The following is a 107983-nucleotide window of genomic DNA, read 5'->3' on the forward strand; positions in this document are numbered from 1 at the left end:
AGCGATCAGTCGGGCCTTGATGACGTTGGCCGCGGCTATCGCAATAAGCGATCCGTCTGGTCGATCTCAACGCAGCCGTTCTCTGATGCGCATTTCGCCACCATGGCGCCGGAGCTTGCGGAGACGTGCATCCTCGCCGGCTGCCCGAAGGGCGGCACCGTTCTCGACCCGTTTGGCGGCGCAGGCACTACCGCTCTGGTCGCGCTACGCCATGGCCGTAAGGCCGAGCTGATCGAGTTGAACCCCGACTACGCGGCAATGGCGCGGCGCCGGATCGAGACGGAATGGCGGGTATCGATTCCATCTGTAGGCTCCGACTTCGGGCCCCTTTTTTCGGAGTCCGCAGCATGAACGCGCTCACCCCCATCGACTTCGACGGCGCGGTCAACATCGAGGCCGAGCAGGCGCTTCTCGGCGCGATCCTCGTGAACAACGAAGCTCTGGCGCCTGTGCTGGAGGTCGGCTTCGAGGCCCGGTTCTTCGAGGAGGCGATCCACCGCGACATCTTCACCGCGGCGAGCTCGCTCATCACGTCGGGCCGGAAGGCCGATCCGGTGACGCTCCGCCCGTTCCTGCCGGTCGATGCGGAGATCGGCGACACGAACCTCGGCGGCTACCTCATGCGTCTTTGTGCCGAGGCCGTCACCGTCCTGCATGCTCGCGACTATGCCCTGGCGGTGCTCGACGCCTATGCCGCGCGGGTCGCTGCCCAGACGCTCGACCGCTACATCGAAGAGTTCGTCCGGCGCGATCCGGCGAAGGGCATCACCGATATCATCTCCAGGCTCGAGGACGATCTCGGCGGCATCCGCGCGCTCTCGCCCGCGATGAAGGCCCGCGAATCCATGAGCGGCGTGATGGACGCATTCCTGCGCCGGCTGAACGAAGGCCGGACGAAGGGGGGGCGGGTCATCCCGTTCCCGCTCGGCGAGATCGCGGACGTTCTCCAGGAGGACGGGTTTCAGGTCGGCAACCTCTACGGCCTCCTGGGCTCGTCAGGGGAAGGCAAGACGTCGCTGATGCTCCAGTGCGTCCGCGCCGCGGCCGACGCTGGCAACCCGGTCCTGCTCCTCTCCTACGACCAGACTTTCGAGCAGGTCGCTCGGCAGATGATTTCGCAACAGACCGGCATCTCGGTCTCGCAGATGCTCCGGCACAATCCCGGCAAGTCCGAGACGCTGAACCGGAAGGAGATCGACCTCATCACCGAGGCCGGCGTCGACCTGCAGGAACTCCCGATCCAGGTCCGCAAGCTCCACAATCAGAAGATCGGCGGCATCCTCTCCATCGCCCGCAACTGGACGAAAACGATCCGCAAGGGCCGGCAGCCGAATGGTGAGCCCTGGGGCTCGCCGCTCATCATCCTCGACCACAACCGCAAGGTCACGCCCGAGGATCCGAAGGCGCACGAGGGCCGCATCGCCGGCGCAGTGAACGGTGCCGGGAAGGCGATGGCCGAGGAGTTGGGCGCCGCGGTGCTCTTCCTCAACCAGCGCAACGGCAAGGGCGCGGATCGGTACGTGCCCCGGCCGATCGCAGCGGACCTCTTCGGCGGAGAGCAGGCGCGCGAGGACTATGACGCGATCCTCTACATCTACAGGCCCGAGCGCTGGCGCGACGAGCAACTGAGCGTCGCCAAGGACCAGAAGCAGGCCGACGAGATCCGCCGGCGCTTCATGCTCCGATCCTCATGGGAGGACACGCCTCGCGATCCCGAGGGCATGGCCGAGATCGGCGCCATCAAAGTCCGATACGGCGCCGGCGGCGTCCGGTCCGAGCTGAAGTTCGAAGGCCGATACACCCGCTACGCCAGCACACGCCAGACCGAGCCGGAGCTGTTCTGATGACCGACACATCCCGTCCCGAGGTCAGATCCTTCCCGTGGGCCCGAGGCTATCAGGGCCAGTTCAAGATGCCCGGCGGCGGCTGGAAGTTCGTGCGCATCCCCGGCACGAAGGAGGCGCAGGTCTTCCCGACATCCGAGGCGGCGAAGGATGCCGCGACCAAGTTGGTGTTTCAATTCATGTGCCCGCCGATTGTCTCGGAGCGGGTGGAGGAAGTCGATCTGTTTGCGAAGGGCGTAACGGCAGCGGTCCTGGAGTTCAAAGCGGGCCAGCAGCGCCAGCGCGTCGAGGACCGGAAGGTGTTCGCCCGGGCCGGCCAGAAGCCCGTCATCGTCCAGACAAAGCGGAGCCGCCTCGCATGAGCCGCGAAGTCCTGCCCCACCGCCGCCCGTCCGAGAACGAAGAGATCGTGTTCGCCGGCATGCCGATCTCCGTCACCTTCGGCTACACCGATGATGCCCGGATCACCGAGGTCTTCATGTCCACCCGCAAGGTCGGGACCATGATGGACATCGCCGTCCGCGATCTGGCCGTCACCATCTCGCTCGCGCTTCAGTATGGCGTCACACCGACGGTGCTGGAGCGCTCGCTCACCGCTGACGAGAGCGGCAAGCCGGAAGGCCTCGCTGGCAAGATTGTCGCCATGATCCGGGAGCGTGCCGTCGCATGACCAACGCCAAGAGCCATCTAGACCAGTTCCTAGACGGCATTGGCGTTCGCCTGGTGCCGGTGGCACGCCGGCGCCGCGGTGCCCAGAGCCACGCCCGGGCCACCATGCGCGAGATCCTGAACGATCACGGCGGCGATCACCTCGCGCTCGTGCTCCGCTTCATCCGCGACAGCGAGGGGAACAAGGGCGCGCTTTGGTCCGAGACCATCGGCGCCGTGTCGGACATCCTCCTGCAGCGTCCAGACTGGGCGGAGAGGCCGTCCGACGTCTTCGCCGCACTCGACACCATCGATCTGAACGACGCGCGCCGTGAGGCCGTCCTGCGCCGCCCTTGGCCGGTCCGACAAACCCTCCGCGCCTACCTCTACCGTGACCTGCAGCGCGCGCTCGACGCCCGCATTGATCAAGACCTTCTCGGAGCTGCCGCATGAAAATGATCACCCAATCTGAGCTCATGCAGCTCTTTTCATACGATCCTTCCACCGGAGACTTCACGCGGCTTTCCCGTATTCGACGGCATCAAGCCGGCGAGACTGCCGGTTGGACCGATGATCGAGGCTATCGGCGCATCAAGATTGATGGGCGAAACCACTTCGCGCACCGTTTGGCATGGCTTTACGTCCATGGGACGCTCCCAACTCAAATCGATCACATCAACCAGGACACTGGCGATAATCGGATTGCCAATCTGCGTGACGCGACCCATGCTCTTAACCAGAGGAACAAGCGCAATTCGTCGTTGTATCGACCGCCATCAACCATGCGGCCATGGAGCTTCGAGGAAGAGGCAATCCTCGCGCCGCTGATCATTTTGGCAAAGGCCCGCTTTGTTGAGGCTGCAGACACGTTCGCTCATCTCGGACCCGAGTACACCGGTCCATCTCTGATGCGATCAGTCTGGCCCACGTATGCCTCAACAACTCTGGGCGGGCATGACGTTGGCTACGGCGGGAATGGTCAGAGGGTGATCTACCGGCCAAATTCAGCAGCAGTCTCCAGAGCGGAGGAGGTTGTCAGCCAATGGGTTCCGACGATCCGTCAGCAAGACGACAGAGTGCTAGCTGGAGCCTGGGCTCAGTGTCTTGCCGCACCTCGGATTGCGGGGTCTTGGCGTTCATATTGTCGGGAGAAGAGACTAAATCGAACCACCGCAGACAGACACGTTTTCAGTGCATTCCATAGTGTTGCTGTAGGCTTATCGAAAAACTCTCAAATGTTGCACGAGCCTGATTGGGTTCGGCTAGTGCCAAGGTTCCCAATCTCGGGTACTGACATTGATATGGTCGCAGAACGTGTGACAGAGCGCGCCAACCACTGGCGAGCCGACGACGCAAAGCCGACCAGCCAGCCCGACATGCGCGATACCTCGTGGGCCGAAGGGCAGAACGAGATGCGGCGTCGTCGGGTGGCGAACGGATAGCAGATCGGCCTCCGCATAGGGCCGTTGGCGATGAGCGTAATCCGGACAAAGCGGAACAAGGTCGGACGCGGGGGCAGCGCCCGCCGCCTCCACCAAGACCACACCGGCCAGTGCGGGACACCCGTTTAAGGCCCAAGCCTCTGATCAAGGTCACTCCCTAAGATAGGTGGGAGAGCTGCGAATCCGGTGTGGTCTTGATGGGGGCGAAACAGGATCGACGGCCTAGGGAAGTGGCGAACGCGCTCGGGAATGGCTCCACCCTCATCGGGCCGAACGGAAAGCTGTCAACGACAACTCTCCCCACTCGGGTCTCGCCCTCGCGGCGTGATGTCTGACGGGCCGCCGGCGCCTTGGAACAGAAGCCCGGCACCGATCGCAGCAGCAGGAATGCGCAGATGGAAGATCGCGCCTACTTCACGACAGAGGGCGAGCGGCTGGAGGTCGTTGCGTTCGCTGACGAGGACATGATGGAATGCCCGGAAGAGGGCGCCTTCTACGCCATCGCCAACATGCCAGACGGAGCGCTTGAAGCCGTCGAAATCATTGAGCGGCCTCGCGCCCACTAACCGCCGCCCCATTCCATTACTCGCCCGCCGGAGAAATCCGAGCGGGCTTTTCTATGCCCGGCGCGGAGGGATACCCCATGGCATCCAAGCGGCGGCTCCGGCGGAAGTCCTGCACCTCCAAGGTCCGGCACGAGACAGAAGGCAGCGCCTGGGGCGTGGTTCGCAACCTGATCCGCAAAGGCAAGGGTGACGGCCTGCGCGCCTATCGGTGCGGGAACTGCAGCGGCTGGCATGTCGGCCACCCAATCGGCAGCGGCAACAGCGGGCTTCTGATCGCCTGCCGCTCTGCTCGCCCTCATCACTGATCGGAAAACCATGCGCCTCTCTGGCAACCTGCTGCCCTTCATCGGCCGCGTCATCAGCCCCTGCGATGCAAACGGCATCCCGGCCATGACGGACGAAGAGGCGGGTGAAGCTCACTTCGAGACGACCGCGCTATGCCTGGCATGGTTCGGCCGGGTGATCATGATCGGCATTGGCGCCGTAGGGCCCCGGGCGGTCGATCCTGACAACCCGAGGGCCTATCTCGCCGGAAACCTCTGATGCCGCCCTGCCGATCCTGTGAAGAGCGCCGGCGCATGCTCTCCGACGCCAAGGCCAAGGACGGCATCAAGGGTATGGTGCGAGCCATCCCAGCTGTCGGGCGGCATCTGATGGCGAACCCGCCGAAGCTGAAGGACGACGATGCCAGCGCTCAGCAACGCGAAGCATGAGGCATTCGCTCGTGCGCTCGCAAAGGGCTCCAGCGCGGTCGACGCATATGCCAAGGCGGGATATGCCCCAAACAGGTCCCACGCCTCCCGGCTGGTCGCAAATGGTAACGTGCGGAAGCGGGTGTCCGAACTGCAGCGCGACGCCGCCGGACGAGCCAAGGTGACAATCCAGAGCATCGCCGACCAACTCGACGAGGACCGCGCCTTCGCTCGTCTCCAGGGGCAGGCCAAGGCAGCGATCGACGCGACCATGAACAAGGCAAAGCTCCTCGGCCTCTACAGCGAGCGTCGTGAGGTGTCCGGCCCTGGCGGGGGCCCCATCCAGACCGTGGACCTGACGAACCTCTCCGATGACCAGCTTACCGCCCTCGAAGATATCTTCGGCCCGCTTGCCGCCGGCGCCGATGATGATGAGGATGCTGCGAGCGGAGAGGGCGAGGCGGACCCAACAGGCTGAGCGCGACCGCGTCGCAAAGGACGCCGAACGTATCCGGGCCAAGTGCCAGACGCTCTCCGGGTTCGTCCGCGAGGCCTGGCATGTGCTGGAGCCCACAGCGAAATACACCCACGGCTGGCACATCGACGCCATCTGCGCGCATCTGGAAGCGGTGACCGACGGCCGGATCAACCGGCTTCTGATCAACGTGCCGCCGGGCTCATCGAAATCCCTGCTCGTCTCTGTGATGTGGCAGGCGTGGGAATGGGGCCCGCGCGGGCTTTCCTCGCTCCGCTACCTTACCACCTCCTTCAACGATGGCCCGGTGAAGCGCGACACGCGCAAGTGCCGCGACCTGATGCTGTCGGACTGGTATCGGTCGCTTTGGCCCGAGGTCGAGCTGAACCGCACCGGCGAGACGTCGTTCTCGAACACGAAGACCGGCACGCGAGAAGGCGTCCCGTTCGGTTCCCTGACGTCGCAGCGTGGCGACCGGCTGGTGATCGACGATCCGCACTCGACCGAGACCGCGGAATCGGCAGCCGATCGCCTCGCCACGACCCGCAAGTTCCGAGAGGGCGCGCAGAACCGCCTCAACGATCAAGAGCGCTCGGCCATCGTGGTCATCATGCAGCGCCTTCACGAAGAGGACGTGTCGGGCGTCATCGCCAAAGTCGGGATGGAATACGTCCACCTGATGCTGCCGATGGAGTTCGAGCCGGAGCGGGTCTGCACCACAGAGATCGGGTTCACGGACCCGCGCAAGCACGAGGGCGATCTCCTTGACCCCGTCAGGTTCGGGCCTGAGGCGGTCGCCAAGCTCAAGCGCGACATGGGCAGTTATGCCTATGCCGGCCAGTACCAACAGCGCCCGGCACCCCGCGCAGGCGGCATGTTCCAGCGCGGCGATTTCGAGATCGTTGATGCAGTCCCGGCCGGCGCAGTGCGCTGCAGGGCTTGGGATTTCGCCGCCAGCACGCCAAAGCCGGGCAAGCAGCCCGATTGGACCGTGGGGCTGCGCATGGCCTACGTCGATGGGCTCTTCTTCGTGGAGGATGTCCGGCGGGATCGCTGGTCGCCGGCCGACGTCGAACGCAACCTGAAGAACATCGCCACCCAAGACGGGCAGATGGTCCGCATACGGATGCCGCAGGATCCTGGCGCCGCCGGCAAGTCAGACGCTCATACGAAGGTCAAGATCCTCGCCGGCTACGACGTGAAGGTTGTCCCGCCGACAGGTGAGAAGGCTCTCCGCGCCAAGCCGGCATCAGCACAGACCGAGGCAGGGAACGTCAGGCTGCTTCGAGGGCCTTGGAACGACGCCTTCCTCGATGAGGTCTGCTCGTTTCCGAATTCGCAGTTCGACGATCAGGTGGACGCCTTCGCCGACGCTCTAAACGAGCTCGCGCTCGGGTCCAGCTACACCCTCGCCAACCTCTAGGACCGTCGATGCGCATCCCGTTCCTGGACAGCCTGACCAATCTCATCACAGGGATGGGCGGGTCGAAGGAAAAGGGCGCGTCCACAGTCTATGCCTTCGTGCCGATGCAGGCTGGCGAGCTGGATGCGGCCTATCGCGGGTCTTGGCTGCCCAGGAAAGTCGTCGACATCCCGGCGATGGACATGTGCCGCGCATGGCGCGCATGGCAGGCCGACGACGACCAGATCGAGAAGCTGGAGGCTGAGGAGAAGCGCCTCGACGTGCAGCGGAAGGTGCTGGAGGCGAAGACCAAGGCGCGGCTCTACGGCGGCGCGGCGATCGTGATCAGCGATGGTTCGCAGCTGCCGGGCGAGGAGCTTCGGCCGGAGCGAATGCAGCGCGGCAAGATCGAGTTCCTGACGGTGATGACGCCGCAGCATCTCACAGCGGGCGAGATCGATCGCGATCCGCTGTCGCGCACGTTCGGCCAGCCGCGGTTCTACACGATCCAGGGCGCCACAGGCACTCAGGTCAAGGTCCACGCCTCGCGTGTGGTCCGGTTCCTCGGTAACCCGGTTCCTGACGATGCTCATGTCCTGCACCAAGGCTGGGGCGACAGCATCCTCGAGACCGTCAGCCGCGCGCTGAAGGACGCGGAATCGGCAGCCGGCAACATCGCGGAGATGACGCACGAGGCCAAGCTCGACGTGGTCCGCATCCCGAACTTGATGGCCTTCGCGTCTCAGCCCGAATACGAGGCTCGGTTCCTCCGCCGCATGACCCTGGCCGGCATGGCGAAGGGCATCCACAACATGCTCATCCTCGACAAGGAGGAGGAGTGGGAGACCAAGCAGCTGTCTTTCGCGACGCTGCCCGAGGTGCTGGACCGCTTCCTGCAGATCGCTTCAGGCGCGGCCGACATCCCCGCCACGCGCCTTCTGGGCCAGTCGCCGGCCGGCATGAACGCCACCGGGGAATCGGACCTGATCAACTACTACGATCGGATCAGCGCGGGGCAGAACCTTGAACTCGGCCCGGCCCTGTCGATCCTCGACGAATGCCTGATCTGGTCCGCGCTCGGCAGCCGGCCGGCGGAGATCCACTACCGCTGGCTCCCGCTCTGGCAGCTGAGCGAGAAGGACAAGGCCGACGTCGGGCTGAAGAAGGCGCAGGCCTTCCAGATCGACGTCAACGGCGGGCTCTTCCCCGACAGCGCCATGTCCAAGGCTCGGCGCAATCAGCTGGTCGAGGACGGCACCTATCCGGGGCTCGAGGCGGCGCTCGACGAGGCTGCGGCGGAAGGCGACGAGATCGACTTCTCCGCCAAGGCTGCAGAGCCCGAGGTCGACCCGGCCGAGACGGCATCCATCCTGCGCATGCGGGCCGCTGCGAACGATGCGGCGCCCGCCACGCTCTACGTGCACCGCAAGGTGAAGAACGGCGCGGAGATCATCGCCTGGGCCAAGCGGCAGGGCTTCACCTCCACGCTGGAGGCGTCTGACCTTCACGTCACCATCGCCTTCTCACGCCAACCCGTCGACTGGATGGCCGTTGGCGAGACATGGGAGAGCGAGATCAAGATCGCTGCTGGCGGACCGCGCCTCATGGAGCAGTTCGGCGAGGCGACCGTGCTTCTCATCTCCTCGCGCTCGCTGAAGTGGCGACATGAGGAGATCATCGCGGCGGGCGCGTCGTGGGATCATCCCGAGTACCAGCCGCACATCACGATCAGCTACGGCGGGGCACCGGCGGACCTGACGAAGGTGCAGGCCTACCAGGGCGAGATCGTGCTCGGGCCGGAGATCTTCGAGCCGCTTGACGAGGACTGGAAGGCGAAGGTGACATGACGCTGGTGATCGCTGGAATGCGCGTCCCTTCGAACTTCCATGTCTTTCTGAACGGAGAAGCTGTCGCTGACTGTGTGGAGGCAGACGATATTGCCGGTTACGTCATAGTGACCCCTCGTGATGAGCGCGGGCGCTTGATTATCGAAGGCGAGTGCTACGCTCAACAGCGTAAGACGGGCCGCGTCGAGTTCAGCGTACCGCTCAGCACGCCTGCGCCCCACTTGGTCGAGCATGGCTGACGTCGTCGCCTTCACCGGCATCACGAAGCTCGACACGGACCCGGATCGGGTTCTCGCAGAAGCGGCGGATAAGCTCGAAGGGGTGGTCATTTGCGGCGTCGGCAAGGACGGAGACCTCTACTTCGCATCGTCATTCGCCGATGGCGCTGACGTGCTGTGGTGGATGCGCCGTGCCGAGCATGCGCTGATGAAGATCACCGACGCTCTGGAGAGCGGCGAAAGCTGACGGGGCTGGAATGCAGACCTTCAACCTCGCCCGCCTCGCTGCCGCCAAGACCCGCCGCGCCTCCGTCACGCTCCCGCCGATCGTGGACAGCGGCGGGGCGCAGAAGGAATATCTCCGCGCAGAGCGGGCCATGCTGCGGGCTCTGGCGGCGCGGACCATGTCCGACGTTGTCCCGCAGGTGGAAGCCGAGATCGCCCGCCAGAGGTCAGCCCTGACGCAGGACGCGCTCTTCTCGGGCATGTTCGAGACGCTGAAAGATCTGGCCGTCACGCTCGGCATCATCGCGGAGGGCACGGTCAGCCGCATCCTTGGGCTTGAGGCCGGCCGCCACACCGAGAAGTGGAAGGCCTCTGTCCGGTCCACGCTGGGCATCGACATCGCTGCGGTCGTCTCGCAGGAGGACTTGGGCGACAAGCTGCAGGACGCGGTGGGGCGCAACGCCTCGCTGATCAAGAGCCTCGCCAGCGACACCGTCGCGAAGGTGGAGCGGGCCGCCTATGACGCGGTGCTGCAGGGCCAGACGGCCAAGCAGTTCCGCGAGCGCCTGACGGAGGAGTTCGGGGTCGCCGATCGCCGCGCCAAGGTCATCGCGCGGGATCAGGTCGCCAAGCTGACAAGCGATCTCAACCGCTTTCGGCATGTGCAGGCCGGCGTCACGTCTTACGCCTGGAGCACGTCGCACGACGAGCGGGTGAGGGCGCGGCACAAGGCTCTTGAGGGCAAGGAATACGAATACGGGAAGCCGACGGACGCTGAGAACGGCTTGCCACCTGGGCAGCCTATCCAGTGCCGGTGCGTTGCGCGCGGGATCGTCTACTTCGACGGTGAGCGCTTCGACTGAGGCAGGGGCAGCGTGTGGCTGGGGCGAGGGCCCTTGCCGAGCAGCGACATGAACGTGTCGAGCTCCTTCATCCCGCCGATATGCGCGATGTCGTTGATGCGAAGGCCGGCCTGCAGATCGTCCATCTGCACCTGCAGCCGTCGCACATGGTTCGCCAGGTCGGACAGCCGGCAGTTCTGATCCAAGAGGATCTGCTTCAGCTCTCGGAATTGCTCGTCGTTCATGGGCGGCGACGATAGCCGCGATCAAGGACATCGCCAATGAAATTCACCGACGCTGCACCGATCGCGGACACGCGACGGACGGCAGACGGCTATCTCGTCGCGGACGCGCGCATCGTGCGCACCGGCATCCAGGCCTACACCGGCGCGGAGGTCGGCAAGCCCGATCTCGCCATCGTCCGGGTCTACCGGCCCGAGGCGGAGGTCTTCGACGCCAAGAGCCTCGCCTCCTTCAGCCATGTCCCGATCACGAACGACCATCCGACGGTCGCGGTCACGGCCGACAACTGGAAAGACCTGGCAGTCGGGGAGACCAGCGGCGAGGTTCTTCGCGACGGTCACCGCCTGCGCATTCCCCTGATCGTCAAGGATGCCTCCGCCATCGCGTCGATCGAGGGCGGGAAGCGCGAGCTTTCCGCCGGATACACCTGCGACCTCGCTTTCGAGAGCGGCAAGACCGCCGACGGCGAGTCCTACGACGCCATCCAGAAGAACATCCGGGCCAACCACGTCGCGATCGTCGCGCGAGGGCGGGCGGGTGCCGAATGCCGCATCGGCGATGCTGCCGGCGGACCATGGGGCGCCGCCCCGATCAACGATGCCAATCACTCACAGGAGGGCCGTATGGCCGATGCTCTGCGCAAGGTGATGGTCGACGGGCTGCAGGTCGAGACGACCGACGCGGGCGCCGCTGCCATCGAGAAGATCACGAAGGACAAGCAGGCGGTCGAGACCCGTCTCTCGGATGCCGAGAAGGCGCACGTCACCGCGCTCGCGGCCAAGGATGCCGAACTCGCCAAGAAGGACGCCGCGATCGACGATCTGAAGGGGAAGGTGCTGTCCGACGCCGATCTCGACAAGCGCGTCCAGGACCGCGCGCTGCTCGTCACGGTCGCCGGCATGATCGCCAAGGACGTGAAGACCGCGGGCCTCTCGGATGCTGCGATCAAGAAGGCCGTCGTCGTCGCCAAGCTCGGGGATGCCGCAGTGGCCGGCAAGTCCGACGCCTACTTCGACGCGCGTTTCGACATCCTCGCGGAGGACGCCGCCAAGGCCGACCCGCTGCGCGATGCACTGCTCGGCCAGCCGCAGCCCGTCACCGACGCTGCCGTTCCCGAAGCTGCCTGGAAGGCGATGGTCGCCGACATGCAGGCCGCGTCCCGTCCCTCCAAGGCCGCCTGAAGGAGACCCTGATCATGGCAACGCTTCAGACCACCTATGGCGGCACGCCTCCGAAGGGCCTCAAGGGCCAGATCGCGAACGAGGAGAGCTGCAACAAGATCAGCCGCTCCGTCGAGAACGCGGCCGGCATCAAGTTCGGCCAGCCCGTCCAGCGTGGCGCCGGCGATCATGGCGTCGTCCCGTTCGCGGCCGGCGGCAAGTTCATGGGCTTCGCGGTCCTGAACCCGGCGGTCCCGCCCGTTTCGCCCGGCGCCACGCTGGTCGACGGCTACCCGCAGTTCTTCACCGGCGCCTTCATGACCCGCGGTCAGATGTACCACGTCGCCGGCGGCACCGTCGCGGACGGCGATCCCGTCTACTACGACACGGTCAATGACCGGGTGGTGGCGGCGGCTGGCACGGGCATCGTCGGCCCGTTCCCCGAGACCTTCTTCGACACCTCCGGCGCGGCCGGTGCCGTCGTCGAGTTCAGCACCAAGAACCGGAGCGCCTGATCATGAACATGCAACGCCAGGCCTTCGCAGACGCGCAGGCAGCGTACCCCTTCGTCCTCGCGCAGGGGCGCAACATCGAGACGCGGATCTATCAGCGCCGCTACCCGACCTTCAACTACGCGGCCCATGTGCCCGTGGTCACGGAAGGCAACGAGTGGGCGATCGGAACCACGTTCTTCACGATCGACACCGCGGGCGAGGCCAAGTTCCTCTCCGGCGCCGGCACCGACATGCCGTTCAACCAGGCGACCCGCGATCAGGCGAGCCAGGACTTCGCCATGATCGGCTCCGGCTGGGAATGGAACATTGAGGAGGTCAATCAGGCGGCCCTTTACGGGATCAACCTGAACGACACGAAGGCGATCTCCGCGGCGGACAAGGTCGAGCGCCTGCTCAACTCCGTTGCCATGGTTGGCGCCGCCGAGAAGGGCTGGACCGGCTTCGCGAACAACCCGCTGGTGACGCGCATCGATGTTCCTGCCAACGGCACGGGCTCGTCTCGGCTCTGGTCTACCAAGACGGTCGATCTGATTCTGAACGACATCAACAACCTGCTCGCCAGCATCCGCAGCAACACAGCTGAAACGGAGTGGGCGGACAGCGTGCGTCTGCCGCCGGATGCCTTCCGGCTGCTCTCGACCATCCGCGTCGGCTCCGGTGACTTCCTCATCAGCGGGCTCGAGTATCTGCAGAAGGGGAACATCTACACGGCCGAGACCGGACAGGCGCTCGACATCAAGCCGCTTCGTGAACTCGGCGCAGCCGGCGCCGGCGGCACGGGCCGGATGGTCGCTTACCGCAAGGACCCGGAGGTTCTGCGCTTCCATCTCCCGATGCCGCGGCGGGTTCTGCCGACCCGTCAGAAGTCCATCATGGGCTTCGAGACCGGCATCATCGCGCGCACCGGTGGCACGGAAGTCCGTCTCCCCGGCGCCATGGCCTACGCGGACGGTATGTCGCCGGCCCCGAGCGTTCAGTAAGGAGCGGCGGACGTGAAGATCACGAACAACTCCAAGGCCCTGCAGGGCATTCATACGGCAGACGGTGGTGTTGCGTATCTCGCGCCGGGCGAGACGCGCGAACTCAGCGTCTTCAAGCGCGACAAGAAGGCGATCGACGACGCACCGTTCCTTACCGCCGAAGGAGACTACGCGCCGAATCCTGACGAGCCGCCGCAGCCTCCTGAGACAAGCAAGGTGGAGCCAGAAGCGATCCTCGCGGCAATCGCCAGCCTGCGAGAGGACGTTTTCAGCAGGGTGGACGCTTTGAACGGTGTCGTTGAGAACTTGGGTGCGCGGTTGATCGCATCCCAAGAGACTTCGGAGAACGGCTCGGCTCCGAACACCGGTGCCCCAGCCACGAGCGTCTATGCGGTCGTCGGCAAGGCTGGCGGCTGGAACGTCGTGACGAAGGATGGCGTGCCCGTCACTAAGTCCCTCCGCGACGAGGCGGTGAAGGACTTCGACGCCAAGTCCGAAGACGACAAGGCCTCCTTCGTCGAGGCCAACAAGCCCGACTGACGCGATGGCGGGCAGCCGGTACCATCCCCGCTGCCCGCATCCCTCTGACCTTCCACAACCCGCAACCGGCGGGCGCTTTCGTGCGCATTGGAGAAGTGAATGGCCCGGTCCTCTCGCATGCGGCTGATGCGTCCGATCAATGGCGGGCCGAATGCGCCTATTCCAGGCTCGTTCTCCCCTGGCGCGGGTGGTGGGGTTGTTCCCGTCCTGCCGACGCCGGTTCTTTTGGAAGCCTTCGAGAGCCTCACCGGCTTCACCATCGGCGGCAATCCCGTCTCCTCGATCGACGCGACGACCAAACTTCGCGGCGCCGGCGCGATCCGGCTGGAAGGGCGCGGCACCGGCACGACGATGACGCTGACGAAGTCGGAGGGCACGATCGACCTCGCAGCCGACGACGTTCTGGTCTGGGCGACCCACGTCGAGAAGCCCACGATCGACGCTTATGCAGCCAACATTCAGATCGAGCGCGGCGGTAACGGCACCTATTACGGGCCTGGCGCGGCGGGCGGGCGGCCCGCCATGCTCTACAACGGCAACCTCGGCACGACGGGCTTTCGGTTCGAGGCTGCAACGGTTCCCGAGTTCGGCTGCGCTCTCGGCCCCGCAGTCACGAACGTCCGTGCCCGCGACGACTTCGGCGTGACCGGCATTGGCACGGGCCTCAACCCGGTCATTCGTCACGCTGGCCTGTGGAAGACTAAGGCGTTCCCAGGCACGGTCGTCCTGACCAATGACGATGCCATGGCGAGCTTTCTTGCTAACGTCGCGCCCGCACTGGACGCCGCCGGCATCCCAATGTCGCACTATCTGCCGTGGGAACAGGTTGAGGCTGGCGCCGCGGGCAAGGCATCGAAGGCCACATATCAGGCTCGCTACGCCAAGGGCGACGACATCTGCCTCGACGGCCATCCCCTCGACCAGTCGGTCACGACCTATGCCAATCCCGATGCTTGGCTCGCCAAGATGGCGGAAGGCGACCAGTGGCTTGTGAACAACGGGTGGACGCGCGGCCGGGGCCACACGACGTTTCCGAACGCCGACAAGGCGATCCTGCCAGCGACGAAGATCGTTGCCGCCGTCACCGCAAACGGCACGACCACGCTGGCCGTCACGAGCAAAAGCGCCGGCACCATCGCCAACGGTCAGAGCGTTTACGGCTACCTCGTTCCCGCGGGCACGGTCGTCGTAAATGCCGCGGATCAGGCCAATCCGATCCTGAACAATCCGATCCCCGCCGGCACGCCGAAGGTGACGTTCATCGACGAGACCGGCGTCTGGGCCGTTGGTCAGGCGCAGGCCAAGCTCGCCGCGTCCAAGTTCTGGAAGTCCGCGACCACGGGCGTTCGAGGCTCGGGGCAGGACAATGTCATGTTCACCCGCTTCGGGGTTCCGCAGCCGTTTGACCTCTGGCGCAAGTCGCACACCGACCTGAGCTGGGCTGCGGCACAGCCCGAATACGATCGCGTCGTGGCGACGGGCGGCACGCTGATCCCGCTGTTCCACGGTTCTTATGCGGGCGCTACGGGTCTCGACACGCCGCCTGAGTTCTTCACGGCCGGCATGATCCCGTGGGCTGCCCCGCTGGTTGCTGCCGGCAAGCTGCAGTTCCTGACGCTGTCGCAGTGGTGGGCGCGCGACGGCGGCGCGACGGTGCCGGCCTGATGGCCGACATCAAGCCCATCGTCTGGCACAGGGACGAAGAGCCGATCGAGGAGAACGGGCACAAAGGCCGCTTCATCCTGCCGCGCCCGCAACGGGATCGATGCTCGACGCGCTTTCCGGCGCCTCCGCGCGGCCCTATCGTTCGGGACTTCTCCGTGCGCTTCGGCGACTGCTCGGCCAACGAGGCCGCGCAATACGCCGCGAACCTGAACGAGGCGCCGCAACGCGCCATGGCGGGCTACGACGACGACCAGTACGACCGACGCCGCTTCGACAAGATGCTCCGCGCCGCGACGATGCTCAACCTCCTGCCGGACGCGCCGCAGTTCCTGCCCGTCCTTCAGCCGGGCTGGCCCTGGTGGGAGATCTTGATCCAGTGGAATGTCAAGCCGCTGCTTCTTGGCGGTCGCTGGCGTTCCCCGTCCGCTGCTGTCGGCCGCAAGCGCACCGTGGCCGGCGAGTTCCTGATCTTCGACCTCCGCTGCGATCCAGGCGACCCGAAAGAGCAGGGCAAAGAGATCATCCTGCCGATGATCCCCATCGGCCGCGAACAGTATCATTTGGAGATCATGTTCCTGGACGGTCGCGGCGGCACCGGCTTCTTCCAGGCCAAGCTGAACGGCAAGGTCGTCTGCGAGTATTGCGGCCCGCTCGGCTATGCCGGCTACGGCCAACCCTACTTGGCGCACGGCATCTACCGTTCGCCGAACTCGCGAGGTCTCACGACTGTCCGGTACGAAGGTCTAGTCGAGGGCATCGCGGCGTAGCTCCCTGGGGCACCGTATCAAGTGCGGTCGCGCCGCGCAGAGTGCTGGTGGGGAACTGCGCGGCGCTCTTGCGGACCGAGGGTCTCCATCCGCTGATGTTTTCTAGCTGAACGCGATGTCACGTCAACGACTACCAACCGCCACCCCTGCATCATCTGCGGGCTATCCGCTGCCTCCATTCCGTTCCCGACCTGCCACGCCCGTAAGGAGCCCCCATGGCCTCGACCAACATCACGAACAAGCATGAGGACGCGCTGACCGTCGGCGGCGTGACAATCCAGCCAGGCCGGACGGCGGCGGTGCCCGACTTCGATATCGCATCCCAGCCCGAACCGATCGCGACATGGGTGAAGCTCGGTCTCCTCGTGGATGCCGATGCCAAGCCGGCGGCCGAAGAGCCCAAGGGCAAGGCGAAGGACTGATGCCCTACGTCGCCCCGACGCTCGCAGAGTTCCGGGCGCGCTATGCCGAGTTCGCTCCGGTCGGTGACGCGCTCGTGCAGGCGGTGCTCATTGAGGCGCAGGCGTCCGTCTCTACCTCGTGGGTCGAGCGCGACTATGTCCCGGCCATCTTGCTTCTGACGGCGCACCTCCTCCTGTCTGAGGACGCGATCCAGAAGGCGCAGGGCTCGGTCTCTTACGGCGATTATGCCGGCCCGATCACGAAGGAGAAGGTCGGGGAGGTCGAGGTCAGCTATGGCGGGGGCACAGCGGCCTCGTCAGGTGCGTCCGGCGGCTCGGACGACTATTCGTCCACGGAATACGGCAAGCGCTTCCTGAGGCTCCTACGGCTGAACTTCGCCGGGCCGATGGTGGCCTGATGTTCACGGCGCGGGTGGATCGAAACCAGAAGCTGGATGTCGCTAAGATCGCCGCGCTCCTCAAGGGCCCGACGAAGGTCAAGGTCGGCTTCCCGGCTGGCAAGGTCGAGAGCGATATTGTCCAGCGCGCGGTCTGGAACGAGTTCGGTACGCGCGGCGGTGCCTCTGGCGGCGGCTGGGGCGGACCGGTGCCGGAGCGGCCCTTCATGCGCAACACGATGCGCGCGAAAAGAGGGAAGTATCAGAAGTCGATGGCGGCCGGGGCCAGAGCGATCCTTCGCGGCTCGACGGCGATCGGAGAGGTGCTGCGCGGTCTGGGTGTTTCCGCTCAAGGCGACATGCAGCATGAGATTTCAACCCTCACCAGTCCTCCAAACAGCCCGGTCACGATCAAGCTGAAGGGCGCCGGCAAGAAGCCTCTGATCGACGAGGGCGACATGAGGACGAGGCTGACCTTCATGGTGGACGATGGCGCTTGATGTCTCTGCCGCTTTCAATTCGCGCCTGACCACCGCGGCGACGCACGAGCGCGACGTCGGTGGTGGATACGATGCCGACGGCTATGCCGTGCCAGGCACGACGCAGACGACTGCGATCCGTGCATCCATTCAGCCGCTCTCGGCCAAGGAATTCGACAACATGCCGGAGGGCCTTCGCGACGAGGCCCAGGCAAAGGTCTTCACCCGGTTCCCGCTCGAGCCCGCCGATCGCATCATCACAGGGGAGCGCTACAAGGTGCTGTCCGTGGATGATTGGCAGCCTCTCGGCGGATATAGCCGAGCCATCCTCGGGGCGCTGCGATGACGGAGAAGGAAGTCCGTGACGCGGTGCGCGCCTGGATCGCCAGCCTCATGGGCATCACCGTCATCCAGTCCTATCAAGGGCAGAAGGAGCCGGCTGAGCCCTACGGCGTCCTAAACCTGATGCTGGCGGACAGCGTGCGCGAGCTGCCAGCCGCCATGGAGATTACGTCGGTCGGCGCCGGCGAGAACGAGGTCTTCACCCAGACCACCGCGCACGAATGGTTCTGGCGCTTCTCCGTCAACGTCTATGGCGGGGAAGGCAAGACACTCCTACGCCAGATCAAAACGGCGCAGTTCTTCGCGAGCACGGCGGAGACGCTGCGCCCGCTGACGCTCTTCGAAACCAGCGCCATCCGCGACGCGGCCGAGATCCTCAACGAGGAATGGCGGGCCCGCGCGCAGATGGACATCGAGATCCGCGGCATCGTCCGCGACGGCGTGACAGTCGACGTGGTCGACGTGGCGCCGGTCCAGATCACCAAGGCCTGAAGCCTATCCATCGCGGCCGGCGTGCGCGCCATACGAGAGGACGCCATGACAGTCCCCATTTCAAGATTTGTGAACGTGCAGGTCACGCGCAAGGACCGCTTCGCTGCGATCGAGGGCTTCGGCGTCGCCTTGCTCCTCCAGTCGAAAGCCGTGACCGGCTCGCTCGACGCCACGCGCCGGACGAAGGTCTATGGCGCGATCGAGGAGGTGGCAGTCGACTTCGTCCCGACCGACGCTTTCTACATCGCCGCCGAACAGGCGTTCGCGCAGCGCCCGCGTCCGCTCCAGATCAAGGCTGGCTTCGTCAGCCTCACGGCCTACACCGCTGCGGCCACGCCGACGCTGAAGAAGGCTGCGTTTAAGACCGAGCTCGACGCCATCCAGGACTTCGATGAGCAGTGGTACTGGTCCGATGTCGAGGCCACGCTCCGCGACAGCCCGGCGGCGCAAGGCCTCATCGAATGGGTGCAGGCGCGCCGCAAGATCGCGTCCATCACGTCGAACGACGCCGGCATCGAGGATCTCGCGAACACCACGAACATCGCCGCGGTGAACAAGACCAGCGGCTTCGACCGGACGCGCATCTTCTACCACACCGACGCGGCCAAATACCCCGGCTTTGCCAACGCCGCCAAGCTCGGCAGCTACAACTTCGACGAGGAGGGCGCCGGCTACACCGCCAAGTTCAAGGCAGTCGAGGGGCTCGCCCCGCTCAACAAGCGATCCTCGGTCGTTCAGGCCATCACCGGATTCGTGCCGGCGCTCGGGCGCAATCCGGCCGCCGGACATCTCGCGGATACCTATGTCGACACCAAGGGCATCAGCCTGGTGGTGGAAGGCGGCACGCTGAACAAGGACGTCTTCATCGACGAGGTGCACGCCTGCGACTGGCTGGCCGCTCGGATGGAGGAGGAGGTGTTCAACGCGATGCTCGCGAACAAGCGCATCGCCATGGACAACCCCCGAGGCATGGCGATCCTCGCCGGCGCCTGTGAGGCTGTCATGGTGCGCGCAGATCGCGCCGGCATCGTCGCCCGGTATCTCGACACGAACGGCGACATTCAGCCGTCCTTCATCGTGACGCCCGGCGACGTCAACGCGATCTCCGCGGCCCAGCGCAAGCAGCGCATCGCGCCGGCCACCGACGTCACCTTCCGCTATGCCGGCGCGGTCCATTACGCGACCGTCAACATCTCCGTGGAGTTCTAAACGATGGGCGTGTCCAACCTTCAGACCTCCTACAGCTTCGGCAATGTCACCGCGACACTGAACGGGCGCGAGGTCATCGGCCTCTGGGATGGTGACGACTGCATCACTGTCGAGGAGGGCGCCGATATCGGGTCCGGCATTGTCGGCGCCGACGGCTCCACGATCTTCTCTCAGATGGTCGATCGCTCGGCGACGATCACGCTCCGAGTCCAGCACCGCTCGCCCATCCATGCGCAGCTGGTCCGCCAGCTCGAGGCGCAGCGTGCCGGGGCTCTCGACGGCATCCCGTTCACGGTGCGCGATACCGATTCCAACGAGGGCGGCGCCTGCGATAAGGCGCTGATCCGCCAGGCGCCCGGCACCGGCATGGGCAAGCAGGCGACGGTTCGGACCTGGGTGCTCTGGACCGGAAACTACATGACCCGCGTGCCGAAGGAGTAAGCCGACATGGCCGAGAAGAAGATTGCGGGCCGGCTGTTCCGGGTCGACCAGCCGCTTGCGACCGAGGCGCTTCAGCTTCAGTTCCGCGTCATGAACATGCTCCAGGGATCGACCGACGACCTGCGCAAGGTGTTCGGTGCGATGTCCGGCGCAGAAGATGCGGAGTCGGCAAAGAGCATCGGCGCCGGGGAATCGGCGCTGGCGACCATCGCCATCCTCAGCCGGCTTAAACCGCGCGAAGGCACACAGTTCGTGGCCGACGTCGTCGCGATGGCGAAAATCAAAGGCGAGAATGGCGCCTTCGAGCCAGCGGACGTGGATACCGAGTTCTCGACCGATCCGACCGGCCTCTACGAGCTCGTCGGATTCGTGCTGAAGACCGTGCTCGGCCCTTTTATCTCCGGCCTCGCGGGCAGTATGAGCCTCGCGATCAAGGCCGGTCGCTAAGCGAGGCGCAGGTCAAGCGGATCGCGCCAACCGTCAGCGGGAAGATGCTGCTCTACCGGCCCATCATGGCGGAGCCGCCGGCTTACACGCTGGCAGATCTGCGATCATGGGTGACGCTCGATGACGTTCTGGACGCGAACGAGATGCTCGACCTGAAGGCGGCCATGGCGGAGAAGGCGAGGGAGAAGTAAGAAGGGCGCCACACCTGAGACGGAGCATGTGATGATCGCTCGGATTGCAGCTACAGTTCTGATGCTCGCGGTTGGCGCGGTGACGCCGGTTACCGCAGCGCCTGTGAAGACGATTCCAAGCTTGGACTTCATGGTCGAAGCGCCGAAGTTAATCGGACAACGGGTCAGGATCGAAAACCAGCGGGTTGACGGCCTCAGCTTTCAGGGCGGGTTCCTTCGGCTTTCTGGTGGATCGGCGCTCTTGCAAGGCCCCTGGTCCGATCGCGAGGACTTCCGGCGGCTGATTCCGGCGTGCGAAAAACAGTGGTTCGACAAGCCAGAAGACGAGGCCGCTTGCGTCGTAACCATCGAGGGCACGGTGAAAGCGCCTAGCGGCGATTACCCGGTCCTGACGGACGTCGACTTCATCTTTCCCTGAGAGCGGCATCAAGGCGCTCGTGACGAAGGCCGACGGGGCTCCCCGCCGGCCCTTTTGTTTGGAGCGTTTGCATGATCGTCGACGAGCTGATTGCCGTCCTCGGCTTCGACCTGAAGGGCGAGGGCGACCTCAAACGCTTTAAGAACGAGCTCGACGGCGCGGAGAAGCAGGCGAACAACTTCGCCGCAGCCTTCACGAAGATTGGGCTTGCCGTCTCAGGCGTTTTCGCTGGCCTCGCCGTTGGCAATCAGATCGGCAACTTCGTCGCTAGCATCACGCGAACCTCTGCGGAGTTCGAGAAGTATCAGGCTACCCTCGAGACGCTTGAGGGCAGCACGGAGAAGGCAAAGGCCTCCCTAGATTGGGTGACAGAGTTCGGCCGCACAACACCCTACGAGGTCGCAGAGGTCACAGAGGCGTTCGTCCGCCTGAAGTCGTACGGCATCGACCCAATGGACGGGTCCTTGAAGAGCGTCGGCAATGCATCGTCGGCCATGGGCAAAAGCCTCATGTCGGGCGTTGAGGCGCTGGCAGACGCTGCGACCGGCGAATTCGAGCGTCTGAAGGAGTTCGGCGTTCGGGCGTCCACCGAAAAGGACAAAGTGACCTTCGCGTGGACGGAGGGCGGCAAGACGGTGGAGAAGACCGTCGCCAAGCAGGGCGACGCCATCACGAGCTTCCTGCGGCAGAACTTCGCGCGCTTCAACGGCGCGATGGACAAGCAGTCGAAGACTTGGGACGGCATGGTCTCGAACCTATCCGATTCATGGACCGGGTTCCTTCGCCAGATCGGCGAGGCCGGCTACTATGACGACATCAAGCGCCGTCTGAGCAGCGTTCTTGATACAGTCGATGGCTGGTCGAGCTCTGGGGCTCTGAACCGCGTCGCCGAAGTGATTTCCAACGGCCTTGTCGGCGCGATGAACACGGCCACGCACCTCGCGACGCAAGCCTACCGGATCGGTCGCGGCTTCTACTATGCTGCCGACGGCGTCATCAGTCTCTCCAGCCGCATGACCGGACTGTCCAAGACGGCCACCGCTTTTGGTATGGGCGCCGGCCTGATCGCCTCGACGGCGATGGGGCGGAGCGCCATCATGGCGATTGCGAAGCGCGTCCCGATGGTCGCGGCGTTCCTTGTCCTCGACGATCTGATGTCCGGCCTCGCTGGTGATGACAGCGTTATCGGCAGCCTGGAGGGCGGGGAGGCCGCGCTTGAGCGCGTCCGCCAGTCGTTTGTTGATGCCTATGCCGCGGCCGAGGGGCTGGCGGACGCCATCAATGGCATCTTCAACGTCTCAGCCTTGGCAGGCGAATCGCAGATTGATGCCCTCGTTCGGGGTATGAAGGAGTTCGCCTCCACCGAGGCGGTTCGGTTCATCAACGAGATGGCCGACGCTCTTCGCCAAGTCGGCGAGATCCTGACGTTCGTCTCTGGTGTTCTCAAGAACCCCGAAGGGGCGTTCAAGGCCTTCGCCGATGGGGTGATTGCGCAGATTGATCGCATCATCGCAGCGATCGACGAGAAGCTCGGTGGTGCGCTGACGAGGTTCGGTTTCATCGGAGCCCCTTCCGTCGCTCAGCCGAACAAGACGCCGATCACCAGCACTGGGAAGACCACCAGAGCTGCAACGCCCCGCATCGCTTTCACTCCGATGGCTGAACTTGAGCAAGACGGGCGCGTCAATGCTGAAGGGATCGGACAGCAGTTCGGTGTGGACCCTGACAGGTTAGCAAGTGGGTCCGAGATAGTGATGAAAGCCGTTCTTGACATCACCAGCTATCTGAACCCAGCGAACATCGCGAAGGCTGCCATGAGCGATTTACAGGCTGGCATCACAGCACGAGCCGATCTCGACATCTCCGCCTTCATGGCGAACGTTTCCACGGCCAAACAAGCGCTCGCCGGCCTCTCCTCCGCCGGCGCCACCGTTGGCCGTGCAGCGGTGCAGGATCGCGCCGCCGTCGTCGCATCTCCGGGGGGCTGATGACCGCGATTCTTTTCTCACGCGCCATCGGCCCCGTGCCCATTCCCGTCGTCGTCAGCGAGGCGCCGGAAAGCACGCTCTCCATCACGGAGATCCCTATCGAGGACGGTTCGGTCATCACCGACCATGCCCATTCCGAGCCGTTTCGGATCACGCTGGAGATCGCGACGCCGACGCTCGCGGCCACCTATGCCGCTCTGGTCGCCTGGCAGAAGGCGCGGGTGCCGTTCACCTACGTCTCCGGGTTCGCCAAGCACGACAACCTCCTGATCCGGCGCATCGCGGCCGAGCGCGACGTGCGCGTCTCGGACATCTTCAGCGGTCGGATTGAGTTGCAGGAGGTGAAGATCGTCTCCTCGGCCACGGCGCCGGGGGACAGTGCGGACGCGGGGCAAAACGGCGGCAACGCCGATGCTCGAGGCGGAAAGAAGCAGCCCGGCGGGAAAGACAGTCGTCGGGCTGCAACACCCTCCGCTTCGCGCGCTTCGGACGCGGCAACCAAGAACCGGGCGGCTGGCACCGTCACGCGCGGCGATGCTCGGACCAACCCCGTCGAGCCGGCGCGTGGTCAATCCCTCCTGAAGCAGTTCCTTGGATGATCGAGATCCCTGTCATCGACGCGCCGGACCAGGAACTGTCCGTCGTCCTGTCGGATCGGCGCTGCACCTTCCGGCTTCGCTACAACCAGACATCCGATCGCTGGGCTTTCGATCTGGCGCTGGATGACCAGCCAGTGCTCTGCGGCCGGCGAATCGTGGTTGGCCGCGACCTTTTCGAGGGGCTTGGCCTCGGACTCGGCATCCTCTTCGCGCTCGGCGGAGACGACCCAGGCCGCGATGCTTTCACGACCGGCAGCGTCCGGCTCTACCACGCGGGTCTCGCCGATGTCGCAGTTCTATCTCCGTAAGGTCCGAGTGATCCTAAAGGGCTCTGCCGGCTCGAAGGTCATCAACCCTGGCGACAGCACCGACGATCAGCTGCAGATTGAGTTCAGCGTCTCCAAAACGATGTCCTCGACGCAGAACACCGCATCCATCGACATCTGGAACCTCGCAGAGGCCACCCGCAACGCGATGGGCAAGGAGTTCGACCGGATCGAACTGGAGGCTGGCTACATCTCACCGGACGACGTCTCGACGGTGGGCACGATCTTCATCGGTGAGCTGCGGGACGTAGAGCACACGCGAGAGCGCGACGACATCATCACCCATTTCGAGTGCGGCGATGGAGACGCGGCGGTTCGGCGGGCGACGATCTCAAAGACCTATCGTGCCGGCACTCCGGTCAAGGAGGTGGTCGAAGGCCTACGCGCGGAGTTCGAAAAGCAGGGCGTCACACGCGGCGAACTGAAGGGTCTGGACGACCTGCCGCCGTTCAAGCGGCCTTATTCAATGTGCGGGTCATGCTCACGCGAGATGGATCGTCTCAGCCGGCAGCATGGGTTCCAGTGGAGCCTCCAGAACGAGACCTTCGAGACGGTGCCGGCGGACGGGCACGTCGGCGGCATGGTGCTCCTGACGCCGGACACGGGGCTCATCGGCGTCCCGACCATCACCGACAAGGGCGTTAAGGTCGGTGCACTCCTGAACCCCCAGATCCGCCCCGGCCGGCGCGTTCGGATTGAAAGCCATGTGCTGGAGATGAATAGCGAGGGCGGCGTCTACCGGGTCGCCTCCGTCACCTTCAGCGGCAACAATCGGAGCGGCGACTTCAAGGCGTCGATCGAGGGCGAGAAGATCGCGTCAGGCAAGGTAGACAAGGGCGTGAAATGAGCGGCCACGGCTACATCGGCGGGACCAACCGCCTTGCGGGCGACGCAATCGATACGCGGGTCGGCAACGAGCGCGAGGACCAGTGGGGCGAGATGCCCGCCCGCATCGTGTCGTTCAATCCGTCCAAGCAGACCGCGACCATCCAGCCGCTCCTCATGAAGCGACTGAACGGTGTGCCAACGTCTCTGCCAGAACTGCATGACGTGCCTGTGCGCTTCACGCGGGCCGGCGGTGGCTCTGTCACGTATCCGATCGCGGCTGGCGACAAGGTCACCCTGCGCCCGCAGATGCGGTCCAGTGAGGCCTTCCACTCGGACGGCGGGGATGATGGCTATGCGGCCTCCGACGGCCGGTCCTTCAACCTCTCCGACATGGAAGCCTTCCTCGACGGCGGGGAGAGCCTGACTGACCCCATCCCGAACTTCGATCCGAGGAATCTGCATATCCGGGCCAACGCCAGCGGCTCCTTCGGCATGAAGATGAGCCAGGACGGCAAGGTCGCGATCGAGGGTGCCGAGGGCAACGTCTACGACATCCTCGCACAGGTGGTCGAGATCCTCGGGGTGCTCACGACGACGGTCAGCGGCGGGTCTTCTGCCGGGATCTGGCCCATCACACAGCAACCCGAACTTGCCGCGCTGGCGGCCAAGCTGCGAGCCATGGCGCTATGACGATCCGCCGCCTAGCCCCAGCGCTTCGTTCGAACGGGCAGGGCATCCCCGATCTCGCTCTGGCCGCCGATGGCAACCTTGCCATGGTGGCCGATGCCGAGGCCGTAGGGCAGCACGCCGCGCAGCGACTTCAGACCTTCGAAAGCGAGTGGTTTCTCGACACGACGGCCGGCGTGCCTTGGCTGGAGCGCATCATGGGGCGGAAGGTCGATCTGCCGCTCGCTGAGAGCGTGATGAAGGCCGAGATCATGGACACCAACGGCGTGACCGGGATCGAAGCCTTCGACCTGCGCTTCGACCGAAAGCCGCGCCGGCTGAACCTCGTGCGCGCTGATGTCGGAACCGAGTACGACGAAGAGGTGTCCTTGTGAGCTATGGCGTCACGCCTGCCGGCTTTGTTCGCCCGACCATGGCCGAGATCCTCGACGCGATCGAGCAGTCCAACGTCGCCATCTTTGGCTCCGGCCTGATCCAAACTGCGGCCTCACCGATGGGGCAGTGGAACGGGCTGCGTGCCGAGCAGATCATGATGAGCTGGGAGAGGACCGAGGAGGTCTACCAGTCCTACGACCCGCGCCAGGCCGAGGGCGTGCCGCTCGACCGGCTGGCCGCGCTCCGGCTGCTCGCCCGGCAGCCCGGCGAGACCGACGCATCGCTGTCGCTCGCCATCACGAACGCTGGCGTGGCGAACACGCGCGATGCCGACTTCTATCGTTCCGTCCTGAATGTCTCTGGCGTGACCTGGGCGCGCATCTACGTCAACGACGCGGACGAGGAGGACGACAATGGCATGTCGCCCCACAGCGTCTCGCTGGCGGCGATCGGCGGGGATGACGAGGCGTTGGCGCTCGTCGCGCGCCGCTACATCGTGCCGGGCATCACGTCGTTCGGGAATACGCGCGTGGAGACCGAGATCGACGGCTACTGCCGATCCATCATGATCCACCGTCCGGTTGAGGTGCCGACCAAGTTAGAGCTCGACATTCGAAAATGGGCCGATGCCGGCGGGTGCCCGCCCGATCCGACAAGTGCCATCGCCGCGACGCTTGTCGCAAACCTGTCCGATGCGAACCGGCCTCGCAACGGCGTCACCCTGACGAAGCACATTATGAGCCAAGCGCTCTGCGACAAGCCGAACGTTGAAGTGGTCGCGGGGCGCGGCGCGAAGAACGCGGGCACCGTGGCGGCACTCCCGCTGGCCTTCGGCTTCAACGAAATACCGCTTATCACTCTTGCGAACGTGACGCTCCATGTCGTCGACTGATTGTCCTGATCGCGAGGCGCTCGTTCAGGCGACGATGGATCGCGTCATCACGCAATATCGGGAGAGCGACAATCTCCTCGGCGTGATCCGCTACGACGTCGGGGCCATTGCAGATGCGCATCTCGCGGCATGTAAGATCCCGTCTGCCTTTGATCTCGACACAGCCGCTGGCGAGCAGTTGACCTTCATAGGCGAGCGGCTCGGCTGGCCGCGGTGCCATTGCGTCTGCGTCACTCCACCGGTCTTCGGTTTCTCCTGCGGTACGGCGAACCCGAACCACATCGTGCTTGGCTTCTGCAAGGATGTCGTCTGGGCTGACTGCCAGGCCGGCGGGACAGGCGATCTCTGCCTTGCCGATGACGAGGTCTACCGCGGCTATGTCCGCGCCCGCCGCTTTCAGGTTCTCCAGCACTACAGCATCGACGACCTTCAAGCCGCCGCACGGTTCATCTGGGGGCCATCGGCCTTCGCTGTCTCAATGGGGCGGGGCAAGGCCTGCGCTGCGCCTGGACGCGCTCTGACGAGCCGCGAGGAGCAGGAGCTGCCGCTGGCGTTCCGCGTTCTGCCGTTCGCGCCGGGCATCGCTCGCTTTGTCCACCGCGGCGTCGCCAATTCTTTCGGCTTTGGCTCCGGCTGGGGCGGCTTTTGCGACGGCAGCGAATGGTTCTGCCCGACCTTCATTGATCCGCTGGCCTGCGCCTGACGGTCTGATCCTGCAGGAGGTACATTATGGCTCTGCCTTTCCCGACCGTCTGGGCGGTCAACGGACCCGTGCGCGATCCAACCAGTCCTGAAGTCGATCAGGGATTCCCATGCGGTGAAGCCGATCGAGCGCTTTTCAACCGGCTGTTCCAAGACGTTCAGCAGGCAATTAATGCGATCGGCCTACGCAACGGTGATGCGGACATCCCGGTGAATGGGTTCCAGGCCTCGCCGCCTTCCTCCCCGGAGGTCGGGGACCGCTATATCGTGGCGTCCTCCCCAACGGGCGCATGGGCCGGGCAGTCAGCTAATATTGCAGCATGGGCAGGCTCGGCATGGGCCTTCATCAGCCCGCCCCGCGGCCTTATCGTCAATCATTGGAACGGCGCGCGCCTTGTCGTCCTTCGCTATGACGGCACAACTTGGGCCGAGTGGATGGCAAGCGACACGGCCTCAGGCCCTGTCGAACTCGCCACGCAGGCCGAAGTCGACGCAGGCATTGACGCCACGCGTGTGATTACGCCCGCGACCCAAGCCAAGGCAAAGTCGAGCTACATGGCCGCTCGTGCCGCCCCCGGGGTTGGCGGCACCACCGCCACCGTTTCCGCCACTTACACCAACCTCTCGGGCTTCGGTGTGACGTCCACGTTCTTTAAGGGCGGGTCAACCTTCGCCGCGGGTGTCCTGACAATTGGCGCCGGCGATGAGGGTCTCTGGCTTTTGACACTCAGCCTCCGCGAGGATGGCTTGTCTACCTCCGGCCAAGCTGTTCGCATCACACTCAACAACGTGACGCTGGCAAGCGATGGCGGCCAGACGCCCGACAACTCCGCCATCGGGCACAGTGGTACGGCTGTCGGTGTCGCTCTAAGCGTGGGCGACGTGATCCGGTTTCAGGTTATCCAGAGTCTGGGTACAACTAAAACCTTCGACGAATATTCGCTCTCAGCCGTCCGGATCGGCGGGGCCTCGTGATGGAGACGTCGATGCGTATTGATCTGTCCCTTGAGGAGGCGGCCGCTCTCGTTGCGCTGGCTTCACCTCTAGTCGAGAGTACATTTTTTGACGGCGACGGTCTCGTCTTTGCGGATGAGGCGGAGTTCCAGCGGGTTTCGAACTTGCACGCCAACCCCGTTGAAGCGAGTGAGAGAGCTTTCGGTTCGGCAAAGCGCGCCAAATCCGCTGCAGTAAATGCCAAGCGCGAGGCGATCATCGCAGCCGGCTATCATCACAACTTTGGAGGCACGATTGGCACGCGAATCCTCGACCAACGCGGCCCGGAGGATGTGACTTCCTGGTTGGCGCTCAAGCTCATGGCGCAGGATCTGAATTCGTCGGATCAAGGCGACACCCTTCTGCCCATTCGGGACGCGAACAACTCGACCTTCTCAGCAAAGTCGACGGCTGTAGAGGCTTCCATGAGCGATATGGGCTCGTGGCGGGCTCGCATCCTTGCTCGGTCCTGGGTGCTGAAGGACGAGATCACGGCGGCGGCCGATCAGGCAGCGCTTGATGCCATCGACATCAACGACGGTTGGCCGGAGTGAGGCGATGGAGAAGGATCGAACGGGGCCCGTAGTCGGCAAGCTGCGGCAGCGCGTCCAGGCGTTGGAGGAGAAGCCGGCAGATCAGACGAGCATCGCGACTGAAGCAAGGACCAGGGCGGACGCCGACATAGCGCTTGCCGACAGCATTGGGGCCGAGACCCGAGCCCGCACGGATGCGGATACGTCGGAGGCGGGCGCGCGATCGGCGGCTGACAAAGCGAACGGCGATGCCATTTCTGCCGAGGTGAAGGCCAGAGGCGACGCCATCACGGCCGAAGCTTCGGCCCGCGTAGCCGGTGACAAGACGAATGCTGATGCCCTGACAGCCGAGGCAAAGTCCCGGTCGGACGCGGATGCTTCCGAAGCCAAGGCTCGAGGGGATGCAGACGCGGCGATGCAGGCTCGCATTGTCACCCTCACCGGAGCGCTCGTTCTTCCTGCCGGCCTCTCGATCGCCGTCGGCAAGACCGAGCGCAAAGTCGTCGTGCCAGGCCTGAAGAAGGGCGATGTCGTCGCCATCACACCTGACAAAGCACTGCCCGGCGGCATGTCGCTGGGCGACGCCTATTGCCTCGTGGATGGTGAGTTGACGCTGGCAACGCTCTTCACCGCGCTTCTCGGCCTTTCCCTGTCGGCCGCGACCACGATCACGCTGAGCATCAAAGCGATCCGTTGATCCCGCGCTAATCCACAGCCTTTTCCACCGCTCATCCCCAGCCCGGCCGCCAGCGCGAGCCGGGCTTTTTCGTGCCCGGAGATCCTCGCATGTTCACTCTCGACCAGCGGCGTGAGGTCGGCGCCGCCGCGCGCGCATTCAATCTGCCCGAAGCGCACGTCCTCGCCGTCACCGAGGTCGAGAGCGCCGGCGTCATCTTCGCCACGGTGAAGGGCGAGCAGCGCCCGCTGATCCTCTTCGAGCCGCATATCTTCTATCGCCGACTGAAGGGGGCCGAGCGTGAGGAGGCGGTCGCGCTGAAGCTCGCGTCGGAACGCTGGGACAAGACGCTCTACCCCGCCGGACAGCCGGCGCGCTGGGCGCAGCTGGAGCGCGCGGCCGAGATCAACCGTCAAGCTGCCTATGAAAGCGCGTCCTACGGCGTTGGCCAGGTCATGGGCTTCCACTGGAAGGCGCTCGGCTATGCCAGCGTGTTCGAGCTCGTCGATCGCGCGCGATCCGGGCTTGGCGGACAGGTCGAGCTGATGCTGCGCTTCGTCCAGCAGAACAACCTGACCGACGAGCTGGCGACCGGGCAGTGGGCGCCCTTCGCCCGCGGCTACAACGGCGCCAGCTACAAGGCCAACCGCTACGACGAGAAGATGGCGGCTGCCGCGGCGAAGTTCGGCGGCCTGACCTCGGAGCCAAACGGACTCCTGCGCATGGGCTCGAAGGGGCGCCGCGTGCGCGAACTGCAGGCGCTCCTCATCCGCGCCGGCTATACTGTGAAGGAGGATGGCGACTTCGGCACGACCACGAAGGCGGCCCTCGTCGCGTTCCAGACAGCGCGCGGCCTGACACCGGATGGCATCTACGGCCCGCAGACGGAGAGCGCGCTGGGCGAGCTTCGGCAGGCGTCCGACGATCGCCCGGGCAAGCAGGCGCTGACGAAGCTGGTCGACGTCCAGAAGGGCGTAGGCGGGGGCTTGGGCGCGGGCGTGACGATTGCCGGGGCGAAGGAGGTCCTGCAGGACGCCTCCTATCAGGTGGCAAGCCTGGGCGTCTCCTTGCGCATCCTCGACTATGTCCAGACCGGCCTGACGATCGCGATCACGGGGTGCGCCATCGCCGGGCTCGGCTATGCCGCCGCCGGCTGGTGGAAGTCGAAGCAGACGGTGGAGGCATGAACGGGCTCGCTCTGCGGATCGCGCTCGTCGCAGCGGGGCTCATCTGCCTCGTGCTTTTCGCCACCTATATCGTCGGGCTGATCCGCGAGGATGGTTCGCGCGACACTCTCACCACCATCGAAAAGCTCAACACGGAGGCCGGCAATGCTGGTGAGAATGCTAGGCTTGGCCGTCGCGAGTGCGTTGCTCGCGGGATGCGCTTCGACTTTGAAGCCGGCAAGTGTCTCGGCCACCCCTGACCTGCGACGCGCGCTCGGCACGGCGCTGCCCGGCGCTCGCGGTCGCACTGAGGAAGACCAGGAGGCGATCGACGACACCGTCGCGGGAGGCTGCGCAATCGGCCTCTACCTGCCTGCCGAATGCCGGCGACACAACATGACCTCCATCGCTCGCACAGCAATGGAGGAGCAAGGAAGGAAACGCCTTGATGCCGGGAACTGACGACAGCGTGGAGCGCCTGCGCAAGGACCACACGCAGCTCGCCGCGACGATCTCGGTGCTGACGACGGAGGTCGGTGGCATCAAGACCGAGAAGGCGATCGAGAAGGCCGTCGGCGTCGAGCGCGAGAAGAACCTCGACGAGCGGCTGGAGCGGATCGAGAAGAGCCTCGAAGGCCTTTACGGGCTCGGAAAATGGATGCTGCTCGCCTTCTTCGGCACGCTCATCGCCGCGGTCGTCACCTTCATGGTCAAAGGAGGATTCAATGTCCCCCCGACCCCTTAGCTGGATCGGACCGCTGAAAGTGCTGCTTGGCACGATCGCCGTCCTCTGTGGTCTCTACGTCTTCTTCCTCGTCGGACCCGCCCTTGAAACGCGGTTCTTCCCAGTGCTTGGCAAGATGCGCTTCACGGAAGTGCTGGCGCAGACGAAGGACGCTTCGATCGTTCGGACGGAATTCGAGAAGCTGCGGTCCTGCGAGTACATGGGCATTGCCTGGTACTATGGAGCCGAGGCCGGAGTGTTTGAGCGCGTGTCCATGGTGCCAATCCGCGATCCGAACGACACGTCTAGTCCAAGCCGTCCGGTGGGAATTGCCCGCGCTGGGCCGTGGCGGATCACGATCCCGGCGGCGGACGTCCGCACGAAAAGCTTCGTCGAGGCGTTCCACCGATGCCACCCGTTCTGGACGACGGTCTCCAAGTTCTACCCGTGATGTTGCAAGGCTCCCATGCAACCAGTGGAATAGCTCGACGCAAGCCGTCTGAGATATTCCTAGGCTGCATTGTTTCCTCCCAGACTCATGCATCAATTGGCCCGCCCGGTTCGTCCGAGGCGGGTTTCTTTTTGCGTTCAGCCGCCGGTGTCTTTTGGGGCGCCGGCGGCTTTCGTCGTTTCGGGCTTCGGAATGAACAGCTCGCGCGGATCGGCCTGGAGCAGCCGCAATAGCTCGGCCTTGCCGGCGAGGGGAATGCGCCGATCGTTCACGGCCCTACCGACCACTGCTGTCTCGTCTGGCTGTCGTATTGTAAGCCGCATGGATCACCATATTGGCCGGCGCCGTGTCGTTGACAGCCCTCGGCCGCGGCAAGGCGCTTGATCAGGTGCGGCAAGCACTGATGGTCGAAGCTCGTCAGCCTCGCCATGAGTTTCAGCCTGTCGTAGCTGCGGGTCATTCCACATTTGGCGCATTCGACACCAACGCGCGGGATCGTCAGGTCGCAGAGGTAGCGGGAGGAGTAGGCGCGCTCAGGCATTCCGCAGCATGAGCGTCGCCCGCGCGTACTTGTCCAGCCTGCGCTCATCGGCCTCTGAAACATGCGTCAGCCGCGTCCGGTCGGAGTTATCCGCGAGGTCCGCCAGCTTCACTTGCCGTGCTATGGTGTTCGCTCGCGCCCGCAGGATCGCCGAGAAGTAGTCCTCGCCTCGTCGTTTCGTCATGGCGTCCACGGCTTCAATGATGTCCTCGCCAAACCCTTCAGCGCGAAGCCTGTCCAATGTCCAGGCGGAGCAGTCCTCTACGACATCGTGAAGCAGGGCGACGATCTTGGCGGGCGCGTCCTCGACGGCCGCCGCCACTCGACGAGGATGGTCGATGTACGGGGCGCCGCCCTTGTCCACCTGACCGGCGTGCGCCTCGGCTGCAATTTCGTCGGCTCGGGTCAGCATCTTCGCCCTCTCCATCATCTCCAGCGCGTCTCGTCTCAATCCTTTCCGCTATCTTGGCATGAGGGAGGAGGGGCGGGAAGCGGGGTCAGGCCGCAATCCGACGATCCGTCGTGACGCGGTCCCGCAGCTGCGCTCTGGCGACTTCGCTACTAGCCCAGCCCCAAATCTTCATCTTGCGGCTCGGCCGTCCGGTTCTGGCATCGGTTCCACCGCCACCACCTTTGCCTAGGATCTGCCAGCCGTCGAAGCGATAGAGGTCGCCAGAGTGCAAGGCTTCGTCCTGATACGAGACTGCTACCGTCCGCCCGTGCATTAAAGCGATCGGTGGGAACACAAACTCCCGCCATAGGCGGAGCATCGGGCGACAAAGGTCAGGACGCGACGCGCACAGCCTAACAAGCTCTACGGCTTCGTCGCGCCGGATACCAGTTTGGCCCACGACTTCACGCGCTGTCTCTCCCGCAGCTGTAACCGCTACGGGTTCGCCATGTGAGAACAGGGCGTGGTGGGCTTCAAAGGTGTAGGTCGGCCGCGAGTAGACGCCCATGCGGTGGCCCCATGCGACCAAAAGCCGGTTGAGTTCGCGTCGGTCAATCGTTTCGAGATGCGCGATTGGCGGTAGGAAGTCCATCTCTCAGCTCCCCTGCGGATGCACGGGAGAGGCGGACAGAATGGCGTCGATGGCAGCAATCGCCTTATCCTGCGGCGTCCTGCCATCGCCGGGGTACGTCGTAACATTGTAGCTCGTGCGCAAAGCCTCGCGTGCCATCTCCAAAGCGGCCGTCACATTTGGCTCGACCCACCCTGCGGCTTGCTGAAGCAGCGTCGCAGCCTTGAGCATGAGGTCTCCGTTCGTCGGGTTGTCGTCGGGATGATCCACATGCCGCGCCTGATGGCGAAGATCGCTGATTAGGTTCTCAATCTCGGTCGGCTTGCGAGGGTGGAGGGAGCACCGCCACGGCTCGTCATGAGCCGCCGCGAAGCAGACGCCAGCCTCCTCGCATCCCACGCCCATGTCGCAATGCTTGTCCGCGCTCACTTCGCTTCTCCCAACGAGAGAGGGGAGGCGGGAAGGGCGAAGAGCGATCGTGGTAAACCCGTGGTAAACCCGGCTCCACGGTCTACCACGGTACGCCGTTCGTTCTCACGCGCCTCCGAAGCCCTTTCGCCCTGCTTGCGCTCAAACCCCTTGTGCGCTAGGGCTTCGTCGTGAGCGCGGGCGTAGTTCAGCGGTAGAACGCCAGCTTCCCAAGCTGGATGTCGTGGGTTCGATCCCCATCGCCCGCTCCAACGATTTCATAACGTTAGATCTGAATTGATTCCTGCCCCATCATGGTTTGGACGGGTATTGGACGGATAGGGCAGGACGAGAGCGAACGTCGATGAACATCAGGCCGCTGATTGACGGTCGATGTAGCGCTGAATTTCCGCTTCTCTCCAGCGCTTCATTCGCATTCCGAACGTGATGGGCTTCGGGAACGCGGTCGTTCTCTCCAGCTTCCAGAGGGTGGTTCGGCCGACCTTCATCAGCTCGCAGACTTCTGTCGTCGATAGCAGCGCGCCGGCCTGGACGGGTTTGGACGCCTCGGTCACTTCGTCTGTTCCTTCTCATGTCGGAGCAGCGCGAAGCGCAGCTCGTCCGCCTTCCGAATCGTTTCTCTGGAAATCAGTCCGCCGTTGCCGCCTCGGCCGGCGATGCCGCTGTCGTCGAAGGTGATGGCGGCGACGAGATCCTGCGCCGCGTCGATCAGCTCGTGTCTGACGGGGGAGGGGTTTGTCACGGGTATTCCTCCAAGGCTTCCCGCACCTCGGCGACCGTCATGTCGCCCTCCACCTCGCCGAGAAACCGCATGATCCGGTCGCGGTGTTCGTTGTGCTCGCGCTTCGTCGGTCCGCCGATCTGCCGCGCGGCGCTGGGTTTCCTCCCGCTTGGCGTGGTCGCCTCCAGGGCCTCCCAGACATCGGGCCACTCTCGAACGCCGCTCACACCCGATCCTCCGGGTGGCCCGGCACGATGCGCGGAGGTGTCGCGGGGGCCGGGGCGAGGCCGGCCGGATCGCGAAAGCGGCCCGCCTTGGCCGGGTCGGGGGCGTAGACCTTCCCGTCCATGCCGTGCCACGTCAGGCGGCCGGCGTGATGGTCGAGCAGATCCGTGTCGATCGCAGACAGGCTGCCATCCATGAACGCCGGCAGCAGCTCGGGCCGATCGGCGAGGAAAGAGACGATCTGGCCGGCGGTCTCCAGCGAGCCGACGCCGGCCTGCCATGCGATGTTCTCGGCATAAGCGACAATCTGCGCGATGGTCACTTGTGCGGCCGGCCCGAGCCAACTCCGCAGCATCGCATTCGCCGCCCGAAGCGCCTCGACCTCCTCGGTTTCCGGCTCGGCCGCCTGCCGTTCGCGGAGGCTCCCGACGATCTCGGTCGCCATTGCGAGGTAGCCGTCAGGCTCGGGGAAGCTGCCGCCGTCCTCAGCAACCCAATGGGCTCGGATGTGGCGGGTAACGATTTCCTGCACCGTCGATATCGCGCCGACATCAGAGCGTGACGTGGTTCCGAATGCTGGATCAGACGAGGTCATGGCTTCATGCCCTCCATGTTGCGCGTGGCGGCAAACATCCAGACTTGCGCTTTTCGATCGATGTCGCGATCGAGCGCCCATTGAAGCGTCACGGCGTTGAGGCGTTCGGCGAGATCGTTCCAGTCGTCGCCCGTGACACTGTCGAAGACCGGTTCTCCGCTGTCCGGGTCGCCGTTTTCTTCGTTCCACTCTTCGAAGAGGTCGCAGAGCCCGCCGCCGTCGAAGCCTTCCAGCAGGGCCATTCCCTGACGCGCTTCTGTGATGAACGCCGCCTCGTGATCACGGGCCGCCGTTATCGCCTCCTCGCGCGTTCCAAAGCTCTCGTGGAAGCGCTCGCCGTCGCCGATCCACCACTTCCACGGCGTCGAAGCGCGAACGGCCGGCATGGCGGCGGCTGTCGTTGCAGGCGGAACGGCCAGTGCGAGTGCTTCCCCGGATGGGAGCGCGCCGACGAAGGCCATGGCCGGCACGGCGGCGCTGCGCATCAGGAATGATCGGCGGTTCATGCGCAGCAACTCCAGAGGACGACGCCGGCCGGCGCCCAGACGAAGACGAGGGACAGGAGCAGGCCGAAGCCGACGCCTCGGCTCTCGGCGGACGGATCGACCAAGGTGGATGGGGAGGGCAGGCGGGGCGTCATGCCGCCACCATCGCGCGGGCGCAGCTGAGGCCGCCCTTCGCCGCCCATGCGGCCATGATCTGCGGGGAGCCCCAGCAGTCGTTCGGGCATTCCCAATCGAGGAAACGGACGAGGTCGACCAGGAAGAGCCGGTGCTCCAGCCGGCCGCGATAGACGGCGGCGGCGAGGTCGTTGGAGAGGACACCCTGCAGAAACTTGCCGGGCAGGGTGCCGCCCTCGATCCAGGCGCGGACCTCGCTCTGAAGGTCGGCCGGGAAGGCGGAAAGCTTCGGCTCGAAATCGGGACCGAGCGCCTTCAACGGACGAGCCCCGACATGGCGGCCAAGGCGGCCGGCGCCGCGGTCAAGCCGATGAATGCGAGGAGCGCGCCCAAAGCAATGTGGTTGCCGATACGGCGGATCATGGAAGTCTCCCGAAATGGGAGCGGGCCGGCGATCCGAACCCGCGAAAGGGGTGGATCAGGCAGCGCGAAGCTGGTCGACGGCGACGCCACCGGAGCGCCCCGTGATCTTGATGACCACCTGCCCATGACCGAGAGCCCAGGGTTCCGACTGGACTTCGGATTCCTCGAAATGCTGCTCGCCGGAGAGCGGATAGAACTGAACCTTCGTGCCGATCGGAAAGCGCCGGAAGGCTTGGGCGAGGGTCATGCGACGGATTGGGGGTGTCATCTAGCTCTCCATCGATCGACATCGGAGACGTGATCTATGGAGTACCGTTAAGTCGGATATTTCCGACCGTCAATCATTTGGTAGGAAATATCCGACTTTAACGATGCGGAATTGTCGCGCGGAGGCAGGGCCGAGCTAGAGGTTCAAAAGGGTGGATCAGGTCTTTTTCGATGCCGGCGGGGGCGCCTTGGCTAACTGGATCTTGCAGTTGTCCTGCGGGACCTGTCCTCGATTGCCTGCAACCAATCTTTGATTTGGCGAAGTCACCCCGGCTTGGTCCAGTCGATCTTCGCCACCCATTCGACCGAAACGTTCTCGATCGTAGGATAGGCAGGGTTGATGCTCTCAAGATCCCACTCGTCTTTGGTCGAGGAAGCCCGCAACGTCTTTACGAACAGGCGACCGTCCATCAGCTTAACGATGCAGCGCTTGTTGATCATGTCAGCTGGTGGAAGCATTTTTGACCAATAGATCAATGTCCCGTCCTCATAGACGGGCATCATCGAAAGTCCTTTGACCTCTGCCGCAAAAGTCTCGTCGACGGCTCCTGGAGGTGTTTCAACCAATCCCGCGTCTCCGTCGCCCGTTTCTACGATCTCTCCACCGTCTCCGATGTAGCCCTTTAACCGTGTACCAATCGTGAGCAATTGTGCGTGTCTCTCAGGATTAGGCAAAATAAGCAGTGGCGTTTCCTCTTCGCCCATCAGCCAGCGTGGAGTAGTTCTAAGCGCGTCAGCAAGTTTTTTAAGTCCGTCTGCTCTTACGCTCTTCTTTTTACCTACCAAAATATCAAGAATGAAATTGCGTTCCAGTCCGCCCGCAATGGCCGTTTCGACAGGTCCTTTCTCAAGGGCCGCCAAACGTTCTTGGACACGGTCTTTCAAATTATCAGATCCCATGTCGGATTTATCCGATGCGTCCAACGGGGATGCCAGTCGGAATTAAGTCGGATTCTCTCTTGTTAAGTCGGAAATATCCGACTAAATCGGAGATTATGAGCGAGCTAGAAGCCTTCCGACATGAAGTCGAAACCTTCCTTCGGACCTACAACTGGTCGCCGACGCGCTTTGGGCGTGCGGCCGCAAAAGATCAGATGTTCGTATTCCAGTTGCGAACGGGGCGGGAGCCGAGGTCCGGCGTCCGCCACCGCGTTCGTTCCTTCATGGAGCAGGCTGCCTCTGACGAGGTGGCCGCATGATCTCCGCGCTCGATCAGGCCGAGGCAGACCGCGCCTATGCAATCTGGATCGCGGGAGATCGCCGGCCGGAGCCGCAGGCTATGGCGGACGAACTGAACTCATGTCGTCCTCACGGCGTGTCGAAGCTTACGCCCGGCGACGCCGTCCTGATCGGCCTCGCCGAATGGCGCCGCCGCCGTGCCGAGGCGGGGTGGTCGTGAACCATGGGCCGCCTCGATCCTCATCCTGTTTTGGCGCTGCCCGATGAGGCGCTGCCGAAAGTAATCCCGATCCCCGCGGTTGGCGCCGCCGGGATCGTCGGCGGGAGCGTTGGCGCGCGTCCCGTCGAATGTGCCCTCCTGCAAAGGGTCTTTGCAGTCGTCGAAGAGGTCGGCCTGTCGTCGATCACCGTGTCTGGCCCGCGTCTCCATGCCCCTGAAACTGGAGCATGGAATGCGCGAGTTCTCGGCACGATCACCCAAGATCTTGGAAAACGGTGAGGCCATGCAAGCGGGAGCGCTCGCCTCGTCCCTCATCCGCCGCGCGGCCGGACCGCGCGGTCACGACGAACCCCTGAAAGCGCTGTGGCACCGCCTCTACGAGGCCCTGCGACGCCGCAACGACCAATGGACCGAGCGGCGCGTGCGCGCGCTCTGGGCCGGTGAAGCCCGCCGGATCGAATGGGACGAGATCATGGATCTCGTCGCCGTCGCCGAGCTGCAGGAAGCAAGGAGAAGCCATGCCGAATACGTCGCGGAAACGGCTCGGGTGGCGGCGCTTCGTGTCGCTGCTGAGACGCTTGCATTGGGCGGAGCGGACCCGGCGTGCGGGCGCTGCGATGGCCCTTTGGCTGGCGCCCGAGCTTCGCCCCGAGACGCCTGACGAACAACGCATCCGCACGGCGGAAGGGGACGACCGATGAGCGTTGCCGAGACCAATGTCGCCGCCGACGAGCTGCGGGCCTTCATCGAGCGCATCGAGCGCCTGGAGGAGGAGAAGAAGACGATCGCCGAGGACGTGAAGGACGTCTACGCCGAAGCGAAGGGCCGCGGCTACGACACCCGCGTCCTGCGCAAGATCGTCGCCATCCGCAAGCAGGACCAGAACGAGCGCGCCGAACTCGACGCCGTTCTCGAACTCTATCTCCAAGCGCTGGGGATGCAGTGATGGGAGCGCTAACGCACGGAATGGCCGACGAGCGGGTCGGCGTCTGTCGTGGCGCCTCGCGACACTACGGCGCCTGCGAGGCGGCACAGTCCGTCGAAGCGGACGAACGCCGTCCCGTCGCCATGACGACGGCGCGTGTACACGCTTGCGCCGAGTGCGGAGAGGCAGCGCCGGCCGCCGCGGAGTTCTGCTCGCCAGCCTGCCGCCACACCTTCAACAACCGCCGCCGTCTGCGCGGGGCGGAGCTGTACGACCTCTACATGGCGCACCGGTTCGAACGGCCTCTCGCGAAGGTGCTGGGTCTGTTGCAGGCCATGAACCGGCTCGCCTCGAACTATCGGGCGGAAGACGCGCTATGGCGGGCCGGGCGCAAGTCATGGCGGGCGCCGCAGGATGTCCTCGCAACGCGACCGCATCTGAAAGCGAAGCGCTGGTTCGTGAGGGCAGGGCGATGACGCCGTGTCCGAACCGGCAGCTTATCGCGCAAGATTCTGGCCGCCTCTCGGCGCGTGCGAAGCGCGTTGCCGCGAAGTGCAAGGGTGGTCGCGTCTGCAAACAGTATGTGCCGGACGAGCGTACAGGTCGGGGCGCCTTCTTCTTTCTGGAGCATGGCGGCGCCCCACTCGATGCGGAGGGCTGCGAGGAGTTGATCCGCAAGGGTATGCTGCGGCCGGCCGGCGACGCGCTGTTCCCTGATGCCTCTTCGCAGACGTTCGAGGTTGCCGGGGCATGACGTCGATCGTTCGCATCACCATGCCTTTTCCACCGAGCCTGAACGGCGTCTTCCCGACACGGGGCAACCGGCGCGTGCCTTCGCCCGCCTATCGTGCATGGCGGGACGAGGCGGGGTGGACAATCAAGGCGCAGCGGCCGGCGAAGTTCACGACGCCAGTCCATGTTCGCATCGACCTGATGCCGCCGGACGGCCGGCGTCGCGACGTGGACAATCTCGCAAAGGCGCCGCTGGACGCTCTCGTCGCTGCGGGCGTGCTGGCCGACGATAGCCTCGTCCGCCGCCTTTCCATCGGCTGGGTTGAGATCGGCGAGCCTTGCGTTGTCATCGTGTCGCCCTGGGAGAGCGCCCAAGGATGAGCAAACAGCCCTGGCTCAAGTTCTATCCTGCCGACTGGCGGGCCGATCCTGCTTTGCGCATGTGCAGCCTCGCCGCGCGCGGTCTCTGGATCGAAATGCTGGCGATCATGCACGAGGCGGAGCCGCGCGGGCATCTGCTCATCAACGGCAAGGCCGTGTCCGTCCGTCACCTCTCTTCGCTGGTCGGTGCGAGCGAGGAGCAGGTCGCCGATCTCATGTCCGAGCTGGCGGAAGCGGGCGTCTATTCGGCCAAGCGGAACGGCGTTCTCTATAGCAGGCGCATGGAAAGAGACGAGAATAAGTCGAGAAAACTTCGAGATAACGGCAAGTTGGGCGGGAATCCAAGCCTTAGAAAAGAAACGACAATCGAGGGTTTGGATAACCAAGGGGATAAGGCCCAGAAGCCAGAAGCCAGATACCAGATACCAGATAAGGAAAAAGACACCCCCGCCGCCCCTGCGGGGCGTCGCCCCCCAAGGGGGGCGCGCAGCGGGCTGACGATTGGGACGAGGGTCGATGGGTTCGAGCCGGACCTGTCGGTTGCGACCGGGCTCGGCCTGACGGCGGAGCAGGCTCGCCTTCAGAGCGACCAGTTCCTCGACTTCTGGCGCGGCGTTCCTGCCGATCGAGGCCTCAGTGCCGATTGGCCGGCGGCTTGGCGCCGATGGGTTCGCGAGCAGCTTCGGAGGGACAATCTCAAGCCGGGCAGCGGCGGCGTGCGCTCGGCATCTGGCGCCGCGACCGGCTCGGCGATCCCCTACGCCGAACGGCTGCAACGCAACCGCGATCAGCAGCGCCGCCAGCAGGAGGCGGACGTCAGCCCTGACGTGCCGCTGACCCCGGAGCAGCAGGAAATTATGGACCGCTTTCGGGCGAAACGGCGGGCGAAGGAGGCACTGCAGTGATGGCAATCGAAGAGACCGCTCGGCCCGTCATCGCCGAAACTTCAAGTCGAGCGCTGGACTGGTTCGTGGTGCGCACGAACCCGAATTGCGAGGACCGCGCGGTCGCCTCCATCCGCGAGGCCGGTTTCGAGGCGTACAAGCCGGAGCGCCGGAAGGAATACCAGCACAACCGTTCGAAGCGCTGGATCGAGCGTACCTTTCCGCTCTTCGTCGGCTACGTGTTCCTTGGGCTGCCGGCCGGCCGGCCTCATCAGTTCGGCCGCATCCGGCTTTGCGACGGCGTGAAGATGATCCTCGGGAGCAACCCGCGCGACCCGCGCAGCCGGCCGATCGCCGTTCCGTCCCGCCTGATCGCGGAGTTGCTGGAAATGCAAGCGGCCGGCCAGTTCGACGACATGAGGGCGCCCATCGCCGCGCCTCACGACTTCGTGGAGGGGGAAGTCGTGACGCTTGTGACAGGCGCGCTGGCGAAGCTTCAACTCACTGTGGCGGACCCCGCAGGCAGGGAGCAGATCATTGTCCTAGGCGAAATGTTCGCTAGCGTAAGGGAACTCGGCGTTGCTGCCAAAAAGCTAAGGCGAGCAGTTTAATAAGATATCATTCCTGTTGGTGTTGACGGCATAGGGGTGTTCGCCTAATCAGATCATCGTGATTGTCTCCGACCGTGCGGGATTGAGTTCGCCGCCGGGAGACCGGGAAGAGCTTCACGGCTTCCCATCCGGCTTTCTATGGGGCTATCGCGCTGGCGATCTTGGTAGACGCTGTGGGATAGCGTGATGTCTTTGGCAGGATAGCTCAGATCGGTAGAACGCGCTGGTGTCATAATCGGGAAATCGGGCCTTCAATTCGTCTTTCCGCAACTTACTCTGCCTGAACAACCCATGTTCGTCGCTCGCACGGTAATATGTTTACTACAAGAATGCTTGCAGCAGTCTTTGCCAGCGCCTCCGACTTAAAACCTGGAATTGTTGAATTAGACATGCTGAGCATTCGAATTCGATGATTATTTTCGACTTCAAACATCGCAGTCGAGATAATGACGGTAAACATATCGATTCCTCTTCGTTCTTACCTATTAAATACATAGGCGTACACATCAACGTCTTCTCAGGGTGGGGCGTTCGCTATTGCGGCGGAAGCAGTTCAACAGCTTGCCGCCGCAACTATCGGGAGTTCAGCGCGCCCGCTGAACGTTGCGCTGTAGCGAGATCAGACGTCAGGCTGCGTGAGGTCTGAACCACGGAAACGGCCACGGGAGCGGCATCCCGTCGTCAGGTGTCTGAACGCTGGCCGTGACTACCGAAGCTGACGTCTCCGGTAGCATCGCAGTTTCGGAGTTGGTCGAACTGTGAACTCGGACGCCTAACACCCAATCCGGAATGGGAAGCTGGAGCGAGGCGGGAATGGACGCGAAAGCTTCCGTCACCATTGTTCCTGGGCGAGGGGGCTCCGCGGTGAAACTTAGGTCGAGAATTCCGTCCGCCGGGGGCGCGATGTACATCCACGGAGACAATTCACCGCCGCTCCAACCGCCTGTATTCACCATCCCCTTCGCTTCAATCTTTAGGCTCTTTCCTCCAGTTTCTTGCTCGACGGAAACGCGAACTTCGGAAACGCTGTAGACCAAGACGCGCATTTTATCCTCCGGTTGCTGTGACAGGCCAAAGTTTGCATGACTGATCGTTCGCCTCAAGGGGTATCGACTGGAAGTTTACCGAAAGGAAGTTTGCCTCCTTCAACGTGGCCTTCTGCAAACAAGGCTGAGCTCTGCAAGCGTCATCACGACCGGTAGAAGCAGCGGTAGGAGGCGCGCGTGAACGCAAGGTCGAATGTCCATGGCCGTCGTCTCCCTCCCGCTCCTGTGCCGGCCCGCGCCACCTCCCGAGTTCTGCCGCCTTGACGGTACAACGACGGACCGGCCGTTCGGCCCTGCGCTAGAACTGGAGGAATGGGCAAGGGCGACCTTCATCGCCGGCGATGGCATCCTCGCCAATCCCGACCACCAGCACCTTCAGCATGCCGAGATCGGGATGCTGTGGTGCGCGGCCCCAAACGCCCGGCAGATGATGGCGGTGGTCGGGCAGGCGGAGACGGGCGTCTTTCGCGGCGCTCGCTGGCAGAAGGCCCGGCAGGAACAGCAGATGGTGGAATGGTTCGGCCTCGTGCCGGACTTCATCGTCACCTTCCATGCCGACTATGCAGCCGAGTGCGACGACGCCTCGTTCTGTTCCCTGGTCGAGCATGAGCTTTACCACTGTGGGCAGGAGCGCGACCCTTACGGCAGCCCGAAGTTTCGGAAGGACGGATCGCCGGCCTTCACGCTTCGCGGCCACGACGTGGAAGAGTTCGTCGGCGTGGTCGAGCGCTATGGCGTCGGCGCTGCTGCGGGCAAGACGGCCGATCTGGTGCGGGCGGCGAACAGGGGGCCGATCGTCTCGGTTTCGCTGATCCATGGCGCTTGCGGAACCTGCGGGAGGCGCGTCGCCTGACTTGATGGGTTCTTGATAGACCGATGGCGAAGGGCAAGCTGACGGACGAGGTCCGAACCCATATCGTTCAGGGACTTGCGTGCTTCGACAGCCCGTCCGTCGTGGCGGCCTCAGTCAAGAAAGAGTTCGACGTTACCGTCTCACCACAGGCGGTCGAGGCTTACGATCCGACGAAGCGCGCTGGCCGGAACCTCTCGGAGAAGTGGCGCACGCTCTTCGAGGCCGCGCGGACCTCCTTTGTGGAGGACACGGCGCGCATCGGGATCTCCCATCGGGCGGTCCGCCTCCGCGCCCTCCAACGCATGGCGGAGAAGGCGGAGGACATGCGCAACCTCGCGCTCGCGGCCCAGCTCCTAGAGCAAGCGGCGAAGGAAATGGGCGAGGCCTATTCCAACCGCCACCGGCTCGAACACACCGGGAAGAACGGCGGGCCGATCGAGCATGCGGTCAGTGCGAAGGACATGACGGACGATGAACTTGCCCGTATCGCCTTCGGCGGCAGCGGCGGAGCTTCTGCGGCGTAGGTGAGCGCGGGAAAGCCGGATCGGGATACTTCCAGATGCGGCGTGGCCAGCTTGATGATGTGTACGCCGCCGGGCTCGGCCAAGAGCGTCCGTGCCGAAGCTGAAATACGGCAGTTCAGCGAAGCTTAGACCTCTAATCAGATCGGGTAGTTGGCTTCTGGCGGAGGATTTGTCTCCCATTCAAGCGGCACTATATCCTCTCCATGACGGACAAAGAACCACTCCATGAGGATGTAGCAACTAAGTCTGAACCTACGACGAGGGTCTTGTAGAACACTAACAAGATCGGGAACGCCCGCGCGATACTGTACGTGAGGTGGATCGATTTGATTTCCTGGCGAAAAAACTTGATCGGTTAGTGAATCAAAGCCTCTCTCCACTATGAAATTAAGATCACGACAATAAGATGAGACTGGTTCGTCTGAATATGATCCAATCTCGATGTTGTGCGCAAATCTGTTTCGAATTTTTCCAATTAATATTACGTCACTATGCACCAAATCATTTATTAAGCCGAGCTTTAATGCAGAGTCGCATAGAGTTCCGTATTTTCCAACCGGTTCCACTATGCCAGATAATACATTGTCGCAATATTTAGGTTCATTTCGTATCTTTCTCTTCGTAATATTTCGAAGGGCCATCTCGATTGCCGTGGCGCACACGATGGCATCGGCTCGATCGGCTGACCCGATGTACCGCTCGAAATTGAATGGGTTCACGGCAGGGCGTTTCTTGGCCATTGGCTAAAATTTTGCTCCTATATCAACCGCGAAAATCGCCATTCCTTGACGAATATCTGATTGATATGGCGGGTCAATATTCCTCGCTGTGTCCGCGAAGGACATGACGGACGATGAACTTGCCCGTATCGCCTTCGGCGGCAGCGGCGGAGCTTCTGCGGCGTAGGCGAGCGCGGGAAAGCCTGATCGGTTTCAGTCAGGCGATCGAGATCCCCGGCAAGCCGGTGGAAGACGACGAGGACGAGGAGCATTTCGCCAGCCCGGCGGCGATCGAGACGGGCGTCGCCGATCATCACCGCCTTCTGATGCGGGCCTTTCAGCGCTGCGTCGAGACGCGGCACGGCCGGCTCATGATCTTCATGCCGCCGGGCAGTGCGAAGAGCACCTATGCCAGCGTCGTCGGCCCGACCTGGGCGATGGGGCGGCGGCCGGCCTTCAAGGTCATCGGCGCCAGCTACGGTTCGGACCTCTCGCGCAAGCTCGGCCGGCGCTGCCGCTCGATCGTGAAGCAGAAGGGCTATGCCGGGCTCTACGGCGCGTCCCTGTCGAGCGAAAGCGCGGCGGCCGACGAATGGGCGCTGACGAACGGCTCGGAATACATGGGCGGCGGCATCCTTTCGGGGATCACCGGCAACCGCGCCCATCTGCTGGTCATCGACGATCCCGTAAAGGGGCGTGAGCAGGCGGAAAGCCCGACGATCCGCAAGAAGACGATCGAGGCTTATCAGGATGATCTGAAGACGCGCCTCGTGCCGGGCGGCTCCATCGTCCTGATCCAGACGCGCTGGCATGAAGAGGACTTGGCGGGCTCGATCCTGCCGGAGGGCTATGACGGGCAGTCCGGCGCGATCATGTGCCGGGACGGGCAGGTCTGGGAGGTCATCTGCCTCGCCGCGAAGGCGGAGCGGGACGACGATCCGCTAGGCCGCGCGGCCGGCGAATATCTGTGGCCCGACTGGTTCGATCGTGAGCACTGGCGGCAGTTCGAGACGGTGCCGCGCACCTGGGCTTCGCTCTACCAGCAGCGGCCGGCGCCCGATGCCGGCGACATCTTCAAGCGGGAGTGGCTGAAGACCTACGAGACGCTTCCCGAGGGCTGCCGCTTCTATGGCGGCTCGGACTACGCGGTGTCGGACGACGGCGACTTCACGGTCCACGTCGTCGCGGCCTTCGATCGCGACGGCAACCTCTATGTTCACGACCTCTGGCGCGGAAAGGGCGATCCCGAGACCTGGGTCGATCCGCTCCTCGACATGGTGGAACTGCACAACCCGCTCGGCTGGGCGGAGGAGACGGGCCAGATCAACAAATCGGTCGGGCCGTTCCTTCGCCTGCGGATGCGCGAGCGCAAGGTGTTCTTCGCCCGCGAGCAGATCGCCTCGACGACGGACAAGGTCGCGCGGGCGCGCTCGTTCCAAGGCCAGATGGCAAGCGGCAAGGTCTTCTTCCGGGCCGGCATGCCCTGGCTGCCCGATCTCGTCTCCGAGCTGATGGTGTTCCCGAATGGGCGCCATGACGACCAGGTGGACGCGATCACGAAGCTGACGCAGCTCCTCGACCGCATGCGCGGCAAGGCGGCCCCGGTCCGCGACGACGCATCTAAGAACCCCTTCCTCGCGAAGAACGCCTTCGCCCTGAAGACCCCGAAAGAGCGCCTGTGACGACTGAACCCGAACCGACCGGCCCGGAGGGCGTGAGCCCGACCCGCTGGCAGGAGCGCATTTCCGATGCGACCGGCGTCGAGCGCAAATGGCGCGACGCCGGCCGCGAGGTCGTGAAGATCTACCGGGCGGAGAAGACGGCCGATGGCAGCGCGGGCCGGGGTCGCTTCAACATGCTCTTCGCCAACACGTCGATCCTGTTCCCGTCCGTCTACCAGCAGCCGCCGCAGGCCGACGTCCGGCGCCGCTTCCAGACGCCGGACGCCATGGCCGACGCCGCCTCGACGATCGTGCAGGGCGCGCTCAACTCGGCCTTCGACGCCGGCAACCTCGATGCGGAGATCCGCCGGGCCGTGCAGGAGGTGCTTTTGCCGGGCCGTGGCACGATCCGCGTCCGCTGGGCGCCGGTCGTTGAGGAACAGCCCGTTCTCGACCAGATGGGGCAGCCGATGGCTGGCGAGGATGGGAAGCCCGTCACCGAGCCCCGGAAGGTCTGGGAGGCCCTGGAGTTCGACCACGTCTATTGGGAGGACTTCGTCCATGAGCCGGCGCGGCGCTGGCGGGAATGCACCTGGGCGGCCTTCCGGCACTACCTGACGAAGGCACAGGTGGAGAAGGAGTTCGGTGAGGATGCCGAGATCCTGGCGAAGCTGAAGGACGAGGCCTGGAGCAAGGGCGCCTTCGTCTATGCGCCGGCCGAAGCCGGCGAGGCCTCGACCAAGGCGACGAAGTCGGGCGAGCCCCGCGCCCTCATCTGGGAGTGCTGGGACAAGGACCGGCGCGTCGTCGACTGGATCATCCCCGGCAACGACCCGGTGCTTCTGCGCAGCGACGAGGATACGCTGGAGCTGGCCGGCTTCTTCCCGTGCCCGGAGCCCATGACCTCGATCTCGACGACCGAGAGCATGGTGCCGGTGCCGGAATACGAGATCTGGCGCGACCTCGCCGCAGAAGTCGCGCGCATCACCGAGCGCATCGACGCGATCATGAAGCGCATGAAGGTGCGCGGCATGTACAACGGCTCGATCGAGGAGCTGGCGGAGGTTCTGGACGGCGTGGATGGGAAGATGGTCGCGGTGTCCGGCGTGGACATGGAGGCGGCCATGTCGACCAACGTCTGGATGATCCCGCTCGACATGCTGGCGAACGCGGCGATTGCGCTCTACGGCGCGCGAGAGCAGGCGAAACAGGCGCTTTACGAGGTCTCGGGCATTTCGGACGTCCTGCGGGGTGCCTCGAACCCGAACGAAACCGCGACGGCGCAGCGGATCAAGGGCAATTTCGGCACGCTGCGCATCGACGACCGGCGCCGGGGCCTCTCCGCCTTCCTGCGCGAGCTGACGCGGATATCGGCCGAGATCATGGCCTCCAAATTCGCCGGAACGACCCTCGGCATGATGTCGGGCAAACAGGTGACGCCGGAGATCGAGGCCTATCTGCGCAACGAGGCGCAGCTGATGTGCCTCGTCGACATCGAGACGGACTCGACCGTCGCGGCCGACCAGGCGACGGAGCAGGAGGCCTCGCAGACGCTCGTCGCTGCGATCGGCGGCCTGATCCAGACCTTCGGCCCGCTCGTCGCGGACGGCACCGTGCCGAAGCCCTTCCTCGTCGAAATGATGAAGATGATCCTGAAGCCCTTCAAGGGCTCGCGGGACCTCCTCGACATGCTGGGGCAGATGGCGGAGCAGGCGGGCCAGCAGCCGCCCGAGCCGCCGCCGCCGGACCCTCGTGCCGAGGCCGCGAAGGCCAAGATGGAGATCGACGGGGCGAAGGCGCAGCAGGATATGAAGATTCGGCAGGAGGAGCACGGCGCCGACATGCAGGAGCGTCAGGACAACATGCAGATGCGGCAGATCGAGTTCCGCGCCGACATGGCGGAGCGAAGCGCCGAGATCGAGGCGGCCCGCGCGCTGCCGTTCGGGGGTGTGATGTGAGCCGGTCGGTCTACGTTTTGCGCGACGGGAAGCTCGTCGAGAAGTCCAAGGCCCTCCGATCGGACGGGCCTTTTTTCATGCGCGACATCGATCCCTACGAGAGCCCGATCACGGGCGAGACGATCACGTCGCGTTCCCAGCGCCGCGAGGAAATGAAGCGTCACGACTGCATCGACGCCCGCGACCTCAAAGGCACGCTCCTCGCCAACGGCAAGAGACATCGAGGCTGACCATGACCCTGAAGACCACGACCGCGCTCGGCGCGGGTTCGATCGCGTTCGCTGCCGGCGCACAGGCGCCCTTCGGCTTCGGGCACCGCCCGCGCTTCTTCTTCCAGGCGCCCGGCGAGGGCGGCGGCGATGCGGGCGGGGATGGTGGTGCGGACACGGGCGGCGACGCGGGCGGCGATAACGACGTCACGGTCGACAGCGCTTTGACCGAAGCCTTCGCCGAGATCGCCGCCGGCCAGTCAGACACCAATTCCGACACGACGACCGCGCGCCCTGACGCCGCTGCGGCCGAGGTCGCCAAGAACCCCAACGAGACGCCCGCCGCCGCAACTGACCAGGCCGCCGCGACGCCCGATCGTTGGACCGCAGAGGAACAGGCCGAGTTCGCCAAGCTCCCGCCGGAGGCGAAAGCCCTCGTCGAGAAGAAGGTCGCCGCGATCGAGGCCGACTACCAGCAGAAGGCAGAGGGCAGCGCGGAGGCGGTGAAGCTCGCCGAGGAGGTTCGATCCGTCGTCGATGCCGACTTCCAGCGCAAGCTGGACGAGAGCGGAATGACGGTCGGGCAGGGGGTGAAGTACCTCGCCGACCTCGAACGCTTCGCCAACAGCCGGCCGGCGGAATATCTCGCCTTCGTGGCCCAGCACGTCCAGAAGATGGGCGTGGACGTCATGAAGGTGCTGGGGCTCTCGGGCGCCCAGCCGGCGGCAGGCGACGACGCCTTCCAGGACCCGCGTGTCGGGCAGCTCGAAGAGCGGCTCGGCAGCCTCACGACACAGATGCGTGAGGACGCCCAGCGGCGCGCCCTGGACGCGGCGGGACAGACCATCGCCGGGTTCCGGGACGCCAAGGATGCGTCGGGCAATCCTCTTCGCCCGCACTTCGCGGACGTCGAGAACGACATGGCGGCGCTGATCCGCGCCAATCCGAAGATGGACCTCGACAAGGCGTACGAGGCCGCCGTCTGGAGCAATCCGGCGGTGCGCACGAGGCTGCAGGAGGCCGATCGGGCGGCGGCGGCTCAGAAGGCTCGGGACGATGCGGCGGCGGCTCAGAAGGCCATCCGCTCCAACGTGCGTCCCGGCACGCGCTCCATGCGCCCGTCGCAGCAGGTCGACACGGTCGACGACGCCGTGGATCAGGCTTTCGCCGAAATCAAACGATAAGGAGCCAATACAGTGGCAGCACTTTCTTCCGACGTGCGCGCGCAGCTCGTCGCGCTCACGATCTCCAAGTACAAGCGCAAGTTCTACGACAACATCCTCGGCTCCAACATGCTGTTGGCGACGCTGGACAAGAAGGGCAGGGTCACGTCGGTCGACGGCGGCAACGACATCCGTGGTCAGATCATCATGGATACCGAGCTGTTCGCCTGGTACGAGGGCACCGACCCCCTGACCCGTGCGCAGAAGAAGACGATCGGCGACGCCGCCTATTCGCCTGCGCAGGCCGCCGCCTCGATCACCCTGACGGGTGAGGAGACGGCCAAGAACAACGGCGAGGCCGCGATCAAGAAGCTGATGCGCGGCAAGGTCATGAACGCCGAGAACACGCTGAAGACGAAGATCAACGACGCGCTCTATCGCGACGGCTCGGTCCCGAAGTCCTTTGTCGGCCTCGACGCGATCGTCGCCGCCGATCCGACCACGGGCACGGTCGGCGGCGTGAATGCCGCGGCGAACGTCTGGTGGCGCAACAAGACGCTGACCGTGACCCTGACGGGCGCGGCCAATGCCGACGAGCGCTATCGCCGTCTGAAGCAGGGCATGAACACGCTCTACCGCAAGACGTCGAACGGCACCGAAAAGCCCGACATCATCACCCTCGACGACGAGACCTTCGGCACGTTCGAGGACGGGCTTCAGGAGAACCAGCGCTACACGGACGCCGGAGCCGCCAAGCTCGGCTTCGAGGCTTATCGCTTCAAGGGCGCCTCGGTCGTCTCCGAAAGCGACGGCTCGGCGCACCCGACGAACGGCGGCTTCATGCTGAACACGGACTATCTGAACCTCGAATATTACGAGGGTCGCGGGTTCGAGCCGCTGGACCTGCCCGAAAGCACGCCGGACCTCGACGCGGTGACGAAGCACATCGCCTTCATGGGCGCGCTCACCTGCTACAACCGGAGCCGGCAGGCGCGCCTCGTCGTCGTCCGCTAAGCCGGACCGATCCGACCCTTCTTTGCAGAAAACGCAAAGAACTCTCAGCCGCCGCGGGGCCTCTCGCGGCGGCTTTTTCACGCGCTCCAGCCAAAGGCGAACCCATGAGCAACCCGAAATTCTACGACCGCGCCACCGACACCGGCCAGACCGGCGAGGACGGCAAGGCCGTCTATCGGCTCGCGACCTACTTCCTCTATCAGGTCGACGCCAACAACACGGTCGATCGCGAGGCCCGGCAGGAGGACTTCGACCGCTTCCCGGTCGAGTACGGCGTCTACGACCGCACGCGCCAGCCGGACGCGGACGGCTTCCCGCTCGCCGCCTGGCCCGGCATCAACGCGGCCGACCGGCAGGGCCTTGCCGATCGCGGCATCTTCACCGTCGAGAAGCTGGCGGCGACCGACATGGCGCGGGCGCCGAGCGATCTGCGCGAGGCGCAGGAGAAGGCGAAGGCCTTCCTCGCCAAGACCAGCTCGGACGGGCCTAAGCTCGCAGCGCGCATCGCCGAGCTGGAAGACGAGAATGCCGGCCTCCTCGACCAGATCGCCGACATGAAGAGCGCGATCGACGACCTGAAGAGCGATGCGCAGGCGCCCAAGCTCGCAGCGCAGGTCGAAAAGCTGAAGGGCGAGGCCGAAGCCCTCCAGGGTGAAAAGAGCAAGCTGGCCGACGAGATCGCTGGCCTGCGCACCGCAAACGAGACCCTGACCAAGGACCTCGCCGCGGCCAAGAAGCCGGCGCGCTGATCCGATGGCGTCGGTCCTGGATCTCGTCAAGGCGGCGGCGGTCCGCCTTCAGCTGCCGACGCCATCGACCGCGATCGGCAACGCCGATCCCTTCACCGCCCAGATCCTCGGTGCTCTCTTCGCCAGCGCGGACGAACTTCTGGACCGCTATCCTGTGAACCGGCTCCTGCCGGATCGTGCTTGGGCGAAGGCGGCGGACGGCACGGTCAAGCCGGCGCCGACGATCGACACCGACGTCGTGATGATCGACGAGGGGCTGATCAAATCCGCCATCCTCTGGCGCTGGCGCTCCGACAACGGCTTCGACTACGCCGAGGATTTCCGCACGGTCGAAGAACGGCTGTCCCGGCTGGGGCTGGCCTATACCAAGACGCAGCGCGGGGATGCGATCCAGCTATGAGGCAGCCGCTCGTCCGTCGCAGCAATCCCGGCATGGCCCGCGTCACGCCGATCTCTCTGCCGGCACCCTTCGGCGGCATCAATGCCTCCGACAGTCTGGCCGGCGGCATGCAGCCCTTCGAAGCGATCGACCTCGTGAACTGGTCGCCGGTCGAAGGGGCCGTCGAGACACGGCCGGGCTACCGGATCGCGGTGGATCTCGGGACGGCTGCGCCTGTGCCGTTCCTCCATGCCTTCGACGAAGGGCAGACGGCGACGATCGCGGCCTCGGGCGGCAAGCTCTTCAAGATCACGGGCGACGTTCCTGCCGCCCTGCAGCTGGGCAGCGGTTTCAACTCGGACGTCTGGCGGCCGGCGGTGCTCGGCGGCCGGCTCCATCTGGTGAACGGCACGGACGCGCCGCGCTCGGTCCTCGGCTCCGCACTGGTGACGCCGGCATGGACCGGCCCGGCCGACATCACGAAACTTTTCCGGGTGCGCGCCCATGCCAACCGGCTCTTCTTCGCCGAGCGCGGCTCGTCCTCGTTCTGGTATGGCAATCTTGCCTCGATCCAAGGGGCGCTGACGAGCTTCGATCTCTCCGGTGTTGGCTCGCGCGGCGGCTCGATCGAGGACATCGCCGTCATCACGCCGGACGGCGGCCGGTCCGGCGACGACGACGCCATCGTCTTCTTCATGTCCTCGGGCGAGGCGATCATGTATCGCGGCTCGAATCCCGGCGACGCCGCGGCCTGGGCGCGCGTCGGCGTCTTCACCGCGACGCGGCCGATCGCGTCCGAGACCTTCGGCGGCGACGTGCTCACCGTCTCGGCGGACGGCTATGCCGAACTCTCCCGCCTCCTGCCGTCCGGCCGCTCGCCGGTCGCCGGCTTCGGGACGAAGATCGGGCGGCTGGCGGCGAGCGCCATCGCCCGCTTCGGCCGGAACCCAGGCTGGCAGCTCCTCTACGATCCGCGTTCGCGTCTCGTTCTGATCCACATTCCGCAGACCTCGCGCTTTGCCGAGCAGCACGTCATGAGCGTGGCGACGGGAGCCTGGGGCCGCTGGCGGGATCTTCCGGCCTCGTCCTGGGGCCATATCGGCGACGACCTCGCCTTCGGCACGATGGACGGCAAGATCGCCCGCATGACCGGCGCCTCCGATCTCGGCCGGCCCATCGTCGCGGTCGGGCAGGGGAGTTGGCAGACGATGGGGCTCGCGGGCCGGCGCAAGCGCGTCACCAGTGTCCGGCCCATCGTCACGTCGCAGGTCAGCCCGTTCGTCACGCCGCTTCTCGGCGTCGATTTCAAGGAACCGCGCAGGGGCGTGGCGATCCAGTCGGCCGAAAGCGCCGATATCGGCCGCTGGGACCAAAGCGTCTGGGATCGGGCGGTCTGGGGCGGTGCCGATCGCGTCACGACCGAATTGCAGGGGGTCGGCGGCGTCGGCGACTTCCTGTCGGTCGGGCTGCGGGCGGACACGCGGGCCGGCGCGGTGCGCTGGCTTTCCACGACGCTGACGATCGAGGCGGGCGGGCTGGCATGACCTATCGCATCCTCTTCGGCGAAAACGCCCTCGTGGCGGACTGGATCGCGGCCCAGATCGCGGACCGGCCCGACCTCGAAGACGCCGTCGCCTTCGGCGCCGTGCGCGATGACATGCTGATCGGGGGCCTCGCCTTCACCGAGTTCCGGGGGACTGACGTGCGCGTCACCGTTGCCGGCTACGGGCCATGGATGACGCGCCGGCTCCTTCGGGTCGGCTGCACCTACGCCTTCGTCGATCTCGGCTGCCGGCGCATGACCTCGCTGATCAAGCGGACGAACAAGGCCTCGCGGACGCTCTGCGAGCGCATCGGCTTCAAGCTTGAAGGAACGCATCCGCAGACCTTCGAGGATGGTGGAACGGCGCTCTCCTACGGGATGACGCGCGACAAATGCAGATGGTTGGAAGGGGCAGCCCGTGGGTAAGAAGACACCGAAGGCGCCGGACCCGGCCGCGACCATCGCGGCTCAGACGGCCGCCAACAAGGAGGCGATCACCGAGAGCGCACGCGTCAACGCCGTCGACCAGTATGGCCCGTCCGGCTCCACGACCTATCAGCGGGGCGCCGACGGCGTGCCGATCTCGCAGACCGTGTCCCTGACGCCGACCGGTCAGGCGACCTACGATCAGCAGGAGAAGATCGCGGCCGGGCTGACGGACAAGGCGGCGACGCTGGCGGACCGCATTCCGACAGGCCCGATGGACCTGTCCAAATTGCCGACCCGGCAAACCAGCCTTTCCACCTCCGGTCTGCCCGCGATCCAGGGCGTCGGCGACTTCGGGGCGGATGCGCAGCGGACGCAGGACGCCACCTTCCAGAAGGCCCAAGCGCTCTTGAAGCCGGGCCAGCAGCTCGACCGATCGCGCCTCGAACAGCAGCTCTCCGATCGCGGCATCCCCCTCGACAGCGCGGCGGGCCAAGCCGAGCTGACCCGCATGGAGGCCTCGCAGTCGGAGGCGAACAACCGCGCAGCCTACGACGCGGTCGCGGCCGGCGGCGCCGAGCAGTCGCGTCTCTTCGGCCTGTCGTCCGCCGCGCGCGGGCAGCTTTTCGGCGAGGGGCTGACCGGCGCGAACTTCACCAACGACCAGCGCACGTCCGCGCTTCAGGAAGCGCTCACGCTGCGCAACCAGGACTTCAACGAGGCGTCCGCCCTTCTCCAGGGTGCTCCGGTCATGGGCACGCCGGGCTTCATGAACACGCCGACCTACAACATGCAGCCGACCGACGTCGCCGGCATCACCCAGCAGGGCTTCCAGAACAGGCTTCAGGCGTCGCAGGCGAACAACCCGATGGCGGGTCTCTTCGGCCTCGGCTCGGCGGCGATCACGAAATGGTCGGACCGGCGTCTGAAGCGCGATCTCGTCCCGCTTGGCACCGGCTGGCGCGGGCTGCCGCTTTACCTGTTCAAATACGTCTGGGGCGGCGCGCACGAGATCGGCGTCATGGCGCAGGACGTCGCCCGCGTCATGCCGGCGGCGGTCATTCGCTCTGCCAGCGGGCTTCTGGCGGTCGACTACGGCAAGCTGCGCGAGGCGCCATGAGCAATTGGGATTGGAGCCGGTACGCGGTCGGAGGCGCGACGCGGCCGGACAGCTTCACGGGCATGCGGCCGGAGTTCAGTTCCTCGCTTCAGGCGCTCTTTGCCGCCGCTCCGCCGGAGCTCGGTCTTCAGGTCGGCTCCGGCTATCGCTCGGTCGAGCGCCAGCGCCAGCTCTGGGAAGCCTCGGACAAGAGCGGGCGGATGGTCGCTCGTCCCGGCGGTTCCCGACACAATCACGGCGACGCGGCCGACCTCTCCGCCGCCGGTAAGCGCCTGGACAAGGCCTCGCCCGAAGCCCGGCAGTGGGTCCACGACAATGCCGAGCGCTACGGGCTGACCTTCCCGATGTCCTGGGAGCCCTGGCACATCGAACTCATCGGCGCACGCGGGACGAAGAAGGCGGAAGCCTCGCCCCTCGTCTCAGCCGTCGCCGAACAGGCCGCGCCGCGCGGTGCCGCCGCTGCCGTCGCCGGCCTGGCATCCGGCGGGCAGCCCGGCCCCGCCGCACCTCAAACGCCGCCGCCTTCAGGAGAGAGCATGGCCGCCCCGACCGTGAACATCGGCATCAAGCCGAAGCGCGACACGAAGCTTCTCGACGCCATGCTGGCGAATGCGATGCGGCAGGGATCGCAGGCGCAGAATGGCTGGGACCTCGCCGGAGCGTTGGCCCAGACTTGGGCGGCATCGAGCGAGAAAAAGGAGGCGGAGGGCGAGGAGGCGGGCGAGCTGCAGAAGCTGGTGGCGTCGCAGAACCTCGATCCCGCCTTCGCCGCCGTCGCCCAGCTCGGCGGCGATCGCGACAGTGCGGCCCAGGCGATCATGGGGCAGCAGCAGTTCCGCGCGCAGACCGCCCAGCGTGCCGAAGAGCAGGCCTGGAGGCAGGACGAGCGCGGATATCAGCGAGGCCGCGACGGCGTTGCAGACCAGCGGTGGGAGAGCCAACAGGACTATCAGCGCGGGCAAGACACGATCGCCAACCAAAGGGCAGATCGCACGCTCGACCTTCAGACGGCGAAGGCGAACCAGCCGCCGGAGCCCCCGAGCAGCGTGCGGGAATACCAGTTCGCCCAGCAGCAAGGCTTCACCGGCTCCTTCCAGGAATGGGAACAGGCGAACCGGAAGGCGGGCGCGACGAACGTCAGTGTCGGCGGGACGTCCACGAAGTTTCGCGACAAAGCCGATGAACGCATGGTCGAGCGGTTCGGAACGATCGCCGACACAGGGACCGCGGCGGCGAACGTGGCGCAGACGATCCCGGCCATGCGAGAGCTTCTGACGCAGGCGCCGACAGGACCCGTCGCCGGCCGCTTGGCCGAGCGCTTTCCGGGATTTTCCTCGGCAGGCGACGCCTTTCAGGCGACCGTCAGTCAGATCGCGCCGACCCTGCGCGTGCCGGGCTCGGGCGCCATGTCCGATCGCGACATGGACATCCTCATGTCGTCCTTCCCGAGGCTACGGAATGGCGAGGGCGCGAACGACCTGATCATGGGGGCCTTCGAGAAGAAGGCGCAGCTCAACCTCGAACGCTCCCAAGTGGCGACGGCGGCCCTACGCGGCGAGATCGACCCGGCGGAGGCGGATAAGCGGCTGCAGGCAATCGACAGCACGCCGCTTCTGGACGACGCGATGCGCGCACGTCTGGGCGGCGGAGGCGATGCGGTGGCCCCGGCCGCGGCCCCTGCCGGCGGGCCAGCGCCGGCCGCCATCGGCTCGCAAGCCGAATACGATGCCCTTCCGTCCGGTGCGACCTTCACCGCGCCCGATGGAACCATTCGAAGGAAGCCGTGAATGGCGAACTGGTGGGATGCTGCGCCGATCGTCGAGACGGGCGCGAAGCCGAAGAACTGGTGGGATGACGCGCCTGTCGTCGAAGCGGCGGCGGACCCGAAATTCGGCGGCGTCGCCATGAACGCGACCGCCGGTGTGAACGAAGGGCTCTACGGGGTTCTCGGCGCGCCCGTCGACCTCATGACCGGCGCAATGAACCTCGGCATTCGCGGCTTCAATGCCGCGACGGGGTCCGACGTCGGCACGATCGACGAGCCCATCGGCGGATCGCGCTCGATTGGCAAGGCGATGGGCGCCGTTGCCGCCCCGCTCGATCCGGCCAACACGGAAGCGACGAACTCCAACGAGCGGATCGTGCGCGGCGTCGGACAGGGCGTCGGCGGCACGGTCCTTCCGGCCGGCCTTGCCGGCGCCGCTTTGCGGACCGGCGTGGCCTCGGCGGGCGCGGCGCCGCTCGTGGAAGCGCTCGCCGGCCGGTCCGGCAGCGTGGGCGCCGTAGCGGCCGATGCGGCGGCGGGTGGCGTGGCCGGCGGCGGCGCGGCCACGGCGCAGGAGTTCGCACCTGATCCCTACAAGCCGATCGCGGGGCTGGCCGGCTCGCTCGTCGGCGGCGGTGCGGGCGCGGCGGCGATGAGCGCTCCGGCCTTGACCCGAGCCCTGGCGGAGGCCGGCCGCACTTTCGCGGCGCCTTTGACGGCGGTCGGCCGCGAACGCTTGGCGGGGCAACGCCTCGTCGAGGCCGCCGACGATCCGCGTGCGGCGATGAAGACGATTGAGGAGGGCAGGGCGCCGCTCGTGCCAGGTTCCCAGCCGACGACGTTTCAGCAGACCGGCGACATGGGCCTTGGCGCTCTGGAGCGCAATGCGCAGAACCAGTTCCCCGCGCAGTTCCAGCAGCGTCGCGCCGATCAGAACGCCGCGCGCCGTGATGCGCTCGACGAGATCCAGCCGGACGGTGCGCCGGAAGCCGTCTCGCTCGCCCTTCGCGGCCGGCTGAAGGCCATCGACGCGGAGACGTCGAAGTCGCTGCGGGATGCAGTCGAATGGGAGCGCACGGCAAATCGTGGCCTTGGGCAGGGACAGCGGCCGGAAGATGCCGGCGACGCGATGCGTGAGGCGCTGCAACTGCGACGCGACGCGGCCAAGGAGAAGGAGGGCAAGCTTTGGGAGGCTGTCGACCCGGACGGCAGCCTTGCGCTTCCGCCGCAGGACGTGCGCCGCGTCGCGCAGGAGCTTGTGGGCGAGCTTCCCAAGTCCGCCAAGCCGCCGGGGCCGGAAGAGGCCGCGATTTATGCCGTGGTCGGCCAGTACGGCGACGTCATGCCGTTCCGCGAAATCGCCGCGCTTCGTTCGCGCGTCAGCCAGGCGGCGGCCGACGAGCGCGGCCGGCACGGGCCGTCGCCGTCTTGGGCTCGACTGATCCAGCTTCGCGGTGCTATCGAAAGCGATCTGGAGAACGCCGTCTCGCGCAAGGTCCTCATGGAGGAACAGGCGGTCGCGGCGGGAACCCTTCGCCAAGAGGACACGCTTTCCGCCAATGTTGAGCGATGGGTCAGCGACTGGAATGCCCGACGCTCAGAGGCAGCAGTCGGTGACGACAATTCGGGACGCGGTTTCTTCGGTGCCGGAAGCGCAACGACTTCCCCTCCTGGCTTATCTGGAACAGCGCGCTCGACAGGAGGCCGATCTACAGGCGCTCCGCGCGATCCGGGACTATCGCCGGATGCTGGAGGAGGAGCAGCCCGCCAAAAGCTGACGATGGACGACATCCGCGCCAAACCCGCGGACGACCCGTTCTTCTTCCGCTCCCGCGACGGCCAGCCCTTCGTTCCCCGCGAGCCCGGCAATCCCGATCTCGGCATGGCGCCGGTTCCCGGCCAGCTTCTCGATGCGCCGATCCGTCTGCGCCGGTCGGACATGAAGCATGTCGCCAATCCCGTTCATCAGTCGGATGCCGAGATCCTGGGCTATGACGACGCCTGGGACATGGTGACAGACGTCTCCGCCAACTGGTCGCAGATGTACAAGGCTCGTGACGGCAGGGTGCTTCTCGTCAAGCCGTCGCCGCAGGAGGCGCAGGGCGTGGCCGTCGTCGAGCTGACGCCGGTCGATGGCGGCCAGTATTGGCGCATCGTCACGGCAGGTCGGCGGGCGGCGGACAAGCTCGGGGAAAAGATCGGGTCCAGGGTGCACGGCCCTGACGCGGCTTCCGGTTCAGCCGCTCCCACTGTCGCCAGCTCCCCGCAAGATACCGGTCGGGAGGCCGGATTAGCATGGAACCCGATCGGCGCTGAATATACGCCCCCGGCCGGCGGCGGACAAGGGATGAAGCCTTTCGACGATGCGGCCAAGGCTCGGCTCGACATTGCGACGGAAGCGACGCGCGAGCGCGCCGGAACCTTCGACAACCGGCAGCTGGGGCCGATGCTCGCGCGGCCGGCCGACCATGCGCCCTACAATATGGAGAGCGCGAAGGTCGCCTCGCGCGTCTTCACGGCCGGCAAGGGCGGCTTCGAGCGCATCCAGACCTTTCGAAATGCGGCCGGCTCGAGGAAAGGGATGGGCGCGATCGAGGCCTTCGCGATCGACAGCCTGCGCAAGGCCGCCGTCGATCGAGAGACAGGCGTCGTGAACCCGGCCCGGCTGGAGAGCTGGCGGCGGGCGCATGCCGAAGCGCTGCGGGCCTTTCCCGAGCTGGACGCCCGTATCGCCACCGCATCGGATGCCGCCAAGGCCGTCGAAAGCCATGTGGCCGCCCGCAAGGCGGCCTTGGACGCCGAGCAGGCCGGCGCGCTCGGCAAGCTGATGGGAACGGAAGATCCGCAGGACGTTGTCCGGCTCGTCGGCGGCCTCTTCTCGCGCCAGGACGCCGCGCGGCAGATGGGACAGCTCCGCCAAAAGGTTGGGAACGACAAGGATGCGCTTCAGGGCCTTCGCAAGGCGGTTGCGGAGCATGTGACGCTTCGCATGGTCGGCAATACGGAGGCGGCAACGAGCGGCCGGCAGTTGATCAAGGCCGACCAGTTTCAGACCTTCGTGAAGACGAACCGCAACGCGCTGCGCACGGTCTTCGACGAACGAGAGATCAGGATCATGGAGGCCGTCGCCGCCGATCTCCAGCAGGCGAACCGTTCGCTGGCGTCGGTGAAGATCCCGAACCAGTCGAACACGGCGCAGGATCAGCGCTCGGTGCTTCAGAACCTCATGTCGGCCGGCATGGAGAATTGGATGACGGTGGCCGGCGGCACGGTCGGCGCGGGCGTTGGCGGCCCGGTCGGAGCCGCGGCCGGCGGTGGCGCGGCGGCTCTCTTCACGGCGCTTCGGCAGAACGGCATCAATTCGGTCGACGAGCTGGTCCGCGACGCGCTGCTGAACCCGGAGCGGGCTCGTTACCTCATGACGAAGGTCCCGTCTGACCCGGAGCGGGCCGACGCCATGCTTCGGTCGCTCGCCCGGCGGTACGTCAAGGCGGCTGCCGCCGGCTCGGCCGTGAGCGTCCAGCCGGAGCGTCCGAAGGGTCCGGTTTACCTGACGGTCGGCCGGCCTCGCCTGCCGGAGCCCGGAACCGAACTTCAACGGGCTCTTGCCCGTCAGTGAACCCAACACAGGCCCGCTTCGGCGGGCCTTTTTCATGGAGGCATCATGCCGTTCCAAGGCAACAATTTCGTCCGCAGTCAGAACTTCGTTCGCGATCGGGATCTCGGCGCGCCGGACAATACGATCAGCGCCGACAAGGTGGACGACGAGTTCGACGGCATGGCAGCCGCCCTGACGACCGTCAAAACGGCCGCCGAGACCGCCGTCTCGACGGTGCGCGGCGGGATCGACGAGCCACGCAATACCCTCCAGAAGCTCGCCGACTGGATCAAGGCGACGCTCCTCGGCGGCGTGACGGCCGGGGGCTATCTGCGGGGCAAAGCGGACGCCTCTGGCTGGGAGAGCCGGACACCGGCGGAGGTGCGCAGCGACATCGAGCTCGGGGCACTGACGAAGACCGCAACGGGCGTTTCCGTCACCGGCACCCTGGCGACGTCGGGGGGCGCGTCGCTTTCTTCCGCGACGATCGCCGGCCTGCGCGTCGGTGGCGAGACGATCGGCACGGGCTCGCCGGCCGGCGGGCAGCCAGGCGACAAGTATTTCAAGGTCTGACCGATGGCGGTTCTCCTAAGAGACGCGGCGACTTGGAAAACGATGACGGCCGGCTTTGTCAACGAGGGCGGCGTCTGGAAGCCGATCAAGGAACTGTGGGTTAACGATGCGAGCGTCTGGAAGCGCGTCTACCAGAACGTCATCGAGATCATGCAGACGGCCAACGAAGCCAACGTCGTGCTTCGCAGCAAAGTCGTCGCCGCAGGCTGGGGCGGCGTCGAGCCCGTCAAGGTGCTTTACACGGTCGCATCCGGCGTCTGGGTTTACAGCCCGCCTGACGGAAGCTGGGCTCTCAATCTCCGTGACTTCCCAGCCGGGTCCGAGATCACCGTCATAAACAACGGCTATATTGCCGGTGTCGCGGGTGCGGGCGGCAACGGCGGCAGTTGGGATAGCCCCGGCGGCGCCGGCGGGACCGGCGGACATGGCCTGCTGATCAGCGATGCCGGCAACTACAGCCAGACGATCCACAACAACGGTCATATCTGGGGCGGCGGCGGCGGCGGTGGTGGCGGTGGTGGCGCGCGGGCTCGACAGGACGGCTACCAAAGCAGCTCCGCAATGGGCGATTGCTTTGCGGGTGGCGGTGGTGGCGGTGGTGCACTTGGCGCACGCGGAAGCGTCTCCCAGCCGGGCTCCGCGGTCTACAATTATTCGAGCACTACGAGTGCGACCCAGGTCGAGCGCGAGCAGCGAAATGTTGCAAGCGGATCGAGCCAAACCGGAGGCATCGGAGCGACGGTCGCTCGGTACAGTCCAAACCAGGATGGCGAGCAGTTCGTTGCTCGCGCCGTTGGAGGAACCGGCGGCAACGGAGGCGGGTACGGCCAACCGGGACAGGCTGGAGGGGCCGGCGTTGCTCAGACGGGCGCGGACCCTGGGAACGGGTTCTACAACGTAATCCGAGCACCGCAGGCGGGAGGCGCCGGCGGCTCTGCTGGCTTCTGGGGCTACAATTACGGCCGGGCATCCTGGCCGAACGGCTACGGCGACATCAGAGGAAACCAGCAGGCATGATGTACTTCACGGACTTTCCAGAAGAAGGACCGCGCGTTCGGCCTCATCCCGGCTGGCTGATGGACGAGGAGGGTGGCAGTCGTCTCCTCACCGACGCCGAACTGGCCGAACACGGGTTTCGGCTCGTCATTTATCGTCCGCCGGCCTTCGATGCCGATCGCGAGCGCGTCGAGACGCGACCACTGACGCAATGGCTCGTGAGCGCCACGACCGCGATCGTCGCCTATCAGGTCGCCACGCTGCCGGTGCAGGAGGTCGGCGCCCGAAAGTTGGCTGCGATCGACCAAGAGCGCAACGGCATCCTCTCGGCCGGCTATCCCGTTCCCGGCACCTCGCTCCACATCGACATGAGCGACGGCACCCGTGCGGATCTCGGCGCCGTTGCCGTGACGGCCCTCGTGGTGAAGGCCGGCGCGCTGGCGTGGCCCGAAGGCTATGCGCATGGCTGGATCACGATGGAGAACGAGCGCCTGCCCCTGCCGACGCCAGACGACGGTATCGGGCTCGCTTATGGCGTCGGCGCCTTCTACTCGGTCGTCGTCCAGCATGGTCGAACCCTGAAGGACAGTGTTCTCGCTCTCATCGCGGCCGACGACATCGAAGGCATTCTAGCGATCGACGCATCGGCCGGCTGGCCGACGCCCTAACCGACCCTTCCACCAATCCAGACCGTTCCCATGGCCGCCGCAAGCGGCCTTTTTCATGCCCGGAGATCCTATGGCACTCGAAACCGTCGATATCGTCCTCGATCAGACTTGGCGTCTGATCTCCAACGCGGGAGCCGGGAGCTTCCGCGCCGTCGTCAAGGAAGGGGTCGACGCCCTCTTCTCGATCGGCACCGTGGCGCCCGAAGCCGAGAGCCTGCTCGGCATGCCCGAACGGTCGATAAGCTTCGACGCGCTCGACGGCAAGGTCTGGGCACGCGGTGCCGGCATCCGGTCCGTCCTGTCGGTGACGCGCGTCGTCGATGCCGGCAATCCGGCGCCGATCGTTCTGGACGCGCCGACCCTGTCCGCCTCGACCTTCTCGACGGCCATCCCGGCCAACGGCGAGGTTGCGGTCGCGGGCTCGAACGTCTTGGGCGCTAAGATCGTGATCAAGTTCCCCGACGACGGCCGGTTCAAGATTTCGCCGGACGGCACGCGGCTTCGCCGCGGCACGCTTCCGGTCACGCCCGATGTGCCGATCGGCATCGCGGTGGAGGTGAGCCACCCGCTCGCGCCCAACAGCCCCCGCAGCAAGACGTTTCAGCTGACGCCCTTCCTCGCGGCCCTCCCGGCGCTGCCGATGGCGGCCGGCGCGAAGATGGTGGCGCTGGGCGACAGCCTCGTCGCCTACTCGAACAATGCCGGCACGCCCGTCTCGACCAGCGAGAAGATCGTCGGCTCCTTTGCCTATGGTTTCCTCGACCACCTTCGATCGATCGACCAGCGCGTAGTCTTCGACACCTGGTTCGACGCTTCCGCGCCGAACGGGCAGAACATGGCCGGCGCCAATCAGGGCATTTTCGGCGACCACATGGAGTGGACCCATACGAACATCGCCTATGTCGGTGGCGGCATCGCCCCGCGCCTGCCCGCGATCCTCGCGCGCAACCCGCAGATCGTGCTTCTGGAGGGCGGATCGAACACGATCAACTCGAACGACAACGACAAGGCCGGGACGGCGGCCTACATCACCGGCCATTTCGAACAGATGCTTCGCCGGTGCCGCGAGGCCGGCGTCTACGCGATCCTGACGGTGATCTTCCCTCGCGCCGACTGGCCGGCGGGCGATGCGCGCTATCAGGTGCTCAGGGACGTCAATGTCTGGATACGCGCGCAGGCCGGCCGGCCTGGCCTTCTCGGCATTCTCGACCCCTGGGCCGATCTCGCCCCGGCCGACGTCCTCGATCCCCTCATGTTCATGGGCGACAAGGTTCATATCGGGCAGCGCGGCGGCTGGATGGTCGCCAAGAAGCACCTTCTGCCGATCCTTCAGACCGCGGTGGCTCCCGGCAGCTACTTCGACACCGACGCGACGGCGAACAACCTCATGGTCCCCGCGCTCGCGAAGCTGCAGGGCACGGCCGGCGGCAAGAGCGGCGGCGCGACCGGCAACGTTGCTTCCAATCTCCTCGTCAACAGCGTGCGCAACCTCTCGGCCTGCGTCGCATCCAAGGAGGTCGTCTCCGGTGATATGGAGGCGCAGGTCCTCGACCTCACCCCCGCCGATCTCGCCGCTCCCGCCTTCTGGCAAGCCGGGATTGCCTTCACGGTCGTTTCGCTGCCGAACCCCGCCCTCGGCAAATGGTATCGTCTCGCGCTCAAGATGGAGACGGTCGGTCCGGCCTCCGTCTCGACGATCCGGGCCAATGTCAGCCTTCGCAGCAATGCCAACGTGGTTCTGGCGAACACGGTGTTTCAGTCCGGCTTCTCGCCCGACTTCGGCGTGTCGATCGCGGATGGCAACCGTGTCTGGTGGCTCGTTTCGAACCCCATCATGGCGCCGGACGGCGGTCTGTCCGAACGCTTTCTGGTGGGCCTCGATCTCTACGGCGACAAGCTCTCCGGTCCGATCAAGTTCAAGCTGTCGAGCCCGATCCTCCGCGAGATCCCCGACCCGCGCCCCGCCTGGGGCTACTGACCCCCGCCTTTCCCGTCGTTTCCCAGCCCGGCCACCGCGCCGGGCTTTTTCATGCCCGAAGACCGGAGCCATACCATGCCCAAGATCCCCGCATCGTGGATGCCGCGCGCCCGCATGTCCCGCATCATCGTCCACTGGACGGCCGGGGGCTATGCCGTCTCCGCGCTCGACCGAGAGCACTACCATGTGATCATCGGCGGCGACGGGCAGGCGGTGCGCGGCGATCAGCCGATTTCGGCCAATGCCGATCCGATCCGCGGCGCCTATGCCGCCCATACGCTGAACTGCAATTCCGGTTCGATCGGCATTTCCGTCGCGTGCATGGCCGGCGCTGTCGAGGAGCCTTTCTTGGCCGGCCATGCGCCCATGAAGGCTGTCCAGTGGGGCGCCCTCGTCGAGGCTGTCGCCGATCTCTGCCAGGCCTATGCGATCGTCGTCACGCCGCGAACGGTGCTTTCCCATGCCGAAGTGCAGGGGACGCTCGGTATCAGACAGCGTGGCAAGTGGGACATTTCCCGCCTCGCGTTCGACCCGACGACGATCGGCGCCAAGGCCTGCGGCGACCGGTTGCGCCGCGAGGTCTCGGCCGCTCTGACGGCCCGCCGCACTTCTCCCGCCGTCCCTTCGACCCAGCCGCAGCGCTTCGCTGCCTTTCAGGAGCCCGTCGCCATGTCCAGAACCTCCGCCGCCATCCAGCGCGTCATTCTCGACGCGGTTCACGACACCGTTGCCAGATCCAGCGTGCCGGCCGAAGCCGAGGCCGCCGCGCCGATCGCCCAGGCTGTCATCGAGGACGTGGTCCCGCTCGTCCTCAACGCAACGAACTCCGAGCCCTGGTATCAGTCGCGCGTCATTCTCGGTTCGGCGACGACCATCGTTTCCAGCCTCGCCGCGCTGATCGGCCTGGCGCAGGGCGGCTCGACGCAGGCCGACCTCTATGCGGCGCCGATCGTCGCGCTTCTGGGCGCGGCCTTCGCGCTCTACGGGCGCCTGGCAGCCTTGAAGCCGATCGGGGCGAGCTGATGGGCTGCCGGCCCGTTCCCGGCCTGCGGCGCGCTTGGCTCGTTCTGATGCGAGGGGGAGGGCACATCGCCCTCTTTCCGCCCGGCAGCGAGCGCTATGCTACCCGCTCGCTCGAAGCCTATCTCGCCGGCCTCGATCTTCTCTTCGGCACGATCGTCGTCATGCCGACATGGAACACGCTGGAGCCGGCGATCTACGATCCGCTGCTACGGCTCATGCCCTCGGAAGGGTTTTGGGGGCTCCTAATCGCGATGCGCGGCGCGATCCACCTCGTCGCGCTTCGGATCAACGGCGCCGCCTGGTGGACGCCCTACATCCGCGCCGTCGTCAGTGGATGGGCCTCCCTCATGTTCGCCGTCTTCGCGGTGACGCTGTTCTTCGCCGAGCCGTTTCGGCCGGGCCTTGTCTTCTCGTTGGCGGTCCTCAACGCGGTCGCGCACTATCAATGTCTGAGGAGGTCCGCCCGCGATGCTGGAATGGCTTGCCACGCTGCGCGATCCTGAAACGGCAGCGCTCTGGACCGTCGCGGCAGCCGTGGTCGGCCGATGCGCCTGGGCTTTTCTCAAGGCTTTCCGAGAAGGCCAGGAAGCCGCTCCGTTGAACGCTGCCGTGGCGATGCGCGCGATCGGAGCAGGGCTGAACGGCACGCTCGACGGCGCCAAGCTGAACGAGACGCTGGAGCGGATCGCGGCGTCCGTCGCCTCCATCGCAGCGAGCGCGGCTACCATCGCGAAGCTCGAGGAGGCGGGCACGGCGGAAGCGATTGAGGCTCAAGGCCGGAAGCTGGATGATCTCATGGCGGAGATGCGTCGGCAGGAGCGGTGAGGATGCGGGGGCTGTCAGGTTCACTTTTTACCGGCGCCGGCTATTCGAACGGCCCAGACCGCTGATCACTAAAAGGTCAGCGGTCTTGATGCGTTAAGAATGTGCTGGTTCGTCACCCCGACCTCGGGTCAATAGCTCAATCAACCCATAATATTACAGATTGGCCGCCTGCAGCAGAGTTTTGTAAAGAGCGCTCGACCCAGAGCTTCCGGGTGCGAAATTTTTTGTAGTAAACGTTGATGCAGGCAAGTCTATAGTATTAAAAACGGACGAAAACTCGTCCTGACCAACGATCCGAGGGGTGTCTGTTTTAGAAAGATACGCATCCTGAAGAAATCGAATCAATGCGTTGTAGCCATTTGTTCGATTTAGAATAAATCCCTGATCTGACGAGTTCCAAGCTGTAGGCCACCTCTCGCGTACCGCTGCGAAGAAGTTGCTAACAATAGAAAATACCGCAACAGGGTCTTCGTTGCGATAAAAAGGCGTAAAAATATGCTGGCGAAAGGAGTCCTTGGGGGCAGGTCTGCTTGCTAAACCCAAGAAGCCCTTGTTCCGCTCCTGGTCGGGGTTCGAAGGAAAATGACGGAGTAGTCCTCGAACGACAGTTGCCTGGGAGAGTGTCTCTTTTTCATCTATTCCAGGCGTGGCAATCCCCAATCGCTTTATCCTCTGATAAAATGGACCGTCTTGATCTCGAACAAGTGCAATTACTACTTCATGCGCCATCTTAAATGGGCTCGGTGATTTGGCATAGGAAAACAGATCGTAGACAAGGCTTCTATTAACCTTCGTTTGAGCTAGATTAACAGTCGAAAAAATTTCAGCCTTGTCAGCCATATCTACGCCGACAAAAATTGAAACGTTGACCTCGAAAGGCCTATCTTTCTTATGATAACCAAGGCCAGCAAGCCTATGCTGACCATCAATAATGAAGGCGGAGCGATCAATCGTTATAGCTTCTTCGTTTTCGCCTCCAGAATATCCATGAATGGTGAGTTGGTATAACCCCTCGCATCCTGCCATAGGTTCAATCGACGCAGCGCGCTCATCAACTGCAATAACGATCGAAGTAGGAAACGTTGCGTAGTCGAAATTTACATATTCACCAATTTTTGTCACACGAGCAGTTGAAAGCTGCCGCTGTATGCCGGCAATATCCTCTGGATGCCCGTTAACAAAGTCTCGAACGTCAACTGTTGCAATCGACTCCAGTACCTCGGCACGAATTGCACCAATGTAGAATTGGCCGATAGGCTGGTCTACCCGCAAAACCTTGAGAACTACGTTTTCCATCAGCGTCCTCCTCGGCTGCGTGACTGTGATATGATGTTATCCGCGCGATTTACAGTGCTTTCTGCAGATGCTAAGAAATCAACTCTCTTTGATTTAATTGACATAAATAACCAAGCAAGATTTAGGAGGACATAAAGGATTAAAATAACTTGCAACAGCCAAGTTGGTCGAGCAGCCTCGAACCCTGGATTGTCGCCAACTATCGCGCCGATGACAAAGGCTCCTAGCGTAACTAACAGAGCGAAGATCGCATTTGTAGAGGTGCTTGCGCTGTTTGGTTTAAAGACGATAATGAATAGTATCGAACCGCAGACGCCAAGCGCTACGAGAGATAGTTCGCCTTTTGCAAAAAATGATATGAAGGATGCTTCAAATCCGGCGGCATCAAATTCGGGCCGCCTGGAAATAGCCAAGAACGCAGCTACAAATATTGGAGCAAAATTGAAAAATAGGCTGAAAACAAGTTCAAGAATTGATTCAGCTAACGGATATCTTTCGAGAAACTCGCCAACCTTACGCATTAACATGCCTTCCAATCATGTACATCGCCTCCGTCGTCTTTTTGCGCATTGAGCTGTCGCCCGCAATTACAGAATATCTATTCAACGGAACAGGCTCCGCTTCAGATCTGTACAGCTCGCGTATTGAGTCGTGATCAGCATTGGTGAGAAATATGCGCGCGCCTCGACGGGCGGCTCTTACTAAGGCATCCTTTAATCTGACTTGATCATCCCAGCTGAACATCTTTTGGTTGTACTTAACAAAGCCATTTGTGTTATGGGCCGTGGTGTAGGGTGGGTCCACAAAAAGAGTGTCATTTTCCGATGCGAGATCAACTGTCTCTTCGAAGTCGCAGCTTACTAGTTTTGCTCTTTTTAGTAATTCTGAGGCGCTGGTAAAGTCGTCGTTTGGGAAGAGAAGCTGCGTTTTAGAGCCGATGGGTACGTTGAACTGTCCTCGCGTGTTTTCTCTGTACAGGCCATTCCAGCATGATCTATTCAGATAGAGAAATTGAGCAGCGCGCTCTAGCAAAGTTCCGTATTCTGTTGTCCTGGTTGTATAGTAATAGTCGCTATTATGTCGTTGAGCATGATCGGAAAGAAGTTTGTAAACAAGATGAGGATCGGATCTAATCGCCTCATAAGTTTCAATGAGCCTCGTATTTACGTCGCTAAGAATGGCTTGTTCGGGACTTGTATGGAAAAATACTGCTCCGCCCCCTAGAAAGGGTTCGATGTAGCGCGTGCCTCGCATATCCAGGTTCAGAAGCTTCCGCTCTACAAGCCACCGCTTGCCGCCTGCCCACTTCAGGAATGGTTTTAAAGCCACGTCGTACCCTTACACAACCAGAGCACGATGCATGGAGCTCCGTTGGTTGACGGTCAAGATACCTTGCCGTTTTGTTGTCACATTGTGGCTCGAAGGCCGACGCTTGGTTTAGGCGATCAATATGAGGGCTTCGCACCACCCTTGGCTTGTAAGGCAAGGTTCACGACATTGTCCCTTCGGTCCGCGAAGGCTAGGATCTCTTGCAGAAGTGCGGCCCAGGCGTCCAGCGCTGCGCGCTTCTCCCGCATGTAGGCGTTGCGGTCATAGACAGCCGTCACCGCCGCCGTTCCGCCGCTATCGCTCGTGTGGTTGAGAACCTGGCTGACGGTGAACCGAGGCATGCCGATGCGCTCGCTGGTGATGGCGGTCGCGCCGGTTCGGCGGAGGTCATGCAGCGTGATGCCGGTCACGGGTTTCGTCCTCTTCGGATCGAGCCTCGTCGGAGACGGGACCTTCAGTTTCGGTAGAAGGCGCCACCAGGCATGAGACAAGGCCATCGACCCGACGGCTTTGTCGGGGCTTCGCGGTGACGGGAAGACGAATGCGCTGTCGCGCGCCGATCCGGCGCGAAGAGCGAGAGCCTCCTCGATCAGGGAGAAGGCGAGGTCGGAAAGCGGCACGACATGAAGCCGGCCGTTCTTGGTCCGCTCGCCCTGCATGGTCCACGTCCTCGCGCGCGCGTCGACCTCGTCTACCATCATTCCGACGATCTCCCCGCGACGCTGAAGCGTCACGGCGGCCAGCTTGATCGCGAGCGCCATCGGCGGTGAGACGCTGACCCCTTCGATGTCTGCCACGGCATCGAGCCCCTGCCATACGGCCCGCAGCTCATTGTCATTCAGGATGCGCTCTCGCTCCTTCCAGCTCGGCGCGGAGACGAAGCGGGTGGGGTCGGTCGTGATGATGTCTTGCCACATGGCATAGGCGAAGATCTTCTGCAGGACGTTGCGCGCGTGGCGCGCCGCGCTTGGCGACATCTCCGCCTCCATCTTGTCGACGGCGATCTGGATCTCGGCGCGGGTCAACTCGACGAGGGGGCGGCTGCCCAGGCGCGGAACCACCACCTTCTCGAAATAGCTGCGCTCCAGAGCTTGCGGGCCGGCGCGCATCGGCTTGCCGTTGAAGCGGTGCCGGCCGGTCGCCGTCTTCTCGATGTAGATGCGGCCGACAGCCTCGACGGTGTCGATGCGCCTCTGCGCCGCCGCTGCCGCCTGGGCCTTCCGCTCGGCCCCAGCGTCGATGCCGTCCGCGAGGGAGGCGAGGAGCTTGGACGCCTTGTCGCGGGCGAGGCTGATGGGCAGATCGGGGAAGCGGCCGATGCCGATCTTCTTCGACCGGCCGCCGCGATCGTCGCGCACGCACCATGACATGGTGCCGGCCGGCGAAACGCGGAGATAGAGGCCCCGCTGTTTCGTGTCGCGATAATCGACCGCGTTCTTCTCGGGCCTGGGAAGGCCTTCTATGCCTCCCTTGGTGTTCGGCAGCTCGGGCATCGTTGGACGGCCTTGGACGGATATTGGACGGATCGGGCCGGCCGGCCCTGAACCGTAGTGAACAACCGTGAAGGCTGCCGTCAAGAGAATCCAATGAAATCAATGGGTGAAAACCGGAGGAAACGGCGACGAACAGCTCTAGGTATAGCTTCCCAAGCTGGATGTCGTGGGTTCGATCCCCATCGCCCGCTCCAAAACTGGCAGACGACAGACCCTTTGGGACAAAGCGACAGGTTTTGGGACTTGGTCGTGGCTTACGATCGTCAGAGAGGTGCGCGCGGCCCCTCGTTGCGCACTCAACCACAGGCAGACATACTCGACGCAGAAGGCCACGGTGGCGCATGCACCCGGGTCACGTTTCGGGTCTGCCATGCCGAATGCTGAGTCCCACTCCGACCATCAGTCGGCCGTCCGCCTGCTGGCATGCATCTGCGCAGCCGCTGCTCCGGTCAAAGGAGCAGAGTTCGGCCCCGACGTCGTCGGAATCCTCCATGCGCAGACCCGTTTGCAGGCTTTGGACTTCTGGGTCCGCTATCCCGACTACCTCGCCAACGAGCTCATCAACGAGTTCGCGTTGACGAGCGACCGGGCGGACCTCGACCTTGCGCGGCGAATCCTCGACGACCGCGAGCCCGATCTGAGGCGAGTGCCGATGATCCGGTTCCACTTCGGCGCCTACGAGCCTGTCCACAACGCCATCTCGATCCTGAGGTCGCGGGAACTCGTTCGGCAGCAAAAGGTAGGCGACCCGAATCACCTGAGGGAGACAGCCTACCTCCTCACGTCCCGCGGACGCGATGCCATGCAAAGGCTCGCCGACCTCGCGCCGGAACTCGCTTGGTACCGTGATCGGGCGGCGGTAGCGGCCCGCGTCGCGGGCGGCGCGGGAGCTTCGGCCCTCAAGGATCGGCAGTACCTTCAGAAGGAGTACGCCGCTACCCCGCTCAGGGGCACGATCCCTCCTATCGAGGACCACGTGCGCGAGAGGCTGAGGAAGATCGACGAGGGAGACGCGGGATGAGCGGCGGCTGGTACGAGGAGGTTGCGGCCAAGTCCAAGGTCGACATCGTGGAGGTGGAGGAGATCCTGAGACGGCGCGGCATTCGGCCCAAGCCAGGCATCGCCCAGGTGAGGAAGCTGCGCATCGCGTCGATCAGGTTCGCCGGCCAGAAGAAGGGCGAAAAGGCGGATCGGTTCGAGTTCGCTTGGGACGGCCTCGACGACGGCGTGTGGGCGGTCGCCAGCCACGGCTCGAACCTGGTCGGCAAGTCCACTGTCTTCGAGGTCGTGCTCTGGTGCCTGCGCGGCGCTCCGAAGCGGTTGCAGGACGACATTCGCGAATGGCTGGAGAACGTCCGCCTCGAGTTCACGCTCGACGGCGACACTTACGTCGTGGCCTTCGAACTTGCGGGCGGAACCCCGTCGGGAAGCCTCGTTCTTGTCCATCCGGACGGCTTGCCGGAGGTGCTCGACCGCTTCTCGAGCAACGAAGGCTTCGGCTTCGCGATGTCACGCTTCATGATGGAGGCGCTGGACCTCGACGCGGTCCCGTCGCAGAACGGGAAGGACGAGGCCGCGATGCTCGTCGAGCATGGGTGGCCCTCCCTGTCGTCGGGCCTCTACTTTGGCGGCGAGCACGACCACCTCCTGGGCGACACGCAGATGGCCGGCCTGCCAGGCCGCATCCTCCAGCTCTACGTCGGCCTGCCGTGGGCGTCGACGGTGATGCAGGCATCGGCTGCCGAGAAGCAGACGGGAACGGAGCGGAAGGTCGGGAAAGCGTTGGCCGCGGCGGCAGCCGAACGGAACGCCGAGGCGAGGGCGCGCATCGAGGCCGACCTGAAGCGGGAGCGCGACCGCCTCGCCGAGATGGACACGGCGGCGACGTTCGTCGGGAACGTCGAGGATCTGGCCGCCAAGGTCGTGCGGACGACGAAGGTTCATCTCGAGCTGGACGGCAGACTCGCGGCCGCCGAGGACGAGGCGCGCGCCTTGCTGGCGACCGCGGATGCCGACGCGCGGGAGGTTCGCGACATACGGGAGGGCTTCGTCGCGATGAGTTTCTTCAACGGGCTCCAGCCCACCTGCTGTCCGCGATGCGACACCGGAGTGTCGAAGGAACGGATCAAGCGCGAGGCCCGCGACTTCAGTTGTTCGGTCTGCTCGGAGCAAATCGACCCCGAGCGGATGGAGGACGTGAACGAGCGTCTTGAGGAGGCAGAGGCCCGCGCGGTCGCCACCCGTGTTGCCTTCGACCGCGCGAGCGCCGAGCTTCCCGCTCTCCGGCGATCGCTGGCCACCGCGAAGACCGCCATGGAGGGCGCCCGTCGGGAACTCGAGACGGCATCCACTTCCGCAACCCTTCGCGAACGGCGGGAAGCCGAACTGGAAGTGGCTCGTCTCGAAGGGGCGTTGGGCACCATGGAGGAGAGCGTCGCGGAGGGGCCGAACCCGGACCGTAAGGTCGTCAAGGCTGCCCATGACATCGCCAAGGAGGCCATGGACAGCGCGGGGCAAACCATGTTCATGGCGCTGAACGCCGAGGTTCTCGAACTCGCGAGGCGCTTTGGGATGGTCGCGCTCGAGAGCGTCAGCATCAACGCGCAAGGTCACATGGCCCTCCGGAAGGGCGGTACGGACACGCGGTTCGGGGTCGTGACCAAGGGAGAGCGGTTGAGGTTGCGGCTTGCCACCGCGATCGGCCTCCTGAAGATCGGACAGCAGCTTGGCGTCGGCCGTCATCCGGGACTCCTGCTCGTCGACTCGCCCAGCGCGGAGGAGACGGAGGAGACGAACCTCGAGGCGCTGCTGAAGGAGTTGCGCGCTGTCGCCGATGGCGAGGTCGGGCTTCAGGTGTTCGTTTCGAGCGCCAAGGCCGAAAAGGTGCTCGAGGTGCTGGCGCCGGAGAATTGTCGCGTTGCCGCCAAGGGTCAGCCCCTCTGGTAGGAAGGCCGGAGGTGAGTTGCCGATGTCGACCGTCCAGGCCATCACGCGCCTTTTGGGCGAGGGCCTGCCCGTCACCTTGGAGGCGGTGGGCGGTCTCGATGCCGTGCGGCGCGATGCCGAAGACCTTGCCCGGTCGCCTTACCTCGACGTGCTTGCGGAGTGGGCGGCGGTCGCCGCGAGAGATGACCAGCCGTTCACCGACGAGCTTCTGCTGAGCGGGTTCGCCAATACCATTCATCCGCTCGGCTTCAGGGGCGCTTCGGACACCCTGCTGTCGACACCCACGCTGTGCTCCCGCATCGCGACCAAGCTGGACGGCATCCTCGAGACGCGTGCGGCAGAACGGGACAACGACCGCGAGGGCTTCGCGGCTGCTCGCGCCCTCGAGGTCGCGTTGCGCCTGTCGCTGGCCAATGCGTTCCCCCCGTACAGGCTCTTCACCACCCTTTGCGAGATCACGCCGAACGAGAACGGCCTATTCGCCGAGCATGCCGCCAAGATCGCGGGCGTCGCGTTCCACACTTGGCGGGACGATCGGCTTCTCCGCGTCCTCGACACGCTCCGCATGATCGCGGAAGCTCGCGTTGAGGCGACGTTCGAATACGGCAACGCCCTCATGTCCGTCGCGCTGGACGGAACTGACCGCGCCGAGGTGATCGGCGGTCTCGAAGCGGCCAGAGTGCTGTTCGGCGAGGCGCACGAGTTGGACGCCGACCGTTCGGACGCGCTGCTCTACGCCAGCGTCATCGACGTCGCCCGCGCGTTCGACGGGGGCGACGGTGTTGAGCCGCTCGAGCGGGCAGTCGGCGTCCTCTCTGAGGCGGCAGCCGACCGTGCCTTCCTGCTCTCGGCCGGCCGCCTTCCTGATTGGCTCGTCGCGCGACGCGACCGCGACGTTCAGTGGCACGAGCTACTCGAGGCAGTTCCGCGCTTGGCTTCCGACTTGGAACGCAAGAGCTGGTATAAGGCGTCGGAGGTGCTGGGGCGGCTCCTTCGCGTCTACGACGCCGAGCGCACCGTTCCCGGGGGAGAGGGGTTGTCGATGTTCCTGCGGCCCCGCATCGAAGCGGCATTCGTTCGCAGAGAAGCGCTGCTAGCCCACCTCGACGACCTTCTGGACGATGCCGAGTTCGTCGGTGACAACCGCGGGGTGGCGGCGAAGCTGCGCGGCCGGATCGAGGCCATGGCGGGGGAACCGCAGCCGCCGGGAAAATCCGGAGAGGACGTCCTGACCGGGGAGCTCAGGGACGTTCTCGGGGACATCGAGGCACCCCCACGGTTCACTGAAGAATTGCTGGCGATCGTTCGGGCCTGGGTCGGTTGGGACGTCGTGATCGCGAACCCCGTGGTGCAACGCCTGTATTCGTCCTTGCGCGGCAGCCTCGCCGCGTCTGTCGACTACGTCGGGACGGTGCGAACCACCTTCGACGCGCTCGTCTTGCAGGTCATTTGCTTCTGCGCAGCCCGGCAGGATGCCGCAAGCAGCGAACTTGGGCAGCGTGGCGCCTATCTTTTCGACCCGAGCGCACATGAGTCCGGCCTCCAGCAAGACCTGCACGATTTCCTAGCCGGGAACCTGCATGGCGCCGGGATCCAGACCGAGGTGGAGGGCATCGCGAAAGGTCGCGCCGACATCTACGTTGGTCATGGAGGATGGCGTTTCCTCATCGAGCTGAAGCGCCACAAAGCTAGAGTCACCCGCAAGAATGCCACGAAGTACGTGGGGCAGGCGGCCAGCTACCAGAACACCAACGTGAAGCTTGGCATGCTCGGCGTACTGGAGCTGGTTCAGAAGAGAACCGGACTGCCGTCGGCGCTCGAAGAGTGCATATGGTACGATACAGTCTTACCCAAGGGCGATACGTCGGTCAGGCACCTCGTCGTCTTCAAGGTTCCGGGCAACATGATGCGGCCGAACCGACTTTCAAAATGAGGCGATGAGCGGCTTGTATAGAATTGCTGATTTTCCCATTGCCTCATGATCTTGACGCCCGAACCCCCATCGTGAAGGGTGCCCCCGTTCCTGGGGACCTCCATGAAGTCCAAACTCGACGTCGCGCCGGAGCGACAGGCTGACCTCTTCGCGACCTTTCAAGCCGAGAACCCCGCGCCGCCTGTCGGTCGTGCCGGGTCCTCCCGCCGCATGTCGCACGGTGCACCAGCCCGAGTCCCGGGTCCGTCGCTCGCGGACATGGCCGACATCCTCGACGGCTCGGACGACTACCGCGTCCTGCGTCGCCTGAAGCCACGTCCGGCGGTGCCCTTCATCCGGCCGATCCCGGCGGGAAAGAAGATCGGCGTCATCCTCGACACCGAGACCACGGGGCTCGACCACACGAAGGACGAGGTGATCGAGCTCGGCATGGTCGCCTTCGCCTACGCCGACGGCGTGATCGGCGACGTCGTCGGCGTGTTTTCCGCGCTGCGCGAGCCGACGGTCGAGATCAGCGCCGAGATCACCCGGATCACGGGCATCACCGCTGAGATGGTGGCGGGACAGAGCATCGACATCGACGCGGTTGCCGCCTTCGTCGATGACGCCGATCTCGTCATCGCACACAACGCCAAGTTCGACCGTCCCTTTTGCGAGAAGCTTGCTCCCGGGTTCGACTACAAGCCTTGGGCCTGCTCGGTCTCGGATGTCGACTGGACAGGCCTGGGCTTCGAGGGCACCAAGCTCGGCTACCTCGTCGGCCAAAGCGGCTGGTTCCACAACGGCCACCGTGCCGTCGACGACTGCCATGCCCTGCTGGAGGTTCTCGCGTCCCCATCGAGGACGGAAGCGCTCCGTCCGTTCGCGCAGCTCGCGGCGTCCGCCGAGCGCACGCGCCTTCGCCTCTGGGCCGAGGGCAGCCCGTTCCACACCAAGGACATGCTGAAGGAACGCGGCTACCGCTGGAACGACGGATCCGACGGACGACCGAAAAGCTGGTGGGTCGAGGTCGAGGAGGAGGCACACGCGACGGAGATCGCCTTCCTTCACGAAGAGATCTACCACCTCGCGGTGGATGCCTGGGTCGAGCGGCTGAGTGCCTGCGAGCGCTTCAAGGCGTGAGCGGCGCCCGTGAGCACGCTAAAGAGAAGCGCGCAGGCTGTGTTCATTGTTCATCCCAGCAGGTCTCGATCCCAAGGCGGAGTCGGTCCGAACTGGTCGACCAGAAAGTCGATGAATGCGCGGACCTTGGCGGGGGGGCGGCGGTTGGCGGCGTAGATCGCGTAGACGCCGGGAACCTCCAAGAGGGGACGATCGAGGATGACCCTGCAAAGCCCGCCAGAGCGGATGGCGTCGCCGACCAGGAAGGTTGGCTCGTAGACGAGCCCATGTCCTGCCGAGGCTGCCGCGACCAGCACGTCGCCGTTGTTGGCGCGCAGGTTGCCTTGGATAGGGACGGCGTGGCTGCCGTCCTTCTCGAACGCCCAACTTCGGGGACCGAGCGTGCTCGACAACGTATAGCCGAGGCAGTTGTGGGTGCTGAGTTCCGCGACTGTCCGGGGCGTGCCGTGCGTCCGCAGATACTCCGGGGATGCGGCCAGAAGCAGGTGGCAAGGCGCCAGCCTGCGGGCGACGAGCGACTGGTCCTTGATACGCCCGACCCGGATGGCAAGATCCCAACCTTCCTCGACGAGGTCTACCGTCCGGTCGTTCAGTCCGAGATCGATGGTTAGGGCGGGATTGAGCTCGGCAAAGGCCGGAAGCAGGGGGGCGAGAGCACGCACGCCGAACGACACGGGCGCGTTGACACGCAGGACACCCGTCACCTCGACGCGCTCGGCCATGGCCGCGGCATCCGCTTCCTCGACTTCGGCGAGGATGCGCTCGGTGCTTTCGAGGTAACGGCGTCCTGCCTCCGTCAACGTGATGCGACGCGTGGTGCGATGGAGGACCTTCACGCCAAGCCGTTCCTCCAAGGCCGCCATGTGCTTGGTGGCCATGGTCTGCGACATGCCAAGCGAGCGCGCCGCGCCGGACAGGTTGCCGAGTGCGGCCACGCGGGCGAAGACCTGTAGTCCCGTGAACTTGTCCAGCATCAACTCACTCCTGAGGTGTGAGCTGTTATGCACCGCGACCGGATTATCGAACAAGTTGGCAGGGGGCACATAGCGCAGGTCAAACGCTGGAGTTCCGGACATGATCGACACCCGCACAGCACCATATGCCGCCACACTCCTGCGCGTTGCGCTGGGGATCCTGTTTTTTGCCCACGTCGGGTTGAAGGTCTTCGTCTTCACACCTGCCGGCACGGCCCAGTTCTTCCAGAGCCTAAGCCTTCCCGGCCCGCTCGCCTATCTCGTCATCGTCGTCGAGATCGTTGGCGCCATTGCCCTGATCGCCGGCATCTACAGCCGGCTCGCCGCGCTGGCGCTCATCCCGATCCTGCTGGGTGCCATCGCCACCGTTCACGGCCCGGCCGGCTTCTTCTTTACCAACCCGAACGGCGGGTGGGAATTCCTCGCGCTCTGGATCGTTGGACTGCTCGGGGTCGCTCTCCTGGGCGAGGGCGCCTACGCCCTTCGCCCGACCCCGTCCGTCCTCCGCAGCAGCGCGACCCATTGACGACCAACGTCTGCCTCTCCGTCCCGAGGAGCTCGTCATGACCACCGCCACACACACGCGCCGGATCGCCTCGATCGATCCCGTACTGACAGCAGCCCCGCATCGGATCGCGAAGGTCACGCTTGTCGTGCGCGATCTCGACCGTGTCGCCGACTTCTACCGCAAGGTCATCGGTCTGGAAGACACGGGACGCACCGTGAAGACGATGGGCCTCGGGGTGAATGGCAAGACGCTTCTCGAGCTGCGTCACGAGCCGTCCGCCAAGCTTCGCTCGCCGCGGGAGGCTGGGCTCTTCCATATCGCCTTTCTGCTGCCCGAGCGGGCCGACCTCGGGGCATGGGTGAACTTCGTTGCGAAACAGTCCATCGCCGTCCAGGGGGCGGCCGACCACCTGGTGAGCGAGGCGCTCTACCTTGCCGATCCCGAAGGCAACGGGACCGAGATCTACGTCGATCGCCCGAGTTCGCAGTGGACCTGGGATGGCGACACGATCCGCATGTCGTCCAACCCCATCGACATGGAGGACCTGATGCGCTCGGCCGCCGGTCGGGCGTGGTCCGGGTTCTCCGACGGTGGCATCGTCGGACACGTCCACCTCCAGGTCGGAGACCTCGCCCGGGCTGAGGGTTTCTACGGTGACCTCCTCGGCTTTGATCTAACCAACCGCTACCCCGGCGCCTATTTCTTCGGGACGGGCGGATACCACCACCAGCTCGCCGCCAACATCTGGAACAGCCGCGGCGCGCTACCCCGGACCGACCTGTCGACGGGTTTGTCGCATGTCGAGATAGAGACGGCCCGCGATGTCCTTGAGGCGACCCGGGGACGCCTGGCCGATCGGATGGAGATCGATGAGCCATCGCGCCTGACGGTGCGCGACCCTTGGAACACCGCGATCACTCTCACGGCCCGTTGAAGCCTCAGCCTGCTGAACGTCGCGCACGCCGAGATCGGTCGCGAGGTCGAGGTGCTCTGGGGCGAGCCGGGAAGCCGCCAGAAGCGCATCCGGGCACGGGTCGAACGGTTCCCCTACATGGACCTACCCTTCAACAACGACATCGACACGAGCCGAGGCCCTCAGGCCCTAAAGGCTAGCTAAGTCAGGGGCAAGGTGATCGCGATCTTCGGCACCGGACCCGGTCGACGACCGCTCCAGCCGCATCGCCTGACCGGGGCCGCCCGAGCGCGTCTTCCGGAGGCATGCACGGTCCTCTTCCAAAGCAACGACGAGGCGCTAGCGGGCTTCACAACGGCGGAAGTCGAGGTATTCAACAAGCTACTGGAGCGCTTGATCGCCAACCTCGACCATCTCGTCAGGAACGATGTCGGCGGCCAGTGAGCGTAGGCGACGACTTAAATGTCCGCTTCCGGGAAGCCGCAGCCTCCATCGGAACGGCGAGAAGGGGTCGAAACTCGTCCGACCACTTCCAGACGACTGCTTCCGTGATGCCGATCGACTCGGCTGGGTGGTTAGCGGTCAGCCGGCTTTCAGGTATGCGATAGACAGACCAGACTTTGGATCGGCGCTGCCGATGTCTTCGATCTCGATTGACCGTGTGTTTGGCTCAACGCGGTCGGGCCCCTGGACGGGCCAAGGCCTTGCCGCTTTCCGCGGCTCGCGACATCGTTTAAGGCCGGCCCGTGGTCACGTCCGCCCTGTATGATGCCTGGGAGCTGTGCTGGAAGGATGTGTCGGCCAGCAACTTGGTTGCTTAATTGAGACGATCGTGGACCCGACGATTTGAGTACGTCCCATGCATTCCTCGCCGGCGGCGGGGCCGCCTCGCGCATGATCCTCGAGCGCGACTGGACTGACCATCCGCTCGGACCTATCTCGGGCTGGCCGGGTGAGTTGCGTTCTGCGCTCAGCCTGATCCTCAATTCGCCCGAATCCATGATCCTGGCCTGGGGTCCGGATCTCAGCTTCTTCTTCAACGAGACTTACTTCCCGCTTCTCGGTCCCCGGCTGCCCTGGGCGATGGGCGAGCGCTTCGACAAGGTGTGGGCTGACGCCTGGGCCCAGGCGAAGCCGATCATCGACGCGGCATTCGAGGGCCGCAGCCAGCGCTTCGTCGATCTGCCCTGGACCCTCGATACCGACCGGGGCGTGCGCGATACCTGGTGGTCGTTCTCTTATTCGCGCGTCCTCGATGGCAATGGCGAGGTCGCCGGCCTCTTCATCTTCACCAACGAGACGACGGCGCGCGTGCTCGCCGACCAGGCGCTCCTGGAAAGCCAGGGCCAGCTTCGGACGGCCAACGAGACGCTGGAACGGCTCGTGGAAGAGCGGACCACCGAGCGCGACCTGATGTGGACCGCTTCGCCGGATCTGATGGTGGTCATCGACGGCGAGGGCATGTTGCATAGGGCCAACCCTGCCTGGACGCAGCTCCTCGGCTACGGGCCCGACGAACTCGTCGGGCGCCACGTCAACGAGTTCGTGCTGCCCGACGATCATCAGGAAACCGTCGACGCCTATGTCCTGGCCGCCGCGGGCGGCTCGCCGCGGATCGTCAACCGCTACCGCCACAAGGACGGATCGGTCCGATACATCGCCTGGGCCGCGATCCCCAACGGCGACGTCACCTTCGCGTTCGGACGGGACGTCACGGAGGAGAAGGAGCGCGGCGAGGCGCTGCGCCTTGCTGAGGAGGCGCTCCGCCAAAGCCAGAAGATGGAGGCAGTCGGGCAGCTCACCGGCGGGCTCGCGCACGACTTCAACAACCTGCTTGCCGGCATTTCCGGCTCGCTCGACATGATGCAGACGCGCATCGGGCAGGGCCGCATCGACGAACTCGACCGCTACATGGTGGGAGCGCAAGGGGCGGCCAAGCGCGCAGCGGCCCTGACCCATCGCCTGCTGGCCTTCTCGCGGCGCCAGACGCTCGAGCCGAAGCCCACCGACGTGAACCGCCTGATCTCCGGGATGGAGGATCTGATCCGCCGCACCGTCGGGCCGCAGATCATCGTGGAGGCAATCGCGACGGCGGGGCTATGGCCAGCCCTGGTCGATCCGAACCAGCTCGAGAACGCCCTCCTGAATCTGTGCATCAACGCCCGCGACGCCATGCCCAACGGCGGCCGGATTGCGATCGAGACTGCCAACCGCTGGCTCGACGATCGGACGGCGCGCGAGCGCGATCTGCCGCCCGGGCCGTATCTCTCAATGTGCGTGTCGGACACCGGAACGGGCATGTCCGCCGACGTCGTGGAGCGGGCGTTCGATCCCTTCTTCACCACCAAGCCGATCGGCGTGGGCACGGGGCTCGGCCTTTCGATGATCTACGGGTTTGGCCGGCAGTCCGGGGGGCAGGTCCGCATCGATTCTGAGGTCGGCGCGGGAACGATGGTGTGCATCTACCTCCCTCGCCATCACGAGGAGGAGGCGCACGAGCCCGAGACCGCACCGGCACCCATACGGTCCGACAACCGGGGCCGGTCTGTCCTCGTGGTGGACGACGAGCCCTTGGTGCGAATGCTTGTAGTGGATGCCGTCCAGGATCTCGGCTTCATGGCGATCGAGGCTGGCGATGGCCCACAGGCGCTTCAGATTCTGCGCTCGGACGTGGCGATCGATCTCCTCGTGACCGACGTCGGCCTGCCCAACGGCATGAACGGGCGGCAGGTCGCTGACGCCGCCCGCGAGTTGCGCGCGGACCTCAAAGTTCTGTTTGTCACCGGCTACGCCGAGAACGCCGTTCTGAGCCACGGGCATCTCGATCCCGGCATGCAGGTAGTGACGAAGCCGTTCGACATGACGATCCTGTCGAACCGGATCCAGGGTATGGTCGGCGACTAATCTCGTCGAAGTGAGAGCAGCCGAACATGGTTGGCATCCGGTGTGGTCGCCCTCACCACCGATCGCGATCGGCAACGCTTGCTTTCTGGCGTTACAATTCGCGGCCGTAAAGTCTGGGAGGGGTCGAAAGTGGATGGACCGCTTTCGGACGTCCGCTTTCTCCGACATCGATTGGCTCGGCTGAGTGGATAGCGGTCAGGCAGCTTTCAGATCCCAACATAGGCTAGCTGACATTCCGCCCCCCTCATTGGCCAGAGGGTCCATAACGGTGAACAGTTGTTTGCCGTCAGATAGTTCGGAAACGGAAAATCGGGAGCTAAACCCTCGTTGGGCCAAAGTTCGCTCAGTGGCATCGAAGAGATGCAGGATGAAGTCTGATTTCTTCGTTCAGTGCGGAAGAGCGTCCACAGTCTGTGGAGCGGCGGATGTCGTGCGCAGTACTGGCGCCACCTCCGAGCCCAAAAGCTCGATCGAGCGTCGCATTGCCATGGGATCGTTCATCGCAGGACTCATCTGGAACGTGAGGCGCGAGATGCCTCCGAGCGCCCTGCTGGCCATGACGGCCTTCTCCGCGACTGAGCGGGGATCGCCGATCAGGAAAGCGCCGTCAGGGCCACACATCGCATCAAACTGACTCCTCGACGGTGGCGACCAGCCCCGCTCGCGACCGATCGTCGAGATCATGTAAGCGTGGCCGGGGAAGAAGGCGTCGCGAGCGGCCTCCGCCGTCTCGCCGACGAAGCCGATTGCATGGACACCGACCTTCAAAGTTTTCGGTGCATGCCCGGCGCTTGAGCCCGCCGCCCTGTAAAGATCGATCAACGGACGGAAGCGCTGGAAGCTACCTCCGATGATCGCGACCATCAGCGGCAGGCCGAGCGTGCCCGCACGGGCAAATGATTCAGGCGTTCCGCCGACGCCCAGCCAGATCGGCAGTTTTGCCTGGCTCGGTCGGGGGAAGACGCCGCGGTTCTCGATCGGCGGCCGGAAGCGGCCATGCCATGTGACATGCGTCTTGTCCCGCAGCTTCAGGAGGAGGTCCAGCTTCTCTGCGAAGAGCGCGTCGTAGTCATGCATCGAGAAGCCGAAGAGCGGATAGGCTTCGCCGAAGGAGCCACGCCCGACGACGATCTCGGCCCGTCCCTTGGCTATGAGGTCGAGGGTCGCGAAGTCCTGGAACACACGCACGGGATCGGCCGCGCTCAGCACCGTCACGGCGCTCGTCAGGCGGATGTGCTGCGTCCTGGCCGCGGCGGCCGCCAAGATCAAGGCGGGAGCGGAGTCGAGGAACTCGGCGCGGTGATGCTCGCCGATGCCGAACACGTCGAGCCCGGCACGGTCGGCGGTCTCCACCTCGTCGAGCAGCCGCTCCATTCGCTCGGTCTGCGGAATGGTCGCGCCCGTGGAGGGATCGGGAAGCGAGACGGCAAAGCTGTCGATGCCGATCTCCATCGGTGTGCCGCTCGTGCGCGGTGACAGCGTGGTGACGACGCTTTGACGCTCGGGGATGAGCGCGCTCATTGAAGGGACTGGTCGCCGTCTTGAGCGCCCTGCTGGGGCGAGGGATAGCCAATGCTCTTGCCGAACTGTGTCGTGTGGCACCCGGCAAGTGTCAGCAGCAGGGCTGCCAGGGAAAGTGCCGAAAGAATACGCGTTGGCATCGTTCGATCGTCCTGTCTGTTGTGAGAGACGGAGCGGGACGGGTTTATTCCATCCCGCTCCACGCACCTTCAGTCCTTGTCAGGCGGCGCGCAGGGAAGCGATGGTCTCCAAAGCCTGCTTCATTGCGCCTTCCCGCTGCTCCGGCCCGACGGCCAGTCCTTCCGCGACGATCACTTCGGGATGGGTGATTCCGATGAAGGCGAGAAGCGAGCGCAGATAGGTTTCGGCATGTTCGAAGGAGGCCGCGGGCGTTTCGGCGCCATAGAAGCCGCCGCGCGCGATCGCGAGGATGACGCGTTTGTCTCCGGCCAAGCCCTCCGGGCCCGCCGCAGTGTATCGGAACGTCTTTCCTGCGACCGCGATCCGGTCGATCCACGCCTTGAGCTGGCTGGGAATGCCGAAATTGTAGAAGGCAACGCCGATCACGACGACGTCCGCGGCGAGGAATTCCTCCAGGACCTTGCCCCCAAGGGCGAGGTCTTCCTGAAGGGCCTGGTCGTGCAGGACCTCGGGGCTCTGGCCTGCGAGGTAGCGTCCCGTCAGATGCGGGATCGGTTCGGCCACGAGGTCGCGGTAGGTGACGTCCGTGTCCGGCGCCGCCGCCTTGAGGCGCTCGACCGCAGCCTGCGAGAGGTTGCGGCTGACGGAGTTCGGTCCGAGGATGCTGGAATCGACGTGCAAGAGCTTCATGGTGTCATCCTTGAGGTCAGGCGGGAGATGATGCCGGCGACGTAGGGCCGGAGCGGTTTGGGCGCTGGGTTCAGGCCAGTCTGTTCTTCAGCGCCAAGGCCTGGTCGCGGTGCAGCCATGCAAGACCGGCGCAGAGGCCGAACAGGATGATGGCAGGCACGGGGCTCGTCGGCAGAACGAGGAGATGAGTTAGGATGCCCCCGGCCATCGTCGCACCCAGCCACAGGGCGGCGGCGAGGGTCATGCCCGGGACGAACAGCCCGATGGCACCAACGACCTCGACGAGGCCGGTGACAGAGCGGAAGCCCTGGCCGAGCCCGATCTGATCGAAGATCTCAACCATCATGGGCAAGCCCGCGATCTTGGCGCCGCCGGCGGCGAGGAAGACGGCACCCAACAGGGCACGCAGAGTCCAGGAGGCAATCGTCCGTCCCTTGCGGGCCGGGGTGGAGGCAGATCGAATGGGTTCGGTCGGAGATAGGGTCACGTGTAGGTTCCTAGGCTCGAGGGTTCATGAAGCCTAGCGCACGAGGATCATCGCTCTCAGCCTATATCTTTCGATGGAAACCATCGTATAAAACGATATGCTCGATTCCCTATCCATCGATCAGCTCCGCACGTTCATCGCCGCTGCCGGAGACGGGAGCTTCTCTGCGGCGGGACGCCGACTAGGTCGGTCGCAGTCCGTCGTGAGCCAGACGATCGCCAATCTCGAGGGTCATCTCGGGGTCAAGCTGTTCGAGCGCACGGGACACAAGCCGATCCTGACGAGAGATGGGCGCGCCCTTCTGGAGGAGGCGCGGAACGTCACCGGCAGCATGGATCGGTTGAAGGCGCGGGCCCGGGGACTGGCGGGGGGCCTTGAACCCGAACTCAGCATCGTCGTCGATGTGATGTTCCCGATCGCCGACCTGACCGCGGCGGTCGAAGCCTTTCGCATGGCGTTCCCCGACACGCCGCTCCGCCTGCATGTCGAGGCGCTCGGTGCCGTTATCGAACCCATTCTCGACGGGCGGTGCGCCTTCGGCGTCATGGGGTCGCTTCCGGAGGCTCCCGTGCCGATGACGACAGAGCGCATCTCCGAGGTGGTGATGATCGCGGTTGCCTCGCCCCACCACCCATTGGCCGCCGCGCGGGACGACATCACCGACGACACGCTGTTCGAGCACGTCCAACTGGTGCTGACCGACAGATCGAAGCTGACGACGGGCAAGGAGTTTGGGGTCGTCTCGTCAAAGACGTGGCGTCTTGCTGATCTCGGCGCCAAGCACGCCTTCCTCAAGGCAGGCCTTGGTTGGGGCGGCATGCCGCTTCACCTCGTCGAGGCCGACATTGCCAATGGCCTGCTCGTTGCGCTGGAGGTCCGAAGTTTCGGTGCCCGCTCGCAGGTCATGCCGATGTCGGCCGTCTACCCCGCCGATACCCCTCCAGGACCTGCGGGCCGATGGATGATCGAGCGGCTCAAGTCTGCTGGAGTTGTGGGCCGTCATGAAGTCGGCGAGATATAGCGTCGTTCCAATCGACAGGACGGCCGACGCCGGACGGGCATCGCTCAGTGTTCGCGAACGGCTCGAGCCGCATCGTGACGGACCCTGGTAAGGCCATCGTCGAAAGCAGCGGTCAGTGACAGCTGAAACGCAGATCCCGCACGTCAGCTTCCCGAACATCGACCGTCGCATTCGGCCTACTTGTTCATCGGAAACTATTCATCACCCAAACGGTCGGATGCCCGACCGCTTTTGATCCTGATCGAAAAGCTGTCGGTGGCCTTCGTGGAAGGCCACCGACAGATCGTGGTGCCGAACGGTCTGGTATATCGAGACGATCACGCCCGCTCCTGCCGTCGTTAGGTTCTTCCGATGCGCATCCTCCTTGTCGAAGACGATCCGGACCTCGCCACCTGGCTGAGCCGTAGCCTCGCGCAACGCGGCTCGGTGGTCGAATGGGAGGAGGATGGGCGCTTGGCGGAACTGCGGCTGAAGAAGGAAACGTTCGACGCCATAGTGCTCGACCTCGGCCTACCCTCGCTCGACGGTGCCTCCCTCCTGAAGCGGTTGCGCGAGGCCGACGACGCGACCCCGACGCTGATCGTCACTGCCCGGGACGACCTGTCGAAACGCGTCGAGCTTCTCCATGCCGGGGCTGACGATTTCCTCGCCAAGCCCTTTGCCGTGGAGGAACTGGAGGCGCGCCTCGTCGCACTTGTCCGGCGCAGCCATGGTCGGGCGCGTGGGGTCTACCAGTGCGGCCCGCTCGTTTTCGATCACAACGCACAGCGCTTCACCCTCGACGGCGAGCCGCTGGCGCTCGCACCCCGCGAGCACGCGGTTCTTCGCGTCCTCATCCAGCGGGTGGGCGAGCCGCTCTCCAAGCAACAGCTTCTTGACCGCCTCGTATCGACCGACAGCGACCTGCACCTCGAGGCCATCGAGGTCATGGTGCATCGGCTTCGCCGCAAGCTTGCCGGCGCCAGCGTGCAGATCGTGACGCTGCGCGGCCTCGGCTACTTCCTGGAGGCCGCAGATGGCGGGGCCTGAAGCAAGGGTTGCCTCGCATGAGACGGCTCGCCCGCTTTGGCTGACGCTGGCTCTCTGGACGGTCCCTGGCCTCGTCTTCCTGCTTGCCGCCGGCCTCTGGGTGTCGGCGACGACGCTGCACGAGCTTTCCGACAGCGCGTACGATCGCTCGCTGGCCGGCGCCGTCCGGGCGATCAACCTCAACATCTCGACCGAAAGCGGCGGCGTCGGGGTGGAGCTTCCCTATCCCCTGTTCGAAAGTTTCCAGGCGACCGCCTCGGGCGAGGTCTTCTTTCGCGTCTCGACCGAGGATGGCCTCGTCCAGATCGGCGACGCCCTCCTGCCGCCGCCGCCGGCGCTATCGGTTGGAGAGATCAGCTTCTACGACGCGACCTATTTCGATCGCCCGATCCGCGTCGCCGTCTTCAAGCGTCCTCTCGACCGCCCGCTCTACGGGGCTTCGAACGCCCAGAACATCGTCATCGAGGTCGCTGAGACCACCGGTTCGCGCGAGGCTTTCCGCCAGAGCCTCATCCACCGTGCGATCTAGCGCGACGTCATCGCCGTTCTGGTCGCGGCCGTTCTTCTCGTTCTCGGTGCCCGCTTCGCTCTCACGCCACTCGCTGCCATGAAGGATCGCCTCGACCTTCGCGAGCCCGACGATCGCTCCCGTCTCGACACGACGGGGCTGCCGCGTGAAGTGCGCCCGCTGGTGGACGCTATCAACGACCTTCTGGAGCGTCACCGCGAGCAAGGCGAGGCCCAACGCCAATTCATCGACGATGCCTCACACCAGCTCAAGACGCCGATCGCGGTCCTACGCTCGCAGGTGGACTTCGCCCTGCGTGCGGACGATCATGCCACCGCCCGCCAGACCCTCGAAGCAATGCGGCCAATCATCGACCGAGCGGCGCGCATGACCACACAACTTCTGGCTCTCGCACGCGCCAAGAACGCATCGCTGATGGATGGCTCGCAGGAGGCTCCGACGGACCTTTGTCGGCTTCTGCGCGACGTGGCGCGCCTGCACTTCGCGGAGGCGAGGCGGATGCGGATAGACCTTGAAGTCGAGGTTCCCGAGGAACCACTGTTCGCCCGCGGTTCCGAACCCCTTCTCTTCGAAGCGGTGAGCAACCTCCTCGACAATGCGCTGAAAGCATCCCCGCGTGGCGGATCCGTAACGCTCCGGGCAGGTGCCGCAGCAAGCGAGGGTCTCGTGACCGCAGAGGTGTTGGACGAGGGACCCGGGATGGACACGGTCACCGTTACGCGGGTGGGAGAGCGGTTCGGTCACTCCGGTCGTCCGGAGCACGGAAGCGATCGGAGCGGTACGGGTCTGGGGCTCGCGATCGTGGCTGCCATCGTACAGGCGCATGGCGGATCGGTGCTGTTCATAAACCGACCCATGCAAGGGCTTCGGGCATCGATCGTCCTTGCCGCGGCGCAACGAGATTATGGCACCGCAACTGAAAGCCGGATGAAAGCAAGACCTCGTTAAGAAAGCCTTTCGGGCGGGGAGGCCCGCAACGATCTTCGGGAGGCTACCATGACCTACACCATCCTTCGCCGCGCGGCCCTCGCCGCCGGAACGGCTCTCGCGTCCGTTCTTGCCTTTGGATCCGGTCCCGCCGCGGCTGAGCCGGCAAAGCCGGAATGCATCGCCCCGGCCCAGCCGGGCGGCGGCTTCGACATCACTTGCAAGCTTGCCCAGGCCGCCTTGAAGGATTCGGGCGCACTCGAGTCCATGCTCCGCGTTTCCTACATGCCGGGCGGCATCGGCGCCGTCGCGTACAACACGATCGCTGGCCAACGACGCGGGGAACCCGGCACCATCGTCGCATTCTCGGCCGGCTCTCTTCTCAACCTCGCACAAGGCAAGTTCGGCGCCCATACGGCCGCCGACGTGCGCTGGGTCGCCTCGGTCGGTACGGATTACGGTGCGGTCGTTGTCGGCGCTGACTCGCCCTGGACTTCGCTGAAGGACATGATGGCTGCGATCAAGGCCGATCCGGCTAAAGTCGTCCTCGGGGCCGGCGGCACCATCGGAAGCCAGGATTGGACCAAGGCCGCACTGACGGCTCGTGCTGCCGGGATCGACCACAGGACCATGCGCTTCGTCGCCTTCGAAGGCGGCGGCGACTGTGCGACGGCCCTCCAAGGCGGGCACGTTCAGGTTTGCATGAACGACGTCGGTGACAGCCAGGCAGCGATCGACGGTGGCGCGCCGCTCAAGCTCCTGGCCATCTACTCGGCCGACCGTCTCACGGGCAAGCTCGCCGAAGTTCCGACCGCCAGGGAGCAGGGCTACGACATCGAGTGGCCGATCGTCCGCGGCTTCTACGTTGGCCCGGACGTATCGGACGCCGACTACCAGTGGTGGTCCGATGCCTTCGCCAAGTCGATGGCTGCGCCCGGCTACGCCAAGCTCCTCGAAGAGCGCAACCTCTTGCCCCTGCCGATGACGGGCGACGAACTGCGGAGCTTCGTCGACTCTCGCGTGGCGACCTACAAGGAGCTGGCGTCCAGCTTCGGCCTCATGGCCCAGTAAGGGACCGGAGCCATGAGCAACGACAGAACTCTTGGGGGCTTGGCGGTGCTCATGGCCCTGGTGCTCGTCGCCTTCGGATGGGGCCTTGCGGCCCCCTTCGCCTACGAGCCCGTCGGACCCCGTGCCTTCCCGATGATCACGGCCATCCTGATCGGCGGTTGCGGACTGGTTCTGCTGGTCAAGGGCGGCGGTGCCATCGAGCCCAACGCGGCAGGCGTCAATCAGGGGATCCTCGGCATCGCCGTGACGCTTGTCGCCTATGCGCTCTTGTTCCAGCCACTCGGGTTCGTCCTTTCGACGGCCCTAATGAGCTTCGTCGTGGCGCGCATCTTTGGTGCGAATTGGTGGCAGAGCGCGGCGACCGGCTTGGTCCTGTCGGTTGGCTCCTACCTTCTGTTCGACCACGGCCTCGACGTTGTGCTGCCGACCGGCGTCATGGGGGGTCTCCTCTGATGGAAACGCTCGGCTTTCTTCTTACGGGCTTCGCGGTCGCCGCGACGCCGCTGAACCTCGCGCTCGCCGCGCTCGGTGCCGTCGTCGGCACGATGGTCGGTGTCCTTCCGGGGCTCGGTCCGGTGAACGCCGTCGCCATGCTGGTGCCCGTCGTCTTCGCGCTCGGCCTGCCGCCTGAATCGTCCATGATCCTCATGGCGTCGATCTACATCGGCTCGGAATACGGCGGGCGCATCAGCGCCATCCTCATCAACGTCCCGGGAGAGGCCTCCGCGGTGATGACGGCCCTCGAGGGCTATCCGCTGTCGCGACAGGGCAAGGCTGGCATCGCACTGTCTCTTTCGGCTTGGACCTCGTTCGTTGGCTCGATGCTGGCGACCGTCGGCATCGTCCTCGCGGCACCCATCCTGTCGCGTTGGGCACTCGCTTTCGGCCCCGTGGAATACGTCGCCCTGATGGTGTTCGCCTTTGCCTCACTGGCAGGGCTTCTCGCTGACGAGCCCGTAAAGGCGCTGCTCGCGGTCGGCATCGGTTTGGCGCTTTCGACCGTCGGCATCGATCCGAACTCCGGTGTCTTCCGCTACACCTTCGACATGCCGAACCTCATCGACGGCATCCAGTTCGCCACGATCGTCATCGGCCTCTTCGCTATTTCCGAGCTTCTACTTCTTTACGAAAGCCACCGCGCTGGCATTCCGACCAAGGTCGAGCGCATGGGGCGCAGCCTCTTCAACCTCGCCGAAATGCGCCTGACTTGGATGGCCACGCTTCGTGGCTCGGTCATCGGCTTCTTCATCGGCCTCCTGCCGGGCGCGGGCGGCACCGTCGGATCCGTTCTGGCCTATTCGACCGAGAAGCGGATCGTCGAACGCCAGGATCCGGAAGGGGCATGCTTCGGGCGCGGTGACCTGCGGGGCCTAGCCTCCGTCGAAGCCGCCAACAACAGCGCATCAAACTCCAACTTCATTCCCATGCTGACGCTCGGCATCCCGAGTTCGGGGACAACGGCGATCATGCTGGGCGTGCTGACGCTCTACAACATCACGCCAGGCCCGGTGCTCTTCACCAGCCAGCCGGAGCTTGTCTGGGGTCTGATCGCTTCGCTGTTCATCGGCAACGTCATGCTGCTCGCGATGAACATCCCGTTCGTCGGCCTGTTCGCCCGCATGCTTTCCGTACCCGCCTGGACGCTCGTTCCCTTCATCGTCGTCGTCAGCGCGGTCGGCGTCTACTCCGGCAAGTCGGCGGACTTCGACCTCGTCCTGATGGTCGCCGTCGGCGTCATCGCCTGGTGGCTGCGCAAGCTGTCGGTGCCGATGGCGCCGCTGATCCTCGGCTTCGTCCTCGGCAAGATCCTGGAGCAGAACCTCCGGCGCGCCCTGTCCCTGTCGGCCGGCGAGGTCTCGATCCTCTGGTCGAGCTGGATCGCCATCGTGCTGTGGTCGGCGGCCGTTCTGATGCTGGTCGTGCCGCTTGTGCTCGCCCGGTACAGGGACCGAACTGCGGTCCTCGCCGTCGATGCCAAGCTGCCTCAGGAATAATGCTGGAAAGCGGAAGGACCCCGGCATGAGCTACCTCGCCGATTTCGCCAATGCCGCTTCACCCGGCCAAAGGCTGAAGGAACGGCTCCGTGCTCCTGGCATCCTACGCTTACCAGCAGCGCACAACGGTCTTGCGGCCCTTCAGGCGAGGCGTGCCGGTTTCGAGGGCCTCTACCTATCGGGCGCAGCGATGAGCGCGTCGATGGGGCTTCCGGACCTTGGCATCGTCACGGCTGCGGACGTCGGCTTCTTCGTTCGTCAGGTCGCGGGCGCTTCGGGGCTGCCCGTGATTGTGGACGCGGACACGGGTTTCGGCGAGGCGCTGAACGTCATGGCAACGGTGCGCGCCCTTGAAGCCGCGGGAGCCGCCGCTCTGCACATTGAAGACCAGATCCTTCCTAAGAAGTGCGGTCATCTCTCCGACAAACGCTTGGCCGATCCGCGCGACATGGCAGCCAAGGTCGCGGCTGCCGTACGAGCGCGTCGAGACCTTCTCGTCATCGCCCGGACGGATGCGGTGGCAACCGAGGGACTCGATGGGGCCATCGCCCGAGCCCGACTGTACCTTGAGGCTGGCGCGGACGCGATTTTCCCCGAGGCACTGACGGACGCAGAGATGTTCCGCGGCTTCGCGAAGTCGCTGTCCGGCGTCCCACTGCTTGCCAACATGACGGAGTTCGGTCGGACGCCGCCCTTCACGGCAGCCGACTTCGAGGAGTTCGGATACGCCATGGTGATCTGGCCCGTCAGTTCGCTACGTGTCGCCGCGAAGGCGCAGGAGGACCTCTACGCTGCCATAGCACGCGACGGAGCGACAACGGCCATGCTGTCCCGCATGCAGACCCGCGCCGAACTCTACGCGGCGATTGGCTACTTCGACTATGAGGCACTCGACGGCCAGATCGCGAGGAGCACTGTTCCCCCGTCTTAACCCCTGCGGGTCCCTGATCGGCTTGTCGACCCGAACCTGATCGATCGCTAATGCAAGGGTCATCCACGGTTCAGGGTCCGGTCCGTAGACAGGGGCATCGAGATGGCCGGGTCTTCTGGTCATCGAACGAAGGACGCTCACATGAAGAAGTCCATCCTCACGGCGCTCGCACTGACATTCCTGATGTCTCCGATGCTTGCGGCTTCTGAGGCGTCGGCTCAAAACCGCCCGGATCACGCACGCCAGGAGCTGCGTCAGGATCGCCAGGAACTGCGCCAGGATCAGCGGGAGATCCGCAAGGGTCTGCGACAGGCGTCGAAGCCGTCCTGGCTGAAGCGAGGTGGCCGTTACGGCCGGGGCGGCAGCGAGGTCCGCGAGTACAAGCGTTACGGTTTGCGGGCGCCCGGGCGTGGTCAGCGCTGGGTTCGCTACGGGAACGACTATCTGCTAATCACCATCACCAGTGGCGTGATCGCCAGTATCATCGCCGGGCGCTAAAATCGCACTTGAGTTCCTGATCGACCTCGTGCTCGCCCATCCGGCTTTGCGGCTGTCGTCTGGTGAAGCGCCACAGGGCCATCGATAAGTGCAAACGCGAAAGGCTACTTTCAGGAAGCGCTGAAACCCTTGTGCACGTCAAAGCGGGATCGAATCTCGCCTTATCAATCAATCCATTCTGATTGTTTCAGGCACGTGACTTCACGCCGAATCTCACGCGGATCAGTGACCACTGCGCACTAGTTTCGGATGCAGAATGTCCTTATATTGTGCTCAGTGATGAGACAGCGTGGTGGCGTTCGATGATCCTCAAGAGCCAGGTCGAGTGGGCCCTGCACTGTTGCGCCATCCTCGCTGCCGTTCCGGAGGGGCGGTACCTGTCGACTAAGGCTCTGGCGGAGCTGCACGGCCTACCGAAGGAGTACCTGTCCAAGGCTCTCCAGAGCCTTTCGCAGGCAGGATTGGTGCTGACGACGCTTGGGCCGACGGGCGGCTATCGCTTAGCGAGGCCACCTTCGGAACTGAACTTTCTGGAAATCGTCGAGGCCGTCGAAGGCAAGTCGCGGACCTTCGTCTGCAACAACATCCGGGCCGCCAATCCTTGCCGTCCGGCCGGTCATTGCGACGACAAGCCATGCTCGATCGCCAAGGTGATGTGGGAGGCGGACGAAGCGTGGCGGGCGAAGCTGCGCAGCGTACGCCTGTCCGACATGGTGGAGACGCTGGCTTTGGACGTGCCGCCCGCGATCTGGCAGGGAACCTACGATTGGGTGGTCAAGCGGGCGGGCTGACCCGGGCCGCGTCCTTTCGCACGAGTGCCTTGATCGTCCTCATCAGAGTCGGGATCTTCCGACGTCGATCCTCTGATTGTTCTTCGAAAGCATGCGAGGGCATGCGGTCTGCCAATTCTCGTGCGAGATCCTCCGCCAGACCCGGACGTTCGGCCAGGAGTTCGGCGATGATCCCTTCTGGAATGGCGTAGACGGTGACAGGGGAGAGTGCCTCCATCCGGCAAAGTTCCACGGAGCCGGCGAGGAGACCCAGCTCGCCGAAGGCGTCGCCGGGTGAGAGGAACCTGACCGTCTGGCCACCCTGGAATATCTGAATCGTTCCCTCCCGGACGATCATCAGGCAGTCGAGGATCGCACCTTCCTCGGCCACGACATCGCCTGCCGCGTAGGTGCGGGTCGAGGCAGCATCGGCGAGGCGTCGCTTCTCTTCCGGTTCGAGGCGCGAGAGGATCGGGACGGCGTCGATGAGCCTAAGCGCCGTGACGGGCGGCGGGGCGGCGGTTTCCTCCGTTGGAAGATCGGCGGTGATGATCCCTGCCGTCGGCGGAAGGGCAATGAGAAGACCCGCAGACTTGCAGTGCCGATAGACCCGGTCGACGACCTCATTGCGGGCCGGCGTCCGGTGGGAGGGGCTGCGCACGGTGAACTGAAGCTCGACCTCCAGGGCAGTCGCATCCAGCTTGCGCACGGCCACCGCCGGCGGTGGATCACGCAGGATCGTGTTGCAGCTCGCGAGTGCGGATCGAAGAACCTCGACGATTATGGAGGGCATCCTGGTCGGTGCGATGCGCAGCGTCATCACGAGGACATGCGCTTCAGCCGGTCGGTTGACATTCGTCAGCGCGAGCTTGGCCAGTATGCTGTTCGGCAGGACCACGATGTTGCAGGTAGAGGTCAGGAGATGCGTCGAGCGCCAATTGCTCTCGACCACGCGTCCCTCCGTGCCGTCGCCGAGAAGGATCCAGTCGCCGATGGCATAGGGTCGACCGATCGACAAGGCGATGCCGGAGAAGACGTCACCGAGCGTATTCTGGAGCGCAAGGCCAAGGATGATGGCGACGACGCCGGATGTGGCAACGAGCGTGCCGATCGGAACGGCAAAGACGAAGGCCAGCATGGCGGCCGCCGTGCCGAGATAGACGACACCGACGACGAGATCCTGCAACAGCCGGGCTTGGCGCGGATGTCCTTCGACGACGAGGTAGATCCGCACGAAGCCGATGAGAGCCCAGGCGAGATGCAGCCACCAAAGGAGCTTGGCGGCAGTGAGCGCTACGCTCTGCCAGCCGATCTCACCGTCGACGGTCCCGCGAGGCAGAATGTCGTGTCGCAGAAGGAGCCCGGTCATCGCGAGGAAGAAGGCGATCTGGATCACAAGCCGTGAGGTGGCCCGCTCGGCGGGAATCAGATGCCAAACGAGGATGCCGATAAGGCCGACGGCGTTCAGCGCGACGATGCCGGACAGGAGGGTGGTGCTGAAGGCCATCGGAACCATTCACGCTTGAAGAGGAACGGCGACCGCGGCTTGCGGCGTCCAGAAGGGCGGAGCGGCCATGCTGGTTAGCGCCAGCACCGCCGCTCCGTCGGCATCAGGGCTTCATGGGACGGACGAGGGTCGTCTCGCTGGTGTCGACCACGAACACGGCGAGCAGACGGGCCGGCTCGGTCTGGCTGTCGTTGTCGCTCACCGCATGATGGTCGCCGGGATATTCCGAGAAGCTCTCTCCGGCCCGGTAGACCGTGACGGGCCCGTCATTGACCTGGTTGCGCACCGCGCCCTCAAGGACGGTGGCGTAAATGAAGGCGGAGTCCGGATGGGTGTGCGCCTCCGAGTTGCCACCGGGGCCGTACTCGACGAGCACACCCTTCAGGCTTTTGCCCGGAACGTTCGGAAGCTCGTGCTCATAGACGACGGTGACCTTGGACGCCTTGCCTGTGTCGTGCGCTTCCGCCTCGATCGGGGTGGCAAGGAGCGCCGACAGTGCGGCGAGACCCGACAGGGCGGCGAGAGATGATCTGATCATGGAAACCTCACGGGTGATGAAGGAGTTGACGGTCGTGGTGGACGGTGCCGCCGTCAGCGGCGGACGGCGATCTTGAACCAGTCCTCGAAGGTGATCCGACCGAGCCGGGGATCGTCGTTCGAGACGAGCGACAGATCGTCGAGGCGAGCGCCGAAGTACTTGGCTTCGGGATCGGCCGTGACGGTACGCTCGTCGCTGATGGCCGTGAGGTATCGTGCGACCAGGTCGCTGAGGCGCGAGCGCTCCGGGCCGGCGATCTCAATTGTTCCGTTCGCCGGAGGAGCAAGAGCGACCTCCGCCATGACGTCGGCGACGTCATCGGATGCGATCGGCTGCACGAAGGCGGGCGACAAATGGACGGTCGTGCCGACCGTGCCGGACTGCACGATCCCGCCGAGGAACTCCATGAACTGCGTGGAGTGGACGATGGTGTAGGGAATGCCGCTTTCCTTGATCAGCCGTTCCTGGAGGAGCTTGCCGCGGAAGTAGCCGCTCTCCTGAAGCCGCTCCGTGCCGACGACGGACAGCGCGACGTGATGCTTCACGCCGGCCACGGCCTCGGCGGCCAAGAGGTTGCGGCCGGACGTTCCGAAGAAGTCGAGGACGTCCTGGTCCGCGAAGGAGGGCGAGTTGGCGAGGTCGATCACGACCTGCGCGCCTTCCAAAGCCTCCGCCAAGCCCTTTCCGGTGATGGTGTCGACTCCCGTGTTTGGCGAGGCCGCTACGACCTCGTGTCCCTGGGCGCTGAGGCGTGTCACGGTCTTTGAGCCGATGAGGCCGGTGCCGCCGATGATGACGATCTTCATACGTCTTCTCCGTTCGCAGCCGCCAGCGCGACCACGTTCCAGTTGTCGGGATGAGTGAGTTTGGCGCCGGCTTAGTTCAGGCCGGCCTTATCGAGGCCGTAGGCCTTGTCGGCGGAGCCGGGCACGCTCTTGAAGGCAATGCCAACGCGGTTCCAGCCGTTGATCGCCATGATCGAAAAGGTGAGGTCCGAGAGTTCCTTCTCGGAGAACTGACCGCGAACCCACTCGTAGAGTTCGTCGGGAACGCCACCTTCGGGCAGCTCCGTCAAAGCCTCCGTCCAGGCAAGAGCAGCGCGCTCGCGGGGCGCGAAGAGCGTCGACTCCCGCCAGATGGCGACATGGTGGAGGCGCAAGGGACGCTCGCCGTGGATCGTCGCTTCCTTCACATGCATGTCGACGCAGAAGGCGCATCCGTTGAGCTGCGAAGCGCGGATCTGCACGAGATCGTGGATCGAAGGTTCGATGACGCTCTTCGTCAGCGCGAGGCTGAACTCCATGAAGGCCTTGAAGAGGTCGGGGGATTGCTGGGCGTAGTTGATGCGAGGGCTCATCGGGCGTCTCCAATCAAGGATATTAGACATCCTTATGGACATAGATGATCCTTAATTCTCCGTCTGTAAAGCGTTCTCGATCCGGCGTTTAGGGCGCGGACGCCTGAGAAGCAGATGGTCCATCTGCTTAAGCGGTTGCCCGGGAACGGCTTTCTGCCCCTGCGTGCGCCGCAGCGCGTGGGATGGCATAAGGCTTATGTCTTCCGGTATGAGGCGCCCGAATGGATCTGATATCGACACTGCGCGCGTTCCTTCGGGTTGCCGAGACCGGATCCTTCTCGGCGGCAGCCAGTGACCTGTGCGTGACCCAGCCTGCCGTCTCGCGTCAAATTGCGGCTCTGGAGGCGCATTACGCGACGCGTCTTCTACACCGCACCACCAGCGGGCTCTCGCTGACGGCCGAGGGCGAACGGATGATCCCGAATGCTCTTCGCGTGCTGGAAGCCGTCGACGAGTTGGGCGATGCCGTCGGCGAGGTGGGCGGAACGACAACGGGGTTGGTTCGGATCAGCTTGCCTGCGCCGCTCGGCCTTGCCCTCAGCGATCGGATGGGTGAGTTCCTTCAGGCGCACCCAGGCCTCGTCGTCGAGCTGCGTCTGAACGAGACCGCGTCCGACTTGATTGAGGCGGGTCTTGATCTTGAGGTGCGTCTCGGGCCGGTGATGGAAAGCAGCTTGATCTGCCGTCGCATTGGCTGGACGACGGCCTATCTCGTGGCGGCACCGGCCTATTTGGAGCGACGAACCGGACCTCGGCATCCGCAGGATGTCACTGACCACGATTGCATCTGCTACAGCCGCGCCGGCAGTGGCCGGGTGTGGTCCTTCTCCGACGGCTCACGCGATCTCACTGTTCCCGTCGCTCCACGGCTGGTGGCTGACAGCGCCGTTGCGGTCCATCGTGCAACCGTCGCGGGGATGGGTCTTGCTGTCCTCTCGCACATCTTGGCCCTTCCCGACATGGCCGCCGGACGCCTCGTTCCGCTCATGCCGGAGTTCCCGCCGACCCGGCTGCCGATCAACGTCGTCTATCCCTCACGGCGCAACCTGCCGCTGAGGGTGAGGACGGCGCTGGAGTTACTGATCGACCTCGTGCGAGCAGATCCGGCAATGCGATTGTCGGCAGGCGAAACGTCGTAGCATGTTCTGAGGTGCCTTTGTGAATGGCTGTTTTCAGGGCGCGGTAAATCTCTGCGTACGTCACTGTTGGGTCGGAAGCTGCCTGTCCTCTTTGGGCGTCCGCTTCCTTCCGCATGAATGGCTCGACCGGGTGGGTTCCGGTCGGTCAGCTTAGGGTTTGGGATTGAGAGAAGCGGACCTTCCCGAACTCAAGTTCCAAACTTTTCGAGCGCTCGCAAAGGTGTGGCAGTCTTCCCTTCAGCCATCAGTCAACGTCCTTCCAACGGCGTCACGCCAGCGACTGACCCGATCTAGCCGCCCCGTCAGCTCCATGGAGGGCTCAAACCTCGTATCGACCCGCCATCGCTCGCTAAATTCCCGGGGACCGGGCCAGACACCCGCGTGGTAGCCGGCCAGCCATGCCGCGCCCAAAGCTGTCGTCTCCATGACGACGGGACGCTCGACCGTGACGTCGAGGAGGTCCGCCAGCCTCTGCATAGTCCAGTCGCTCGCGACCATGCCGCCGTCCACCCTCAGGCTCCGCGGCGCGCCGGACGGCCAGTCCTTGGCGATCGCGTCAATCAGGTCGACCGTTTGGTAGCAGACCGACTCTAGGGCGGCCCGGGCGATTTCGCGGGCCGTGGTCCCCCGCGTGATCCCGTAGATCGCCCCACGCGCGTCAGGATCCCACCAAGGTGCGCCCAGCCCGGTGAAGGCGGGTACGAAGTAGACCTCCTGATCCTGGTTGGCCGCCGCGGCGAGCGTCCCCGACTGTTCGGCGCGGTCGATGATGCCGAGGCCGTCCCGAAGCCACTGCACGACGGCGCCCGCGACGAAGATCGAGCCTTCGAGAGCGTAGGTGGGCCGGCCGTCGATCTGGTAGGCGATCGTCGTCAGGAGACGGTTCCCCGACGCGACGAACCTGTCGCCCGTGTTCACCACCGCGAAGCAGCCCGTCCCGTAGGTCGACTTGACCATCCCAGGCTCAAAACAGGCTTGTCCCACGGTCGCCGCCTGCTGGTCGCCCGCCATGCCCCGGATCGCGATGGACGCGCCTAACAGGGACGGCTCCGTCGTGCCGAAGTCGGCCGCGCTGTCCCGCACCTCCGGCAGCAGGGAGACCGGGATCCCGAAGAGACGGAGGAGGTCGTCGTCCCACGAGCCGCGGCGGATGTCGTAGAGGAGCGTGCGGGCCGCGTTGGTCGCGTCGGTCGCGTGCACCTTGCCGCCCGTGAAGCGCCAAAGGAGGAAGGTGTCGATCGTCCCGAAGGCGAGCGTCCCCGCTTCGGCACGTTCCCGTGCCCCTTCGACGTTGTCGAGGATCCAGGCGATCTTGGTGGCGGAGAAGTAGGGGTCCAGCAGGAGCCCGGTCCGATCCGTGACCATGGCCTCAAGGCCGTCGTCCTTCAGCGAGCGGCAGAGATCCGCAGTCCGACGGTCCTGCCAGACAATGGCGGGATGGATCGCGCTTCCGCTCTCGCGGTCCCAGATGACGGTGGTCTCGCGCTGGTTGGTAATCCCGATGGCGGCGACGTTGGCGGCGGACAGGCCCGACGTCGCGATGGCGTAGCGCGCCGCCTCGACGACCGTGCGCCAGATCTCCTCCGGGTCGTGCTCGACCCAGCCCGACCGCGGGAATGCCTGCGCGAACTCCTGTTGCCCGATCCCGACGATGCCGTAGGATCCGTCGAACACGACCGCCCGAGACGACGTGGTTCCTTGGTCGATGGCCATGACGTAGGACGACACGGAACGTTTCCTTTCGGGATCAGGATCAGGATCAGGATCGGGAAGGGGCGGGGACGGCCCCGAGATGGGCGGTGATGAAGTCGTCGACGGCCGCGACGGCGCTTGCGGGAAGCTTCAAACCCATCTTCGTGCGTCGCCACAGGACGTCGTCCGCGCTGCGCGCCCACTCTTGGTCGGCGAGGTAACGGACCTCGGCCTCGGTGAGGCCGTTGCCGAAGTCCCGGCCAAGGTCCTGGTCGCTCGACGCTGTGCCGAGGATCGCCCTCGCCCGCGTCCCGTAGAGGCGCACCAGCCGGCGGGCCGCGGGATCGGCCAGGAACGGGTATTCCGAGAGGACCGCCCGTACCACGTCGCCGAACCCGTCGGGCGCGAAGTCGCCGCCCGGAAGGCTCGCTGTCGCCGTCCATCGGGGACCGCGCGCCCCGAGCGCCGCCTCGACCTTCTCCATGACGCTCTCGGCGAGGCGGCGGTATGTCGTGATCTTGCCGCCGAAGATGTTGAGCACCTTCGGCTCACTGGCGCCGCCGTCCACCTTGAGGACGTAGTCGCGCGTGGCCTCCTGCGCGCTCGACGCTCCGTCGTCGAAGAGCGGCCTTACGCCCGAGTAGGTCCAGACGACATCGTCCCGGCGGATCGGGCGCTCGAAGTACTCGTCGGCGGCCGAGAGCAGGTAGTCGATCTCCGCGTCCGTGATCCTGACGGAGCCGGGATCGCCCTTGTAGTCGCGGTCGGTGGTGCCTACGAGGGTGAAGTCGCCCTCGTAGGGGATCGCGAAGATGATCCGCCCGTCGGCGTTCTGGAAGATGTAGCAGCGGTCGTGGTCGAAGAGCTTGCGCACGACGATGTGCGAGCCCTGGACCAGCCTCACGTTCCGCGCATCGTTGCGGTCCAACGGGCCGCGGATGACCTCGTCCACCCATGGCCCTGCGGCGTTTACGACCATGCGCGCGCACATCTCCTCGGTGCCTGCCTCGCCCTTCATAGTCGCTACCCAGATCTCGCCATCGCGACGCAGGGAGGTGACGACCGTCCGGGTGCGGATTTCAGCGCCGCGGTCGGCGGCGTCGCGGGCGTTGAGGGCGACGAGGCGGGAGTCCATGACCCAGCAGTCTGAGTACTCAAACGCCTTGGAGAACCCGGCCTTCAGTGGCTTGCCGGCCTCGTCGGATCGCAGGTCGAGCGTCCGCGTGGCCGGCAGGAGTTTCCGGCCCCCTAGATGGTCGTAGAGGAAGAGGCCGAGCCGGAGGAGCCAGGCCGGGCGCAGGCCACGGTGGTGCGGCAGCACGAACCGGAGGGGCCAGATGATGTGCGGGGCCATCCGCAGAAGCACCTCGCGCTCCTCGAGAGACTCGCGCACGAGGCGGAACTCACGGTGCTCGAGGTAGCGCAGCCCGCCGTGGATCAGCTTCGTCGACCACGAGGACGTCCCCGAGGCGAGGTCGGACTTCTCGGCCAGCAAGACTTTGAACCCGCGTCCCACAGCGTCCCTAGCGATGCCGCATCCGTTGATGCCCCCGCCTACTACTAGGATGTCGAAGGTTGTCATGTTTGCCTGTTCGTCATGGCACGCCCATCGCACGGATGGTCGCGCGGCGCCGACAAGTGAGCCACACGCTTCCGAAGTAGGCTGCGTTCATTGGATGGGGACGGCTTGCCCATCGATGGGCCCGCGATCCGGCTGTTTGCCGAGCCGGTTCGTAGGAAGGCGAACCGAATGGTCGGCCCACCTTCGATTGCTTCGGAGGCTCGAGTTCGAGGACCTATTTCACGCCAAGGGCCGCGAGGTCGACGGCGTCGGCCATAGCCTTGTAGCCAGCGTCGTTGGGGTGGAGGTGATCGCCCGCATCGTATTCCGCGCGGATGTGCTTGGGATTTGCGGGGTCCCGCAGCGCGGCGTCGAAGTCGATGAAGGCGTCGAACGCCCCACTGCGGATGAAGCTGTTGACCTGCTCGCGCTTCGCTTCCTTCTCCTCGCTATAGTAGCCGAACAGGGGTGTTCCAGCGAACGTGTTCTCGAAGGGAGTCAACGTCGCGCCGACGATCCGCAGACCCTCGTCGTGCGCGCGGGCGATCAACTGCTTGTAGCCCGTGATGATCTCGTCGGCGCTCGGTGCCTTCTCGGTCTTGGGTACGAGCAGTGTGTCCTCCCACCCGATGTCGTTGATGCCCATCATCAGGACGACGGTGTCGACACCGGGCTGGCTGAGGACATCCCTATCAAAACGTGCCAAGGCGTTGTCGCCCAACTGGTCACGCAAGACCCGCGCGCCGGAGATGCCTTGGTTTGATACCGCGACCGGGACACCCTTCTCGTGGAGCCGCTCCGCAAGGAAGTCGGGCCAGCGGTGATTGGCGTCGCGGGTCGATCCATCGCCGTCCGTGATGGAGTCACCGAATAGGACGACGGTTCGGCCGTCCGCCGGCTTGTCGATCAGAATGCCCTCGAGGAAGATGCGGGATGGGAAGGTCTGCGCGGCCTCGAAACTCTCGGCGCTCGTCTGGTTGCTGGACGCGGACAGGTAGGCCGTTTGCCTCGCGTCGTTGTGCCATGTCGTCGTCGGCGAGACGTCGGGTAAGTAGGTCGAGACAGCAAGCGATGCGAGTGCGGGAACGTCGAGGTCGACAGGGTCGCTGACCGCCGGGGCGCCGGGCGGGATCGTGATCGACGGCTTTCCCCCGAAGGTCAGAACTCTGTCCGAGCCGGCGTTGATCGCGGCGCCGCCGGCGGAGATCGCCACGTGCGCGGCGCCGATGTGCAGGGGTTGCGTCCCGTAGAGGTTCGAGAAGCGGACCCGCACCTGACGGCCGCCGAGACTGACGCGCGCCACCTGACGGAGCGTCTGGTCGCGTATCGCTCGGGGGATGCCGACAGGCGGAAAAAAGTTCGGTTCCCAGACCCGTTGCTGGCTTGCGGACCAAGTCGGCAGCCAGCCATCGGCCGCGGCTGGCTGGATCCCGGCGGTTCCAATTGCGAGCACGACCGTGATGGCGGTCATTAGGGTGGATCTCTTGATCCCTACCTGTATGTCTTCTCTCATGGTCGTTCCTCCCGTTGTTGAATCGGTGCGGCAGCCATATGGCTGTCACTTCGTTCCCAGGATTTCCGAAACCTTCGCAGCCAAGGCGCGGCCGAGGGACGTGTTGTTGTCAGCGGTGAAGTGGATTCCGTCGACCCCGGCCGTCGTCACGACGCTGCCGGCCTCGAAGAAGTCAACTTTCATGAAGTTGGCGAGGGCGCGGTACTGGTCGGCGAGCGCCGCGGACTTCTCGTGACCGCCCTCGAACATGCCCTGGAACCAGGGATTCGGCATGGCAGCGAGCGGCGGGGGCGAGACGACGAGAACCTTAGGGGCTGGGTAGACCGTCCCGACGCCGCCCCCGGAGGTCAGCACCTGGATCACCAGCTTCTGCATGCCCATCGCGATCTCGTAGGGCGTGCGGCGGTAGAAGCTCTTGGTGTCGTTCGTGCCGAGCATGATCGTCACGAGGTCGAGCGGGAGGTGGCTGGCCAGCGCTGAGGGAAGATAGGCCGAGCCGTTCAACCTCGGGTCGACGGGATCGTCGATCGACGTGGTGCGGGCGCTCAGGCCTTCCTCGACGATCTCGTAACCCTCGCCGAGCTCGGTCGCCATCACGCCCGTGTAGCGCTCCGCCCAAGGGAATCGCGTGGTCGGAGCCCCTTCGGGCGTCGCGACCCAGCCCCAAGTGAGGGAGTCGCCGAAGCAAAGGATGCGTTTCTTGTCCATGGACGGGTCTCCTGGTCAGTGGGTGCTGTTGCGCACGCCGTAAAAGATGGCGGCGAGGAGGATGATGAGGCCCTGTACGGCGAGCTTGCCGGGCTCCTGAACGCCGAGCGTCGTCAGCACGACGAAGAGGAGGGCGAAGGACAGGACGCCGAAGAACGGGCCCCACACGCCGGCCCCGCGTCCAAAGATCACGCCGCCGAGGATGGTCGCGGCGATCGAGTTCATGACGAGCTCGGGACCGAAGCGCACGCTGCCCACCGCGATCGACGCGGTCTGGACGAGGCCGGCCACGGCCGCGAGGAACCCCGCCATGACGTGCGCGATCACGACCGTGCGCTCGACGGGTACGCCCGCGAAATGCGCCGAGACCGGGTTGCTCCCGATGGAGGCGACGAAGCGGCCGAACACGGTCTTGGCCAAGAGCACGCTCATGCCGAGGGAAAGGGCGAACCAGAAGACGAGTGGAGCCGGAACGCCGAGGACGCGGGCATTGTAAACGTTGCGGAACACCATGGGCACGTTGCCCGGCGGCTTGCCGTTGGCGAGGTACTCGACGAACCCCATGAGGATGATGCTGACCGCGAGCGTGACGATCACCGCGGAGGCCCGGCGCTTGCCGATAAGGAGGCCGTTGACCGTGCCGACGAGGAGGCCGACGCCGAGGCAGAGGGCGACGAGCAGCAGCGGGTGCCATGCTCCGAAGAAGCCCGAGGAGATGAGGTAGTTGACGAGGAGGATCACGCCGCCGGCGGAGAGGTCGATCGACCGCGTCGAGATGACGAGGAGTTGCCCGAGGACGACGATGCCGAGTGGGGCGACCTGCTTGGCGAAGGTGGCGAGGATGTTCGGGTTCATCATCGCCGGCTTCAGGAGCCAGAGGGTGACGAGGAGCACCGCGAAGACGACGTAGGAGGGCGGGATCCGCGTCAGGGCGCGAAGCGAGGGACGGGCGAGGGTGGCCATGTCAGAGCCCGATGGACTTGCGAGGCTGGATGGAGATGACGGCAAGGAGGATCAGTCCCTTCACTGCGGTCTGGACGAAGGCCGAGAGGTTGAGGAGGTTCATGCCGTTCGCCAGCAGGGCCAGGAGGACGGTGCCGATCACGGTGCCCTGGAGGCTGCCGACGCCGCCGGCGAGTTGCGTGCCGCCGAGCGCGACGGCCGTGATCGAGTCGACGGCGTATTGCGTGCCGATGTTCGGATCGCCCGACGCGATGCGTCCCGCGAGGAAGAGGCCGGCCAGTGCGGCGAAGACCGAGCAGGCGACGAAGGCGAGCACCGTGTTGCGTCGGTCGGGGATGCCGAAGGAGTGCGCCGTGTCGCCGCCTCCGATGGCAAAGAGGTGCAGGCCGAAGCGAGACCCGTGGATGAGCTTCCAGCCCAGCGCGATCGCCAGCACGACCCAGAACACGGGCATGGGCAGCCCGAGGAACTCGCCCCGGACGAGCGTCGTCACGATCTCCGGGATCGTGCCCCCGGCGACGGGCCGGATGAACAGCGTGACGCCCTGGATGATGCCCGTCATCGAGAGCGTCGCGATGATCGGGTGGACGTTCAGGCGCACCACGGTCACGCCGTTGACGAGGCCAACGAGGACGGCTGCGGCAAGCGCCCCGGGGATGGTCGCCCAGGGCGAGGCGTCGAGCGACACGATGGCGGTGGTCAAGCTGACCATCGCCCCGACGGAGAGGTCGAGGCCTCTCACCAGCACGACCAACATCTGGCCGATGGAGACGAGGAGGAGGGCCGCCGCCTGGGCCGCCAGGTTGAAGAGGTTCTGCGGCGACAGGAAGTCGTCGGCCGTGGCGGCCAGCCCGACGATCCCGACGAGGCCCACCGCGAGGGGCAGGATCCAGAGGCCGTGGCGCGAGTAGCGCGTGGAGAGGCCGTCGGTGAGAGTGGCGAACATGGTCTCCCCCTAGCGTTCGGCGCGATGGAGCGCGGCTTCGAGAATGGCGTGCTCGGTCGCCCCTGCCGCCGGCATCTCGCCGACGATCGTCCGGTCGTGGACGACGTAGATCCGGTCGCAGAGTCCGATGAGCTCCAGGGTCTCGCGCGAGAGCACCAGCGCGGCGCCACCCCGGTTCGCGAAGTCGCGGATCAGGCGGTACATCTCCGCCTTCGCCCCGACATCGACGCCGCGGGTCGGCTCCTCGACGAGCAGGATGTCGGACCCGAGCGCGAGATAGCGGCCGAAGAGCGCTTTCTGCTGGTTTCCGCCGGACAGTGAGCCGACCGCGGATTCCGGTGACGCGACCTTGATGGCCATCGAGCGGATCGTCTCGGCCACCGTATCCCGGTAGCCCTTTGCGACGCTCGACGCCGACCGGCGGCCGTGGAGTCCGATGGCGACGTTGTGGGCGACGGACAGGTCGAGGAATAGGCCTTCGTCCTTGCGGTCTTCCGGCACGAAGCCGACCCCGAGCGACTGCAACTGGCGCACACCCGAGTTCTTGGAGACGGGTAGGTCGATCCGTTGCCCCTTCACCTCGACGGCGCCGGCGAACGGATGGTGCTGGCCGATGATCGACCGGATCAGCTCGCGCTGGCCTTGCCCTTCCAAGCCTGCCAGCGCGACGATCTCGCCGCGGTGGAGCTTGAGGTGGACAGGTTCGGAGCTCTCCGTCAGGCGGACGCCGTCCAATGAGAGAACGACCTGTGAATCCTGGCGTTCGGCCCGCGGCGGGAAGAGCTCGGACAGCTCCCGCCCGACCATCAACGCGATCAACTGCTTCGGCGTGACCGAGGCGAGCGGCACGGTCGACACGTTGCGGCCGTCCTTGAGGACGGAGACCGTGTCGCAGACTCGGAAGATCTCCTCCATGCGGTGCGAGATGTAGACGATGCCCTTGCCGGCGGCCTTCAGGGCGAGGATGTGGCGGTTGAGGATCTCGACGTCGGCGGCGTTCAGGGCGGCCGTCGGCTCGTCGAGGATCACGACGTCGGCGTCGGCGGTGATCCCGCGGCCGATCTCTACGAACTGGCGCTCGGCGATCGACAGGCTGCCGACCAGACGCTTCGGATCGAGGTCCAGGTCGAGCTGGCGGAGCGTCTCGCGGGCCTTGCGCTCCATGGTGGCCTTGTCGACGCCGCCGAGGCGCTTGCGCGGTTCGCGTCCGAGGAAAAGGTTCTCGGCGATGGTCAGGTTCGGCAGGAGCGACAGCTCCTGGAAAACGGTCGAGATCCCTGCATCGAGGGCCTCGCGCGGTGATCCGAAGCGGACAGCGGCTCCCTTCAGATGGATCTCGCCTGCGGTCGGCGTGGTGACGCCAGCGAGGATCTTCATGAGAGTCGACTTGCCCGCGCCGTTCTCGCCCATGAGGGCGTGGACCGTGCCGGGCCTCAGCTCGAAGGAGACGTCCCGCAGCGCATTGATGCTTCCGTAGGACTTCGAGATCGCCGTCATCGAGACGAGGGGAGCTGCTGTCATGGTCGCGCTCGCGGCTGTCGGGCAGTTGGCGGGAGGGCGGGCGATGCCCGCTCCCTTCGTCCCGACCCGGGAAGAAACGGGTCAGTTGTTGCCGTAGAAGGACTTCAGCTCTTCCTCGCTGAGGCTCGAGGGGAACCACGTGTTGGCCGACAGGTCGGAGCGGTACGCCGCCTTGGCCTTCTCGATGTCCCAGCCGGCCGGCTCGTAGACGTAGCGCTTGTGAAGCGGCTTGCCCTCGAGGAGCGCCACGGCGGCGCGCACGCCCGCGGCGCCCTGCTCGGGACCGTACTCCGGAGCGATGGAGTCGATGCCCGACTCGATCCACTGGCCGAAGAAGCCGTTGTTGCCTTCACCCGTGATCGGCGGGATCTTCGCGCCGTACTGGGTGAATACGTCCATGCAGGCGCGGCTCATGTCGGCGCCGGACGACCAGATGCCGTCGACCTCGGGGTTGTTGAGGTAGAAGGCCTCGCAGACCTGCTTGCCCGTGTCGTACTGCCACTTGCCCGCGTCCTCGGCGATGATCTTGATGTCCGTGCCCTTGAGCGCCTCGACGAGCCCGGCGTAGCGGTTGATGTCCTCGGGGTGCGCCGGGTATCCGCGCAGCACCCAGATGTTGCCCTTGCCGCCGAGCTTCTGGACGAGGAAGTCGCCCATCACCTTGCCGAAATGCTTGCCGCCGCCCTGGATGTCGACGGTGTACTTGTCGGTCTCGGTGAGGCCCGTGTGGACGATGACCGGGATGCCGGCCGCCACGGCCTTGGCGATGCCCGCGTCCGCCGAGGTCGGGGTGACGGGCGTCACGATGATCGCGTCGACCTTCTGCGCGATCAGGTCCTCGATGTCAGCAACCTGCTTGGACTGGCTGAGGTTGGCGTCGAGGAGGATGAACTGGCCGACGTTCGAGTTCTTCTTGGCCGCGGACTCGGCCTCATGGGCCATCTGGACGGTCCAGGTGTTGGCGTTCACCCCGAAGTGGCTCATGCCGATCTTCCAGGGGCCGGCCTTCTTGAAGGTGTCCGCGGCGACCATCTGATCGTCGCCCGGGCGCGCCGTCACGCCGTTCATGAGGTTGACCTCCTGGGCCGTGGCCGCGCCAACGACCGCTGTCGTGGCG

130 protein-coding genes, 1 tRNA gene and 1 other RNA gene (2 of these 132 cut by a window edge) are annotated in these 107983 nt (G+C 64.9%); 98 read left to right on the forward strand and 34 right to left on the reverse strand.

Features of this window, described 5'->3' with window-relative positions:
- From ASG62_RS24510 to ASG62_RS24570, 17 genes are all read left to right on the forward strand, one after another.
- Positions 1–351 carry the final stretch of a site-specific DNA-methyltransferase gene (locus tag ASG62_RS24510; RefSeq protein ID WP_082537411.1) on the forward strand. Its footprint begins 696 nt before the window's first position, so the window shows 351 of its 1047 coding nt (coding positions 697–1047); its start codon lies off the left edge, out of view; it ends in the stop codon at positions 349–351.
- Positions 348–1844, forward strand: coding sequence for a replicative DNA helicase (locus ASG62_RS24515; RefSeq protein ID WP_056697526.1), 1497 nt, complete (start codon positions 348–350; stop codon positions 1842–1844). The genes ASG62_RS24510 and ASG62_RS24515 overlap by 4 nt, the downstream gene beginning before the upstream one ends.
- On the forward strand, positions 1844–2206 hold the full coding sequence (locus tag ASG62_RS24520) for a hypothetical protein (RefSeq protein WP_056697525.1): 363 nt from the start codon (positions 1844–1846) through the stop codon (positions 2204–2206). The genes ASG62_RS24515 and ASG62_RS24520 overlap by 1 nt, the downstream gene beginning before the upstream one ends.
- Positions 2203–2514, forward strand: a complete 312-nt coding sequence (locus tag ASG62_RS24525; RefSeq protein ID WP_056697523.1) for a hypothetical protein — start codon at positions 2203–2205, stop codon at positions 2512–2514. Before ASG62_RS24520 ends, ASG62_RS24525 begins: the two co-directional genes overlap by 4 nt.
- Complete coding sequence (locus ASG62_RS24530; protein WP_056697521.1) at positions 2511–2945, forward strand: hypothetical protein; 435 nt, start codon at positions 2511–2513, stop codon at positions 2943–2945. Before ASG62_RS24525 ends, ASG62_RS24530 begins: the two co-directional genes overlap by 4 nt.
- Positions 2942–3934, forward strand: a complete 993-nt coding sequence (locus ASG62_RS26050) for an HNH endonuclease signature motif containing protein (RefSeq protein WP_082537400.1) — start codon at positions 2942–2944, stop codon at positions 3932–3934. The genes ASG62_RS24530 and ASG62_RS26050 overlap by 4 nt, the downstream gene beginning before the upstream one ends.
- 20 nt (positions 3935–3954) lie before the next feature.
- Positions 3955–4232, forward strand: a transfer-messenger RNA (tmRNA) gene (gene ssrA, locus ASG62_RS26055).
- A 52-nt stretch (positions 4233–4284) separates the two neighbouring features.
- The gene (locus ASG62_RS26880) at positions 4285–4500 is read left to right on the forward strand and encodes a hypothetical protein (RefSeq protein ID WP_156382353.1); all 216 of its coding nucleotides are present in this window, start codon (positions 4285–4287) and stop codon (positions 4498–4500) included.
- Positions 4501–4577: 77 nt separating this feature from the next.
- Positions 4578–4805 carry a hypothetical protein gene (locus ASG62_RS24535; protein ID WP_056697519.1) on the forward strand — a complete coding sequence of 76 codons (228 nt, stop codon included), beginning with the start codon at positions 4578–4580 and terminating at the stop codon, positions 4803–4805.
- Positions 4806–4815: 10 nt separating this feature from the next.
- Positions 4816–5043 (forward strand): hypothetical protein, encoded by a 228-nt coding sequence (locus ASG62_RS24540; protein WP_056697516.1) that lies wholly within the window; start codon positions 4816–4818, stop codon positions 5041–5043.
- A 35-nt stretch (positions 5044–5078) separates the two neighbouring features.
- The gene (locus ASG62_RS27905; protein ID WP_274532638.1) at positions 5079–5213 is read left to right on the forward strand and encodes a hypothetical protein; all 135 of its coding nucleotides are present in this window, start codon (positions 5079–5081) and stop codon (positions 5211–5213) included.
- Entirely contained in the window at positions 5185–5670 is a 486-nt protein-coding gene (locus tag ASG62_RS24545) for a terminase small subunit (RefSeq protein WP_082537399.1), read from the forward strand. The genes ASG62_RS27905 and ASG62_RS24545 overlap by 29 nt, the downstream gene beginning before the upstream one ends.
- On the forward strand, positions 5621–7090 hold the full coding sequence (terL, locus tag ASG62_RS24550; protein ID WP_056697512.1) for a phage terminase large subunit: 1470 nt from the start codon (positions 5621–5623) through the stop codon (positions 7088–7090). Before ASG62_RS24545 ends, terL (ASG62_RS24550) begins: the two co-directional genes overlap by 50 nt.
- Before the next feature lie 8 nt (positions 7091–7098).
- The gene (locus ASG62_RS24555) at positions 7099–8916 is read left to right on the forward strand and encodes an anti-CBASS protein Acb1 family protein (RefSeq protein WP_056697510.1); all 1818 of its coding nucleotides are present in this window, start codon (positions 7099–7101) and stop codon (positions 8914–8916) included.
- Positions 8913–9155: a hypothetical protein gene (locus ASG62_RS24560; RefSeq protein WP_056697508.1), complete on the forward strand. Its 243-nt coding sequence runs from the start codon at positions 8913–8915 to the stop codon at positions 9153–9155. The genes ASG62_RS24555 and ASG62_RS24560 overlap by 4 nt, the downstream gene beginning before the upstream one ends.
- Positions 9148–9381 carry a hypothetical protein gene (locus tag ASG62_RS24565; RefSeq protein ID WP_056697505.1) on the forward strand — a complete coding sequence of 78 codons (234 nt, stop codon included), beginning with the start codon at positions 9148–9150 and terminating at the stop codon, positions 9379–9381. The genes ASG62_RS24560 and ASG62_RS24565 overlap by 8 nt, the downstream gene beginning before the upstream one ends.
- A gap of 10 nt (positions 9382–9391) precedes the next feature.
- Positions 9392–10222 carry a phage minor head protein gene (locus ASG62_RS24570; RefSeq protein WP_056697502.1) on the forward strand — a complete coding sequence of 277 codons (831 nt, stop codon included), beginning with the start codon at positions 9392–9394 and terminating at the stop codon, positions 10220–10222.
- Here ASG62_RS24570 and ASG62_RS24575 read toward each other — a convergent pair.
- Positions 10195–10446 carry a hypothetical protein gene (locus ASG62_RS24575; RefSeq protein WP_056697500.1) on the reverse strand — a complete coding sequence of 84 codons (252 nt, stop codon included), beginning with the start codon at positions 10444–10446 and terminating at the stop codon, positions 10195–10197. The two genes, ASG62_RS24570 and ASG62_RS24575, sit on opposite strands and share 28 nt — an antisense overlap.
- Before the next feature lie 36 nt (positions 10447–10482).
- Between ASG62_RS24575 and ASG62_RS24580 the strand changes: the two genes are divergently transcribed.
- The 31 genes from ASG62_RS24580 to ASG62_RS24725 all read left to right on the forward strand — a co-directional run bounded on the left by ASG62_RS24580 (position 10483) and on the right by ASG62_RS24725 (position 31829).
- Positions 10483–11625, forward strand: coding sequence for a DUF2213 domain-containing protein (locus tag ASG62_RS24580; protein ID WP_056697498.1), 1143 nt, complete (start codon positions 10483–10485; stop codon positions 11623–11625).
- 14 nt (positions 11626–11639) lie between these two features.
- Positions 11640–12119: a hypothetical protein gene (locus ASG62_RS24585; RefSeq protein WP_056697496.1), complete on the forward strand. Its 480-nt coding sequence runs from the start codon at positions 11640–11642 to the stop codon at positions 12117–12119.
- Positions 12120–12121: 2 nt separating this feature from the next.
- A complete protein-coding gene (locus tag ASG62_RS24590) occupies positions 12122–13099 on the forward strand; it encodes a DUF2184 domain-containing protein (protein ID WP_056697494.1) in 978 nt (325 codons plus the stop codon).
- Positions 13100–13111: 12 nt separating this feature from the next.
- The gene (locus tag ASG62_RS24595) at positions 13112–13639 is read left to right on the forward strand and encodes a hypothetical protein (RefSeq protein WP_056697492.1); all 528 of its coding nucleotides are present in this window, start codon (positions 13112–13114) and stop codon (positions 13637–13639) included.
- Positions 13640–13990: 351 nt separating this feature from the next.
- Entirely contained in the window at positions 13991–15304 is a 1314-nt protein-coding gene (locus ASG62_RS24600; protein WP_156382354.1) for a hypothetical protein, read from the forward strand.
- A 155-nt stretch (positions 15305–15459) separates the two neighbouring features.
- Entirely contained in the window at positions 15460–16071 is a 612-nt protein-coding gene (locus ASG62_RS24605) for a hypothetical protein (protein ID WP_156382355.1), read from the forward strand.
- 215 nt (positions 16072–16286) lie between these two features.
- A complete protein-coding gene (locus ASG62_RS24610) occupies positions 16287–16493 on the forward strand; it encodes a hypothetical protein (RefSeq protein WP_056697485.1) in 207 nt (68 codons plus the stop codon).
- A complete protein-coding gene (locus ASG62_RS24615; protein ID WP_056697484.1) occupies positions 16493–16891 on the forward strand; it encodes a DUF4054 domain-containing protein in 399 nt (132 codons plus the stop codon). Before ASG62_RS24610 ends, ASG62_RS24615 begins: the two co-directional genes overlap by 1 nt.
- Positions 16891–17370: a hypothetical protein gene (locus ASG62_RS24620; RefSeq protein ID WP_056697482.1), complete on the forward strand. Its 480-nt coding sequence runs from the start codon at positions 16891–16893 to the stop codon at positions 17368–17370. The genes ASG62_RS24615 and ASG62_RS24620 overlap by 1 nt, the downstream gene beginning before the upstream one ends.
- A complete protein-coding gene (locus ASG62_RS24625; RefSeq protein ID WP_056697480.1) occupies positions 17360–17695 on the forward strand; it encodes a head-tail adaptor protein in 336 nt (111 codons plus the stop codon). The genes ASG62_RS24620 and ASG62_RS24625 overlap by 11 nt, the downstream gene beginning before the upstream one ends.
- Entirely contained in the window at positions 17692–18183 is a 492-nt protein-coding gene (locus tag ASG62_RS24630) for an LIC_12616 family protein (protein ID WP_056697478.1), read from the forward strand. The genes ASG62_RS24625 and ASG62_RS24630 overlap by 4 nt, the downstream gene beginning before the upstream one ends.
- Positions 18184–18228: 45 nt before the next feature.
- Complete coding sequence (locus tag ASG62_RS24635; protein WP_056697475.1) at positions 18229–19392, forward strand: DUF3383 family protein; 1164 nt, start codon at positions 18229–18231, stop codon at positions 19390–19392.
- 9 nt (positions 19393–19401) lie between these two features.
- On the forward strand, positions 19402–19833 hold the full coding sequence (locus ASG62_RS24640) for a phage structural protein (protein WP_413814232.1): 432 nt from the start codon (positions 19402–19404) through the stop codon (positions 19831–19833).
- Between the two features lie 6 nt (positions 19834–19839).
- Complete coding sequence (locus ASG62_RS24645) at positions 19840–20280, forward strand: phage tail assembly chaperone (RefSeq protein ID WP_056697471.1); 441 nt, start codon at positions 19840–19842, stop codon at positions 20278–20280.
- 44 nt (positions 20281–20324) lie between these two features.
- Positions 20325–20471: a hypothetical protein gene (locus tag ASG62_RS27350; protein ID WP_164470483.1), complete on the forward strand. Its 147-nt coding sequence runs from the start codon at positions 20325–20327 to the stop codon at positions 20469–20471.
- A 31-nt stretch (positions 20472–20502) separates the two neighbouring features.
- Positions 20503–20889, forward strand: coding sequence for a hypothetical protein (locus ASG62_RS24650; protein WP_056697469.1), 387 nt, complete (start codon positions 20503–20505; stop codon positions 20887–20889).
- 71 nt (positions 20890–20960) lie between these two features.
- Complete coding sequence (locus ASG62_RS24655; RefSeq protein WP_056697468.1) at positions 20961–22877, forward strand: tape measure protein; 1917 nt, start codon at positions 20961–20963, stop codon at positions 22875–22877.
- Positions 22877–23476: a phage baseplate protein gene (locus ASG62_RS24660; RefSeq protein ID WP_056697466.1), complete on the forward strand. Its 600-nt coding sequence runs from the start codon at positions 22877–22879 to the stop codon at positions 23474–23476. Before ASG62_RS24655 ends, ASG62_RS24660 begins: the two co-directional genes overlap by 1 nt.
- Positions 23473–23784, forward strand: coding sequence for a phage baseplate plug protein (locus tag ASG62_RS28180; RefSeq protein ID WP_056697463.1), 312 nt, complete (start codon positions 23473–23475; stop codon positions 23782–23784). Before ASG62_RS24660 ends, ASG62_RS28180 begins: the two co-directional genes overlap by 4 nt.
- Positions 23762–24649: a phage protein gene (locus ASG62_RS24670; RefSeq protein ID WP_056697461.1), complete on the forward strand. Its 888-nt coding sequence runs from the start codon at positions 23762–23764 to the stop codon at positions 24647–24649. The genes ASG62_RS28180 and ASG62_RS24670 overlap by 23 nt, the downstream gene beginning before the upstream one ends.
- A complete protein-coding gene (locus ASG62_RS24675; protein ID WP_056697458.1) occupies positions 24646–25320 on the forward strand; it encodes a Gp138 family membrane-puncturing spike protein in 675 nt (224 codons plus the stop codon). Before ASG62_RS24670 ends, ASG62_RS24675 begins: the two co-directional genes overlap by 4 nt.
- Positions 25317–25691 carry a hypothetical protein gene (locus ASG62_RS24680; RefSeq protein ID WP_056697456.1) on the forward strand — a complete coding sequence of 125 codons (375 nt, stop codon included), beginning with the start codon at positions 25317–25319 and terminating at the stop codon, positions 25689–25691. Before ASG62_RS24675 ends, ASG62_RS24680 begins: the two co-directional genes overlap by 4 nt.
- Complete coding sequence (locus tag ASG62_RS24685; RefSeq protein WP_056697454.1) at positions 25688–26584, forward strand: hypothetical protein; 897 nt, start codon at positions 25688–25690, stop codon at positions 26582–26584. Before ASG62_RS24680 ends, ASG62_RS24685 begins: the two co-directional genes overlap by 4 nt.
- Positions 26571–27287: a DUF2612 domain-containing protein gene (locus ASG62_RS24690; RefSeq protein WP_057180628.1), complete on the forward strand. Its 717-nt coding sequence runs from the start codon at positions 26571–26573 to the stop codon at positions 27285–27287. The genes ASG62_RS24685 and ASG62_RS24690 overlap by 14 nt, the downstream gene beginning before the upstream one ends.
- A gap of 26 nt (positions 27288–27313) precedes the next feature.
- Positions 27314–28261 (forward strand): DUF2793 domain-containing protein, encoded by a 948-nt coding sequence (locus tag ASG62_RS26060; RefSeq protein WP_082537397.1) that lies wholly within the window; start codon positions 27314–27316, stop codon positions 28259–28261.
- An 11-nt stretch (positions 28262–28272) separates the two neighbouring features.
- Positions 28273–28833, forward strand: a complete 561-nt coding sequence (locus ASG62_RS24700; protein ID WP_156382356.1) for a hypothetical protein — start codon at positions 28273–28275, stop codon at positions 28831–28833.
- Between the two features lie 4 nt (positions 28834–28837).
- On the forward strand, positions 28838–29509 hold the full coding sequence (locus tag ASG62_RS24705; protein WP_056697446.1) for a hypothetical protein: 672 nt from the start codon (positions 28838–28840) through the stop codon (positions 29507–29509).
- A gap of 89 nt (positions 29510–29598) precedes the next feature.
- Complete coding sequence (locus tag ASG62_RS24710) at positions 29599–30675, forward strand: N-acetylmuramidase domain-containing protein (RefSeq protein ID WP_056697444.1); 1077 nt, start codon at positions 29599–29601, stop codon at positions 30673–30675.
- Entirely contained in the window at positions 30672–30914 is a 243-nt protein-coding gene (locus tag ASG62_RS26885; RefSeq protein ID WP_056697441.1) for a hypothetical protein, read from the forward strand. Before ASG62_RS24710 ends, ASG62_RS26885 begins: the two co-directional genes overlap by 4 nt.
- Positions 30915–31102: 188 nt before the next feature.
- Complete coding sequence (locus ASG62_RS24720; protein WP_056697440.1) at positions 31103–31399, forward strand: hypothetical protein; 297 nt, start codon at positions 31103–31105, stop codon at positions 31397–31399.
- The gene (locus tag ASG62_RS24725) at positions 31380–31829 is read left to right on the forward strand and encodes a hypothetical protein (RefSeq protein ID WP_056697437.1); all 450 of its coding nucleotides are present in this window, start codon (positions 31380–31382) and stop codon (positions 31827–31829) included. The genes ASG62_RS24720 and ASG62_RS24725 overlap by 20 nt, the downstream gene beginning before the upstream one ends.
- A gap of 137 nt (positions 31830–31966) precedes the next feature.
- Here ASG62_RS24725 and ASG62_RS27910 read toward each other — a convergent pair whose 3' ends face one another.
- The 4 genes from ASG62_RS27910 to ASG62_RS24745 form a co-directional block, all read right to left on the reverse strand.
- Complete coding sequence (locus tag ASG62_RS27910; RefSeq protein ID WP_274532639.1) at positions 31967–32101, reverse strand: hypothetical protein; 135 nt, start codon at positions 32099–32101, stop codon at positions 31967–31969.
- 261 nt (positions 32102–32362) lie between these two features.
- Complete coding sequence (locus ASG62_RS24735) at positions 32363–32782, reverse strand: HD domain-containing protein (protein WP_244487649.1); 420 nt, start codon at positions 32780–32782, stop codon at positions 32363–32365.
- 85 nt (positions 32783–32867) lie between these two features.
- Complete coding sequence (locus ASG62_RS24740) at positions 32868–33413, reverse strand: hypothetical protein (protein ID WP_056697433.1); 546 nt, start codon at positions 33411–33413, stop codon at positions 32868–32870.
- A 3-nt stretch (positions 33414–33416) separates the two neighbouring features.
- A complete protein-coding gene (locus ASG62_RS24745) occupies positions 33417–33821 on the reverse strand; it encodes a hypothetical protein (RefSeq protein ID WP_056697431.1) in 405 nt (134 codons plus the stop codon).
- Positions 33822–33997: 176 nt separating this feature from the next.
- On the opposite strand from ASG62_RS24745, the gene ASG62_RS24750 reads away from it, so the two are divergent.
- Positions 33998–34072 (forward strand) — tRNA-Gly (locus ASG62_RS24750).
- 99 nt (positions 34073–34171) lie between these two features.
- Here ASG62_RS24750 and ASG62_RS24755 read toward each other — a convergent pair.
- The 9 genes from ASG62_RS24755 to ASG62_RS26895 all read right to left on the reverse strand — a co-directional run bounded on the left by ASG62_RS24755 (position 34172) and on the right by ASG62_RS26895 (position 37572).
- Entirely contained in the window at positions 34172–34375 is a 204-nt protein-coding gene (locus ASG62_RS24755) for a helix-turn-helix transcriptional regulator (protein WP_056698711.1), read from the reverse strand.
- A complete protein-coding gene (locus ASG62_RS24760; protein ID WP_056698707.1) occupies positions 34372–34563 on the reverse strand; it encodes a hypothetical protein in 192 nt (63 codons plus the stop codon). The genes ASG62_RS24755 and ASG62_RS24760 overlap by 4 nt, the downstream gene beginning before the upstream one ends.
- Positions 34560–34769: a hypothetical protein gene (locus ASG62_RS24765; RefSeq protein WP_056698704.1), complete on the reverse strand. Its 210-nt coding sequence runs from the start codon at positions 34767–34769 to the stop codon at positions 34560–34562. The genes ASG62_RS24760 and ASG62_RS24765 overlap by 4 nt, the downstream gene beginning before the upstream one ends.
- Positions 34766–35362 (reverse strand): hypothetical protein, encoded by a 597-nt coding sequence (locus ASG62_RS24770; RefSeq protein WP_156382357.1) that lies wholly within the window; start codon positions 35360–35362, stop codon positions 34766–34768. The genes ASG62_RS24765 and ASG62_RS24770 overlap by 4 nt, the downstream gene beginning before the upstream one ends.
- On the reverse strand, positions 35359–35847 hold the full coding sequence (locus ASG62_RS24775) for a hypothetical protein (RefSeq protein WP_056698699.1): 489 nt from the start codon (positions 35845–35847) through the stop codon (positions 35359–35361). Before ASG62_RS24775 ends, ASG62_RS24770 begins: the two co-directional genes overlap by 4 nt.
- Positions 35848–35864: 17 nt before the next feature.
- Positions 35865–36002: a hypothetical protein gene (locus tag ASG62_RS26890; protein ID WP_156382358.1), complete on the reverse strand. Its 138-nt coding sequence runs from the start codon at positions 36000–36002 to the stop codon at positions 35865–35867.
- The gene (locus tag ASG62_RS24780; RefSeq protein ID WP_056698696.1) at positions 35999–36301 is read right to left on the reverse strand and encodes a hypothetical protein; all 303 of its coding nucleotides are present in this window, start codon (positions 36299–36301) and stop codon (positions 35999–36001) included. Before ASG62_RS24780 ends, ASG62_RS26890 begins: the two co-directional genes overlap by 4 nt.
- Positions 36302–36460: 159 nt before the next feature.
- Positions 36461–36673: a hypothetical protein gene (locus ASG62_RS24785; RefSeq protein ID WP_156382359.1), complete on the reverse strand. Its 213-nt coding sequence runs from the start codon at positions 36671–36673 to the stop codon at positions 36461–36463.
- A gap of 263 nt (positions 36674–36936) precedes the next feature.
- A complete protein-coding gene (locus tag ASG62_RS26895) occupies positions 36937–37572 on the reverse strand; it encodes a helix-turn-helix transcriptional regulator (protein ID WP_156382360.1) in 636 nt (211 codons plus the stop codon).
- A gap of 295 nt (positions 37573–37867) precedes the next feature.
- Here ASG62_RS26895 and ASG62_RS24800 point away from each other — a divergent pair, with 295 nt between their 5' ends.
- The 30 genes from ASG62_RS24800 (at position 37868) to ASG62_RS26905 (ending at position 66394) form a co-directional block, all read left to right on the forward strand.
- Entirely contained in the window at positions 37868–38071 is a 204-nt protein-coding gene (locus tag ASG62_RS24800; RefSeq protein WP_056698686.1) for a hypothetical protein, read from the forward strand.
- 3 nt (positions 38072–38074) lie between these two features.
- Positions 38075–38350: a hypothetical protein gene (locus ASG62_RS26900; protein ID WP_156382361.1), complete on the forward strand. Its 276-nt coding sequence runs from the start codon at positions 38075–38077 to the stop codon at positions 38348–38350.
- A complete protein-coding gene (locus ASG62_RS24805; protein ID WP_057180634.1) occupies positions 38304–38732 on the forward strand; it encodes a hypothetical protein in 429 nt (142 codons plus the stop codon). The genes ASG62_RS26900 and ASG62_RS24805 overlap by 47 nt, the downstream gene beginning before the upstream one ends.
- 36 nt (positions 38733–38768) lie before the next feature.
- Entirely contained in the window at positions 38769–39017 is a 249-nt protein-coding gene (locus tag ASG62_RS24810; protein ID WP_056698678.1) for a DUF2312 domain-containing protein, read from the forward strand.
- Between the two features lie 20 nt (positions 39018–39037).
- Entirely contained in the window at positions 39038–39472 is a 435-nt protein-coding gene (locus tag ASG62_RS24815; protein WP_320409406.1) for a DUF2116 family Zn-ribbon domain-containing protein, read from the forward strand.
- Complete coding sequence (locus tag ASG62_RS24820) at positions 39469–39750, forward strand: hypothetical protein (protein WP_056698675.1); 282 nt, start codon at positions 39469–39471, stop codon at positions 39748–39750. The genes ASG62_RS24815 and ASG62_RS24820 overlap by 4 nt, the downstream gene beginning before the upstream one ends.
- A complete protein-coding gene (locus ASG62_RS24825) occupies positions 39747–40109 on the forward strand; it encodes a RusA family crossover junction endodeoxyribonuclease (RefSeq protein ID WP_056698673.1) in 363 nt (120 codons plus the stop codon). Before ASG62_RS24820 ends, ASG62_RS24825 begins: the two co-directional genes overlap by 4 nt.
- A complete protein-coding gene (locus ASG62_RS24830; RefSeq protein WP_056698670.1) occupies positions 40106–41014 on the forward strand; it encodes a hypothetical protein in 909 nt (302 codons plus the stop codon). Before ASG62_RS24825 ends, ASG62_RS24830 begins: the two co-directional genes overlap by 4 nt.
- Positions 41014–41604, forward strand: a complete 591-nt coding sequence (gene nusG / locus ASG62_RS24835; protein ID WP_056698667.1) for a transcription termination/antitermination protein NusG — start codon at positions 41014–41016, stop codon at positions 41602–41604. The genes ASG62_RS24830 and nusG overlap by 1 nt, the downstream gene beginning before the upstream one ends.
- A 1245-nt stretch (positions 41605–42849) precedes the next feature.
- Complete coding sequence (locus tag ASG62_RS24840) at positions 42850–43503, forward strand: putative metallopeptidase (RefSeq protein ID WP_244487674.1); 654 nt, start codon at positions 42850–42852, stop codon at positions 43501–43503.
- 23 nt (positions 43504–43526) lie between these two features.
- A complete protein-coding gene (locus tag ASG62_RS24845) occupies positions 43527–44027 on the forward strand; it encodes a DUF2280 domain-containing protein (RefSeq protein ID WP_057180636.1) in 501 nt (166 codons plus the stop codon).
- A gap of 853 nt (positions 44028–44880) precedes the next feature.
- Positions 44881–46428: a phage terminase large subunit gene (terL, locus tag ASG62_RS24850; protein WP_057180637.1), complete on the forward strand. Its 1548-nt coding sequence runs from the start codon at positions 44881–44883 to the stop codon at positions 46426–46428.
- Positions 46425–48365, forward strand: a complete 1941-nt coding sequence (locus ASG62_RS24855) for a hypothetical protein (protein ID WP_056695711.1) — start codon at positions 46425–46427, stop codon at positions 48363–48365. The genes terL (ASG62_RS24850) and ASG62_RS24855 overlap by 4 nt, the downstream gene beginning before the upstream one ends.
- 77 nt (positions 48366–48442) lie before the next feature.
- A complete protein-coding gene (locus tag ASG62_RS24860; protein ID WP_156382362.1) occupies positions 48443–48595 on the forward strand; it encodes a hypothetical protein in 153 nt (50 codons plus the stop codon).
- A 2-nt stretch (positions 48596–48597) separates the two neighbouring features.
- Positions 48598–49758, forward strand: a complete 1161-nt coding sequence (locus ASG62_RS24865; protein ID WP_056695715.1) for a hypothetical protein — start codon at positions 48598–48600, stop codon at positions 49756–49758.
- Between the two features lie 12 nt (positions 49759–49770).
- A complete protein-coding gene (locus ASG62_RS24870; protein ID WP_156382363.1) occupies positions 49771–50751 on the forward strand; it encodes a phage major capsid protein in 981 nt (326 codons plus the stop codon).
- Between the two features lie 104 nt (positions 50752–50855).
- Complete coding sequence (locus tag ASG62_RS24875) at positions 50856–51500, forward strand: hypothetical protein (protein ID WP_056695721.1); 645 nt, start codon at positions 50856–50858, stop codon at positions 51498–51500.
- Positions 51501–51504: 4 nt separating this feature from the next.
- A complete protein-coding gene (locus ASG62_RS24880) occupies positions 51505–51900 on the forward strand; it encodes a hypothetical protein (RefSeq protein WP_056695723.1) in 396 nt (131 codons plus the stop codon).
- Entirely contained in the window at positions 51897–53423 is a 1527-nt protein-coding gene (locus ASG62_RS24885; protein WP_056695726.1) for a hypothetical protein, read from the forward strand. Before ASG62_RS24880 ends, ASG62_RS24885 begins: the two co-directional genes overlap by 4 nt.
- Entirely contained in the window at positions 53420–53848 is a 429-nt protein-coding gene (locus tag ASG62_RS24890) for a GNAT family N-acetyltransferase (RefSeq protein WP_056695728.1), read from the forward strand. Before ASG62_RS24885 ends, ASG62_RS24890 begins: the two co-directional genes overlap by 4 nt.
- A complete protein-coding gene (locus tag ASG62_RS24895) occupies positions 53841–54968 on the forward strand; it encodes a tail fiber domain-containing protein (RefSeq protein ID WP_056695731.1) in 1128 nt (375 codons plus the stop codon). The genes ASG62_RS24890 and ASG62_RS24895 overlap by 8 nt, the downstream gene beginning before the upstream one ends.
- On the forward strand, positions 54965–56755 hold the full coding sequence (locus ASG62_RS24900) for a M15 family metallopeptidase (protein WP_056695734.1): 1791 nt from the start codon (positions 54965–54967) through the stop codon (positions 56753–56755). Before ASG62_RS24895 ends, ASG62_RS24900 begins: the two co-directional genes overlap by 4 nt.
- The gene (locus tag ASG62_RS24905; protein ID WP_056695737.1) at positions 56756–60352 is read left to right on the forward strand and encodes a hypothetical protein; all 3597 of its coding nucleotides are present in this window, start codon (positions 56756–56758) and stop codon (positions 60350–60352) included. It abuts the gene before it with no gap.
- 45 nt (positions 60353–60397) lie between these two features.
- Positions 60398–60904 (forward strand): hypothetical protein, encoded by a 507-nt coding sequence (locus ASG62_RS24910; protein WP_056695740.1) that lies wholly within the window; start codon positions 60398–60400, stop codon positions 60902–60904.
- Between the two features lie 3 nt (positions 60905–60907).
- On the forward strand, positions 60908–61921 hold the full coding sequence (locus ASG62_RS24915) for a hypothetical protein (RefSeq protein ID WP_056695743.1): 1014 nt from the start codon (positions 60908–60910) through the stop codon (positions 61919–61921).
- Positions 61918–62568: a hypothetical protein gene (locus tag ASG62_RS24920; RefSeq protein WP_156382364.1), complete on the forward strand. Its 651-nt coding sequence runs from the start codon at positions 61918–61920 to the stop codon at positions 62566–62568. The genes ASG62_RS24915 and ASG62_RS24920 overlap by 4 nt, the downstream gene beginning before the upstream one ends.
- 70 nt (positions 62569–62638) lie before the next feature.
- On the forward strand, positions 62639–64546 hold the full coding sequence (locus ASG62_RS24925) for an SGNH/GDSL hydrolase family protein (protein ID WP_056695748.1): 1908 nt from the start codon (positions 62639–62641) through the stop codon (positions 64544–64546).
- Between the two features lie 75 nt (positions 64547–64621).
- The gene (locus ASG62_RS26070; RefSeq protein ID WP_156382365.1) at positions 64622–65569 is read left to right on the forward strand and encodes an N-acetylmuramoyl-L-alanine amidase; all 948 of its coding nucleotides are present in this window, start codon (positions 64622–64624) and stop codon (positions 65567–65569) included.
- Entirely contained in the window at positions 65569–66072 is a 504-nt protein-coding gene (locus tag ASG62_RS24935; RefSeq protein ID WP_056695749.1) for a hypothetical protein, read from the forward strand. Before ASG62_RS26070 ends, ASG62_RS24935 begins: the two co-directional genes overlap by 1 nt.
- Positions 66073–66166: 94 nt before the next feature.
- The gene (locus ASG62_RS26905) at positions 66167–66394 is read left to right on the forward strand and encodes a hypothetical protein (RefSeq protein WP_156382366.1); all 228 of its coding nucleotides are present in this window, start codon (positions 66167–66169) and stop codon (positions 66392–66394) included.
- Positions 66395–66547: 153 nt separating this feature from the next.
- Here the strand turns inward: ASG62_RS26905 and ASG62_RS26075 are convergent, their stop codons facing one another.
- From ASG62_RS26075 to ASG62_RS24945, 4 genes are all read right to left on the reverse strand, one after another.
- Entirely contained in the window at positions 66548–67690 is a 1143-nt protein-coding gene (locus ASG62_RS26075) for a DGQHR domain-containing protein (protein WP_082537287.1), read from the reverse strand.
- Positions 67690–68211 (reverse strand): hypothetical protein, encoded by a 522-nt coding sequence (locus ASG62_RS26910; protein ID WP_156382367.1) that lies wholly within the window; start codon positions 68209–68211, stop codon positions 67690–67692. Before ASG62_RS26910 ends, ASG62_RS26075 begins: the two co-directional genes overlap by 1 nt.
- Positions 68204–69019: a DNA adenine methylase gene (locus ASG62_RS26080; RefSeq protein ID WP_082537288.1), complete on the reverse strand. Its 816-nt coding sequence runs from the start codon at positions 69017–69019 to the stop codon at positions 68204–68206. The genes ASG62_RS26910 and ASG62_RS26080 overlap by 8 nt, the downstream gene beginning before the upstream one ends.
- A 116-nt stretch (positions 69020–69135) precedes the next feature.
- A complete protein-coding gene (locus ASG62_RS24945; RefSeq protein WP_056695753.1) occupies positions 69136–70512 on the reverse strand; it encodes a tyrosine-type recombinase/integrase in 1377 nt (458 codons plus the stop codon).
- 370 nt (positions 70513–70882) lie between these two features.
- Between ASG62_RS24945 and ASG62_RS24950 the strand changes: the two genes are divergently transcribed.
- From ASG62_RS24950 to ASG62_RS24965, 4 genes are all read left to right on the forward strand, one after another.
- A complete protein-coding gene (locus ASG62_RS24950) occupies positions 70883–71533 on the forward strand; it encodes a hypothetical protein (RefSeq protein ID WP_056699365.1) in 651 nt (216 codons plus the stop codon).
- 47 nt (positions 71534–71580) lie between these two features.
- Positions 71581–73458, forward strand: coding sequence for a hypothetical protein (locus ASG62_RS24955; RefSeq protein ID WP_156382368.1), 1878 nt, complete (start codon positions 71581–71583; stop codon positions 73456–73458).
- A gap of 22 nt (positions 73459–73480) precedes the next feature.
- Entirely contained in the window at positions 73481–75391 is a 1911-nt protein-coding gene (locus tag ASG62_RS24960) for a hypothetical protein (RefSeq protein ID WP_056699359.1), read from the forward strand.
- Between the two features lie 102 nt (positions 75392–75493).
- A complete protein-coding gene (locus tag ASG62_RS24965; RefSeq protein ID WP_082537494.1) occupies positions 75494–76513 on the forward strand; it encodes a 3'-5' exonuclease in 1020 nt (339 codons plus the stop codon).
- A 50-nt stretch (positions 76514–76563) separates the two neighbouring features.
- On the opposite strand, the gene ASG62_RS24970 is transcribed toward ASG62_RS24965, so the two are convergent.
- The gene (locus ASG62_RS24970; RefSeq protein WP_056699374.1) at positions 76564–77487 is read right to left on the reverse strand and encodes a LysR family transcriptional regulator; all 924 of its coding nucleotides are present in this window, start codon (positions 77485–77487) and stop codon (positions 76564–76566) included.
- 100 nt (positions 77488–77587) lie between these two features.
- On the opposite strand from ASG62_RS24970, the gene ASG62_RS24975 reads away from it, so the two are divergent.
- The 4 genes from ASG62_RS24975 to ASG62_RS24990 all read left to right on the forward strand — a co-directional run bounded on the left by ASG62_RS24975 (position 77588) and on the right by ASG62_RS24990 (position 81812).
- A complete protein-coding gene (locus tag ASG62_RS24975) occupies positions 77588–78013 on the forward strand; it encodes a DoxX family protein (RefSeq protein WP_056699356.1) in 426 nt (141 codons plus the stop codon).
- A 37-nt stretch (positions 78014–78050) separates the two neighbouring features.
- Positions 78051–78929 carry a VOC family protein gene (locus ASG62_RS24980; protein ID WP_056699352.1) on the forward strand — a complete coding sequence of 293 codons (879 nt, stop codon included), beginning with the start codon at positions 78051–78053 and terminating at the stop codon, positions 78927–78929.
- A gap of 195 nt (positions 78930–79124) precedes the next feature.
- Positions 79125–79352, forward strand: coding sequence for a hypothetical protein (locus tag ASG62_RS24985; RefSeq protein WP_056699349.1), 228 nt, complete (start codon positions 79125–79127; stop codon positions 79350–79352).
- A gap of 402 nt (positions 79353–79754) precedes the next feature.
- Positions 79755–81812, forward strand: a complete 2058-nt coding sequence (locus ASG62_RS24990; protein WP_056699346.1) for a PAS domain-containing sensor histidine kinase — start codon at positions 79755–79757, stop codon at positions 81810–81812.
- A 387-nt stretch (positions 81813–82199) separates the two neighbouring features.
- Here ASG62_RS24990 and ASG62_RS24995 read toward each other — a convergent pair whose 3' ends face one another.
- The 3 genes from ASG62_RS24995 to ASG62_RS25005 form a co-directional block, all read right to left on the reverse strand.
- Positions 82200–83264 (reverse strand): Atu2307/SP_0267 family LLM class monooxygenase, encoded by a 1065-nt coding sequence (locus ASG62_RS24995; RefSeq protein ID WP_056699342.1) that lies wholly within the window; start codon positions 83262–83264, stop codon positions 82200–82202.
- 288 nt (positions 83265–83552) lie between these two features.
- Positions 83553–84164, reverse strand: a complete 612-nt coding sequence (locus ASG62_RS25000; protein WP_056699339.1) for an FMN-dependent NADH-azoreductase — start codon at positions 84162–84164, stop codon at positions 83553–83555.
- A 70-nt stretch (positions 84165–84234) separates the two neighbouring features.
- The gene (locus tag ASG62_RS25005) at positions 84235–84651 is read right to left on the reverse strand and encodes a DoxX family protein (RefSeq protein ID WP_320409407.1); all 417 of its coding nucleotides are present in this window, start codon (positions 84649–84651) and stop codon (positions 84235–84237) included.
- A 97-nt stretch (positions 84652–84748) separates the two neighbouring features.
- Here ASG62_RS25005 and ASG62_RS25010 point away from each other — a divergent pair, with 97 nt between their 5' ends.
- The 10 genes from ASG62_RS25010 (at position 84749) to ASG62_RS25055 (ending at position 93442) form a co-directional block, all read left to right on the forward strand.
- Positions 84749–85672 (forward strand): LysR family transcriptional regulator, encoded by a 924-nt coding sequence (locus tag ASG62_RS25010; protein ID WP_056699336.1) that lies wholly within the window; start codon positions 84749–84751, stop codon positions 85670–85672.
- A gap of 351 nt (positions 85673–86023) precedes the next feature.
- Positions 86024–86701 (forward strand): response regulator, encoded by a 678-nt coding sequence (locus ASG62_RS25015; protein ID WP_056699333.1) that lies wholly within the window; start codon positions 86024–86026, stop codon positions 86699–86701.
- Positions 86688–87230, forward strand: coding sequence for a sensor histidine kinase N-terminal domain-containing protein (locus ASG62_RS25020; protein WP_056699331.1), 543 nt, complete (start codon positions 86688–86690; stop codon positions 87228–87230). The genes ASG62_RS25015 and ASG62_RS25020 overlap by 14 nt, the downstream gene beginning before the upstream one ends.
- A gap of 78 nt (positions 87231–87308) precedes the next feature.
- Entirely contained in the window at positions 87309–88178 is an 870-nt protein-coding gene (locus tag ASG62_RS25025) for an ATP-binding protein (RefSeq protein ID WP_056699327.1), read from the forward strand.
- Positions 88179–88226: 48 nt separating this feature from the next.
- Entirely contained in the window at positions 88227–89228 is a 1002-nt protein-coding gene (locus tag ASG62_RS25030) for a Bug family tripartite tricarboxylate transporter substrate binding protein (protein ID WP_056699323.1), read from the forward strand.
- A 12-nt stretch (positions 89229–89240) separates the two neighbouring features.
- On the forward strand, positions 89241–89681 hold the full coding sequence (locus ASG62_RS25035; RefSeq protein ID WP_056699319.1) for a tripartite tricarboxylate transporter TctB family protein: 441 nt from the start codon (positions 89241–89243) through the stop codon (positions 89679–89681).
- Complete coding sequence (locus ASG62_RS25040; RefSeq protein WP_082537493.1) at positions 89681–91222, forward strand: tripartite tricarboxylate transporter permease; 1542 nt, start codon at positions 89681–89683, stop codon at positions 91220–91222. Before ASG62_RS25035 ends, ASG62_RS25040 begins: the two co-directional genes overlap by 1 nt.
- 25 nt (positions 91223–91247) lie before the next feature.
- Positions 91248–92153: a methylisocitrate lyase gene (gene prpB, locus ASG62_RS25045; RefSeq protein ID WP_056699316.1), complete on the forward strand. Its 906-nt coding sequence runs from the start codon at positions 91248–91250 to the stop codon at positions 92151–92153.
- Positions 92154–92294: 141 nt separating this feature from the next.
- Positions 92295–92651, forward strand: a complete 357-nt coding sequence (locus tag ASG62_RS25050) for an RcnB family protein (RefSeq protein WP_056699314.1) — start codon at positions 92295–92297, stop codon at positions 92649–92651.
- A 302-nt stretch (positions 92652–92953) separates the two neighbouring features.
- Positions 92954–93442 (forward strand): RrF2 family transcriptional regulator, encoded by a 489-nt coding sequence (locus ASG62_RS25055; RefSeq protein WP_056699311.1) that lies wholly within the window; start codon positions 92954–92956, stop codon positions 93440–93442.
- Here ASG62_RS25055 and ASG62_RS25060 read toward each other — a convergent pair.
- The 4 genes from ASG62_RS25060 to ASG62_RS25075 all read right to left on the reverse strand — a co-directional run bounded on the left by ASG62_RS25060 (position 93426) and on the right by ASG62_RS25075 (position 96823).
- Positions 93426–94928 (reverse strand): mechanosensitive ion channel family protein, encoded by a 1503-nt coding sequence (locus ASG62_RS25060; protein WP_056699308.1) that lies wholly within the window; start codon positions 94926–94928, stop codon positions 93426–93428. The two genes, ASG62_RS25055 and ASG62_RS25060, sit on opposite strands and share 17 nt — an antisense overlap.
- Before the next feature lie 103 nt (positions 94929–95031).
- On the reverse strand, positions 95032–95466 hold the full coding sequence (locus tag ASG62_RS25065; RefSeq protein WP_056699304.1) for a cupin domain-containing protein: 435 nt from the start codon (positions 95464–95466) through the stop codon (positions 95032–95034).
- Between the two features lie 53 nt (positions 95467–95519).
- Positions 95520–96272: an SDR family oxidoreductase gene (locus ASG62_RS25070; protein WP_056699301.1), complete on the reverse strand. Its 753-nt coding sequence runs from the start codon at positions 96270–96272 to the stop codon at positions 95520–95522.
- A gap of 71 nt (positions 96273–96343) precedes the next feature.
- Positions 96344–96823, reverse strand: a complete 480-nt coding sequence (locus tag ASG62_RS25075; RefSeq protein ID WP_056699298.1) for a carboxymuconolactone decarboxylase family protein — start codon at positions 96821–96823, stop codon at positions 96344–96346.
- A gap of 221 nt (positions 96824–97044) precedes the next feature.
- On the opposite strand from ASG62_RS25075, the gene ASG62_RS25080 reads away from it, so the two are divergent.
- Positions 97045–97962, forward strand: a complete 918-nt coding sequence (locus ASG62_RS25080; protein ID WP_056699296.1) for a LysR family transcriptional regulator — start codon at positions 97045–97047, stop codon at positions 97960–97962.
- Positions 97963–98199: 237 nt separating this feature from the next.
- Here ASG62_RS25080 and glpK read toward each other — a convergent pair whose 3' ends face one another.
- The 8 genes from glpK to ASG62_RS25120 form a co-directional block, all read right to left on the reverse strand.
- Entirely contained in the window at positions 98200–99690 is a 1491-nt protein-coding gene (glpK, locus tag ASG62_RS25085; RefSeq protein WP_056699294.1) for a glycerol kinase GlpK, read from the reverse strand.
- A 31-nt stretch (positions 99691–99721) separates the two neighbouring features.
- Positions 99722–101236 (reverse strand): glycerol-3-phosphate dehydrogenase, encoded by a 1515-nt coding sequence (gene glpD, locus ASG62_RS25090; RefSeq protein ID WP_056699292.1) that lies wholly within the window; start codon positions 101234–101236, stop codon positions 99722–99724.
- 214 nt (positions 101237–101450) lie between these two features.
- A complete protein-coding gene (locus tag ASG62_RS25095; protein WP_244487685.1) occupies positions 101451–102686 on the reverse strand; it encodes an SGNH/GDSL hydrolase family protein in 1236 nt (411 codons plus the stop codon).
- A gap of 87 nt (positions 102687–102773) precedes the next feature.
- Positions 102774–103436 (reverse strand): SGNH/GDSL hydrolase family protein, encoded by a 663-nt coding sequence (locus ASG62_RS25100; protein ID WP_056699285.1) that lies wholly within the window; start codon positions 103434–103436, stop codon positions 102774–102776.
- 15 nt (positions 103437–103451) lie between these two features.
- Entirely contained in the window at positions 103452–104399 is a 948-nt protein-coding gene (locus tag ASG62_RS25105; protein WP_056699283.1) for an ABC transporter permease, read from the reverse strand.
- A gap of 1 nt (position 104400) precedes the next feature.
- Entirely contained in the window at positions 104401–105345 is a 945-nt protein-coding gene (locus tag ASG62_RS25110) for an ABC transporter permease (RefSeq protein ID WP_056699280.1), read from the reverse strand.
- A gap of 9 nt (positions 105346–105354) precedes the next feature.
- The gene (locus ASG62_RS25115) at positions 105355–106866 is read right to left on the reverse strand and encodes a sugar ABC transporter ATP-binding protein (RefSeq protein ID WP_056699277.1); all 1512 of its coding nucleotides are present in this window, start codon (positions 106864–106866) and stop codon (positions 105355–105357) included.
- Positions 106867–106947: 81 nt separating this feature from the next.
- Positions 106948–107983, reverse strand: the 3' portion of a protein-coding gene (locus ASG62_RS25120; protein WP_056699274.1) for a substrate-binding domain-containing protein. Its footprint extends 41 nt past the window's final position; 1036 of the gene's 1077 nt are visible here — the last part of the coding sequence; its start codon lies beyond the right edge, outside the window; its stop codon occupies positions 106948–106950.

The organism is Aureimonas sp. Leaf427, from assembly GCF_001425485.1.
Classification (GTDB): domain Bacteria; phylum Pseudomonadota; class Alphaproteobacteria; order Rhizobiales; family Rhizobiaceae; genus Plantimonas.

What these genes read in the sequence shown, in the direction of transcription:
- ASG62_RS24515 (WP_056697526.1), top strand. Translation starts at nt 348, where the DNA reads ATGAACGCGCTCACCCCCATCGACTTCGACGGCGCGGTCAACATCGAG.
- ASG62_RS24520 (WP_056697525.1), top strand. Translation starts at nt 1,844, where the DNA reads ATGACCGACACATCCCGTCCCGAGGTCAGATCCTTCCCGTGGGCCCGA.
- ASG62_RS24525 (WP_056697523.1), top strand. Translation starts at nt 2,203, where the DNA reads ATGAGCCGCGAAGTCCTGCCCCACCGCCGCCCGTCCGAGAACGAAGAG.
- ASG62_RS24530 (WP_056697521.1), top strand. Translation starts at nt 2,511, where the DNA reads ATGACCAACGCCAAGAGCCATCTAGACCAGTTCCTAGACGGCATTGGC.
- ASG62_RS26050 (WP_082537400.1), top strand. Translation starts at nt 2,942, where the DNA reads ATGAAAATGATCACCCAATCTGAGCTCATGCAGCTCTTTTCATACGAT.
- ASG62_RS24535 (WP_056697519.1), top strand. Translation starts at nt 4,578, where the DNA reads ATGGCATCCAAGCGGCGGCTCCGGCGGAAGTCCTGCACCTCCAAGGTC.
- ASG62_RS24540 (WP_056697516.1), top strand. Translation starts at nt 4,816, where the DNA reads ATGCGCCTCTCTGGCAACCTGCTGCCCTTCATCGGCCGCGTCATCAGC.
- ASG62_RS27905 (WP_274532638.1), top strand. Translation starts at nt 5,079, where the DNA reads ATGCTCTCCGACGCCAAGGCCAAGGACGGCATCAAGGGTATGGTGCGA.
- ASG62_RS24545 (WP_082537399.1), top strand. Translation starts at nt 5,185, where the DNA reads ATGCCAGCGCTCAGCAACGCGAAGCATGAGGCATTCGCTCGTGCGCTC.
- terL (WP_056697512.1), top strand. Translation starts at nt 5,621, where the DNA reads ATGATGAGGATGCTGCGAGCGGAGAGGGCGAGGCGGACCCAACAGGCT.
- ASG62_RS24555 (WP_056697510.1), top strand. Translation starts at nt 7,099, where the DNA reads ATGCGCATCCCGTTCCTGGACAGCCTGACCAATCTCATCACAGGGATG.
- ASG62_RS24560 (WP_056697508.1), top strand. Translation starts at nt 8,913, where the DNA reads ATGACGCTGGTGATCGCTGGAATGCGCGTCCCTTCGAACTTCCATGTC.
- ASG62_RS24565 (WP_056697505.1), top strand. Translation starts at nt 9,148, where the DNA reads ATGGCTGACGTCGTCGCCTTCACCGGCATCACGAAGCTCGACACGGAC.
- ASG62_RS24570 (WP_056697502.1), top strand. Translation starts at nt 9,392, where the DNA reads ATGCAGACCTTCAACCTCGCCCGCCTCGCTGCCGCCAAGACCCGCCGC.
- ASG62_RS24575 (WP_056697500.1), bottom strand. Translation starts at nt 10,446, where the DNA reads ATGAACGACGAGCAATTCCGAGAGCTGAAGCAGATCCTCTTGGATCAG.
- ASG62_RS24580 (WP_056697498.1), top strand. Translation starts at nt 10,483, where the DNA reads ATGAAATTCACCGACGCTGCACCGATCGCGGACACGCGACGGACGGCA.
- ASG62_RS24585 (WP_056697496.1), top strand. Translation starts at nt 11,640, where the DNA reads ATGGCAACGCTTCAGACCACCTATGGCGGCACGCCTCCGAAGGGCCTC.
- ASG62_RS24590 (WP_056697494.1), top strand. Translation starts at nt 12,122, where the DNA reads ATGAACATGCAACGCCAGGCCTTCGCAGACGCGCAGGCAGCGTACCCC.
- ASG62_RS24600 (WP_156382354.1), top strand. Translation starts at nt 13,991, where the DNA reads ATGACGCTGACGAAGTCGGAGGGCACGATCGACCTCGCAGCCGACGAC.
- ASG62_RS24610 (WP_056697485.1), top strand. Translation starts at nt 16,287, where the DNA reads ATGGCCTCGACCAACATCACGAACAAGCATGAGGACGCGCTGACCGTC.
- ASG62_RS24615 (WP_056697484.1), top strand. Translation starts at nt 16,493, where the DNA reads ATGCCCTACGTCGCCCCGACGCTCGCAGAGTTCCGGGCGCGCTATGCC.
- ASG62_RS24620 (WP_056697482.1), top strand. Translation starts at nt 16,891, where the DNA reads ATGTTCACGGCGCGGGTGGATCGAAACCAGAAGCTGGATGTCGCTAAG.
- ASG62_RS24625 (WP_056697480.1), top strand. Translation starts at nt 17,360, where the DNA reads ATGGCGCTTGATGTCTCTGCCGCTTTCAATTCGCGCCTGACCACCGCG.
- ASG62_RS24630 (WP_056697478.1), top strand. Translation starts at nt 17,692, where the DNA reads ATGACGGAGAAGGAAGTCCGTGACGCGGTGCGCGCCTGGATCGCCAGC.
- ASG62_RS24635 (WP_056697475.1), top strand. Translation starts at nt 18,229, where the DNA reads ATGACAGTCCCCATTTCAAGATTTGTGAACGTGCAGGTCACGCGCAAG.
- ASG62_RS24645 (WP_056697471.1), top strand. Translation starts at nt 19,840, where the DNA reads ATGGCCGAGAAGAAGATTGCGGGCCGGCTGTTCCGGGTCGACCAGCCG.
- ASG62_RS27350 (WP_164470483.1), top strand. Translation starts at nt 20,325, where the DNA reads ATGCTGCTCTACCGGCCCATCATGGCGGAGCCGCCGGCTTACACGCTG.
- ASG62_RS24650 (WP_056697469.1), top strand. Translation starts at nt 20,503, where the DNA reads ATGATCGCTCGGATTGCAGCTACAGTTCTGATGCTCGCGGTTGGCGCG.
- ASG62_RS24655 (WP_056697468.1), top strand. Translation starts at nt 20,961, where the DNA reads ATGATCGTCGACGAGCTGATTGCCGTCCTCGGCTTCGACCTGAAGGGC.
- ASG62_RS24660 (WP_056697466.1), top strand. Translation starts at nt 22,877, where the DNA reads ATGACCGCGATTCTTTTCTCACGCGCCATCGGCCCCGTGCCCATTCCC.
- ASG62_RS28180 (WP_056697463.1), top strand. Translation starts at nt 23,473, where the DNA reads ATGATCGAGATCCCTGTCATCGACGCGCCGGACCAGGAACTGTCCGTC.
- ASG62_RS24670 (WP_056697461.1), top strand. Translation starts at nt 23,762, where the DNA reads ATGTCGCAGTTCTATCTCCGTAAGGTCCGAGTGATCCTAAAGGGCTCT.
- ASG62_RS24675 (WP_056697458.1), top strand. Translation starts at nt 24,646, where the DNA reads ATGAGCGGCCACGGCTACATCGGCGGGACCAACCGCCTTGCGGGCGAC.
- ASG62_RS24680 (WP_056697456.1), top strand. Translation starts at nt 25,317, where the DNA reads ATGACGATCCGCCGCCTAGCCCCAGCGCTTCGTTCGAACGGGCAGGGC.
- ASG62_RS24690 (WP_057180628.1), top strand. Translation starts at nt 26,571, where the DNA reads ATGTCGTCGACTGATTGTCCTGATCGCGAGGCGCTCGTTCAGGCGACG.
- ASG62_RS26060 (WP_082537397.1), top strand. Translation starts at nt 27,314, where the DNA reads ATGGCTCTGCCTTTCCCGACCGTCTGGGCGGTCAACGGACCCGTGCGC.
- ASG62_RS24700 (WP_156382356.1), top strand. Translation starts at nt 28,273, where the DNA reads ATGCGTATTGATCTGTCCCTTGAGGAGGCGGCCGCTCTCGTTGCGCTG.
- ASG62_RS24705 (WP_056697446.1), top strand. Translation starts at nt 28,838, where the DNA reads ATGGAGAAGGATCGAACGGGGCCCGTAGTCGGCAAGCTGCGGCAGCGC.
- ASG62_RS24710 (WP_056697444.1), top strand. Translation starts at nt 29,599, where the DNA reads ATGTTCACTCTCGACCAGCGGCGTGAGGTCGGCGCCGCCGCGCGCGCA.
- ASG62_RS26885 (WP_056697441.1), top strand. Translation starts at nt 30,672, where the DNA reads ATGAACGGGCTCGCTCTGCGGATCGCGCTCGTCGCAGCGGGGCTCATC.
- ASG62_RS24720 (WP_056697440.1), top strand. Translation starts at nt 31,103, where the DNA reads ATGCCGGGAACTGACGACAGCGTGGAGCGCCTGCGCAAGGACCACACG.
- ASG62_RS24725 (WP_056697437.1), top strand. Translation starts at nt 31,380, where the DNA reads ATGTCCCCCCGACCCCTTAGCTGGATCGGACCGCTGAAAGTGCTGCTT.
- ASG62_RS24735 (WP_244487649.1), bottom strand. Translation starts at nt 32,782, where the DNA reads ATGCTGACCCGAGCCGACGAAATTGCAGCCGAGGCGCACGCCGGTCAG.
- ASG62_RS24740 (WP_056697433.1), bottom strand. Translation starts at nt 33,413, where the DNA reads ATGGACTTCCTACCGCCAATCGCGCATCTCGAAACGATTGACCGACGC.
- ASG62_RS24770 (WP_156382357.1), bottom strand. Translation starts at nt 35,362, where the DNA reads ATGACCTCGTCTGATCCAGCATTCGGAACCACGTCACGCTCTGATGTC.
- ASG62_RS24775 (WP_056698699.1), bottom strand. Translation starts at nt 35,847, where the DNA reads ATGCGCAGCGCCGCCGTGCCGGCCATGGCCTTCGTCGGCGCGCTCCCA.
- ASG62_RS26890 (WP_156382358.1), bottom strand. Translation starts at nt 36,002, where the DNA reads ATGACGCCCCGCCTGCCCTCCCCATCCACCTTGGTCGATCCGTCCGCC.
- ASG62_RS24785 (WP_156382359.1), bottom strand. Translation starts at nt 36,673, where the DNA reads ATGACACCCCCAATCCGTCGCATGACCCTCGCCCAAGCCTTCCGGCGC.
- ASG62_RS26895 (WP_156382360.1), bottom strand. Translation starts at nt 37,572, where the DNA reads ATGGGATCTGATAATTTGAAAGACCGTGTCCAAGAACGTTTGGCGGCC.
- ASG62_RS24800 (WP_056698686.1), top strand. Translation starts at nt 37,868, where the DNA reads ATGATCTCCGCGCTCGATCAGGCCGAGGCAGACCGCGCCTATGCAATC.
- ASG62_RS26900 (WP_156382361.1), top strand. Translation starts at nt 38,075, where the DNA reads ATGGGCCGCCTCGATCCTCATCCTGTTTTGGCGCTGCCCGATGAGGCG.
- ASG62_RS24805 (WP_057180634.1), top strand. Translation starts at nt 38,304, where the DNA reads ATGCGCGAGTTCTCGGCACGATCACCCAAGATCTTGGAAAACGGTGAG.
- ASG62_RS24810 (WP_056698678.1), top strand. Translation starts at nt 38,769, where the DNA reads ATGAGCGTTGCCGAGACCAATGTCGCCGCCGACGAGCTGCGGGCCTTC.
- ASG62_RS24815 (WP_320409406.1), top strand. Translation starts at nt 39,038, where the DNA reads ATGGCCGACGAGCGGGTCGGCGTCTGTCGTGGCGCCTCGCGACACTAC.
- ASG62_RS24820 (WP_056698675.1), top strand. Translation starts at nt 39,469, where the DNA reads ATGACGCCGTGTCCGAACCGGCAGCTTATCGCGCAAGATTCTGGCCGC.
- ASG62_RS24825 (WP_056698673.1), top strand. Translation starts at nt 39,747, where the DNA reads ATGACGTCGATCGTTCGCATCACCATGCCTTTTCCACCGAGCCTGAAC.
- ASG62_RS24830 (WP_056698670.1), top strand. Translation starts at nt 40,106, where the DNA reads ATGAGCAAACAGCCCTGGCTCAAGTTCTATCCTGCCGACTGGCGGGCC.
- nusG (WP_056698667.1), top strand. Translation starts at nt 41,014, where the DNA reads ATGGCAATCGAAGAGACCGCTCGGCCCGTCATCGCCGAAACTTCAAGT.
- ASG62_RS24840 (WP_244487674.1), top strand. Translation starts at nt 42,850, where the DNA reads ATGGCCGTCGTCTCCCTCCCGCTCCTGTGCCGGCCCGCGCCACCTCCC.
- ASG62_RS24845 (WP_057180636.1), top strand. Translation starts at nt 43,527, where the DNA reads ATGGCGAAGGGCAAGCTGACGGACGAGGTCCGAACCCATATCGTTCAG.
- terL (WP_057180637.1), top strand. Translation starts at nt 44,881, where the DNA reads ATGAACTTGCCCGTATCGCCTTCGGCGGCAGCGGCGGAGCTTCTGCGG.
- ASG62_RS24860 (WP_156382362.1), top strand. Translation starts at nt 48,443, where the DNA reads ATGCGCGACATCGATCCCTACGAGAGCCCGATCACGGGCGAGACGATC.
- ASG62_RS24865 (WP_056695715.1), top strand. Translation starts at nt 48,598, where the DNA reads ATGACCCTGAAGACCACGACCGCGCTCGGCGCGGGTTCGATCGCGTTC.
- ASG62_RS24875 (WP_056695721.1), top strand. Translation starts at nt 50,856, where the DNA reads ATGAGCAACCCGAAATTCTACGACCGCGCCACCGACACCGGCCAGACC.
- ASG62_RS24880 (WP_056695723.1), top strand. Translation starts at nt 51,505, where the DNA reads ATGGCGTCGGTCCTGGATCTCGTCAAGGCGGCGGCGGTCCGCCTTCAG.
- ASG62_RS24885 (WP_056695726.1), top strand. Translation starts at nt 51,897, where the DNA reads ATGAGGCAGCCGCTCGTCCGTCGCAGCAATCCCGGCATGGCCCGCGTC.
- ASG62_RS24890 (WP_056695728.1), top strand. Translation starts at nt 53,420, where the DNA reads ATGACCTATCGCATCCTCTTCGGCGAAAACGCCCTCGTGGCGGACTGG.
- ASG62_RS24900 (WP_056695734.1), top strand. Translation starts at nt 54,965, where the DNA reads ATGAGCAATTGGGATTGGAGCCGGTACGCGGTCGGAGGCGCGACGCGG.
- ASG62_RS24905 (WP_056695737.1), top strand. Translation starts at nt 56,756, where the DNA reads ATGGCGAACTGGTGGGATGCTGCGCCGATCGTCGAGACGGGCGCGAAG.
- ASG62_RS24910 (WP_056695740.1), top strand. Translation starts at nt 60,398, where the DNA reads ATGCCGTTCCAAGGCAACAATTTCGTCCGCAGTCAGAACTTCGTTCGC.
- ASG62_RS24915 (WP_056695743.1), top strand. Translation starts at nt 60,908, where the DNA reads ATGGCGGTTCTCCTAAGAGACGCGGCGACTTGGAAAACGATGACGGCC.
- ASG62_RS24920 (WP_156382364.1), top strand. Translation starts at nt 61,918, where the DNA reads ATGATGTACTTCACGGACTTTCCAGAAGAAGGACCGCGCGTTCGGCCT.
- ASG62_RS24925 (WP_056695748.1), top strand. Translation starts at nt 62,639, where the DNA reads ATGGCACTCGAAACCGTCGATATCGTCCTCGATCAGACTTGGCGTCTG.
- ASG62_RS26070 (WP_156382365.1), top strand. Translation starts at nt 64,622, where the DNA reads ATGCCCAAGATCCCCGCATCGTGGATGCCGCGCGCCCGCATGTCCCGC.
- ASG62_RS24935 (WP_056695749.1), top strand. Translation starts at nt 65,569, where the DNA reads ATGGGCTGCCGGCCCGTTCCCGGCCTGCGGCGCGCTTGGCTCGTTCTG.
- ASG62_RS26075 (WP_082537287.1), bottom strand. Translation starts at nt 67,690, where the DNA reads ATGGAAAACGTAGTTCTCAAGGTTTTGCGGGTAGACCAGCCTATCGGC.
- ASG62_RS26910 (WP_156382367.1), bottom strand. Translation starts at nt 68,211, where the DNA reads ATGCGTAAGGTTGGCGAGTTTCTCGAAAGATATCCGTTAGCTGAATCA.
- ASG62_RS24945 (WP_056695753.1), bottom strand. Translation starts at nt 70,512, where the DNA reads ATGCCCGAGCTGCCGAACACCAAGGGAGGCATAGAAGGCCTTCCCAGG.
- ASG62_RS24950 (WP_056699365.1), top strand. Translation starts at nt 70,883, where the DNA reads ATGCCGAATGCTGAGTCCCACTCCGACCATCAGTCGGCCGTCCGCCTG.
- ASG62_RS24960 (WP_056699359.1), top strand. Translation starts at nt 73,481, where the DNA reads ATGTCGACCGTCCAGGCCATCACGCGCCTTTTGGGCGAGGGCCTGCCC.
- ASG62_RS24965 (WP_082537494.1), top strand. Translation starts at nt 75,494, where the DNA reads ATGAAGTCCAAACTCGACGTCGCGCCGGAGCGACAGGCTGACCTCTTC.
- ASG62_RS24970 (WP_056699374.1), bottom strand. Translation starts at nt 77,487, where the DNA reads ATGCTGGACAAGTTCACGGGACTACAGGTCTTCGCCCGCGTGGCCGCA.
- ASG62_RS24975 (WP_056699356.1), top strand. Translation starts at nt 77,588, where the DNA reads ATGATCGACACCCGCACAGCACCATATGCCGCCACACTCCTGCGCGTT.
- ASG62_RS24980 (WP_056699352.1), top strand. Translation starts at nt 78,051, where the DNA reads ATGACCACCGCCACACACACGCGCCGGATCGCCTCGATCGATCCCGTA.
- ASG62_RS24995 (WP_056699342.1), bottom strand. Translation starts at nt 83,264, where the DNA reads ATGGAGATCGGCATCGACAGCTTTGCCGTCTCGCTTCCCGATCCCTCC.
- ASG62_RS25000 (WP_056699339.1), bottom strand. Translation starts at nt 84,164, where the DNA reads ATGAAGCTCTTGCACGTCGATTCCAGCATCCTCGGACCGAACTCCGTC.
- ASG62_RS25010 (WP_056699336.1), top strand. Translation starts at nt 84,749, where the DNA reads ATGCTCGATTCCCTATCCATCGATCAGCTCCGCACGTTCATCGCCGCT.
- ASG62_RS25015 (WP_056699333.1), top strand. Translation starts at nt 86,024, where the DNA reads ATGCGCATCCTCCTTGTCGAAGACGATCCGGACCTCGCCACCTGGCTG.
- ASG62_RS25020 (WP_056699331.1), top strand. Translation starts at nt 86,688, where the DNA reads ATGGCGGGGCCTGAAGCAAGGGTTGCCTCGCATGAGACGGCTCGCCCG.
- ASG62_RS25025 (WP_056699327.1), top strand. Translation starts at nt 87,309, where the DNA reads ATGAAGGATCGCCTCGACCTTCGCGAGCCCGACGATCGCTCCCGTCTC.
- ASG62_RS25030 (WP_056699323.1), top strand. Translation starts at nt 88,227, where the DNA reads ATGACCTACACCATCCTTCGCCGCGCGGCCCTCGCCGCCGGAACGGCT.
- ASG62_RS25035 (WP_056699319.1), top strand. Translation starts at nt 89,241, where the DNA reads ATGAGCAACGACAGAACTCTTGGGGGCTTGGCGGTGCTCATGGCCCTG.
- ASG62_RS25040 (WP_082537493.1), top strand. Translation starts at nt 89,681, where the DNA reads ATGGAAACGCTCGGCTTTCTTCTTACGGGCTTCGCGGTCGCCGCGACG.
- prpB (WP_056699316.1), top strand. Translation starts at nt 91,248, where the DNA reads ATGAGCTACCTCGCCGATTTCGCCAATGCCGCTTCACCCGGCCAAAGG.
- ASG62_RS25050 (WP_056699314.1), top strand. Translation starts at nt 92,295, where the DNA reads ATGAAGAAGTCCATCCTCACGGCGCTCGCACTGACATTCCTGATGTCT.
- ASG62_RS25055 (WP_056699311.1), top strand. Translation starts at nt 92,954, where the DNA reads ATGATCCTCAAGAGCCAGGTCGAGTGGGCCCTGCACTGTTGCGCCATC.
- ASG62_RS25060 (WP_056699308.1), bottom strand. Translation starts at nt 94,928, where the DNA reads ATGGCCTTCAGCACCACCCTCCTGTCCGGCATCGTCGCGCTGAACGCC.
- ASG62_RS25065 (WP_056699304.1), bottom strand. Translation starts at nt 95,466, where the DNA reads ATGATCAGATCATCTCTCGCCGCCCTGTCGGGTCTCGCCGCACTGTCG.
- ASG62_RS25070 (WP_056699301.1), bottom strand. Translation starts at nt 96,272, where the DNA reads ATGAAGATCGTCATCATCGGCGGCACCGGCCTCATCGGCTCAAAGACC.
- ASG62_RS25075 (WP_056699298.1), bottom strand. Translation starts at nt 96,823, where the DNA reads ATGAGCCCTCGCATCAACTACGCCCAGCAATCCCCCGACCTCTTCAAG.
- ASG62_RS25080 (WP_056699296.1), top strand. Translation starts at nt 97,045, where the DNA reads ATGGATCTGATATCGACACTGCGCGCGTTCCTTCGGGTTGCCGAGACC.
- glpD (WP_056699292.1), bottom strand. Translation starts at nt 101,236, where the DNA reads ATGACAACCTTCGACATCCTAGTAGTAGGCGGGGGCATCAACGGATGC.
- ASG62_RS25095 (WP_244487685.1), bottom strand. Translation starts at nt 102,686, where the DNA reads ATGACCGCCATCACGGTCGTGCTCGCAATTGGAACCGCCGGGATCCAG.
- ASG62_RS25100 (WP_056699285.1), bottom strand. Translation starts at nt 103,436, where the DNA reads ATGGACAAGAAACGCATCCTTTGCTTCGGCGACTCCCTCACTTGGGGC.
- ASG62_RS25105 (WP_056699283.1), bottom strand. Translation starts at nt 104,399, where the DNA reads ATGGCCACCCTCGCCCGTCCCTCGCTTCGCGCCCTGACGCGGATCCCG.
- ASG62_RS25110 (WP_056699280.1), bottom strand. Translation starts at nt 105,345, where the DNA reads ATGTTCGCCACTCTCACCGACGGCCTCTCCACGCGCTACTCGCGCCAC.
- ASG62_RS25115 (WP_056699277.1), bottom strand. Translation starts at nt 106,866, where the DNA reads ATGACAGCAGCTCCCCTCGTCTCGATGACGGCGATCTCGAAGTCCTAC.